Consider the following 90,663-nt stretch of genomic DNA (forward strand, 5'->3'; position numbering starts at 1 on the left):
ATGAGAGGAGACTGTTTCATTTTCGCGACTGTCAATCTGTGCGTCTAGTGAGATCTTGGCTTCCTGACGATTGAGCCCGAAAGCAAGCCCGTCGTGGAGCCGGGAGAGTTTCAAATAGCGGTGAGGACGAGCGGACCATGGGCCGCCGGTTGCTTATTGATGTGCCAATAAACGTGGTTGTCTTACTAGGCGTTGGGGGAGGAACTTTGCAAGATCTTCTCCACTGGGGAAGAAGACGGCGCCGGCAGATTCAACGGCATCCGCGTACTTCGCCGACGTGGCATAGGTGACCCGGTGGCCTCTGCGAACCAACTCGGCAACCACCGGCAACGTCGGGTTCACATGGCCCGCTGCGGGCAAACAGATGAAGGCTATATGCATGCCCGCCACTCCCAAGAACAGTGGATGCTTCATTTGGAAAGATCGGAGCCGTGAACGCTTCGTCGGCGCGATTTCAGTCCGGTTTCGAGCTTGGTCCGCACCTCGCGCTTCACTCGGGCGGCGAGCTCGGTCTCATGCGATTCCAGGAAGGTCCGGACGGCGCGCGGATCCCACGGCACCAAGGACCGCAACGCCCAGCTGACTGCCTTGACCACTGTGTCGTCGCGATCGTGAATCAAGATGCCGACGACGGCGAGCGTGCGTTGCGTATCGCCGGTTCCCCACCGCGACCTGGTGTTGAGCACGGTGGTGGAAACAAGGGCAATACGACGCCACCAGTGGTCCGGGCTCCGTGCCCAGCCGTCGACGTCGGAGTCCGAGATGAGCCCTTCGCGCCACCCGGGACCCACAAGGATGGTCGCGAAGGCATCGGCCTGGCCCCAGGAAGCGATGCCTCCTCCCAGCTCTTGCAGTCGGGACGGTGTGAGGGCCGCAAAAGCCGCCCGGTGGGCATTGATGAACTCCCAGCCCTCCCAGTCAAAGCCTGCTTGAACAAGCCCTTCGGCGAGACTGAAGACGACGGGCGCGTCCATCGTCGCGATTTCCGCGGAAACCCTGCGGCGGACGGTGCGGAAGCTCGCGGCGTCGTGCTTCTCCAAAGCGCGCAGTTCCTCGAGGACGCGCGCCAACAATTGCCCCGGTTGGGTATCCCCCGGAGAGACGAGCACTCCGCGCGAAACCATATTGCGCCCCGGATTTCGCGGGCTGAACGCGGCTACGCCGGGGCGTCGTCGGTATCCGGCCCTTCGGCGGGTTCCTGGCTATGAAGGCCGGTATCGTGTGACACCCAACCCTCCGTTTCCCCTTCGGCAGGGGCGTCACTGTGATGGCGGACGTCGTTGGGATCTGCTGCCTTGTTCATTCCGGATGCTTCCTGTCCTTCGTTGGACTGTTCCCGCGAACGCCTTAAAGTCTACGCCGGGGATGGGGAGTGTGGCCTAGGCTAGGGCAAGGAACTACCGAACGAATCCAACGGCTGAATGCAGAGGTGAAGAATGGCCAAGCGACCCAACCCGGCAGTAAAGATTGCGCAGGAAACGGCCCACAACGCCATGTTCGACGCCAGCGGCAATGCCAAGCCCGGTGTCCACAATGTGCTACTTCGCGCCGTCGAGGTGCAGCGTCCCCTTGTCCTGGCGAACCTGCGCCGACTGCAGCGCAAACACCCGCAGGCCACCGCGGCGCAACTGGCCGCCAAACTGGAGCGTGACTACCTCGCCGCAGTCACTGGCGGGGGTGCCGCCGTCGGGGCGACCGCCGTCGTGCCCGGCATCGGTACGGCAGCCTCGCTGGGCCTGTCCGCGGTGGCCACTATCGGCTTCCTGGAAGGCACCGCGCTTTACGCCGCTTCCCTGGCCGAACTGCACGGCATCCGCCTGACCGATCCGGACCGTGCACGAACCATGGTCATGGCCATCATGCTCGGCGAAGAAGGCACCGCCCTGCTGGGCGCGCTGAGCGGACAATCGCTTGGCAAGGGCAAAGGCGTGACGCACGCCTGGGGCAACACGCTCACCAAGAATCTGCCCGGCGGAGGATTCGGCGTCATTCGCGATGCCATCCAGCGCGCCTTCCTCAAGAGGCTCGTCAAGCGCCAGGGCGCCGCTTTCCTCGGCCGCGCGCTGCCTTTCGGCGTGGGGGCCGTGGTGGGCGGAGTCGGGAACCGCATCATGGGGCGTGCGGTGGCGGCCGCGGCGAGGGAAGCATTCGGTCCCATGCCGGACATCATCCCGGGCGAACTGCTCCCAGCCGCCCGCCAGAACGCGCTGGAAGGCGGAAATAGTGGATCTCAACGCTGATTCGGGGGAGTCGTTCGGCTCCTGGACCATGGGGAACGACGCCCCGATGTTCCGGATTGTCAGTAGCGCCAATGTCGCTTGCGGCTTCCATGCCGGCGACCCGGTGACCATGCTGGACAGCTGCCGTGCGGCCTTCGAGCTCGACGTCCGGGTCGGCGCCCATGTGGGCTACCGGGACCTGCACGGCTTCGGCCGCCGTGCTATGGACATGTCCTTCGATGAGCTCTTCGGCGACGTCCTCTACCAGCTCGGTGCCTTGGACGGCATGGCCCACGCGGTGGGCGCCTCCGTGGACTACGTGAAACCGCACGGCGCCCTTTACAACAGGATCGTCCACGACGTGGAGCAGGCAGAAGCCGTAGTTGCCGCCGTCCACGCCTACGATCCCGGGCTTCCCGTCGTTGGCCTGCCGGGTTCCGCGTTCCTGCGCCTCGCCGAAGAATCCGGCCATCCGGTGTTCCGGGAGGCTTTCGTAGACCGCGGGTATATGCCGGACGGCACCCTGGTGCCGCGCTCGCAGGAAGGCGCAATGGTGCACGACGCCGCCGCTGTAGTTGAGCGGGCCGTGCGCTTTGCCGTGCGGGGCGAAGTGCTGGCCGTGGACGGCACCGTGGTGCGGGTGAAGCCGGACTCGCTGTGCATCCATGGCGATACCCCTGGTGCTGTTGAGCTCGCTGCGGCGGTGCGCGCCGGCCTTGAGGAAGCTGGTGTGGAGATTGAATCCTTCGCCTGAGGTTCTGGGCGTCGGTTCTCCCGGCGCCGGTTTGCCCGGTGCTGGTTCGAGCGGCGCCGGCGTCCGGGCCCTTTTGCCCTGCGGGGACAGCGCATTCTTGGTGGAACTGCCGGACCTCAATGCCGTCGTCGCGTACTACCGCGGGCTGACCGGGGCCAGCGCGGCCGCGAGCCTTTCCCTACCGCGGGGGATCATCGACGTCGTGCCCGCGGCCCGAACCGTCCTGGTCACCTTCGATCCCGGGGCGATCCGTCCCGCAGAGGTCCGCGACTGGCTGGAATCCGCCGAGCCGGCACGCGACTCCGTCAGCTTGGGCGGGGAAGTGACCATCGAGGTGTCCTACGGAGGCCCCGACCTTGCCGAAACGGCGCAATTCCTCGGCATGAGCGAGGCCGAGGTGGTCAAACTTCACACGTCCTCGGAATGGACGGCTGCCTTTTCCGGCTTTGCGCCCGGCTTCGTGTACCTGGTCACGACGCATGAGCGGCTCCGCGTCCCGCGTCGGAACACCCCGCGCACCGCTGTGCCGGCCGGCGCTGTTGGTCTTGCGGGCGAGTTCAGCGGCGTCTACCCACGATCTTCGCCGGGCGGCTGGCAGCTGATCGGAACCACGACGGCGGCACTGTGGGATGCGTCCAAAGCGGACCCCGCGCTGATCCGGCCGGGCGACGTGGTGCGGTTCGTGGAGGCCTGATGGCGATTGTGGTGGTGAACCCCGGCCCGCTTACCTTGGTGGAAGACCTCGGCAGGCAGGGCTGGGCCTCGTTGGGGCTGAGCCCTTCCGGTGCCTTGGACGGGCAATCTCTTCGCCTCGCCAATCTGCTGGTGGGAAATCCTGTGGACGCGGCCGGGCTGGAAATATTGCTGGGCGGGCTGCGCTTGCGATTCGTGACCGCGTCGACTGTTGCGGTGACAGGTGCCGAGGGAATCGTGACACTCAATGGTGCCGAGATTCCGCTCAACCAAGCCGCCCGGGTGGCTCCGGGCGCGGTGCTGGATTTCGGGGTTCCGCTGTTCGGGCTGCGATACTACCTGGCTGTGCAGGGCGGGATCGATGCACCCAAACTCCTCGGTTCAAGCAGCACGGACATGCTCTCCGGCGAAGGCCCGGCGCCGCTGAAATCGGGGGAGCAGTTGGGGATAGGCCGTGTTTCGGTGGGCAACGGTTCGGGTTTCAGTACGGGCGCTTGGCCTCTCATCAACGTAGCCGCCCACCCCGCTATCCGCCGCGCTCCCGATCCCGGGCGCGCCATCACCGCCCGCGTGGACCGCGGCCCCCGTGCAGACTGGTTCGACCACGACTCCTGGCCCCGCCTCGTCAGTCAGGACTGGATCCTGTCGCCTGATTCCAACAGGATCGGCGCCCGACTGGTGGGCCGTCCCCTCACCCAGACCCGGCACGAGGAACTGCCCAGCGAAGGCATGGTCCTCGGTGCGCTGCAGGTCCCGCCGTCGGGCCTTCCCACGGTATTCCTGGCCGATCACCCCGTGACGGGCGGCTACCCCGTCATCGCCGTGGTGCGCCGCACGGACCTGGACTTGTTGGGCCAAGCCCGCCCGGGCCAGCGGATCCGGTTCCTCGGCTGAGGGTCCCTCTCCCCTGGACATGCGCCTCCGAGCCACTCAAAAGTGGACATGTCCCTTCCTCGTGCCCGCTCCGCGTGGGACATGTCCCTTGCTGGGTACGTGGAGTGGACATATTGGGGTTATGTCCATCGCTTGCCGCTAGGGGTGGGCATGTCCCTTCCCGGTCGCGGGCGCCGTGTCAGCCGAATACCAGGTGCGCCACGGTGAAGATCGCGAGCCCCGCCAATGATCCAACCACGGTGCCGTTGATGCGGATGTACTGCAGGTCCTTGCCGACCTGGAGCTCGATCTTTTGCGACGTTTCCTCGGCATCCCAGCGCGCCACGGTGTCCGTGATGACCCCGGCGATGTCCGAGCGGTACGTGTTCACGAGGTACCCGGCAGCATCACCGATCCAGGCATTGACCTTGCCCGCCAGTTCGTCGTCGCTCACAAGCCGCGAACCGAAGTCCCGCACGGCGCTCTTGAAACGCTGTGTCAGCTCGCTGTCGGGATCGTCGACGGCGGTGAGCAGCGCATTCTTGATCGTGTCCCACGTGCGGGAGGCAAGTTCGCGGACCTCTGGATCGCCAAGGATCTGGGTTTTGATGCCCTCGGCCCGGGCGATCATTGCCGGATCGTGTTGCAAATCCTGGGCGAGATCGTTGAGATAGGTGTCGATCGATTGGCGAACTTGATGGTCCGGATCCTGCTGCACTGCCCGGACGAACTTTGAGATCTCGTTGTAGACCCTGCCGCCCACAATGTCGTCCACGAAAGACGGAACCCAGAGGGGAGAACGGTCGGACACGAGCCGGTTCACCGTGGAGTGGTTCGCTTCCACCCAATCCGCCGCGCGGTCAACCAGCAGATCGACGAGCTTGTGGTGGTGGCCGTCGGCAAAGATCCGCTCGGCCATCCGGCCCACGGGCGGTCCCCACGGCGGAGTGAGCAGGTGCTTGCGGACCATGCCCTCGATTACTGCCTGGACGTCGTCGTCGTTCAGCACGGTGAACGCGCCTCGGATCAGCGCTGAACCCTCCTTGGCGACGCGCTCGGCGCCGCCCGGGGATGCGAGCCATGTACCGGCTTTCCGCGCGATGTCCACGCTCGCAAGCTTCTCCTGGACCACCTGTTCGGACAGGAAATTTGTCTCCACGAACTCCCCGAGCGAGGCGCCGATCTGGTCCTTGCGCCGAGGAATGATGGCTGTGTGCGGGATTTTGAGGCCCATGGGGTACTTGAACAGCGCAGTGACTGCGAACCAGTCGGCCAAAGCTCCCACCATGCCGCCCTCGGCAGCCGCCCGCACATATTCCATCCACGGATACTGCTTTTGCAAGGCGAAAGCGGCTGTGAAAACTACCGCCATGACGATCAGGAGCGCCAGCGCCACGGACTTCATCCGACGCAAGGCAGCCGCCTTTTCGGCGTCACCGTTCCGTTGCCCGACGCCGGTGGCAATCGTTGAAGCGGTCTTGGCGCCTGCGTGCCGCGGGGCCTCTCCCGGGAGGGCGCTGTCTGTCACCGGGATTTGTTCAGAGTTCACCTGCATGTGCCCAGCGTAGCCCCGTGGCTGCTATCGGCGTGGGCTACCGTGTCCCCATGACGAATGACAAGTCTGGTCGCCCAGACCAAAGCACGGAGCAAAACCAGCGTCCCATGGTCTACGCCCACCGCGGAGCCAGTGCCGCGTTCGCGGAGCACACACGTGCCGCGTACCTGAAGGCAATCGCCGACGGCGCCGACGGGGTCGAGTGCGATGTCCACCTGACCCGGGACCAGCACGTTGTCCTGCTCCACGATGCAAATCTGGACCGCACCTCGGACGGAACAGGCCCGGTGGCTGAAAAGACGCTCGAGGAGCTGCGCCAACTCGACTTCTCCTCCTGGAAGGGCGCCCGTATCCCGGAGCAGTATGGCGCAAAGTCGGAGCAACTGCTGACGCTCGCTGAATTGCTGGAGATCCTGCGCGGCGCCGGCAGGGACATCGGCCTGGCCATTGAGCTCAAGCACCCCAGCCCATACCAGCTCAAGCTTGAAGACCGCGTGCTGGAGCTTCTGGGCAGTGAAGGGTGGAACGCGGAGACGTCCATGCTGGACAACATCCAGGTTTCCTTCATGAGTTTCAGCCCGGATTCCGTCAAGCACTTGCTCCAGTTCGTTCCCGCGGAGCACATTTGCCAGCTGGTGGATGACGTCACCGTGGAAGAAGTCCGCGATGAACTTGGCTTGGGCGTCATCACCGGGGGAGCTGTGGCCAACGTCATGAAGGCGGCCCAACAGGAAGGCGAACGGATCCTGGATGACTGCGAAGTCGGACTGGCCGGCCCGGGTATCGACTACGTCCGTAAACACGCCCGCACCGTTCAGCGTTGGCTGGAATCAGGCCGACGCTTCCGGGTGTGGACCGTTGATTCGGAAAACGATGTTGCCCTCTGCCAAGGCCTGGGAATCCACGAGATCACTACCAACAAGCCGGCGCAGGTCCTCGCCCAGCTTTAAGGCCCAACTAACTGGCAGTTGTTGTCGTTATGAAGCCTCATAACGACAACAACTGCCAGTCAGATGACCGTGTTGCTGAGGGTTCCGATGCCGCCCAGCGTGATGTCCACCCTGTCGCCGGGCTGCACAGCCACGAAAGTGTTCGGTGCCCCCGTCATGATGATGTCGCCGGGCTCCAGGGTCAGCCATTCAGTGACGTAGACAAGGCAGTCCGTGATGGAGGACGGCAGGTTGAAGGAACCGGAGCGGGCCTTGACTTCGCCGTTGACCACTACCTCGGTGCCGACGTTGTCCGGATCCTCGACGTCGGTCTCGATCCACGGCCCCAGCGGTGTGTAATTGGGGCCGGACTTGCCCTGGAACAGTTTTTCGTCGATCTGGTTCTGGTCCACGTTGGTGACGTCGTTAACCACGGTGTATCCGAGGATGTGGCTCAATGCGTTCTCGGCTGTGAGCTTCTCCGCCCGCTTTCCGATGACGGCAGCCAGTTCGCCTTCAACATTCACCGTGCCTGCGCCGCGTGCGGCAACAATGTCGTCACCGGGGCCGGCGATGCTGTGGACAGACTTGTGCCAAGCCTGGATGGGCAGCACGTGGTTGTTGTTCCCCAAGTTGTGCCCGATTCCAAGCACTACGGAAGGCCGGACCGGAGCCAAGAGAACGGCCCCGTCGGCAGAACTGGATTCCCCGGTGTAAGCAAGGGTCTTGGCAAAAGGATCTTCGATGTGATCCCAGATTCCGTTGCGCAGGACTGCGTGCCTGGGGCCGGAAGGGGTCTGTAGTCGGGCGATGCGCATGGAACTCCTCGTTGAATTTCAGCCGGACCCACTTGCCGGGCCGATTGTCCTGGCCGGCGGCCGGGCTTGTGGCGGTGGACATTGCCGGATAAAGGCCACCAAGAGAAGCTAACACTATGCTGAACTGAGTTCAATACTCTGAACACTTGTGAAGTTTGCTGGTTCAGTGCGCGGCGCCGTTCCGTTTATCGTGCCGGGCGGGCCTGTGGTTGCATGAATACATGCCTTTTTCATGGTCCGCCCGGACAACCCAGACAATCTCCGCGGCGGCCCTGAGCGCACTATTGTTCGCGAGTGCCAAGAAGCACTTCCAGGAGCCGAGGTTTTTCTCTCCGGTGGTCCCGGACTACCTATGCCGTGAGGATTTTGCAGCCGAGCACGGCGAACCCAATTCCAAGGAACCCACACCACGGAACGGCGCTTTGGCGGTCATGTCCCGGGAGGAATGGATCGCGGTGAGCGGACTGCTCGAGGCGGCCGCCGCCGTCGGGCTCCTTATTCCTGCCACACGCAAGGCTGCAGCCCGGGGCACCACGCTGATGTTCACGGCGTTCCTGGCCGGCCATGTGGACGCGCTCCGCCGCGCGTACTCTCCCGAAGGGACCGCGTCCGAGCGGCGGATTCACACACTTCGCCTGCCCTTGCAGCTTCCGCTGATTCTGTGGGCACGGAGCTTGGCCGGAGTAAAGCGGGGCGTATGAAACTCCTTGAATCCCCGGCGGTGAAGGTGGGCCTCTCCATCAGCATCGCAACGGGCCTCTATGGCATCTCGTTCGGAGCGTTGGCCTCGGCCTCAGGATTCAATTTCTGGCAGACCATGGCATTCAGCCTGCTCATGTTCAGTGGCGGCTCGCAATTCGCCTTCATAGGCGTCGTGGCCGGCGGCGGCTCCGGGATTGCGGCCATGACTGCGGCCGCGCTACTAGGCCTGCGCAACGGCATCTACGGCATGCAGATGAACGCCTTGTTGCGCCCCGGCGGTTGGCTCAAATACCCGCAAGCCCACATCACCATCGATGAATCCACGGCCACAGCTTCAGGCCAAAGCGATCCGGATGAACAACGCCGTGGATTCTGGACCGCCGGAGTCGGCATCTTCGTGCTGTGGAACATTTTCACGGCCGTCGGAGCTTTGGCAGGTGATGCCTTGGGCGACCCCAAGCAGTGGGGGCTCGATGGCGCCGCGGTCGCTGCGTTTCTGGGGTTGCTATGGCCACGGCTCAAAGGCCGTGAGCCGTGGGCGATTGCCGCAGCTGCTGCTCTGGCAACCATCATTGCGGTGCCGTTCGTTCCGGCCGGCGTGCCTATTTTGGTGGCCGCCGTCGTGGCCGGAGCAATCGGCTGGTTCAGTCACGGACGCAGCGATGAAGGCATGGAGCCCGACGTCGATCCCTACCCGCACGAGCGTTCACGCGCGGACCAGGCGGACCAGGACAGCAAGGAAAGGAACGCCGAATGAACCTCTGGCCCTGGATACTGATCGCCTGCGGACTGGCGTACCTCACCAAGCTCTCGGGCTATTTCGTGCCGGCGAAGCTGCTTCGGAGTCCCCGGATGATGCGAGTGGCGGGCACCATGACTATCGGCCTGCTGGCGTCCCTGACGGTGGTCAACGCGGTGGCGTCGGGGCAGTCCCTCGCATTCGACGCGCGGCTCGGCGCCCTGGTTGCCGGGGCTATTGCACTATGGCTCCGCGCGCCGTTCCTCGTGGTGGTCATCGTCGGATCAGCGGCGGCAGCCTGCCTGCGGCTGCTCGGCTGGCGCTGATTGGGGTTTTTGGCGAGCGCGACGGCGGGGACCCGCCACCCGGCGTTCCTAACGGTCGCTGCTGTGGTGCGCGCCGTCGTCGTGCGCTGGTTCCTGGAAGGTCATTCCCGGGATGGGAGTTTGAGGCGGCAGGGGGCGCGACGGGCGTTCGGTGCGGATGGCGTCCTCAAGGAGGGCAACCGGCCGTTCCCATGCGCGGGATCCCGGCTCCATGGTGTCCACAGCACCGATCAGCATGGCAACAAGGCGGACCATATCCTCGATCGAGATATCCCGGCGCAGCGAACCCTGGCCCTGGCCACGCGCAAGCAGCTCAGCCATCGAATCGATCAAACCACCAGTGATACCAACCAGGAGCCCTCGACGGCCGGCGACCGCGCCAAGCAGGTTCGCGTCTTCGCTGGCAACCTGCACTACTGCGTCGATCACCCGGATGAGCCCGACGGCGGCATCCATGCCCGCGAGGGCGTCTTCCACGACGGGATCCACAGTCAGTCTGAGCTGCCGCGAAAGTGCGGCCAGGACGAGTTGTTCTTTGTCAGCGAAGTTCCGGAACAGGGTAGCCGGGCCAACACCTGCGGTTGTGGCGATCGTCTGCAGCGGAACCTCGGGGCCTAGTTCGCGGAAGCACTGGCGCGCAGCCGTGATGATCTTGTCCACATTGCGTGCAGCATCAGCTCTGAGTGGCTTGCGTTCTAAGGGCCGGTCCATGCTGCTCACAGTAGCAACGGTGGGGCTCCCAATAGTTTTGTGACATTCTTGCCTGTGAAAGACTGGATTCATGTTGCTTGCCTTCTCAGTTGCCCCGTCCGGCCAGCCTGCTGCTGGCACCGTATCGGTTGATGGCTCGGTGCACGACGCCGTTGCCGAGGCCGTGAAGATCGTCCGCGAATCGGGACTCCCCAACCAGACGGACTCGATGTTCACCACCATCGAAGGCGAGTGGGACGAGGTGTTCGACGTCGTGAAGCGCGCCACCGAGGCCGTGGGCAAATACGGAAACAGGGTCTCCCTGGTGATCAAGGCGGACATCCGCCCCGGCTACACGGGGGAGCTCACAGGCAAAGTCGAGCGGCTGGAAAGCGCCATCGCCAAAGGGGAGTAGGGCTCCCCTGCCGGCCCGTGGGTTCAGGCGGGTGCCCCGCACTCCTTCCCTCCACCGTGACCCGGTGCCAGACTGGGGCCATGCTTGAACACAAGGCCCAGCCCGCTTGGGTAGCCGTCGAGGAATACTTGTCCGCCGCCGTCGTCCGCCCAAACGCGGCGCTCACGCACGCGGTCCAATCCGCCGTCGACGCCGGGATGCCGCCCATCGAGGTGGCGCCCAACGCCGGCAAGCTGCTCAAGATGCTTGTGCAGATGTCCGGGGCCCGGCGCGTGCTGGAAATCGGTACTCTGGCCGGGTTCAGCGCGATTTGGATGGCCCAGGGACTGCCCGACGACGGCCGCCTGGTCACGTGCGAATACCTGCCGGAACACGCCAGGGTGGCCCGTGCCAACGTGGACATGGCCGGGATCGGCCACAAAGTGGATATCAGGATCGGCCCGGCGTTGGAGACGCTTGCCGCTCTGGCTGAAGATCCTGCACGCCATCAGCCCTTCGACTTTGTCTTCATTGATGCGGACAAGGAGAACGATTCCAACTACCTGGACTGGGCCATTCGGCTCGGGCGGCCGGGCACGGTGATCGTGATGGACAACGTCATCTGGGAAGGCGCCATCCTGGATCCGTCAATGGACGAGGTGAACGCCCCGGGCATCGTTGACGCCTTGGAGATGATGGGCGGCGATCCACGCCTCGACGCGACTGCCATCCAAACGGTCGGCACCAAGGGCTGGGACGGGTTCGCGATAGCCCGGGTGGTGTAACGCTAGGCTGTGCCCATGGAATTTACCCTTCGTCCCGCCACAGTGGACGATGCTGAGTCCCTGACGCGCATGCATTTGGCTGCCTGGCGCGAAAGCTACCGCCGTCTCCTGCCCGAGGAGTTCTTCGCCTTCCGGGAAGCCACCATCAACGCCCGGATCGAGAGGCAGCGGGAAGCTTTGGCAGGCTCCTACAAGCCGACGCTCGCCCTCGACGCCGAAGGCGCTTTGGTGGGTATAGCCTCTGCTGGTCAGGCCCGGGATGAGGACCGGCCCTGCGAACTGGAACTGCAGATGATCTACACCCTGCGTCGCGCTTACGGTTTGGGTGTGGGGCAGGCGCTGGTGGACGCCGTGATCGGCAACGCTCCCGCCTACCTTTGGGTGCTTGAAGACAACCCTCGGGCCCAGGCCTTCTACCGCAAGAACGGGTTCCAAGCTGACGGCACGCGCCAGCTCTTGCCGCCGGATTGGCACGAACTGCCGGAGATCCGGATGGTGCGTCCCGCCGTCGGGGGCTGACCGCAAAGTCAGCCGCGTCAATTAGGGTTGAAGCATGACCGGAAGAGGGCGGCTGTAGTGGCAAAGCGGGGCAAAAGCAGGGGCGCCGGGCGGGTTGCCGGAGTCATCGAGGTGCCTGCCGGCACTAAGCCGGACGGTCCCGTGGAGGGCGTCTATTACATCGATACCGGCGACTGCGAACTCGTTGCCGACCCTGACAACTCCAACGGCTGGCTCCTCAAGATCAACGGGGTTATGAGTTCGCACATTGATGTTGCAGAGCCGTTGTTCCTGGACTTCGAGTACATGCGCTGGATCGCGGCTTTGGTCGAATCCAAATGGCCCCCCGAGTCGAAACCGAAGCTGCGTGCCTTGCATCTAGGCGGCGGGGCCTGTTCCCTGGCGCGGTACTTCCACGCCGCCTATCCGGACGCGCGCCAAGTGGTGGTGGAGCTCGACGGCAAGCTCGCTGAATACGTGCGCGGCTGGTTCGATCTCCCCAAGGCCCCGTTGCTTCGAATCCGCGTGGGTGAAGCGAGGGAGGTCACCGAGAGCCTCACCCCGGACACTCGAGACCTCATCATCCGGGATGTCTTTGCCGGCGCCCTCACCCCGAGGGCGCTCACAACCCGGGAATTCAACGACCATGCACAGAGGGTGCTCGCTCCGGGCGGGCTCTATATCGTGAATTCCGGAGATGCCCCGGACCTCAATAACGCCCGCGAGGACGCCGCCACCATCGCGGACACCTTCGAGCACACCATGATCATCGCCGACCCAGCGATGCTCAAGGGACGTCGGTACGGCAACATGATCATGGCCGGCAGCCACGAGCGCTTCGGTGACGATCCGCAGCTCGCCCGCAAACTCTTGGGCGGCGCAGTTCCCGCGCACATCTGGGACGATGCCCGGGTCCGGGCCTTCGCCGTCGGCGCACACGTCCGGCACGACCCCTTGCCTGCCGCCTGACGCTCGCTCACCTTTGGGGCCCTTTCGGCCGATCCTCCTGCAGATCTTGGGGCCAAACGACGAATCCTCCTGCAGATCAATCTGAAGGAGGGTTCCTCCATTTGGGCTCATATGTGAGCGAGCGTCTGGCTGGAAGGGCTCACATGTGAGCGAGGGTCCGCGCCCCGCCGATGCCCGCTAGCGGCGCGCCAGCAGCAGTTCCCGGTGCGCGGCCGTCTCCTCCTGGAGGGCGTGCACGACGGCGGCGACAGCCGGGCGGCGCATCGAGTCCGGCCGCAGGACCATCCAGTAGGGGAGTAGCTCCGCGAAGTCCGAGGGCAGAAGCCGGACCAGGTCCGGGTGCCGGTCCGCCATGAAACACGGCAGGAAGCCGATGCCGGCCCCGGCCCGCGTCGCCTCCACATGGACGAAGACATTGGTGGAACTCAGGCCGTCGCGCATCGACGGGACCAGCCTGCGAGGGGCGTCGAGATCGTCCACTTGAAGCATGGAATCCACGAAGTAAACCAGCTGGTGCTGCGTCAACTCCTCCACGGTTGAGGGTACGCCGTGGAAAGCCAGGTACTCCCTCGAGGCATACATCCCGAGCATGTACTCGCCCAGAAGCAGTGCCTCCGCCCGGTGCACCTGCGGCTCGCCCACCACCACCTCCACGTCGAGGCCGGAGCGCTGCTGGAGTGCCCGGCGGGTCACTGTGATGATCTCGACAGTGAGCCCGGGATGCGATCGCCGCAAGCGCGCCACGGCCGGTGCCGCGATGTATGCGCTGAAACCGTCAGTTGCGGTCATGCGTACGACGCCGGCAATGGGGTCCGGTGCGCGATCCTCCGGTCCCAGCGTGCCCACCGCAGCTTCGATCCGCTCCGCCACGCCCACGGCTTCGGCGCCGAGTTCCGTGACTTCCCACCCCCCTGCGGCGCGCGCGAGGATCCGGCCGCCGAGGGCCTTCTCCAGCGCGGCGATCCTGCGGGAAACGGTGGTGTGGTTCAGCCCCAAGGCTTGGGCCGCCGTCGTGAACTTTCCTGAGCGCGATACTGCGAGGAGGACCAGCAGGTCGTCGGGATTCGGATTCATATCTGCAATTCTGCACACACTTAGTGCCATTTTGGCCATTGAAGCACCGATGATGTGCAGCAATACTCATTGGAGCATTTCGTGCTGTGGATCACAGCACATGTCAGCGTGGACACTAAGGAGATGGACATGAGCGTAGGACAACGCTCCGCAGCAGGCGCCGACCGGCCGGCCGGGAACCCCACAGGCAAGGCAACAGGCGCAACTGGCAACGGCCCAGCAGGCAAAGGCTCAGGACTCAAGAAGATTGTCGCCGCCTCGATGGTTGGCACCGTGGTGGAATGGTACGAATTCTTCCTCTACGCCACCGCCGCAACCCTGGTTTTCGGCAAGTACTTCTTCCCGCCCACCGGCAACGAGCTTGACGGCATCATCCAGGCATTCCTGACATACGCGGTGGGCTTCGTGGCCCGGCCCCTGGGTGGCATCGTCTTCGGCCAGATCGGCGACAGGCTTGGCCGTAAACCCACCTTGCAGCTCACCATTGTGATTGTTGGTATCTCCACCTTCCTCATGGGTTGCCTCCCCGGCTTCGCCGACCTCGGTTACTGGGCGCCTGCCATGCTCGTGGCACTCCGCTTCATCCAAGGCTTCGCGCTGGGTGGCGAATGGGGCGGCGCGGTGCTGCTGGTGGCAGAACACAGCCCCAGCAAGTCGCGTGGCTTCTGGTCAAGCTGGCCGCAGGCCGCTGTTCCGGTCGGCAACCTCCTCGCCACGCTGGTCCTGTTCATCATGTCCACCACGCTCAGCAGCGCGGCCTTCCTTGGCTGGGGCTGGCGTGTGGCTTTCTGGCTCTCCGCCGTGATCGTCTTCGTGGGTTACTACATCCGCACCCATGTGACCGAGGCACCGATCTTCCTTGAGGCGAAGGCCCTTGTGGAGAAGGAGCAGGCCGTCAGCTACGGCGTCGGCGAAGTCATCCGCAAGTACCCCAAGGGCATCCTGCAGGCCATGGGACTCCGGTTCGCCGAGAACATCATGTACTACCTCGTGGTGAGCTTCTCCATCGTCTACCTCAAGAGCGTGCACAAATACGACACCTCGTCCCTATTGCTCGCCTTGCTGATTGCCCACGTCATCCACTTCATCGTCATACCGCAAATCGGCAGGCTGGCGGACAGTTGGGGACGCAAGCCCGTCTACCTGATCGGCGCCATAACCGGTGCCACGTGGCCGTTCTTCGCCTTCCCCATGTTCGACACCAAGAACCCCGTGGTGATCGTTGCCGCCGTGACCATCGGCCTGTGCCTTCACGCCTTCATGTACGCAGGGCAGCCGGCCATCATGACCGAGCTCTTCCCCACCCGCATGCGCTACTCGGGCGTCTCGCTTGGCTCGCAGGTGACCTCGATCTTCGCCGGTTCGCTGGCCCCGCTGCTGGCGACCCAATGGCTCAAGGACACCGGATCCTGGATGCCCACCGCCATCTACCTGGTGATCGCTTGCGCCATCACAGCCGTCGTCGTCTTGACACTCAAGGAGACCCGCGGGGTGGCACTCGAGGACGTTGACGACGCCGACGCCGTTCGCCACGGCCTGTCAACAGCAGGTGCCCGCGCATGACCCTGGAAGGCCGCAAGGCCCTGGTCACCGGCGGGGCGGGCGGAATCGGGGCGGCCTGCGCCACGGCCCTCGCCGCGAGGGGCGCGAAAGTTGTGGTGGCCGACGTCGACGCCGCCGGAGCTGCGGCGCTCGCCGATAGGCTCGGCGGCACCGCCTGGGCCGTCGACTTGCTCGACACGGAGGCGCTGGCCGGACTCAGCCTGGATTGCGACATCCTGGTCAACAACGCCGGCATCCAGAAAGTCGCTCCAATTGAGGAGTTCGAGCCGGAAGACTTCCGCCGGATCCTGACCCTCATGCTTGAAGCGCCGTTCCTGCTAATCCGGGCCGCATTGCCGCACATGTACGCCAACGGATTCGGCCGGATCATCAACATTTCCTCGGTCCACGGGCTGCGGGCGTCCGAATTCAAGAGCGCGTACGTCTCAGCCAAACACGGGCTCGAGGGGCTCAGCAAGGTGACAGCCCTCGAAGGCGGCCAGCACGGGGTCACCTCCAACTGCATTAATCCAGGGTATGTGCGCACGCCCCTCGTCGAAAGGCAGATCGCGGACCAGGCCTTGCTGCACGGGATCCCTGAATCCGAGGTCCTGGCCAAGGTCATGCTGACGGAGTCCGCGGTGAAGCGACTGGTGGAGCCGGAGGAAGTCGCGTCGCTGGCCGCATGGATAGCGTCCGACGACGCCGGCATGGTCACCGGGGCCAGTTACACGATGGATGGGGGCTGGTCCGCCCGCTAACGCCGCTAAGGCCCGCTAACCCCGCCCGCCCGTTCGGCCCGGCAACCTCGTTACCCGCGGTTGCCGGGCCGAACGACCCCTGAATGTCGTAGGCTGGTGTGGCGTACGAGGGGAACGAAATATGGGTCTCGATCCGGTCAGTCTCAAGGTAGCTCTGGGCGTTGTCGCGCTCACTTTGTGCCTGCTGTTTTTCGGATCGTTCCGCCGGAGCCGCTCTGCATACAGCGGCTGGTGGTGCCTTGCCCTCGTCTTCTTGCTCACCGGAAACACGGCATACCTGCTCACCGGGACCTCCCAGCAAATTTGGGCGGGTCCCCTCGGCAATGCCTTGCTGGTCGCCGGGGCATTCAGTGTGTGGGCGGGCTCGCGTTCTTTGAGGCTGCTTCCGACGCCGCGGTGGCAACTCCTCGCAGGACCCGTCGCCACTGCTGTTGCCGCGACGCTGGAGAATCCGGCCACTAACGAATGGTCAGGCGGCTTGGTGTATTTGGCCATGATGTCCATGGGCATGGCCTTGGCAACAGTTGAACTTTGGCGGTTGAAGCCCACCGTTTCACGCGCCGGCCGGTCCCTGGCGCTGGCCGCGGGAGTCCTGGGCGCGTTCTTTTTCGGCCGGGGGATCGCCTATGTGGTGGAAGGGCCCGACGGGCCGGACTTCGGCACCTATCTCAGCTCGGGAACCACCAGCGTGGTCACCATGGTGCTGCTGGTCACCGTGTCTTTCAGCATGACGGCGTTGAGCAACGAGCAGCTTATTAACGGCCTCAACGAACGTGCCACCCGCGACGGCCTGACGGGGCTTCTCAACCGCGCAGCCTTCATGGAGTTGGCCGCCCAGGAAATCAAAAGGCTGCACACCGCGGGATCGGTCTCCACCTTGATCCTCGCCGACCTGGACCATTTCAAGGCCCTCAACGACAGCTACGGCCACGCCGCGGGCGACACCGCCATCCAGGCATTCGCCGCCGCATGTCAGGCCTCGGTCCGCCACACTGACCTCGTCGGGAGGTATGGCGGAGAGGAATTCACCATCCTGCTTCCCGGGGCTGACATGGAGAGTGCCGAAATCATTGCGGGTGAAATCAGCCGCCGGTTGGCCTCGGCAAAAACGCCGGACGGAATCACTTTCCCCACTGTGAGCTACGGCATCGCCCCCAGCACCTTCGTGGACGCCGAGGTGGTCCACATGATTGCGGCCGCCGACAAAGCCCTCTACCAAGCCAAGTCCCTCGGGCGGAACCGCGCGGTCTGCGCGCCGTCCTAACCGCGGGGATCTAACCGCCGTCGTGCGCGAAAACCGACGCAACGCTAGGTCGATCCAGCAGTGCCTAGGCATGCGCTAAAACAATCTGCTAAAACGCTTGATCAAAATTGTGACGTCGGTTACGCTTGCATTGATCAAACGCTTTAGCAGAAATGGACATCAACGCCGATGACTCGCTCAGTCTTCTTCCAGCCCGCCGATGGATGGGTTGGAGACTTGATCCCTTTCCAGAAGGACGGGGAGTTCTGGCTCTTCTATCTGCACGAGGTACGGACCGAACCCAAACCGGGGACGTCTTGGAATCTTGTGACCACCAAGGACCTCACGCAGTTCGAGGACCATGGGGTATCGCTGCACCATGGCGGGGAGGGTGATGCGGACTTCAATGCATACACGGGCAGTGTTGTGTGCGACGAGTCCGGAATTCACCACCTGTTCTATACGGGACAGAATCCCCGGCACCTCGGCTCTGACGGAGCTCCGTTGCAACTTGTCATGCACGCCACCAGCGCGGACGGAATGCTGACGTGGGTGAAGCATCCGGAGCTGACCTTCGGCGCCCCGGCCGGCTACGAAACCGGCGACTGGCGCGATCCTTTCGTCTTCAAGGACGAGGCAAGCGGTTTGTGGCGGATGCTGCTGGCCGCACGGCACACAGAGGGTCCGGAGCGCCGTCGCGGAGTGATCGCCCAATGCGTCTCCCCGGACCTGATGGACTGGGAGCACACCGAGCCGTTTTGGGATCCGCGCCGGTACATCACGCACGAATGCCCGGAGGTTTTCGCCTGGGGCGACTGGTGGTACCTCGTCTACTCGGAATTCTCAGAGTCCTTCACTACCCGCTACCGCATGGCGAAAAGTCCCGATGGACCATGGACCGTGCCCGCACGCGACAGCGTTGACGGCCGCGCCTTCTATGCCTCGAAGACCGCCGAGCGGGATGGTCGCCGGTTCTTCTTCGGCTGGATCGCCAGCAAAGAGGACAACCGCGACGACGGTGCCTGGCAGTGGGCGGGCACCATGTCCGTCCTCGAGGCCCGCCAGAACGGCGACGGCACCCTCGCGTTTTCCTTCGCCGACGAACTTGTCGAGAGCTTCTGGGATGAAATCCCGGTAACCTTCGGCAGCGCCCTTCCGGTGGCTCTGCACGCTCCCGACGGGTACATGGCCACCGTGTCCGATGAAGTCCTCCCTCGGCAGTTCTACGCCCGGGCGGTGCTGCAGATAGAACCCGATACAACCGAGTGCGGACTGCTGCTCCGCTCAAGCGCGGACGGGGACGAGTCCTACATCATCCGCCTGGAACCGAAACGCAGCCGCATGGTGTTGGACCGATGGCCCCGGGAAATCAACGGCGACGCGCAATGGCACGTCTCGGGGGATGTCCCCTTCGAAATCGAGTTGGAACGCCCCTGCGAGCTCGCACCGGGAGAGCACACCCTCGAACTTGTCGTCGACGGGGACCTCTGCGTCGTCGTCGTCGACGGGCAGGTCGCCTTGAGCGCCCGGATCTACGAGCTACCCGACGGCCGGATCGGCGTTTTCGCCGGTGAAGGCACTGTCACCGTCACTGAACTTGAGATACGTAAGCGCACAGACAACTAAATAGCCAGCGCCAAACTTCCGTTCAAAATCGAAGGAGATTGTCCCCCATGAAGAAACTCTTGCGAACGGCCGCCGTAGCAGCGGCCGTCACCCTCGCCCTCGCCGCATGTGGCAGCGGCGGCGGCAATCCCGCAGCCAACGTCAGCCCCACCGGCGAAATCAAGCCGCGGCAAATCTCGTGGCTTCTGTCCCGGCCGGCTGACGGTGCAGTCATCAACATCATGAAAAAGATCGCCGATGAGTATGCGCGGACCCATCCCGGCTTTTCCCTCAACCTGATCACGACCCCCGACCGGCCCTCGTACATCCAGAAGTACGAGACCCTCGCCGCTGCAAACAAGCTTCCCGAGCTGTTCGACACTGACGCAACTCCCTTCGCCCAGCAGCTCGCCAAGAAAGGCACGATGGTCGACGGCGAGAAGCTGCTGAAAGACCTTGGCGTCTACGACTCCTACCGGACGAACGCGCTGAATTACCAGCGCTTCGACGACGGATCCCTCTACATGATTCCGTTCCAGTTCGAGCTGGAGTACTTCTGGTACAACAAGGCCCTTTTCCAGCAGGCAGGAATTTCAGTGCCGAAATCACTCGACGACATTCCCGCGATGTGCACTGCCTTGCGCAAGGCCGGCATCACGCCGCTCGCCCTTGACGGCCAGGACCAGTGGCCCCTCGAGCGCTACGTCTCGTACCAGCCCTTCCGCGACGCCGGACCCGACTACGTCCAGAAGCTCAAGAAGGGCGACGCGAAGTTCAGCGACGCCACCGGCCAGAAGACGGTCAACTGGATAAGCCAGCTCGGAGGGGCCGGATGCTTCCAGGACGGCTTCTCGTCCCAGGGTTACTCTGACGCCCAGAACCTGTTCACCTCCGGCAAGGCCGCCATGTACAACATCGGCACCTGGGAACTGCCCAGCCTAGCGACGGACAAGCTGAATCCGGCGGTGCGTAACGACGTCGACTACTTCACGCTGCCGGCCACGCCAAGTTCCGCCACGGCCACCAACGAGTACGTGGCAACCTCCGGGATCGGCATGGCGGTCAACTCAAAGACCTTTGACCCGCTGGTGAGCGACTTCCTGAAGTTCGCCCTCGCCAAGTACCCCTCGGAGTATGCGGCCACGGGCGCCCTCTCGCCGACGACGAACGTCCAGACGACGATTCCGGCCAATGCCACGCCACTGTACAAGAAGGCAATCGACCAGGCGAAGGATCTCGGGTCGAAGCTCGCGATGCCTTGGGACACGCAGTTGGATCCGACGACGAATAGCAGGCTGCAACAAGAGCTCGTGCTCTTGGCGCAAGGCAATATCAAGCCTGCCGAGTTCACCAGCACGATGGATAGCACCATCGCGCAGAATGCTCCTAAGTTCTTCAAGTAACCCCAAGCGGTGGGGGGCGCGTGCCCCCACCCGAAAGGCACTCCCATGCTTCCCAACCGATCACGACTCTCCGTCCTGGTCTTCCTGCTCCCGCCGCTGCTTCTCTACGGCGTCGCGGTGCTGTTCCCGATACTGCAATCGCTGTTCCTCAGCTTCTTCTCCTGGAACGGCATCAGTGACATGGAGTTCGTGGGCTTCGCGAACTACGTGCGCATGCTCACCGGCGACAGTGTCTTCTGGCACTCCTTCATCAATGCCCTCGGCTACCTCGCCATCTGCTTGGTCTTGCAGTTGGGCGGTGCATTGTTTGTCGCCAGTCTCCTCACCTCGCTGCGCCGCGGTGCCGGAATCATCAAGACCCTCTACCTGCTGCCGGCCGTGATCTCGACGGTGGCCATCGCGTTCCTCTTCGTGCGCATCTACTCAATCGACCCAGTGGGCCTGCTCAACCAGGTCCTCAGCTGGATCGGTCTCGGCGGCCTGGAACGGCCCTGGCTTTCCGACGTCAACACGGTCCTCGCGGCAGTGTCAGGCCCCGAAGGCTGGCGGTTCACAGGCCTGTACATGCTCATCATCTACGCGGCCCTGCTGGCCGTCCCGCAGGAACTTGAAGAAGCTGCGCGCCTCGACGGCGCCAACCAGTGGCAAATGTTCACCAAAATCCGATTTCCTTACATCCGGCCCGTGTGGATTACCACGACCATCATGGCCACAACCTACGGCCTCCGAGGATTCGACATCCCCTACCTCATGACGAACGGCGGCCCCGGCCAGTCGTCGGAACTCCTGACGACCTACATGTACAAAACCGCGTTCACGAGCACCGACTTCGGCTACGCCAGCACCATCTCCGTGTTCATCGTCATCGAATGCCTCGTCGCCGTCGGACTCATCTTGCTCATGCTCAAACGAAAGGCCGACGCATGACCGCGCAAACAGCCCCGGTTACCAGGCCGATCCCTGCCCCACCAAGCAGCCCGGCTCCGCGACGTCGACGGCGCAAGCCAAACGTCTTCCGAAGCTTGTCGAGGACGCTGATCGTCCTCATCGTCGTGGTGCAGGTCTACCCCCTCGCCTGGCTGTTCCTCACGAGCCTGCGGAACGAGCACGACTTCGCTACCGGTGATCCCTTCGCACTGCCGAGCTCCATCAGCTTCGACAACTACGTCCGCGCGTTCCAGACCGGCAACCTCGGCCAGAACATCCTGAACAGCTTCATCGTCACTATGGGTGCCAACCTGCTGATCGTCCTGCTGGGGATGATGGCCGCATATGCGCTGCAGGTCCTTGGATTCCGGTTCAGCAAATTCGTCCGCGGCCTTTTCCTGATCGGCATCATCGTGCCGGTGCAGATCGCACTTGTACCGCTGTTCATCGACTACTCGTCCGTGAACCTGCTGGACACCTACCAGTCGATGATCATCCCCTTGGCCGGGTTCGCGCTTCCCATGTCGATCTACCTTTTCTCGTCATTCTTTGAATACATCCCCAGGGAAACCTATGAGGCAGCCTCGCTGGACGGCGCAGGTCCGTACCGCATCTTCGGACTGATCACCCTGCCGCTGTCGACCAACACCGTAGTGACGGTGGTGCTGGTAAACAGCATCTTCATCTGGAACGATTTCATCTTCGCGAACACGTTCGTTCTCTCCGAAGGACTCAAGACCATCCCGCTGGGGCTGCAGAACTACATCGGAGCAATGGGCAAGGTCGATTGGACTGCAACGTTTGCGGCTGTCTGCATCACCATCACTCCTTTGCTGCTGGTGTTCCTCGTCCTCAACAAGGCGATGATCCAAGGCCTCGAGAGCGGGGCCACGAAGGGATGAGGACGCGGCCACTGGATAGACTGTGAAATGGAGGGCCAATGACGTCTGAAGAAAGCTTGACAGAACCCGAGGTTAACCCCTTGCATCCACCGATGACTCCTAGGACGAGTCATCCGGTCACCATGCGGGAGGTAGCGGAAGGGGCTGGAGTTTCCGTTGCCACGGTTTCCCTCGTGGTCAACAACAAGAAAGACGCCAGGATCGGGGCCGGGACCCGCAAGCGCGTGCTGGACACCATCCGCGAACTGGGCTATCGCCCGAATGCCCTCGCCAAGAACCTGGTGAGTGGCAGTTCACGGTTCATTGGCCTCGTCGCTGACGCGATCGCGACGACCCCCTTCGCAGGGCAGATCATCCACGGCGCCCAGGACGAAGCCTGGAAACACGGATTCGTCCTCTTGGTCGCCAACACCGAGGGCAACGAGCCCGCGGAAAAGGACGCTATCTCGATGATGCTCGAACACAAGGTTCGGGGCATCCTGTATTCCACCTGGTTCCACCGTCCGGCCGAGATCCCCGCCGCGTTGCACGAGACGGACTTCGTGCTGGTCAACTGCTTCTCTCCGGACTCCGACGCCCTCGCTGTGGTCCCGGATGAAGTCCATGGCGGACGGGAAGCAACCGACATTCTCTTGCGAAAGGGGCACCGACGAATCGCCTTTATCAACGCAACGATCCCAGCCCCGGCTAAGGACGGACGTCTCCAGGGCTACCGGGAAGCGCTCGAATCTGCAGGGATCGCGTTTGACCCGCACCTCGTGTTCGACGCGTTTCCAGATCAGGAGGGCGGATACGAAGCCGTCGAGGAGCTCCTCAAACGGGACGTCACGGCGGTCTTCTGCTACAACGACCGTATGGCCATGGGTCTCTACGACGGGCTGAAGCAGCAGGGGTTGTCGATTCCCGAGGACATGGCCGTTGTGGGGTTCGACAACCAGGAAGTCATTGCCGCCCACATGCGGCCACCGCTCTCCACTGTCGCGCTGCCGCACTACGAACTAGGCGCTGCTGGCGTGCGCCTGCTCCTCGGCGTCGATGAACCTGCCGGCAGTAGCGTGGTCAAGATCGAGTGCCCGCCGGTGGAACGCGATTCCGTCGGAACGAACATCTTGACAGGCCCGCGGTCACGTTGGACTTCAACTACCTGAGCCTCCGGCACCTTCCTGATGATGCTCGGCGTCGTCCACTGCAGAGTGTTCGATGTAGGATTCCACAGCCGATTCCGGAACGCGGTATGACCGCCCGAATCGCACCGCGTGGATGGCGTGCGAGTTCACTAGGCGGTAGACGGTCATTCTGGACACCCGCAGGGCCTCGGCAACCTCGGCGATTGTCATGAATCGGTTTGCTGGAATGCCGGCGGCGGACATGTTCACGACGGCCTCCTCAACCGGCGGCCGTCGCTTTGGCCTGTTTGGCTGCCCGGGAAAATACCCGGCGTAGCCGTGAGGCCAGCGCGAAGCCACGCCGCACCCGCATCTGAATGATGTACCTCGACGTGGGATCAAGCATCAGAACCACTCCCTTGCAGTTGCGATGTGTCTAGGGTAGGCGCCGAGCGCACGAGGCACATGAGTGACTCTCACCCGCTATGCCACACGGGCCACTCACGCCACTTAGTCAACTACTCGGACAGGAGGCCCAATTCAAGCAAGTGGTCACCCGAGTAGTAGGGGCAAAAGACGGGTAGGCGCTACGCAAGCCAGGCCGGGCGAACGGCCCCTACGCTCGGAGCGTGAGTGGGGAACAATGAAACGAGCAGCAAAAGCAGGAATCGTAGTTGCGGGCGTGGTCGCGGTCGGATTGGCGGGAGCGATTACCCTCAATGCCACGCAGACAGGATCACAGTCGATTCAGGGCGTCACGACGCCGGTCACCGCCAGCGCGACTCCCTCTGCTTCGGCTGCCAACAATGCGCCATCCGCGACTCCGAGTGCCGCCACCTCAACACCCGCCGCGAATGCGTCCCCTAGTGCTGCGCCGTCAAGTCAGGCCCCAGCCCCCGCCCCGACTGCCAGCTCCAAGCCGGAAGCATCAGCCGCACCGGTGCCGGCTCCGGCCGCGCCGGCTCCCGGGGCGCAGGGCCTCGACGGAGCCGGGATCCAACGTATCGAGGACATTTGCACTGCCCGGCTGCGAAGTGACGCTGCCCGTTCCGGAACAGTGACCGGAACGGTGGTGCCCCGGCCATACATCGTCGTCTCTATCGCCTTCTCCGGGGCGCCGGTACGGTCAACGGGGGCGTCCGGCCTGCCGGCCTACGACGTTCTGATGAAGACCACCCTCAAGCTGGCTGATGCTCCTGCCCAGAACGGACAGCGTGTATGCCGGGTCTATGACGCAGACGCGCACGTAGTAGATTGGCTCCCGGCCGGCTGATTCCGCGATTGTCGCTGGGATGCCCGTGGGCGTGCACGCTAGGACTTGGTGCCCGTGAGCGCCAAGGTTCCGCCGAGCCCGATCATCATGACCCCGCCCGTCGCACCCAGTGTCGAAATCCGGCGAGGGGAGCGCGCAAACCAGTGGCGGGCGGTACCTGCGGCAAGTGCCCACATACTGTCGGAGACCAGGGCGATCACCAGGAAGACGGCTCCCAGCTCGGCGAGTTGGAGCGGAATGCCGCCGCTGGCGTATTCCACGAACTGGGGTAGCACTGCCACGAAGAACACGATCGATTTCGGGTTGCTCGCGCCCACGATGAAACCCTCGCGGATCAGCCGCCACACCGACCGCGACGGCGCCGGCCTGGCCGCCGTCGAACGCCCGCCGCGGTGACGGATCGCCTGCACGCCGAGGTAGATCAGATACCCAGCGCCCGCGAACTTGACGACACTGAACAGTAGGATCGACTGCGCCAGCACCGCGCCGAGCCCCAACGCCACCGCGGTGATCTGCGGAACCATGCCCAATGCGTTCCCGAGCACGCTCAGGAGTCCGCCTTTGCGGCCGAGGGCAAGGGAGCGCCCAATCACGAAAAGCACGCTGGGACCAGGGACTGCGATGAGGACCAGAGAGGCCAGGGCAAACGCCAGGAGATTGGTTAACGGAACCATGCCTGATGATAGGCCTTCATTCGTGACTGCCGCGAGATGGCAGATCACGGCAGTGTTTTCGAAAACACTGCCGTGATCTGCACATTTGGGGAAAGCGGGAGGGTTAGGAGGAGCGCTGGGCAACCACGGGCATCGAGCCTGTCTCGTCAACGAGGTCGGCCCGAACGCGACCGCCGCCGCGAACCCACAGCTTGAAGGCCAACACCAGCAGCCCGAGCCATACCGCACCCACGTACAACGCCACGCGGGTGTCCTCGAAGACGCCAAGGATGACGATCACCATGGCCATGAACGCAATTGTCAGCACGGAAGCGGTGGGCCACCACGGCGACGCGAATTCCGACGCCGGCAGTCCCTTGCGCTTGATCTCCCGCTTCATGGCCACGTGCGAGGCGAGGATCAAAGCCCACACCCACACGGTCGCGAAAGTGGCAATGGAGGCGATGATGACGAACACGCTCTCAGGGATGACCGCGTTGAGCACCACGCCCACCAGCAGGATCCCGCCCATCAGGACAACGGTCATCCACGGAACCCCGTGACGCGAGATCTTGCCGAAAATCCTGGGTGCGTGACCTTGCTGGGAGAGGCCGAAGAGGATGCGTCCCGCGCCGAAGATATCGCTGTTGATCGCGGACAGCGCCGCGGTGATCACCACGGCATTGAGGATGTGGGGCGCCGCGGGAATGCCGAGGCCGCTGAAGATCTGCACAAACGGGCTGCCGTTGTTGCCGATTTCATTCCAGGGGAACAGGCTCATGAGCACTCCGAGAGTCAGGACGTAGAACAGCAGCACACGCACGGGCACGGTGTTCACGGCCTGCGGGATGACCTTCTTGGGGTCTGCGGCCTCGCCTGCGGTGATGCCGATCGTTTCGATCCCGCCAAAGGCAAACATGACGACGGCGAACGAGGCCAGGAGCCCCTCGAAACCGTTCGGGAACAGGCCGCCATGGTCAACGAGGTTTCCCAGCCCCGGTGCCGCACCGCCGTCGCCCGTGTGGAAGCCGAACACGATGATCGCCGCACCGCCCGCAATCATGGCGATGATCGCCACTACCTTGATGAGCGAGAACCAAAACTCGAGTTCTCCGAAAACCTTGACGCTCAGGAGGTTCATGGCCCCAAGGAGCAGGATGATCGCCAGGACCCAGATCCAGCGGTCCACCTGCGGGAACCAGAAGCCCATGTAGATGCTGAATGCTGTCACGTCCGCGATCGCCACGATGGCCATTTCGAAAACGTAGGTCCATCCGGTGATGAAGCCTGCCAACGGTCCGAGGTAACGGCTGGCGTACTGGCCGAATGAGCCGGAAACGGGGTGGCGGACAGCCATTTCGCCTAGCGCGCGCATCACCATGAAGACGGCGGCGCCACCGATGATGTATGCGAAGAGAACCGCCGGGCCCGCCTTTTGGATGGCAGACGCGGAGCCGTAGAAGAGGCCTGTTCCGATGGCCGAACCGAGGGCCATGAAGCGGATGTGACGGACGCTGAGGCCGCGGCTGAGAACGGTGGTTACCGCGCCTTCGACGGCTTTGGCCGCTGCCGTGCCGGCTGTTGGTGCTTGCTGCATGCGAATACCTTCTCTCGTCATTGGGAGGGGACTGTTAACCAGCAGACCATTTCGGGAGGGCCTGTGATGGGACTCACGGCGCATCGCTGTCTCGGTTCTCAGACCTTGGTGGCGTGTGGTTCCTCGACCATGGGGGCTTTGGTCTGTAGGTCAAAAACTCTTGACTCAATGTCAATCAAGCTTTACATTTGCGATGTCAGCTTTGTTTTACATGGGAGTCGAAATGTCATTCGAAGAAAAGAGTGCCTGGATCATGGGCGTGCTGGCGGTAGGCTCCTACGCGGCGTACCTCGTCATCGTCTTGGGCGGCGCGGCAAGCACTTCGCTGACCCAGGTTCCCTACGTGGCGCCCATGCTCTGGACGATCGGAGCGTCGATTGGGGTATCCATCGTGCTTCACATCCTGATCCGGATGGCTTCTCCCAAGAACGCGGGCAAGGACCAGCGGGACAAGGAGATCTATCGCTTTGGCGAGTACATCGGCCAGTCGTTCGTGATCATTGGCGCAGTGGCGGCGCTCATCATGGCCCTGGCCACGTTGGATTACTTTTGGATCGCCAACGTCATCTACTTGGCCTTCGTTCTCTCCGCGGTGCTCGGATCCGTTGCGAAGATCATCGCCTACCGCCGGGGTTTCCAGCCGTGGTGAAACCGACCAAGGTCACCAATTCCATCCGGTCCCTCCGTTTCGCCCGCGATGAAATGACCCAGGCGCAATTGGCGGACAGTATCGGAGTAACCCGGCAGACCATCATCGCCATCGAGCAGGGCCGCTATTCGCCTTCCCTTGAAATGGCATTCCAAATCGCCCGCGTATTGAACGTGCCGCTCGACGACGTGTTCCAATACCCGGAGAGCGAAGGAGAAACATCATGAAAGCGATCGTTCAAGACAGCTACGGCTCCGCAGATGTGCTCGAGTTTGCCGACGTCGACAAACCGGTCCCCGGCGAAAGCGAGGTCCTCGTGCGGGTCCGCGCTGCCGGCGTCGATCCCGGCGTCTGGCATCTGATGACGGGTCTCCCATACCTCACCAGGGCGTTCGGCTTCGGGGTAAGGAAGCCCAAGAACCGCATCCGTGGCAGGGATATGGCGGGCACGGTGGAATCCGTCGGCGCGAAGGTGACACAGTTCCGGCCGGGTGACGAGGTCTTCGGAACGTGCGAAGGTTCATTTGCCGAGTACGCGTGCGCCAAGGAGGAGAAGATTGCGCCGAAGCCGTCCGCGCTCAACTTCGAGCAGGCCGCGGCCGTCCCTATTTCGGCCACTACCGCCCTGCAGGGCCTCCGGGACAGTGGGAAGCTGCAAGCGGGGGAGAAGGTCCTGATCATCGGCGCGGCGGGTGGGGTGGGATTGTTCGCCGTCCAGTTGGCGAAGGCGTTCGGCGCGGTGGTAACCGGCGTGTGCAGCGCGCCGAAAATGGACGTGGTCCGATCGGCAGGCGCCGATCACGTCATCGACTACGCCAGCGAAGATGTCACCGATGGAACCACGCACTACGATCTCATCCTGGACACCGCGGGCAACCGTCCGCTCAAGCAGCTTCGGCGGGCACTCGCCCCGCGCGGGCGGCTCGTCATCGTCGGCGGGGAAGGCGGTGGCCGTTGGCTGGGTGGCTTTGACCGCTCCCTTCGCGCGCCCATGCTGTCGCTGTTCCTGGGCCAAAAGCTGAGTGGCCTGATGGCCGTGGAACGTCAGGAAGACCTGCGCTTCCTGACGGGGTTGATTGAGGCAGGCAAAGTCACGCCTTTCATCGACAAGACCTTTCCCCTCGCCGGCGCTCCCGACGCAATCCGGTATGCGCACGGCCGCGGCGTGCGGGGCAAAGTAGTAGTCGCAGTGGCACTGGCTGATGGCTGACAACGGGGTTGCCTATGTCTGGGATTCCAGACAGATAGATGTTCTGATTGGTATCCGAACCGCCCCGGGGGGTGCACGCTTAAGTACGGGATCCCGGACACTCCGATTTTCGCCTTGGTGGCAGAAGGGCGTGCCGGGCATGACCGTGCACTCGAAGAGGAGCCATGACCATACAGCCGTCCACCCAAGGCCGGGCCGCTTCCAAGGTCCCTGCCGCCGAGAACACCCTGCGCATCCTGAAGTTGCTTGCTTCCCGGCGAGGCCCGATGGCAGCGTCCAACATCGCTACCGCGCTGGGCCTGCCCCGGTCCAGCGTCTATCACCTGCTTGGTGTCATGGAGGCCAACGGTTTCGTCCTGCACCTTCACGAGGAACAGCGCTACGGACTGGGCATTAGCGCCTTTGAACTCAGTTCGGCCTACTCGCGGCAAGAGCCTTTGTCGCGCCTCGGCCGCCCGATGTTGGCCACCCTCGTGGATGCGATCGGCGAGAGCGCGCATTTGGCCGTGCTGCATGGCCGCGATGTGCTTTACATCGTGGAAGAGCGGGCCAAGAACCGTCCGTCCCTGGTGACCGACGTCGGGGTCCGGCTTCCCAGCCACCTCACCGCCAGCGGGCGTGCCATCCTGGCTGCCCTGCCGAAATCTCAGGTCAGGGCCCTGTATCCGAATGCCGCCGCCTTCACGGCCCGGCATGAGATGGAATCGCCCATCATGAAGTACTCGGCCTTGTCCTCGCACTTGGACCAGGTCCGGCAGCGCGGCTACGCCACTGAACACGGCGAAGTTACGCCAGGCTTCGGCTCAGTTGCCGCTGCCGTCACCGACCATTTGGGATGGCCGACGGCGGCAGTCGCCGTGACGTTCCTCGAGGACCGGGTGCCGGTTGAGGAATGGCCGACGCTGGCCGCCCGCATCCGGAAAACAGCGGACGAGCTGTCTGTGCGCATCCACGGCCGCCCGGGGCAATAGCTTCCCACCCCACCGATCTAGTTGAGTCTGTAATCCCGGACAGCACACTCCCTAAAGCCGTTCCAAGACGGTTGCGGAAGGGCTCTACTGGATACAGAAGGACTTACACCCAGCAACCTCCAGAGACAAAGGAGTCACCATGGCACCCGCCGATTTCACTACCGGAGCCCGTCCTGTCCGGGCCGCCCGCGGTACCGAGCTGACCGCGAAGAGCTGGCAGACCGAGGCGCCGCTGCGCATGTTGATGAACAACCTTGACCCGGAGGTCGCCGAGCGCCCGGATGACCTGGTGGTGTACGGCGGCACGGGCCGTGCGGTGCGGTCCTGGGCCGCGTTCGACGCCATCACCCGGACCCTGGAGACAATGGAGAAGGACGAGACCTTGCTGGTGCAGTCCGGCAAGCCCGTGGGCGTCTTCCGCACCCATGAATGGGCGCCCCGCGTTTTGCTGGCCAACTCGAACCTGGTGGGGGACTGGGCCACGTGGCCGGAATTCCGCCGCCTGGAGGCCGAGGGCTTGATGATGTACGGGCAGATGACCGCCGGGTCCTGGATCTACATCGGCACCCAGGGCATCCTGCAGGGCACTTACGAAACCTTCGCCGCCGTCGGGAACAAGCTCCGGGCCGAAGGCCGCATCCCCGCGGGCACCTCCTCCACCGAGGGACCTTTGGCCGGCACCCTGACCCTGACCGGTGGCTGCGGTGGCATGGGCGGCGCCCAGCCGCTGGCCGTTACCTTGAACGACGGCGCCTGCCTGATCGTGGACGTCGACGAGACCCGCCTGCTCCGCCGCGTCGGCAAGCGCTACCTGGACGAGGTCGAGACCGACCTGGACACCGCCATCGCCAAGGTGCGGAAGGCCAAGGAAGAGCGCCGCGGCTGGTCCGTGGGCTACGTCGGCAACGCTGCCGAAGTCTTCCCCGAACTGCTCCGCCGCCACAAGGCCGGCGAGCTGAGCATAGACGTCGTCACCGACCAGACCTCCGCGCACGATCCGCTGTCCTACCTCCCCGAGGGCATCACGGTGGCCGAATGGCACACCGAGGCCGAGGCCGATCCGGAAGGCTTCACGAAGAAGGCCCAAGCCTCCATGGCCCGGCACGTACAGGCCATGGTCGAGTTCCAGGACGCCGGCGCCGAGGTCTTCGACTACGGGAACTCCATCCGCGACGAGGCCCGCAAGGGCGGCTACGGGCGCGCCTTCGAATTCCCCGGCTTCGTCCCCGCCTACATCCGCCCGCTCTTCTGCGAGGGCCTGGGCCCGTTCCGCTGGGTCGCCCTCTCCGGTGACCCGGAGGACATCCGCGTCACCGACGAAGCCATCAAGGAGCTCTTCCCGGAGAACAAGCACCTGCACAAGTGGATCGACGCCGCCCAGGAACGCGTTGAATTCGAAGGCCTCCCGGCCCGCATCTGCTGGCTCGGCTACGGCGAACGCCACAAGGCCGGCCTGCTGTTCAACCAGCTCGTGAAGGAAGGCAAGGTCAAGGCTCCCATCGTGATCGGCCGCGACCACCTCGACTCCGGCTCCGTGGCCTCCCCGTACCGCGAGACCGAAGCCATGAAGGACGGCTCCGACGCGATCGCCGACTGGCCGCTGCTGAACGCCCTGACCGCAGCCTCCTCCGGCGCCACCTGGGTTTCCATCCACCACGGCGGCGGCGTGGGCATCGGCCGCTCCATCCACACCGGCCAGGTCTCCGTGGCCGACGGCACCGACCTCGCAGCCCAGAAGCTCGAACGCCTCCTCACCAACGACCCCGGCATGGGCGTCATCCGCCACGTCGACGCCGGCTACGAACGCGCCGTCGAAGTCGCCCACGAACGCGGCGTCCGCATCCCGATGGAAGAAAGCAAGTAGGAACACCGTGACTATTACTGCAACATCCCTTGGCCGCCAGACGGTCATCCTCGGCTCCAGCGGAGTCACGCCGGAGGACGTCGTCGCCGTCGCACGCCACGACGCCAGGGTGACCATCTCCCAGGAAGCCCTGGACACGGTCGCCAAAGTCCGCGCCCACATCGACAGCCTCGCCCACAGCGAGGTTCCGGCGTACGGCGTCTCGACGGGCTTCGGTGCCCTGGCCAACCGCCACATCCCCAACGAGCTCCGTACCCAGCTGCAGAAGTCGCTGATCCGCAGCCACGCCGCCGGCATGGGCCCGGCCGTGGAGCGCGAAGTGGTCCGCGGCATCATGTTCCTGCGCGCGAAGACCCTGGCGTCGGGCCGTACGGGCGTTCGCCCCGTGGTTCTGCAGACCATGGTGGACGTCCTCAATGCAGGAATCACCCCCGTAGTCCGTGAATTCGGATCTCTCGGCTGCTCCGGCGACCTCGCCCCGCTGTCCCACTGCGCCTTGGTCCTGATGGGCGAAGGCGAAGCCACCGGCCCCGACGGCGAGCTCTACGGAGCCGCCGGAAAGAAGCCGGTTGCCGAGCTCCTCGCCGCGCACGGCATTGAGCCGGTAGTCCTGGCGGAAAAGGAAGGCCTCGCGCTGGTCAACGGCACCGAGGGCATGCTCGGCATGCTCCTGATGGCCATCGCCGACCTGCACTTGCTGCTCACGACGGCGGATATCACCGCCGCGCTCAGCGTCGAGGCGCTGCTCGGCACTGACCAGGTGTTCCTGCCGGAGCTGCACGCGGCCCTGCGTCCCCACCCGGGCCAGGCTGCCAGCGCGGACAACATGCTGCGGGTGCTTTCCAACTCGCCGATCGTTGCTTCGCACCGCGTCAATGACACCAAGGTCCAGGACGCGTACTCGCTCCGCTGCGCACCCCAGGTAGCCGGCGCAGTCCGCGACACCGTGACGCACGCTGAGCTGGTTGCTTCCCGCGAGTTGGCAGCTGCCATCGACAACCCCGTGGTGCTCCCGGACGGACGAGTGTCTTCCAACGGAAACTTCCATGGCGCCCCGGTGGCCTATGTGCTGGACTTCCTGGCGATCGCCGTCGCGGACTTGTCCTCCATCGCCGAGCGCCGCACGGACCGCATACTGGACCCGGCCCGCTCGCACGGACTCCCGGCGTTCCTTGCCGACGATCCAGGCGTGGACTCTGGCCTCATGATCGCGCAGTACACCCAGGCCGGCCTCGTCTCGGACAACAAGCGCCTGGCCGTTCCGGCGTCGGTGGACTCCATCCCGAGCTCCGCCATGCAGGAGGACCACGTCTCCATGGGTTGGCACGCGGCTCGCAAGCTCCGCAAGGCCATCGAGAACCTGCGCCGGGTCCTGGCCGTGGAACTTGTGACGAGCACCCGTGCCCTCGACATCCGCACCCAACTGTCCGGTGGGGAACTCACTCCGGGGCCAGCTGGCGCTGCCGTGATCGAGGTGCTGCGCGGCGTGGTCGACGGTCCTGGAACTGACCGTTTCCTCTCACCTGAGCTGGAAGCGGCGGACCGTCTTGTAGGCGCTGGCGAGGTCCGTGCGGCCGCCGAATCCGCCGTCGGAATTCTCGCCTGACGCCGAACAAAATACCGTTCGAGTGAACATTAGGAAGCGCCCCGGAAATGTTTGGCAATACGTGCCCCGGGGCGCTTTTCTGTGTAGTAGAACTTATGGGGTACGGCATGTCCACGCCGACGATGTCGTGGGCCTGCTGGGGAATATCCGTTGACAACTGAAGTAACGAACATCCACAAAGGGGTAGAAGTTCAATGAAGGCACGCGGGACAGTCCTGTCCAGGCGAATCGCACAGTCCGCCGTCGTTTCCAACTGGGGAACGTTGAAGGTGGGGGAGCGGATCGAAGTCGTAAGGCACGCGCACGTGGTCGCGGCGGGGGAGGTGCAGGAAGTCTCGGGCAGCGGCAACGTTGTGTGGCTTGAACCGGCAGGACCCGGCGCCGACGAAGCCGCCAAGCAGCTTTTCATGAAGTCCGACGGCGTGGAGCTGCGCCGAGCGTAGTGGCCGTTTAGGTCAAAAAACCGGGGCTTGTTTCCCACTCCGCGCCTTCTTGGCGTGGTCTGGAAAACAAGCCCCGGTTTTGTTGTCTGTACCTGTTCCTAGGCGGCGAGGACCTCGCGGGTCTGGCCGAATGGCACGGACTCGTCCAGGGCAACGGTGTAGCTTCCGGGCTCGCGGCGGGTCACAAGGATCCCGCAACGGCCGTTTTCGGCTGCGGCTTCGATGAGCGTGCCGACTGCACGGTCAAGTCCTGCGTGGACTTCATTGACGGATGAAAAGGACAAATGGATCTCGTTGTGTTCTATTGTGGCTGTGCTCATTGGGGGCCTCCTTCTGCAGGATGCCGCGGGGGGAGCGGCAATTCCTGCATAAAAGATAGCAAAGTGTCATGGGATGTCTGTCATTCTGGGAGCTGGGTCACCGGCGGACCATGGCCCGAAGGAGCTTCACGGCTACCGAGAGTGCCGCGATGTCCACCGGACCGGGCTTGATGGCCGCCTTGATGGTGTCCTGGACGCGCGCGAGTTGTTCGGTGTTTCCGCGTTCCCAATCCATGATCCGCTCTAGGGGGTCGGAAGTTTCCTCCGAGGAGCGTGGAGTGTGCCGGACCACCGCCTTGGTCATGTCGGCAAGAATCAGGTACATGTCGTCACGGAGGGCTGCACGCGCCAACGCTTCCCAGTGCGTGTCCCGCGGCAACAGCGTGATGTGTTCCAGCAAGGGGATGGCCGAGATCCTTTCGAACACGGCAAAGTAGACCTCCGCCACTGCTGCGACCGGCTCTTGCAGTTCTTCAGCGATCGCGGAAATGTCCAAAAGGCCGTAGCTGACCAGGAGTTCGGAGGCCCTGATGCCCAAATCGTGGGGCAGGCCCACCGAATCAGTGTGGGCAAGGCGGTTCAACGAGTGGGCCAGGTTGATGCCGTGCAGGAAGCTCGTGAAATTGGCCCGCATCAGGGACATTGGCCGTTCGAGCCGCGCAATGGCGTCCGCAATGGGTTTGTCCCGGAAATCGTGGGTGACGTACCAGCGGGTGGACCGGTCAAGGAGGCGCCGCATGTCCAAGGCCACAGCGCATACGTGTTCCTTGGGAATGCTTGCCGGCACTTGGGCCAGGGCTTCAGTGACGGAATCGAAGTCCCAGATATGGCGCATCACCACGAATCCACGCGCCACCGCGGCCGCCGAAACGGTCGTTTCCTCCATGGCACGGAACGCGAAGGCTATGCCGCCGAGGTTGATCATGTCGTTGGCGACCACCGTGGCGACGATTTGGCGGCGCAAAGGATGCATAGAGAGGTCATCGCCGAACCGTTCCGAGAGTTGGCGGGGGAAATACTCCCGCAGCGTTTGCGAGAACCATGGATCGTCCGCGAGCCCACCTTCGGTCAGTTCCTTGGCCAGCTCGATCTTGGCATAGGCAGCCAGTACAGCGAGTTCGGGCGAAGTCAGTCCCACCCCGGTCTCTACGCGTTCGCGAAGCTCCGCGGTAGTCGGCAGGCATTCGAGCTTCCGGTCCAGGTCCGTAGCCGAGTCGAGCCAGTCCATGGTCCGTTCGAAGCTCGGGCTCCATCGGAGGACCAACTGTTTGTCATTGAGGAGGAGGACGTTTTGGTCAACGTTGGTTTTCAGGACGAGCCGCCCTACTTCGTCCTGGAGGGAGTGCAGGAAGCCCGTCCTTTCGTTCGGGGGCATCTTGCCTGCTGTGATCATCTGGTCAAGGAAGATCTTGATGTTCACCTCGTGGTCCGAGCAGTCAACGCCTGCCGAATTGTCGATGGCATCGGTGTTCACGAGGATCCCGGCCAGCGCGGCCTCGATCCTGCCCCGTTGGGTGATGCCCAGATTTCCACCCTCGGCAATGATGTGGGTCCGCAGTTGGGCGGCGTTGACCCGGATGGCATCGTTCGATTTGTCTCCGCCGTCGGCATGCGTCTCCGTGGAGGCCTTGACGTAGGTGCCGATTCCGCCGTTGTACAGCAGGTCGACGGGCGCCATGAGGACTGCCTTGAGCAGCTCAGGCGGGGTCATCGCCGTCGCACTTTCATCCAATCCCAAGGCGAGGCGGACCGGTTCGGTGAGGCCGATTGATTTCTCGAGCCGGGAGAACACACCTCCGCCGGGACTGAGCTTGGCAGGGTTGTAGTCGGCCCAGGACGAGCGGGGGAGCTTGAAGAGCCGCTTCCGCTCGGCGAAGGAAACGGCCGGGTCAGGCGTGGGATCCAGGAAAATGTGCCGGTGATCGAAGGCCGCCACCAGCTTGATATGTTTTGAAAGCAGCATGCCGTTTCCGAACACATCGCCGCTCATGTCGCCGATGCCCACCACCGTGAAATCCTCAGTGCTGGAGTCGATCAGTAGCTCGCTGAAATGTTGCCGCACGGACTCCCAGGCGCCGCGCGCGGTGATGCCCATCTGCTTGTGGTCATAGCCCACCGAACCGCCGGACGCGAACGCATCGCCAAGCCAGAATCCGTACTCTGCGGCCAGCGCGTTGGCGATGTCGGAGAACGTGGCCGTGCCTTTGTCCGCAGCCACTACGAGGTAGTAGTCGTCGCCGTCGTGCCGGACGACGCGTGCCGGCGGGACCACTCGTTGCGCGGGGACAGTGCGTTGGGGGACCGCGCGTTGCCGGACCGCGCGACCGTTTGTCCCGCCGTCGAGTCCGGCAACCAGATTGTCCGTGATGTCCAGCAGTCCACGAATGAAGATCCGGTAGCTTTCCTGGCCCTCGGCCAGCCAGGCCGCCCGGTTTTCGGCGGGATCGGGAAGCTGTTTGGAGTAGAAACCACCCTTGGCTCCGGTGGGAACGATCACGGCGTTCTTGACGGTCTGGGCCTTCACGAGTCCCAGGACCTCCGTGCGGAAGTCCTCACGGCGGTCGGACCAGCGCAAGCCACCGCGGGCAATCGCGCCGAAACGCAAATGGACGCCTTCCACCCGCGGCGAGTAGACCCAAATTTCGTAGAGTGGGCGGGGTGCGGGTGCGGCCGGGATGTTGGAGGGGTTGAGCTTGAAGCTCATGTACGGCTTGACCAGGTAGAAGTTGGTGCGGAGCGTGGCCTCCACCAGGCTCGCCAGCGAACGCAGCAGGCGGTCGGCGTCGAGGACCGGTACGGCGTCGATGGCTTCCGCCAGTTCCTTGCGGGCGGCGTTGGTGGCCCGTGTCCTGGAGGTGTACTTGCTGCCGTCCACTTCGAACACGTCACTTCCAGCGGGCACCGGCTCAACCGGCTTGGGCCGGAGCAGCTCAGGATCAAACAGGTCAGGTTCGAACCGGTCCGGATCGAACTTCGCCTCGAAAAGTGAAAGCAAAGCGCGTGTGGCGCGGGGATTCTCGCGGAGGGTGTCCGCGATGAACCCGTAGGAATTGGTGCTCCCCAACTGCCGAAGGTACTTCGCATACGCACGCAGGATGGCTGTCCGCCGCCAGTCAATCCCCTCCCGGATGACCAGGGCATCGAAGGCATCGGTCTCCGCATCTCCCCGCATCGCGGCGCAGAACGAACCGGCCAGCAGTTCGCCCGTTCCCACCGGATCAACCCCGCGCGGGTACACAAGCCCGAGGTCGTACAGGAAGAAGGACCGCCCGTCGGCACGCTGCACATCGAATGGCCGCTGGTCCAGGACGCGCAAACCCAGATTGTGGAAGATGGGCAGAATCTGCGTCAGGCTCTGCGGGCGGGTCAAATAGAGCCGAATCCGCGCGTCCTCCGCAAGGACGGCAGTCCCCGGGCGCTTGTACACGGTCAGCAGAGGGTCTACGGTGTCGTCGTCTCGCATGTCCCCGTCCCGGGGCGCGAAACTCTCGAACCGGACGATGTCCTGAATCGCGTCTTCCACCTCGTAGTCGGCCTTGTAGCTGGCTGGAAAGGCGCTGGCCCATTGCCGGGACAGCCGGGCGGCTTCGTCCGCGGGGAACCTTGCATGCAGGGCCTCGTCCAGGCCTTCGGCCCAGGAGCGCGTGGCCGCGATGATCCGCTGCTCCAGTACCGCAGGATCGACGACGGCGGGCGCCCCCTCGTGTGGCAACAGGACACGGAAGAACACGCGGGCCATGGCGGATTCGCCCAGTCGGAGCTCGAACTCGATTTCTTCGGAGCCCAAGGCCTCGCGAAGCTCGCGTTCAATGTTGAGCCGGACGGCCGTGCTGAAGCGTTGGCGCGGCAGGAAGACGAGTGCCGTCATGAACCGGTTGTGTGAGTCCGGGCGAAGGAATAACCGTGTGCTGTGCCGTTCTTGGAGGCGCAGGATTTCGCGCGCGTGCTCGGCCAGCTGCCGGGCGTCGATGTGGAAGAGCTCGTCGCGGGGATAGGCCTCCACCACTGCCAGGAGCTCCTTGCCGCGATGTGATGTGGGCGAATAGCCGAACGTCCGCAACACCTCATCCACGGTGTCCCGGATGAAGGGAATCTGGAGTGCAGAGCGGGAAGCCGAGCTGGGAGCGAAAAGGCCAACGAAGGTGCGCTCGCCTCTTGTTTCATCCGCAGTCAGGCTGATTTCGTCGAGGTAGGCGCGCCGGAGGACCGTTGAACGGAGGGTGGACTTGGTGAGGCTGAGGACGGGAGCTGCGCCGCGTACGGCGGACGGCTTTGCGGATCGCTCACCTTCGGAGGTCTCACCTTCGGACGCGGTGACCGCCACATTCCTCAGCAGGCCGAGACCCTTCCGTCCGCGGCAGCCGAGGAACACGAAATTCCCGTCGTCCAGCCAGCGCACCAACTCTTGGACCTCCCGCGCTGCGGGAACGGTCTGAGACAACCCGTCCAAACGGCGGACTTCGTCGGCAAGTTCCTGGTGGATCGCGGCGGTATCTTCTGCGGCTGCCCGGACATCGCCAAGGACGTTTTGCAGCCGCTCAACGAGGCGCTCGGCACCCGCGTCGTCCGGAAGCCGGGAAATCTCGACGGCGATCCATGCCTCGGTGAGGGGTCCGCCGTCGTCGTGGTACACGGCGGTGACCGAGGCGGAAGGCTCGACGCCGGACCGGAGGCCCGTCCGCAGGGGACCGTGGCGGACGTCGATCAGGCGATGGGTGGCTGCATCCCGGGTGACTGTAAAAGTGGGGTGGACCAGGAGCCGGATGGAGGTGTTGTCGCTGGCGATTTCCGCGGTGACCGACGGGACCAGGTGGGGCATGTCCTCGGTGACAATCGCTACGAGGCTGGCATCGGCCTCGTTCAGGATGCCGATCACAGCTTGCCCGGGAGCCCGCCGATCCGCCAATGAACGGTGGTACCGCGCACGCTCCAGGAGCGTGTCCGTGGTGTAGTCGCGGACATCATCATCGGCCACGTGTTCGTAGTAGTCGGTCAGGAATCGGTCCGGGGCGCCGGGGGCAGCGCCTCCCACGGCGCGGTCCGCGGGCTCGATCCTGGGTGACATGTCGCTGCGCCTCCGCCGCGCAAGGAGCGGCCGTGCTGTAGCGGTCGGCGAAGTCCCTGCGCCTCATTTCATGATGGCTGGCGCGGGGCAGGCAGTCCAGAGCTGCCTGCCCCGCGACCAATGGAGGAGCCCGCCTAGCGTTTGACGGCGTCCAGCTTGAGCATCTCGGCGAAGACGCCGTCCAGCTAGGAGTCGTCGAAGATCTTCTTCCAGTCGTCCTTGATGATGGTGTCCTTGCCGTACTGGATGGCGATTTCGCAGGCCTCGGAGAACGGGTTGGAGCCGCGCAGGGCGTTGGTCAGTGCGATCTGCACGTGGCCGAACAGCATGGCCTTGGCTGCTTCTTCCGGGACGCCGGCGGTGTGTACGGTTTCGTGGGGCGCTTCGTTGAGGAGCGTGCCGATCATGCAGGCCACGGTCTCCACGAGGGTGGGTTCCAGGATGGCGAGCTGCTTCACGGTGACCCAGTGGACGTCGATGACCGGGGCGTAGATAGTGCGGATGGTCGCTTCGGCCGCATCGCGGGTGGCTGCGGGAGCGTCTTCGTCGATGGCTGCGACGACGTTCTGCGGGGCGCCCTGGCCGCCGAAGGTGTCGGCCCATTCTTCCTTGGCGGTGCGCTCAAGGAAGACGGACGGGTGGCACGGGTGCGCGACGGCCTGGACGACGTCGTCGCGCTTGGCCAGCAGTCCGGCGTAGGCGGCGGCCGGATCCAGCGTCAGGAGGATCGAGCAGGGCTTCATCTGGCGGCGTTCAATGCCCCGGGTCACCCTGCTGTGGGTCACCACATCGCGGTCCAGGAAATACTCATGGCACGGGTGGTCCGGATCAACAGCCTCGGCCTGGAGTCTGACATAGAGCTGCACCAGGCCCGGCACTTCCACGTTGTGGTGTGCCAGCTTGATGACGAGCGGGGGTTCGTTAAGCACCTGCTGTCCATCCACAATTGCCATGCGTTCTACGACTACTCCCGGCCGTGGGTCACGCACAGCAGCATCCAACGCCAGGACGTCCACAAGACGGCCGAGTTTACCCGCGAGTGGCGGGACAGGTGGCAGAAACCCGTGGTCATCGACGAGTGCGCCTACGAGGGCAACATCGACCAGGGCTGGGGAAACATCACGGGCGAGGAGATGACGCGACGGTTCTGGGAAGGGGCCATCCGGGGCGGCTACGTGGGGCACGGGGAAACGTACATGCACGCCGCGGACGTTCTGTGGTGGGCCAAGGGCGGGGAACTGCACGGCAGCAGCCCGGACCGGATCGCCTTCGTGCGCAGCATCCTTGAGGAAACCCCGGGCGGATTCCTCGAGCCGCTTCCCGGCGCCTGGGACGTCCCGGCCGCGGGCATCCGGCACGAGTGCGAGCTCAGCTACTTCGGCTTCAACCAGCCCACCTACCGGAACTTCGTGATGCCTGCCGGCCGCCGCTACGAGGTGGACATCATCGACACCTGGAACATGACCATCGACACCCTGCCGGACGCGGTTGAAGGCCGCGTCCGGCTCGAGTTGCCTGGCCGCCAGTTCATGGCCGTGAGGCTCCGCGCCGTCGGCTAGGTCCAAGTAACTCGCACTAGGTGTCGTTTTGAGCCCCCAGAACGACAACAACTGCGAGTTAGTTGGGTGGGGCTGGCGCCGCGGGAGGGCGCTACGCCAGCAGGGTGTTCAGCAGGCGCGCGGCTACCTTGGCGGTCCGCGAGTCGATATCGAACTCGGGGTTGAGCTCAGCAACGTCAAGGTGCAGGAGCTTGCCGCTGGCGGCCACCTGCTTGCACACCGCGCTGATGATGGGCAGCGGAACGCCATACGCCGCGGGAGCGCTCACACCAGGGGCCACCGAGGCCGGCAGCACGTCGAGGTCGATGGTCAAGTACAGCGCATCGACGGTGTACAGGAACCGCGTTACGAAATCCTTCACGGCTTCCGCGGAGCAGTCCTCGTCCAGGAGGTACTTCACACCCAGCCGATCCGCCGTGTCGAAGAGGGTGCGCGTGTTGTTGGGTTCGGAAATTCCGACGACGGCGTAGTTCAGTTCGCGGCCGGCGGCGGCTTCCGCGCGTGCCATCTGCAGGAACGGCGTGCCCGAGCTCGGCACAGGCTCGTCCCGCAGGTCGAAATGCGCATCCAGGTTCAGGACTCCGAGGCGTTTGCCGCCTTTTACGGCCTCCGAGCCAGCCACGCCCAGGTAGCTCGCGAAAGCAGTTTCGTGCCCGCCGCCGAGCAGCACTGTGAGGTTGCCCGCGTCGAGCATTTCCGAAATCACGCGTCCCGCGCGCTCCTGGCCCGCCTCAAGGGAGCCGTTCTCCACCACGATATCGCCGGCGTCGTACACGTCCCGGTCCAGATGGAAAGCCAGCGGGCCCAAGGCACTCCGGATCGCCTCCGGAGCGGCCGCCGCTCCGATCCGACCTTTGTTGCGCCGCACGCCTTCGTCACTGCGGAAGCCCACGACGACGGCGGGCCGGGAGCCCGTTTCTGACGCGCCGGAGGCGACACCACCGGGAGTGTGGGGCACCACGGCTTGCCACCAGCGGCGGTGCTCATCGCCGTCGCCGTCGAAGCGACCGGTCCACGGCATGGGGCGGACATCGGCAATAGCGGGGGAAATCTCCATTACTCAAGCACAGCGCATGGCGGCGTCGAGAAACATCGTTTGCACGCCGCGGGTGTCCGGTATTCCGGAAAGGGCTACTTGACGCCCAGGATTTCCTCGACCGAACCTATCCCGAAGAACAGCAGGAATGCCGCGGCCACGGCCCACATAAGCGGGTGCACTTCACGCGCCCGGCCCTGGAAGGTGCGGATCAGGGCGAAGGAGATGAACCCGGCGCCCAGGCCGTTGGCGATCGAGTAGGTGAACGGCATGAGGGCCATGGTCAGGAACGCGGGAATACCCACACCCCAGTCCTGCCAATGGATCTTGCCCACTTGGGACACCATCATGAAGCCCACCACCACCAGGGCGGGTGCCACGGCTTCGAACGGGACCAGGTTGATAAGCGGAGTGAAGAACATGGCCACCAGGAACAGCAGGCCAGTCACGATCGAGGCCAAGCCGGTCCGTGCACCCTCGCCGATGCCGGCACCCGACTCCACAAAGATCTGGTTGGAGGACACGGACGAACCGCCACCAATGATCGCGCCAAGGGCGTCCACTTGCAGGACACGGTCCACATTGGGGATGTTTCCGTGCTTGTCGATGTTTCCTGCCTCCCTGGCCAGGCCCACCATGGTGCCCATGGCGTCGAAGAAGATGCTGAGGAGGATCACGAACGCCAACAACGTGGCGGCGATGAAGCCAAGGTGCTGGAATGCACCGAGGGGGTTCGCCTTACCGATGAGCGACAGGTCCGGGGCAGCCCATTCGGTGAACTTGGGCGCAACCAGGGACCAGCCGCGGGGGTTGTAGGTCTTCCCGTCGAAACTCGGACCGATGTGGAGAGTGAATTCGAGGATGGCCGCGAGGGCCGTGGAGGCAACGATGCCGATCAGGATTGCGCCACGCACTTTTCGGACCACCAGTGCGATGGTCAGCACAAGGCCCACGACGAACACCAAAGTGGGCCAGCCAAGCAGCTTGCCATCCACACCGAGGCCCAGCGGGACCGTGGTGCCGGCGGCGTCCGGTATACGGCGCACGAAGCCGGCATTGACCAGGCCGATCAAGGCGATGAAAAGTCCGATGCCTACTACGATCGCCGTCTTCAGTGCTTCAGGAACGGCTTTGAAGATCGCGGTCCGGAAACCCGTCAGAACCAGGATCAGCATGGTCAGGCCCGACAGCATCACGAGGCCCATCATGTCCGGCCACGTCAGGCCGGGATGCGAGGCAATCGTGACGGCCACGAAGGCGTTGACGCCCAGCCCGGTGGCCACGGCGAAGGGGTGCTTGGCCCACGCGCCCATGAGGATGGTCAGGATGCCGGCTACGAAGGCAGTCGTGGCAGCGACCGCGGGGAAGCCGAGGGACGCGCCGCTGGAGTCGGCCCCGGAGAGGATCAAGGGATTGAGGACCACGATGTAGCTCATGGCAAAGAAGGTGGCGAAGCCGCCCCGGATTTCCCGCGAGTAGTTGGATCCGCGTTCCGAAATCTTGAAGTAGCGATCGATGGCTGAACCCTGTTTGAGCATGAAGGTCTCCGGGAATCGGGGAAGTGTGCTCTCAAATCCTATGCCCGCCGATTCGGCCCTCCCGCGAATTCGCCTAGTCTGTAAGGAATCCAACACCAAGGGAGTCACTCGCTCATGCGTCCCATCCGCCAGCTGCTAGCCGTCGTCGTCGCTTTTACCGCGGTCCTTTTCTCGGCCGCCCTGTTCTCAGCGGCACCGGCCTTCGCGCACGACGTCGCCGAGTCAACCTCGCCGGCTAACGGCTCAACAGTTGGCAGCGTCCCGGACTCCGTGTCGGTCACCTTCAACAACCGGCCGCTCCTGCTCGGTTCGCAGATCCGGGTCAACGACGCTTCCGGCCAGAACTGGGCAGATGGTTCCGTCGAAATCGTGGACGCGGTGGTGTCGCAGAAGCTGCGGCCCGGCGCCCCTGCCGGGGCATTCACCGTCATCTGGCGCGTTGTCAGTTCGGATTCGCACCCCATCGAGGGCACCTTCACTTTCACCGCGAAAGCAGGAAGTTCGACGGCGGGCGGCGCCTCCTCGAGCACCCAGCCCACCGCGCCGGTCCCCACGGTCGGCACAGTCGCGCCGGGTTCGACCACGACGCCGGACCGGGCCCCTGATGCTTCCCAGCCGTTCCCTTGGAGCATTGTGGTCTTCGCAGCGGTGGCCGCAGGGCTGCTGGTGTTCCTGGGCGTAACCGCACGACGCAGACTAGCAAACGGTGATTCCGAGGACTCTGGCGACTCTGGAGACGACGAGCCCGAGGGATCGTAGGGAGCCGCCCAACCGGCCTCACAAAACCGGTGCTTGTTTTCCAGACCCGTCTTTGAAGGGCCGGAACGGAAAACAAGCGCCGGTTTCTGGCGTGGACTGTTTCTACGAGAGGGCGGGAACCGCCGCGAAGGTGCCGGTAAGGGCCGCGTGGACACTGTCCGGGTGCACTTTGGCCGAGATGGCCTGGCCCACCACCTTGGCTTGGCGCAGGACTTCCTTAGGTGTGGGGGTTGCCAGTTCGCCGACGCCCACCAAGTACATTCCAATCGCACGCATGGCCGCGACGAGGTTCTGGCCGATAGCGATGCCGAGCTCGGCAAGCATCCGCCGCAACTGGCTCTGTCCGCAGCGAGTGACAACAATATGGTCGGCCAGAAGAACTCCGCTGGCCGTGTGAACGGCCCATTGGTGCGACTGCACGCCGGGCGAGGCCAAGTCCAATCCGACTGAACTGGAAATCGCGGAGCTTGAAACGGTGGCGTCCGAACTCACAGAGCCCAGGGCAGCATCGTCCACACGGTCCAGGCGGACGGCCCGGGTGGTGTTTCGTACATCGAGGCCATGGCTGGCCGCGTAATTGCGCAGGTGCCTCAGGATTTCGTTGCGTTCCTGGAGACCTGCGGCATCGGCTGCGTCGCATCGCTGCAGGATGCCGGTGTTGAGCTGCTGCGGGGCTCCGGGGGCTTGCAATCCGTCCACCACGATTGCATCCACGCCGTACCGGCTAAGCTCGCTGGCTACGGCCAGGCCGGACATGCCGGCACCGATGACCACAGCGGTGGTGCGTTCCGTACTCGAAGCAGGCATGGCTGACACGGCTTGGCTCCTCTTTGAAAGGTGCGTTGCCGAAGGCAACACCTGGACGGCGTCCGAGTCCCCAAGCGGTCGCGAATGATGGCCGTTGATGTGTTGAAAAACACGATCCCCGGTCACCAGTGCCTCGAACATTACAGAAGAAATCGCGTGCTGGATAGCCCAAGCATCGGCATGTCCGCCAATGCATTTTTCACGATCCAATGCGGCCGAATCCAAGGCGCTCCAGCGGGTTTCCACATACGCATCTTCCAGCTTGATTCGGCCCTTGCAAACGAGAATAGTGAGCATTGGAGACCGCAACTCACGGCAGTCAAGCGAGAAACACGTTGTGGGCGCGGCCTCTGGCAGAATAGCCGCAACATCAGCCAGTAGTGCGAGGAGGCGGGCCCATGGACCAGCACGGCAAACACTCTGAAAGCCATCACGCAGAGACCGAAGGCAACGGAGAGGAACCATCGATTGCCCCCGGCGGGATCGTAGTGGGCGTTGACGGCAGCGAACACGGCCAATGCGCCCTCATTTGGGCCGCCCGCGAGGCCGAGCGCAGGCAGCTTCCCCTGCACGTAGTCACGGCATACTCCGTGCCCATCTTCGCGGCCTCCGGCTTGGACGGGGGTTATGCAACAGTGGATGACTCCGTTATCCGGGACGGCGCCGAGGCGATCGTCAAACAGGCCCTTGAGAAAGTTTCCGGCTACGCCATCGACGTCGATGGCTCGGTGGAAAACGGAGATGCGTCTGGCGTGCTGCTGGATCTGTCCGAAACAGCGGAGCTCCTGGTCTTCGGCACCCGGGGACGTGGCGGGTTCGTGGGCAGGCTCTTGGGATCGGTGAGCAGTGCCCTTCCCGCGCACTCCAAGTGCCCCACCGTGACCGTCCCGCTTTTCTGCGCGGACCGCTTGGGTGAAACCACGGAGGACAAGCACATCAAAGCTGAGCGTGCCAAGGCTGGCCCCCACGTCATCGAGAACGTGGTGGCAGTGGGCGTGGACGGCTCGGAACAGGCCCGCGTTGCCGTGCTGGAAGCCGCCGAGCAGGCCCAACGCATGGGCGCGAAGCTGCGTGTCATTTGTGCCGTACCTGAGTACAGCGGCTCCTTGGCCTGGGTTCCGGCGCCTTTGGACCGGGAGGCCCTCTTCAAGGACATCAGGGTTCAGCTGGACGCAGGATTGGCATGGCTTAAGAGCCACTTCCCAACACTACCTGTGGAAACCCAGTTGCTGGATGGTTCGCCCGTCGAGGTTCTCGTGGAAGCGAGCCGCGGTGTGGAACTCGTGGTGCTCGGCACGCGCGGGCGGGGAGGTTTCGCGGGGATGCTCCTCGGTTCAACGTCGGACGGCGTCTTGCACCATGCCAAGGGTCCCGTGCTGGTTGTTCCTGACCGCGAGGATCCGAGGCTGGCGGACCGCGTCAAGTTCGGTCCCATGCTTGCCGCATAACGGCAAGCGGCCAAGCAAGAGGCAAGCACCCAAACACCGGCGGAGGCAGGCAGGCGCGATGGCGGAGAATCCAGGGCCGGGGGAGGCGCCGCGCTTCATCATCGAACTGCGCCGGATCCGGGCAACCATGCTTCCGGAGGTCGGCGGCAAGGCCGCCAACCTTGGGGAGCTGATCTGGGCGGGACTTCCGGTCCCGCCCGGGTTTTGCCTGACCACGGAGGCCTATCGGCGCGCATTGCAGCGGGATGCAAGCCCCGAGTCAGCCCTCTCGGATGTTCTCCACAAGCTTGGAGCCGCGGATCCTGGCGACCTTGAGCGGCTCGCATCCCTTGCGGCCCGCGCCAGGGATGCGGTGCTCGACGCCGGGATCCCCGCCGACGTCGAGGACGCCGTCCGCCTGGCCTACGCCGCTCTAGGCCCGGAATCCGCGGTGGCCGTCAGGTCCTCCGCGACGGCGGAGGACCTGCCCTTTGCGAGCTTCGCCGGACAGCAGGACACGTACCTGAATGTAGTGGGGGCCGACGCCGTGCTGCAGGCCGTCCGTAAGTGTTGGGCCTCCCTGTGGACAGATCGGGCGGTCAGCTACCGGGCAAGCAACGGGATTGACCAGGCTACGGTGACCCTCGCCGTCGTCGTTCAACGCATGGTGGACGCTGATACTGCCGGGGTGCTGTTCACAGCCAATCCGGTAACCGGACGGCGCCGCGAGGCAGTCATCGACGCCAACCCAGGACTTGGCGAGGCCGTGGTCTCAGGCGCGGTGAATCCGGACCATTTTGTGGTGGACTCGCTCACGGGCAGGATCACGGAGCGAAGGATCGGGGATCGGAAGCTCGTAATTCGATCCCTTCCCGGAGGCGGTACGGAAAGGATCGATTTGCCTGGGCCCAACGGCGCGGCGGCGTCGCTGGACGCCGGCGGGTCGGCCGGAGGAGCTTGCCTCAGCGACTCCCAAATCAGGGCGCTCGGTGCCCTCGGCCAGCGCGTCGAGGAGCACTATGGAGCACCCCAGGACACCGAATGGGCCATTGACGGCGATGGCAAACTGTGGCTGACCCAAGCCCGCCCCATCACCACGCTCTACCCGCAAATGACCCGCCAGCCCGCTGTCACCGGCCCTCACGCCTACCTTTGCTTCAGCCTCGCCCAAGGCCTCACGCGCCCCCTGACCCCTATGGGCCTCGCGGGCATCAGGCTCATGGCGTCGTCGGTCGCTGGCGCGGCGGGATTCCGGGTTCCAGAACCGCGGAACGGGCCTTCGCCGTACTACGAGGCCGGGCAGCGCATCTATATTGACCTCACTTCGGTGCTCCGGAGCGCCACAGGCCGGGCCATCGTGCCCAGGATCTTCGACGTCATGGAAGCACGCTCGGCGGCCGTCATGCGCGCCCTGTTCGAGGACCCGCGTTTCGCCGTCACCACCCGGACGCCCTTCAAACTGATCAGGCACGTAGCCCCGATTGTCTTCCGCTTCCGCCTTCCGGAGATCCTGTTGCGCGCCCTTTTTCGGCCGAACGTTGCCCTCGACAAGGTGCAAGGACTAGGCCACAACCTGAAAGCTGCGCTCGAAATATCCGCCGATTCCACCCCCCGTGAAAGGCTTGACCACGCTGAGCGGATAATGGGCGAAAAATTGTTCCCCATACTGCCCAACACCTTGCCTCCGGTGGCGCTCGGCTTCGCGATGATGGGGTTGGTCCGGAAACTACTGGGCGAACAGGCCTCCTGGGGTGAGCTCCAGACCGTGATCCGTGGCCTGCCCAACAACGTCACCACTGAAATGGATCTTGCGCTGTGGCGGCTCGCAACCAGCATCCGCGATGACCCCGCTTCTGCGGAGACCCTTACCAGCGGCGAGCCCGCGGCTCTTGCGGAGAGCTACCGCGACGGCGGGCTGCCCGCCGTCGCGCAATCGGGATTGGCCGCGTTCCTGCGCGACTACGGGCACCGGGCCATCGCGGAAATCGATCTGGGCATGCCCCGCTGGTCCGACGACCCCACCCACATCATCGGCGTCCTGGCCAATTACCTTCGCCTGGACGATCCCCGCCTGGCGCCGGACAAACAGTTCGAGAAAGCAGCCCGCGACGCCGAGGAACAGGCTGCGGTGCTGGTGGCCCGTGCGCGGTCCAAGAGTCCGCTCCACGCCAAGATCGTGAAAATGGCACTTGAGCGGACACGCATGTTCGCAGGACTGCGCGAGCTTCCCAAATACAACCTTGTACTGGCCTTCGCCACGGTCCGGGCCCAGATTTCGAAGGTGGGAGAGACCCTTGCGGACGCAGGAAGCATCGATCACGCCGGAGATGTTTTCTTCCTGGATTTCAATGACGCCCGCCGCGGCCTGGACGGCGCGGATCTCCGTGACCTAGTAGCGCAGCGACGGGAAGACTACGAGCTTGAACTGAAGCGCCGGCACGTGCCACGCGTTCTGCTCTCGGACGGCACAGAGCCGGAAGCCCTGCCCTCCGGGCTGCGCGGCCGCACTGGCGCTCCGGCGGGCGCACCGATGCCGGATGGCGCGCTGCTGGGAACCCCGGCTTCGGCGGGAACGGTGACTGCGGTAGCCAGGGTGATCATGGACCCGGTGGGTGCGCATCTCGAACCCGGCGAAATCCTGGTGGCTCCTTCCACCGATCCCGGCTGGACGCCGCTCTTCCTGACTGCCGGGGGACTAGTGATGGAGATGGGTGGGCCCAACTCCCATGGCGCCGTCGTAGCGCGTGAGTACGGGATTCCGGCAGTCGTGGGCGTCCCGGATGCCACGTCCCGGATCAGCTCGGGCCAAACGATCACGGTGGATGGCGCAACCGGGACGGTGGTCCCGGAGGGCTGAGGCGCCCTAGACGGGACCTGACCAGCCTGATGGCCAGGACGGCTGCGATTGTCCCGGCGCCGGCGATGAGGAGACTGGAGGTTCCGGAGGCGATACCGGCTATCGACCCGCAGACAATCACGCCGGAAGCGGTCCCGTAGGTGCCTAAAGGGGGGTACCTTTTCTGTACCGCCCTCCAACACCGAGGGCATAGGAGATGGGAACGATGGCCAAGGTCCTGCGAGTGGTCCGGTTTCTTGTTTGGCTATTGTGGCCGGCAGCGGTCGTGGCGGCCTCGTGCGTGACGATGGCGATCATTCCGGGGTCGTGGTCCCTGCTGAAGCACTTGTACGCGCCGGATCCGTCGACGCCGGCCTCAGGGCCGTCAGTAGCAGCGCTGGGGGTTTTCGTCGTGTTGGTGGTCTTCGTCGTGTGGACGTTCAGGCGCGTCTTCGTTGCGTTGGGGATGCTGCGCAGGCGCCTCGGCCGGTACACCAAGGCCGAACAGGATACGGCTGCGGAGGCTGAGTTGTATCGTCGTGGGATCGAGCGGGCGATCGGTCTGCGAGACCGGCTCGTGCACGGTGCTCAGCCTGAGCTCCTGCAGGCGTGGGGCGTGACGCTCGAGCATGATGAGGCGCTGTGGGTGGATGCTTCGATGCAGTATGCGCGCTGGTACGGCCACGGCGCGGCGTACACGCATTCGCCGGCGATTTCGTTCGAGCGGCCCTCGCTGGCCACCGGTTCGGTGATCGGGTCCGCGATCGGCAACGCGTTCAGCCTTTCACGCGGCATGGCCGCGGACTCGCAGATGTGGCGTGACAGCCAGACGGTGCGAACGCTCGTCACGGATCGGCGGATCATGTGCGAGACGGTGCGTGGCTGGATCAGCTTCCGGTATGACGAGGTCGCTGCGTCCAACCCCGATCCGGCTGCCTCTACGCTTATTCTGGAATTCCGGGACTCGGAGCCGTTGCGGCTGCACGGCTACGACGGTGCTGTGCTCTGTGTGTTCGCCGTAGCAACGCTGTACGGACGATCCTCGCTTCGCCACCATCCTGGGCTGTCAGCTCTGACCGCTGACTGACGACCTCTGTCAGGCCAGCGCCTCCACATCCAAATACCCGCGCTGCGCGTCCTCGCGTCCCTGCATAAGACCAGTCTTAACCACCAGGCTCACGGGTCCAGCCGACCCGCCCGTCCCGCGATTAATCTTAACCACCAGGCTCACGGGTCCAGCCGACCCGCCCGTCCCGCGATTAATTCAGCAGTCTCCTAGGCGTGTTGGTGGGTTTCGTGCGCCGAGTGGCCCGCCGGTTCCAGTTGGAAGGTGCAGTGCTCGGTGTCGAAGTGCGAGCCGAGGCAGGAACCGAGTTGGTCCAGAAGCCGGTCGGCGCCGGTGGCGTCCAGGATCCGGTCCTCAACCACCACGTGGGCCGAAAAGACCGGAACGCCCGAGGTAATGGTCCAGATGTGGATGTCGTGAACGGCCACCACGCCCTCCACAGAGAGGATGTGCTCGCGGATCATTTTGACTTCGACACCCTTGGGCGTGGCCTCCAGCAGGACATCAACCACGTCGCGCAGCAGATGCCAGGCCCGGGGCAGGATCATGAGCGAGATCAGGATGGAAGCGATGGGGTCTGCCGCCCGGAAATCGGTGACCATGATGACAATCGCGGCGAGGATGACCGCGAACGAACCCAGTAGGTCGCCCAGGACTTCAAGGTAGGCACCACGGACGTTGAGGCTTTCCTTCTGGGCCCCGCGCAGGATGAGGAGCGAGACCAGGTTGGCCACGGCCCCCAGAATGGCGGCAAAGAGCATGACATCCGTGCGGATCTCCGGCGTCTCCCCGAAGCGGCGGATTGCCTCGATGAAGATCACTACCGAGATCACGATCAAGATGAGGGCATTGGCCAGGGCGGCCAGGACCTCGGCGCGCTGGTACCCGTAGGTGCGTTGATCGCTCGGCGGCCGGGTGGCTATCCACGCGGCAAGCAAGGCAATGAAGACGCCTGCCGCATCGGAGAGCATGTGGCCAGCGTCGGCCAGCAGCGCCAGCGAACCGGAGACGACGGCGCCCGCCACCTGGACGAGGACCACCGCCAAGGTGATGGCCAGGACAGCGATGAGCCGCTTCCGATGCTTGCCGGTTGCAGTGACGCCGTGTGAGTGGTTGTGATCGTGCCCCATGCCTACAAGGCTATCCCCAGCCGAGTTCGTGCAAGCGGTCGTCGCCGATTCCGAAGTGATGGGCGATCTCGTGGATCACGGTAATGGCGACCTCGTCGATCACTTCATGGCGGGATTCGCAGATGTCGAGGATTGGTTGCCGAAAGATGGTGATCCGGTCCGGGAGCGAGCCGGCGTCCCACCAGGAGTCCCGTTCCGTCAGCGGCACGCCCTCGTACAGGCCCAACAACACTGTGCCAGGTGCGTCTCCGGGCTGCGGCGTGTAGTCGTCCTCGATGAAGATCGCCACATTGTCCATGGCGCGGGCGGCCTTGTCCGGGATCAGGAGCAGGGCGTCGCCCACCGCCGCTTCGAAGTCTTCCGGCGACATATTGAATGGCGCGGTACTGAACGAGGTCGCCCCGGTACCCGGAAGCGGGGAGGAGGTACGCTGGCCGCCGGGGGCATCGCCGTCGGGAACGATCGGCAGGCCGGGAGGCAAATTCGCGGGCATGCTCTGACTCTAGTCCGTGGCCACGCCGTTGACGCCGGATGTCACGGGCAGCTACAGTTTTCCGGGCTGGTAATTCGTATAACTCGTCCCCAGGTTAAGCCCAGCCAGCCGTGCGGATCCTGTGATAAGCACCCCTCAAAGTTCGCGACAGACAGGCCACTCCCATGACCCGCCCCGGTAGCAGATCCGGTACGACGATGAACGACGTCGCTGCCGCTGCCGGTGTTTCCCAGGCCACGGTTTCGCTGGTGCTCAACGACGCCGCGGGAACCAGGTTCTCGGACGAAACCCGGCGCAAGGTCCATGCTGTCGCCCTTGATCTGGGCTACCGGACCAACGCCCACGCCAAAGTGCTCCGCGACGGCGTTGCCGGGATGATCGGCTTCGTCGGCGACTTCGTGGCCACCGCGCCTTTCGCCGGCAAGATCATCGAGGGCGCGCAGGCGAGGGCTTGGGAGGCCGGACTGCTGCTCCTGACCGTCAACACGGGCGGTGACAAGGCCCTCGAGGCCGCTTCGCTGGAGACAATGCTGTCCTACAAAGTCGCCGGGGTGGTCTACGCCGCCATGTACCACCGGGTCCTTGACGTGCCCGACGTCCTGGCCGAGGTGCCCGCCGTCGTGCTCAATTCGCGCGACCGATCCGGACGCTTTCCCAGCATCGCCCCGCAAGAAGAGCTGGGCGGCTACGCGGCCACCAAACGACTGCTCGACGCCGGACATCGCCGGATCGCGATGGTCAACATCGGTGACCCGGACGGTGAGCTTCCGGCCGCCGTCGGGCGCCATGCGGGCTACGTCCGGGCGCTCGAGGAGGCGGGCCTCAACCCCGATTCCGGGCTGCATCGCGCAGGCGACGGGCACGAATCGGGTGGTTTCGACAACGCCCTTGCGCTCATGACCGGTCCGCAGCCGCCCACGGCCATCTTCTGCGCCAATGACCGCACCGCCTGGGGCGCCTACCAGGCGCTGGCCCAGCTTGGATTGTCCATCCCGCACGATGTCTCCCTGGTCGGTTTCGACAATCAGGAAACGCTCGCCCCGCACTTGCGGCCCGGACTGACGACGCTGGAGCTGCCCTTCCTGGAGATGGGCCGGCGCGCCGTTGAACTGCTGCTGGCCGGCACTGACCGCAACGGCAGAACCGAATACTTTGAATGTCCCCTCGTCGAACGCCATTCCGTGGCCGCGCCACTGAAATCCACTAGTAGCTACTGAAACTCCCCAACCAAGGAACAGGAAACGCATGAACCACTCGCCCCTTGCGTCCGAGCCGCTCGACGTCGTCGTGGTCGGCGAAGCGCTCATCGACATCGTTAACTCGCCCGAAGGGCAGACCGAATACCCCGGCGGCTCTCCGGCAAACGTCGCCTACGGCCTCGGGCGGCTCGACGTGAAGGCCGGGCTGCTCACCGCCGTCGGGCGCGACTCCCGCGGCGAGGCCATCGCGACGCACCTGGCAAGCGCCGGTGTGGTTGTGCTGCCAGGCTCGCAATCGCTCGCGAAGACCGCGACGGCGACCGCCGAGATCGCCGCGGACGGTTCGGCCGAATACACCTTCGACATCGAATGGAAACTGGCTCCGGCCGCACTCCCTTACGCCCCGAAGGTCCTCCACACGGGCTCGATCGCCACGTTCCTTGAGCCCGGTGCCGGCGTCGTCAGAAACCTCCTGGAGCAGGCGCAAGGCGGATGCATTGTCACGTACGACCCCAACATCCGCACGGACCTCCTGGGCAGCCACAATGAGGCGCTCGGCATTTTCGAGGAGCTGGTACCGCTGACCAGCGTCGTGAAGCTCAGCGACGACGACGCGTTCTGGCTCTACCCGGGCAAGTCCCTGGAGGAGACCGCCAAGCACATCCTGGGCCTCGGAGCGGGGCTCGCCGTGGTCACGCGAGGTGCCGAAGGCTCCCTGATGGCGACGCCGCACACCCAGCTGACCGTCCCCGCGGTGACCTCGGTGGTGGCGGACACCATCGGCGCCGGCGATTCCTACATGTCGGCGTTGATCCTCGGACTGCTGTTGCGCGGTAGCCAGGGACTTGCGCCCACGGTGCTCGAGCGTATTGGACAGACTGCCTCCATGGCCGCGTCTATTACCGTGGGGCGCCCGGGAGCCAACCCGCCCACGCACCGCGAGCTTCTTGCGGGGATGGCGAGGTAGGCCCGGATTCTTCGACGACGGCGGTGCGGGGCACCTTGGCGCCGGGCCGCCCGGCTTCCTAGCGGGACGTGATCCTAGCGGGAGCGGCGCCGCGTGAGCCCGACGCCGACCAGGCAGATCACGCCGCCCACCAGGCCCCAGATGGTGGGGATCTCGTTGAGCACCGCCCAGGAAATCAGAATGGTGGTGCCCGGAACCAGGTACGTCGTGGCGGCGAGCTTTCCGGCCTCGATGAGGGAGAGGGCATATGCCCACGTGGTGAAAGCGATGGCCGTCGGGAAGATCCCCAGGTACACCAGTCCAAGCGTGGCCGGAAGGGGAGCGGCCTGCACCTCGGTCACCAGTTGACCAGCCCACGGCAGGCAGCAGATGGCGCCCACCATGATGCCGAACCACGTGGCCTGGGCCGCGGAGAACGTCCGCAGCACGGGCTTCTGGACAATCACGCTCACCGCGGCGAGCACAGCGGCGAGGAGGCACAACAGCACCCCGGCGACGTCCGCCGTCGAGCGCTGTCCCGAACCGAGCGCGATCAGCGCAACCCCGCTGAACGCCACGAGGCTGCCGATGATCAGCCAGCGCGGAAAGCCTTCTTTCAGGATGAAGCCGGCGAGGACGGCGATCAGGATGGGGGAGACGTTGATGAGCATCGCGCTGGTTCCGGCGTCCAGCATGTGCTCGGCGGCGTTCAGGGCCAGGTTGTAACCCGCGAACCACATGACGCCGTAGGACAGGATGGGCCACCATTCGCGGCCCTTCGGCCAGCGCTTGAGCCTGGGCAAGGCGACAATGCCGAGCGCGACGGCGGCAACCGCCAGCCGTCCGAGCGTCAAGGAGCCGGGGGAGAAGCTAGGGCCCACGGCGCGGATGCCTACGAAGGCGGACGCCCAAAGGACAACGGTGACGACGACGGCGGCAATGCCGAGCTTACTGATGGTCCGGGAGTTGGTGGTCGCCGGAGAGGTTGGGGTGCTTGTGGCCATGATGCCAATCTAGTCCGCGAAGGGCGGGACGGACTGGCGGAATTCGGACGTCTTGCAGCAAGAAACCGCCAACTCTGACGGAGCGGATTTGAACGCCGGCTTGAGCCCTGGTTTGATTCCGGTTTGCGTTCCTGGTTGAGTCCCGTTTGCGTCCCTGGTTTGAGTCCTTCGGACCGCGATTTGGGAATAACCCTGACTATGCTCTAAAGTTTTAGAGTCCAGTTCGGACGAGCGAGAAGCGGTAAAACACATAGTGTTGTTGACCGTCGCGAATTCGGATTGTTCCAGGCCCCCATCGTCTAGCGGCCTAGGACACCGCCCTTTCACGGCGGCGGCACGGGTTCGAATCCCGTTGGGGGTACGCAAGGAACTGGTCAAACGGGGCTGAGAAGTCTGGTAGGCTGGAAGCCTTGAAAAAAGCGGTAGAGATACTGCAAACAAGCAAGGCCCTGTAGCGCAGTTGGTTAGCGCGCCGCCCTGTCACGGCGGAGGTCGCGGGTTCAAGTCCCGTCAGGGTCGCTCTGATTGCCGGAAGAAATTCCGGCAATCATGGTGACATTGTCACCTAAGGCTCTGTAGCTCAGTTGGTAGAGCGTTCGACTGAAAATCGAAAGGTCACCGGATCGACGCCGGTCGGAGCCACCACTGGGAAGCACCGGTTCTTCGGAACCGGTGCTTTTCTTCTTTTACCCTGCAGGTAAAAGCCTGGGGTTATTCGGTTTGTGCCTAAAAGCGAACATTTCCAAGCGTACGGGTCACTTTCGTGCGTACCCGTCGGATTCTGCTCAATCATTCGAATGGACAAACCCTGGACCTCTGGAATCACGCGGCCGGCAACTTACGCGACCCGGAGCGATCCAGCAGAATCCGTCGGCATTGGTACCAGTCGGCCCAGCGCCACCGGGAAATCCCGCCCCCGAGCTGAGGTCTTCCTCTTTGTATTCCCCTTTGTCTCCGCCTTGTCACACGCAAGCGCTAGGGTGGTACTCAACAGAAGGGGAGGGCTACATGGAACAGCAGGAAAGCTTCACCGCGCCTGAACCGGAAGCCATTGGGGCTCCGGTTTCCGAGGATCGGGAAACGGTGGCAGCAAGCGGCCGCACAGTGATCTCGGATTCCGCTGTCGCCAAGGTCGCTGGCATTGCCGCGAGGGCGGTTCCGGGTGTCTACTCCTTGGGCTCGGCCCCTTCACGCGCGCTTGGAGCCATCCGCGACGCCGTCGGTAGCCAGGACCATGCTGCGGGCGTCCGCGCCGAGGTCGGCGAAACCCAGGTGGCCGTGGACATCAACCTGGTGGCCATTTATGGGTACCCATTGCATAATGTCGCCAACCAGGTTCGCGCGGCCGTTTACGCGGCGGTCGAATCGTTGGTGGGACTGGAAGTCATTGAGGTCAACGTCGAGATTAACGATGTCTACGTCGCCCCACCTGTTAAGGCTGGAACAAAGAGCGCATTATCGGAAAGGGAGCCACTCCAGTGAACATGACTGTTGTCGGGATCGGGATCGGCGCCTTCGTGGCGTTCATGGCTTTCCAGTTCGGGCTATGGGGTTTTGTCATTGCCCTTCTCTTCATGGGCATCGGCGCACTTCTGGGCCGCGCCGCGGACGGAAAACTTGACCTGCGCAGCGTGCTGGACGCCCTCACCGGCCGGCGCTCATCGTCATGAGCTCCATGGCTGAGGCCGTGCAGCCCGCCATCACGATGGCCGGCCACAACCGGATCAGCACCCAGGCCCTCACCACTCTGGCACAGGCGGCCGCTGCAGAGGCGCTGGGTGTCTCGCCACAAGATGTTCGAGTCGAATGGTCAGACGACGACGGCCTTCTGGCGCTCTCTGTGGCCGCTCCGATCCGTGTGCCCACGCTGACGGAGGTTCTCAGGGATCCGCGGCGGATAGAGGGATTCGGTGGATCGGTTTGGGACCGCGCTGTGGCTGCCAAGACGGCCATTCTTGAACGCGTCACCGAACTTAGCGGCTCCACCCTGAGCCGGGTGGATATTCGGATCAGCGGCGCACGCATCAGTGAAGGAGCTCGTGTCCAATGAGCCACCTGCAGACCCCGCACCCACACAGTAGCCATGCGCATGCGGGAGACCCCCAGACGAGCGACGGCCAGCACCCCGGAAACCAGGCGCCAGAGACCCCGGAGGGCGGCCATCCGATCGATGCAGGACTCCGGCGCATCCTCAAGCGCGAGACACGGTCCTCCCGCGCGGGAATGGCCGGGCTCGCCGCGGTTTTGGTTATCGCGGCCTGCGTCTATGCCCTCCTCGAATCAGCCTTGCGCGCCATTGGCCAACCACCGTGGCTCATTGACCCGCAGACGGCAGCTGAACGCCTCATAGCCCTGCCCGAAGGTATTTCGCCCCTGCTGCTCGGCTCCCTTGGCGGCGTCGTAGCAATGGTGGGATTGATCTTCTTCTTGAACGCTGTCCTGCCCGGCCGGAAGTCCCGGCACTTGCTTGAGGATCCCCGGGCCGGCGTGGTTGTGGACGACGAGGTCATCGCTTCCGCGCTCGCCAGGGCCGCCCGAACAGCAGCGAATGTCACCCAGGAGCAAGTCATGGTGGTTGTTTCGCAGCGGCAAGTGGTAGTCAACGTCCGGCCCACCTCCGGGGTGCCCGTGCCCGAGGAACGGATCCTTGCCGCCGTCGAAAGTGAACTCCAGAAAATGGCGCCTTCGCCCATGCCGGCCGTCCGCGTCAACGTGGCTACATCCGGGGTGATCGGCGCATGAACGGAACCCCACACGTCCTTAACCGCATATTGATCGGCATCCTTGGCCTCAAGCTGTTGGCCATCGGCATTCTCTTTGTGCTGCTAGCCACCGTTCCCGCGGTGGCGAGTTGGTGGCGTAGCTGGTCCACGGGAGTCTGGGAACATGCCAAGTTCCTCTCGGAGCAGACCCGGATTCCGGGCCGTGAAGAAAGTTGGCTCTGGGTTGCGGCCCTCGTGGTGCTGATCGTGCTGATCGTGCTGATGGTGGCATGGGTATCACAGCAAGGCAAAGGTCGCGCCAACCTCATCGTGTCGGACTACGACGACCGCCGAACCCCCGGCGATGTCCGCATCGGCGGCAATTTGGCCGAGCAAGCGCTGAGGGCGGCACTCGCCGATCGTCCGGATCTTGCGGGCGTCACGGTGGCTACCTATGAGGTCAGGGGTCGTCCGGGCCTTCGGATCCGGGTCCAGCCCCGTCAAGGCGTATCCCCGCATACACTCGCTGCGGACGTTTCCCGGCTTGTGGAGGCCCTGGATGTGGTGGTGGGACGCAGGACCCCCGTGTTGATTCATATTGGGGCTGGCGCGAGGGCCAGGTTCAGCAAGGCCGAGCGCGTCCGTTAGGCCCGAAGGTACGGTCATTGTTAACCGCGCCGCAATGTTCCTGCCCGGGCTTTGTGTTGCGGAGGTTTGCGCGGGGCCATAGTTTGAACGGTAGAGGGGGAACTCTTCCCTTTGGTTGGGCTTGCCCGGCCGGCACCGGACCCTGTGTCCGAGTCAAGCCGATGGACCAGAACATGTGGACCAGGAACAAGGAGAAAACCATGAGCGAAGAAGTCAACGACATCAAGAAGACCGCTGAAGCTGCGGCGGAACAGGCCAAGCATGTTGCTGGTGAAGCCGTCGAGAATGCGAAGGAATTCGCTGGCGACGCAGCAGAGAACGTGAAGGAATTCGCCGGCGATGCCGCGGAGAACGTGAAGGAATTCTTCTCGGGTGACGTGGCCGAGAACGCCAAGGAACTCGCGGGGGATGTCGCCGGGAACGCCAAGGAGATCGCCGGAGACGTGGCCGAGAACGTCAAGGGCCTCGGCTCCAAGATCGCTGGCTTCTTCAAGGGTGGCAAGTAGGCTCGAGCCCGCGATAGGGGCGCCTTCCTGACCCTTTTTGCCCACAGAACGGGGCCGACACGCAGCAAACTCTGCGTGTCGGCCCCGTTTTCGCGCCAAAGAAGGTCAGGAAGGGCAGCCCTTACAGTGCCAGGAGGTACGCCCCGCTATTCGGGACAATCGAAGCCCCGCCTGAGCCGCCGTCGCTGGAGAGGCCAATCCTGAAGCCCGCCGGCACCGCGAGGGCTGCGGCTCCCATGTTGACCACCACCAAGACGTCCCGATTGTGGAAGGCCAGGATCCCGTTGGCGGGATCGTGCTCCTCGGCCCAACGGAACGTGCCCGAACCCAGGCGATGGTCCTTGCGGAACGACAGGACCGAGCGGTACAGCTCCAGGGTGGAGCCCTCGACGCCGGCCTGGAGGTCCGCGGCAAGCTCGCCGAACGATTCAGGCTGGGGCAGCCACGGCGCCGTAGGCGCCTTGCCGATCACGGCCGCAAGCGCGTCGCCTGCGGTGGACGCTTCCGAGAATCCGAAGCCGGGCTCGGCGGCTTTCCACGGCAAAGGCACTCGGCACCCGTCGCGGCCGCGTTCCACGCCTTTGGTGCGGAAGAACGTGGGGTCTTGGCGCGCTTTGGCCGGCAGGGACGTGTGCTCCGGCAGGCCGAGTTCCTCACCCTGGTACAGGTAGGCGGAGCCAGGTAGCGCGAACGACACCATGGACGCGGCGCGTGCCCGCGCCAGTCCAAGGGCGGCGTCGGGCTGTTCGTCTTCCGCCGCGATTCCCTTGGGGAAGGTAGTAGGGTCTGCCAGCCCGAAGCGGCTGGGGTGCCGGACGGTGTCGTGGTTGCTCAGGACCCAGGTGGAGGGCGCCTTCACCGATCCCGCGGCGTCCAGCGAAGATTCGATCGCCTCCGCCATACGCTCCGCGTCCCAGCCAGCCAGCAGGAAATCGAAGTTGAAGGCCTGCTGCATTTCATCCCTGCGGATGTACCGGGCCAGCCGTTCGGGCGGCTCGACCCAAGCCTCGGCAACCAGCATGCGCTCGCCGTCGTACTCTGAGAGGACTTGGTGCCATTCCCGGTAGATTTCGTGGACGCCGTCCTGGTCGAAGAAGGGCGACGGCGGGTCCAGCGGCGGCTTGACCTTGTGTTCGACGGCGGTCACGGACACTCCGGCGGCTTGCCCGGCGGCCGCTTTTCCATCGACGTGAGGGTGGGCCGTATGGGGTTCGACGGCCTCGCTGTGGGCGCCCGGTGCGGATAGGCCGCCCTCGACCATGGCGGCGGAGCCCTCCCAGTCAGGCAGTCCGGCTTCCTTGACCAGGCCGTGGGCAACATCCACTCGGAAGCCGTCCACTCCGCGGTCCAGCCAGAAACGCAGCACCGAGCGCATCTCTTCGTGGACTTCCGGGTTCTCCCAGTTGAGGTCTGGCTGCTTCGTGTCGAAAAGGTGAAGGTACCACTCGCCGGGAGTGCCGTCGTCGTTCGTCAGGCGCGTCCAGGCGGGGCCGCCGAAGATGGACTTCCAATTGTTCGGAGCCAAGGCCCCGTCCCCGGAGCCCGGCTTGGAGTCCTTGCCTGGGTGGAACATGTAGCGCTCGCGTTCGGGGGAGCCTGGGGCGGCGGCGAGGGCTTCGCGGAACCAGGCGTGCTCGTCCGACGTGTGGTTGGGCACGAGATCGACGATTACCTTGATCCCCAGGCCGTGGGCCTTCTCCAGCATGGCGTCAAAGTCGCCCAGCGTGCCGAAGAGGGGGTCCACGGCGCGGTAGTCCGCGACGTCGTATCCAGCGTCAGCTTGCGGTGATTTGTAGAACGGGGAGAGCCACACGGCATCCACACCCAGCTCTTGCAGATACGGCAGCTTCGCCGTGATTCCGGCGAGATCGCCCATTCCGTCGCCGTTGGCGTCGGCGAAAGAACGGGGATAAATCTGGTAGACGACGGCGCTTGCCCACCACGCGGAAATGCTGGAACCGGGAGTTGGGATCGGGGAGTGCGGCACTGGATTCCTCTCGATAACATTTTGATGTAAACGCTTGCATTACTACCCGGAAGCTTACTAATGTGAGGCTCACCACATCAACCGCACCGCGGAAATAACCTGGCCCACTCATCGAGGAGTCCCCAGCATGAACACACGCAAGTACCTTCTGCCGGCCGCTGTCGCCGGCGTGCTCGCCATTTCCCTGTCCGCCTGTGGTGGCGGCGGAGGCGGCGGCACATCCACAGGCGGCGGTGACGCAAGCCTTGACGGCCGTGGCCCCATTACTTACGTGCAGGGCAAGGACAATTCCAATGTCATCCGCCCGACCATCGACAAGTGGAATGCAGCCCACCCGGACCAAAAGGTCACCCTCAAGGAGCAATCCGACCAAGCCGACCAGCAGCACGAGGATCTCGTGCAGCACTTCCAGGCAAAGAGCACGGAATATGACGTTGTAAGCGTCGACGTCGTATGGTCTGCCGAATTCGCGGCCAAGGGCTACCTCCAGCCGCTCAAGGACAAAATGGCTCTCGACACGGCGGCGCTGCTGCCCGCGACGGTCAAAGCCGCGACATACAACAGCACCCTCTATGCCGCCCCTGTGTCGTCTGACGGCGGCATCCTTTACTACCGCAAAGACCTCGTGCCCACGCCGCCCAAGACGTGGGACGAGATGATGGGTATGTGCTCCGTTGCCAAGTCCAACAACATCGGCTGCTACGCGGGCCAGTTCCAGAAGTACGAAGGCCTCACAGTCAACGCGGCCGAGGCCATCAACACCTTCGGCGGCAAGATCGTGGATGACTCCGGCAAGGCAACGGTCAACTCGGCGGAGGCCAAGACGGGCCTCGGCAAACTGGCCGAAGCGTTCAAGAATGGGAACATCCCTGCAGAGGCCATCACCTTCCAGGAGGAGCAGGGCAGGCAGGCTTTCGAAGACGGCAAACTCCTGTTCCTGCGCAACTGGCCTTATGTGTACAACCTTGCGAAGACCGATGGTTCCTCCAAGGTCAAGGACACGTTCGGCATTGCACCGCTCCCCGGCCAAAGCGGCCCGGGTGCGTCCTCGCTTGGCGGCCACAGTGCAGCGATCAGCGCGTTCTCCAAGAACAAGGCGACGGCGCTTGACTTCCTGAAGTTCCTCACGGATCCCGAGCAGCAGAAGTTCTTCGCGACGCAGGGCTCCCTCGCCCCGGTCCTCTCGAGCCTCTACACCGACCCGGCGCTCGTGGCGAAGCTTCCGTACCTCCCGGTCCTTCTGACCTCGATCCAGAACGCCGTGCCGCGCCCGGTCACGCCGTTCTACCCCGCCGTTACGAAGGCCATCGAGGACAACTCGTACGCCGCAATCAAGGGTGAGAAGTCCGTGGACCAGGCCCTCACCGACATGCAGGCCGCCCTCCAGGCAGCCGGCGCGAAATAGCCCTCATGACGGGCGGTCCGGCGTCGCAGTCGACGCCGGACCGCTCCGTCGCCCCTTGACAGGGGAGAACAGGAGTCACCATGTCCACAGAAGTCCCGGCACGGTCCGAGGCCACGGCCACCCCGACCGCACCGCATCGCATGCCGGGGAGGGAGAGCGCGGACCGCAAGCAGGTCACACAGGGGCGTTGGGCGTCAATGCTGCTCCTGCCCACGCTCGTCCTGCTCGCCGTCGTCATTGTCTACCCAGTCATCAACGCGGTCACCATGTCCTTCCAGAAGGACGCGGGCCTCAATCCTGTGACCGGGTTCTTCGAGCAGGGCGGATTCGCCGGCATCGACAACTACGTCCACTGGCTCGGTCAGCAGTGCAACGGCCAAGCATGCCCGCCCGGCACCCTTGGCTCGGAGTTCTGGAGCGCGATGGGCACCACGTTCTTCTTCACGATCGTCACTGTCATCCTGGAGACGGTGCTCGGATTCTGGATGGCGATCATCATGGCCCGCACGTTCCGGGGTCGCAGCGCGATTCGTGCGGCCGTCCTCGTGCCGTGGTCAATCCCGACCGCCGTGACCGCGAAGTTGTTCTTCTTCATGTTCGCGTTCGAGGGCATCATCAACAAGCTTCTCGGAACCCAGATCCTCTGGACCGGCTCCGAATGGCCTGCCCGGTGGGCCATCATCATCTCGGACGTCTGGAAGACGACGCCGTTCATGGCCCTCCTCATCCTCGCTGGCCTCCAGCTCATTCCGGACGAGGTGTATGAAGCCGCGAAAGTCGACGGCGCATCTGCATGGCAGCGCTTTACGCAGATCACACTCCCGCTGGTTAAGCCCGCACTCATGGTCGCGATCCTCTTCCGTACGCTCGACGTGCTGCGCATGTACGACCTCCCGGCCATCATGACCGGTGGCGCCAACAATACGACGACTCTCTCGATTCTCGTGGTCGACCAGATCCGTGAAGGTTTCAACAGCGCCGGCGCGGTCTCGACCATCACGTTCCTGACGGTCTTCCTCGTCGCATTCATCTTCGTCCGCTTCCTCGGCGCCAACGCTGTGGGCGCGGCGACCTCCTCGGGAAAGAAATGACATGAGCACCGCCACCGCAACCGCTACCCGTACCGCCCCGGTCCCCATGCGCCGTCGTTCATTCAGCTGGGCACCGGCCCGGACGTACATCCAGGCCGCCATCATCCTCGTCTGGTGCCTTGCGCCGTTCTACTGGATGATCGTCACGGCCTTCCGCGACACGGGATACACCTTCGAGTCGACGCCGTACCCGAATCACATCACCCTCGATAATTTCGGGACGGTCTTCGACGAGAGCCTGGGCAACCACTTCGCCCGCAACTTGCTCAACAGCGTCATCGTCGCCGGCATTACCACGCTGGTCGCCCTCGTGGTCGGCGTATTCGCCGCCTACGCTCTCGCGCGCTTGAACTTCCGGTTCAAGTTTGCCGTCATGGGATTCATCCTGGGGGCTTCGATGTTCCCGGGCGTTGCCTTGGTTACGCCGTTGTTCCAGCTGTTCACGAACATCGGGTGGATGGGCACCTACCAAGCACTCATCATCCCGAGCATCTCGTTCACCCTCCCACTCACGGTGTATACGCTGACCTCGTTCTTCCGGGAGATGCCTTGGGAGCTCGAGGAGTCCGCGCGCATCGATGGATGCACCCAGGGGCAGGCCTTCCGTAAGGTCATCCTGCCGCTCGCGGCACCTGCGACGTTCACGACGGCGATCCTGGCCTTCATCGGGGCATGGAACGAGTTCCTCATCGCGAGCCAGCTTTCCTCCGAGCAGACGAAGACCGTGACCGTGGCCATCGCTTCCTTCACTGGAGCCCAGCCGCACCAAGAGCCCTACACCGCAGTCATGGCTGCCGGAACCATTGTGACTATCCCGCTCGTGATCCTGGTGTTGGTGTTCCAACGCAAGATCGTTGCCGGCCTGACTGCGGGCGCCGTCAAATGACCGAGGGCGCACATAGCAATAACGATCCCCACCCCGATCGGAAACGGGTCCGCTCAGCCGAGGACTTGGACCTCATCATTGGCTTCCTCGGCTTCTGGGGATTGGTTCTGTTCGTCGTGACAGTTGGCGCAGAACTCACTGCCCAGCCCGCCCTGGGCTGGGCAGGGGGCCTCCTGGCCGTGGTGCTGGCCATATGGGTACTGGTTCGGATGCGCCGTAAGCTTCCGCCCAGGACCGGCAGGCGCATCACCTGAGCAGCGTTTCTAACAGGGGCGGTCCGAAATAAGTAGCGCGGAATCGGCGAAGGGCGACCAGGCGGAATACGCTGGCTATCTGCCGTCTGGGAAGGAACCCTCGGCTTCCGCACGGATTCTTTGAGGGGGCTCAAGTGGCAAAAACGAACGAACGGTCCCAGCGTGGCGGCCACGCAGGAGCCAGCATTGAGGATGTCGCCCTGGCCGCAGGCGTTTCCACCGCCACGGTTTCGCGCGCGGTGCGGGGCCTTCCCCGAGTATCTCCGGCTACGCGGGAAAAGATCCTAAGAGTAGCCGGAGAACTCGGGTATGTGGCGTCGTCGTCCGCCTCTGGCCTGGCCACGGGCCGCACCAAAACCGTCGGCGTCCTCGCCCCGTATGTGGACCGTTGGTTCTTCTTCAAAGCCATCGAGGGCGTAGACCGCGAGCTTCACGCCCGCGGCTACAACCTCTCCCTGTTCAACCTGGGTGGGCAGCGTGGAGCGCGGGAACGCCTGTTCAGCAAGACCATGGTCTACAAGCAAATCGATGCACTCCTGGTCCTCTGCATGTCCCTGACGTCCGAAGAAATCGCCGATCTCCAAAGGATCGACATTCCCCTGGTGATCGTCGGCGGTCCGGTGGAAGATTGCCCGAGCATCGGCATTGACGATTACGCCGCGTCTGTGGAAGCAACCATGCATCTGCTGAACCTGGGACATCGCGAGATCGCATTACTCCATGGCCAAGACGACTCCGACCTGAATTTCACGGTGCCGCGGCTTCGCGTCGACGGTTTCACTGATGCCATGACGAGCGCGGGCTTTTCCATGCCACCGGAATGGGACATTTTCGGAAACTTCACGGTGGGCAGTGGCCAGCAAGCCTTCGACGAGCTCTGGGACAAGCCCGGACGCAAGCCGACGGCGATCTTCTGCGCTTCCGATGAAATGGCCATGGGCGCCATGTTGCAGGCTCGCCGCCGCGGAGTCCGGGTACCGGAAGACTTGTCCATTATCGGGATCGACAACCACGAATTCTCCGAAGCCATGGGACTAACCACCGTGGCCCAGGATCCCGTTGAACAAGGCCAGCTGGGCACGCGCATGTTGCTGGACGAATTGGCCGGCGCCACAGGCTCCGTACGGTCCATGAAGGCGGCGCACCGGCTGATCGTGCGGGAATCCACAGCCCCGCCTGCGCCAAAGCCCAGCAGCTAAGAAGCCCGAAGTCAGGAAGCCCGGGCCAGCTGCCTGATGGGGATCCAGCGGGAAGCGAGTCGGCGGTAGGCCGCGGCGGCTCCCGTCATGTCGCCCTCGGCCAAGCACTCGATGCCAAGCCGGACATCCATCGGCGATTCATCCGGGTACACCTTGTCTGCCACCGCGCCGTAGTCCAGCTCGACCATGGACTGCACGTGGAACAATTCGAGCCATTCGGTGAGCTGAGTGAGGTCATCGAGCATGTCCAGGTCAGGCGCGGCGAGGGCAAGATTGGCTACGGCGAAGCGTGCGCGGTCCAGGGCATCAGTCAGTGAGGCCCAGACCCTAACGGTGAGGATGCGTCCGCCGGATTCCACGACGTCCTTGCGGTCCGACTCCTGGAACAGCGAGAACCAGCTGAAGGGGATTCCCCAGGTGGAGGCCCTGGTGTGGACGCGCTTTGCGTCGTGACTGGCATTGATGCGGTCGATGCGGGCCTGGTGCCGGTCGCGCTGGTCCACGGGGATGAGCAGCTCCGCGAGTGGTCCGTGGATACCTTCCATGAGGGCGTTGGCCGCCAAGCCTGCCCGGATCACCAGTTGGCTGGGGCAATAGAGCAGCCGCCCGGCGTCGGGGTCGTTCAGATCTCCGGAAGGAAGCCGGGTGATGCGGACCAGGTCAGTGCTGCCGGTGGGGAAAGGATCCCCGCCTTTTCGGGTGACCCGTCCAAGGGAAGCGAGCAACTCGGCGTTCTCGACGGCGGCCCGCGAACCGTTGCGCGTACCGCTCGCCACGAGCTGCTGCCGCTGGTCCTCCGGGAAGGCTTCGAGTGGTTCGTAGACGCGCAGAGCTGAAGAGAAGGGCAGTCCCGCTTGACTCCCGTATAGCTTTCCGCTCATCGCGGGCCCGCCTCCTCCATCAATTGTTGCTGCTCAGTCCGTAAGCTCCACGATCACGGGAGCGTGGTCCGAGGCGCCTTTGCCCTTGCGCTCCTCGCGGTCGATCGAAGCTCCAGTGACGCGGGCGGCCAGCGCGGGGGAGGCCATGACGAAGTCGATCCGCATACCCTCCTTCTTGGGGAACCGGAGCTGGGTGTAGTCCCAGTAGGTATAGACGCCGGGCCCGGGAGTGTACGGGCGGACGACGTCGGTGAAACCAGCCGCTTCGAACGCACGGAAGGCCTCGCGCTCAGGCTCGCTGACGTGAGTGAGTGCGTTTTCTCGGAAGAAGTCGATGTCCCAGACATCGTCATCCAACGGGGCGATGTTCCAGTCCCCCATGAGCGCCACCTGGGTATCCGGGTTCTCCGTGATCCAGCTGGCGGCGTGGCCTTTCAGGGTGTCCAGCCACTTGAGCTTGTACGGCATGTGTTCGTCGTCCAGGGAACGGCCGTTGGGAACGTACAGGCTCCACACCCTGACCCCGCCGCACGTTGCCGCGATCGCGCGGGCTTCCTGGACAGGGTCCTTGCCGGCTTTTCCGAAGGCAGGTTGGTCAACAAAGGTGCGTTCGACGTCGTCGAGCCCCACTCGGGAGGCGATCGCGACACCGTTCCATTGGCTCACACCGAAGTGGGCCACCTCGTAACCCATGCGTTCGAAGAGCTCCCACGGGAAGTTGTCGTCCTTGCACTTGGTTTCCTGCATGGCGAGGACGTCGCAGTCACTACGCTGCAGCCAGGCCTCCACACGGTCGGCACGTGCACGGAGCGAATTCACATTCCAGGTAGCTATCTTCACAGCCACTAACTTACCGAACTTGGGACCTAGCGCATCCCCTCACGGCGGATTGCCCCGCAAAGGACTAATGCGCGAGCATCACCGAAGAGGTGGCGCGCCTGCGGAGCTTGATGCCAGAGACGATCAGCAGCAAACCAACGACGGCGGCGTATGTCGCCAGCAGCGCCACCACGCCCAGGAACCCGGCTCCGGGATTGACGAGCACAAAAAGCCCAAACAAGGTGGTGACCAACCCTGTCAACATCCAGAGCCACCAAGCCCTGACGGTCGTCCTTGTGTCCATGGCAAGGATGATTTGCGAGATCCCCAGGACCAGGGCCCAAGCTCCTATGAGGAAGCCAAGCGCCGCGGCGGTGATGCCCGGCCACGAAACCGCCACGAGGCCGGTCGCGACCGAGATGAAGCCGCCAATCATGCTCCAGCGGGAGTGGCGTGCGGGATCGTAGAAGTAATGGGCCATGTCAGTGAGTCCGTCAGTGATGGCGTAGACGCCGAACACGTAGACGAGGGCAAACACAGTGGCGACCGGCAAGGAAGCAACCAGGAATGCCAAGAGAAGGGCCAAGGCTCCCCGGAAGATGAGTGCCGTTCCGGAATGCTGAAACAACTTGCGTCCTGCGGTGTCGGACATAGCGTCAGTTTAGACCCGCGCCGGTAGCTGGTGAAGTGGGCGCGTGCCTTAGATCGACTCCAAAATCGAGACGTAATTCGCGATGCCCACGCCACCCATGTTCTGCACGGCACCGCGGCGGGCGTTGGGCAGTTGCATGGCGCCCGCAGTGCCCGTGAGCTGCATGGCCGCGATGACGTGTTGGGACACACCGGTGGCACCGACGGGGTGGCCCTTGGCCTTGAGCCCGCCGGACACGTTGACGGGCAGCTTGCCGTCCTTGTAGACCCAGCCTTCCTGCACCGCGCGGGAGCCTTCGCCCCTCGGCGTCAGTCCCATGGACTCGTACATGAGGAGTTCGGCGATCGTGAAGCAGTCGTGCACTTCAGCGAAGTCCAGTCCTTCGATCCCGATGCCTGCCATCCCCAGTGCGCGCTCCCAGGACACGCGGGTGGCGGCGAACTCGGTGGGGTCGCGGCGCTCTGCAGGGAAGAAGCCGTTCGCATGCCCGAAGCCCGCCAGCCGCACCGGTTCAGTAGCAGCGCCCGACGCCGGGCCAACGGAAAGCACGACGGCGGCAGCGCCGTCGGACACGGGGGAGCAGTCCGTGCGGCGGAGCGGTTCGGCAACCATGGGGTTCTTCTCGGAAACCGTCCGGCAGAACTCTTCACCAAAGTCCCTGTGCATCTGCGCGTAAGGGTTGTCCATGCCGTTGTGGTGATTCTTGGCTGCGATGGAGCCGAGGACGTCACCTAGGCCTCGGGCAAAACCAGAGCCTTCGATGCCAGAACCACGAATGCCCGCGCCGTAGCGCTTCTCGTAGTGCTTGGCTACCTCGGCGAACAGCCCCGTGAAGCCAGTGGTGGAGGCCTTGCCTGCCATCTCGTAGGACGCGCCAAGGAGTGCGGCACCGACAACGTCGGCCCCGGCGTCGGTCATCTTCTCGGCGCCGATCACCAGGACGTTGCGGGCGGTCCCGGCCAGCACGGATTTCACGCCCTGTTGGAATGCCGCGGAACCGGAGGCGCAGGCGTTCTCCGTTCGTGTGGCCGGCACGTTGGCCAGGTCTTGGGACAGCTGCAGGGCGAGTGAGGACGTAAAGCCCAGGGGCTGCATGCCCGAGTTGAACTGGCCGAGGTAGATTTCATCGATATCCCGTGGCTCAAGGCCCGAGTTCTGGATGGCCTCCGCGGACACCTGGACGATCAGGGATTCCAGCGTCTGGTCCGTGAGTTTGCCGAACTTGCTGTGCCCCCAGCCGGTGAGGAGGACGTCTTTGCCGAACTGGTTTTGCAGGCTCATGCGGTGGCTCCTTCGAGAGCGGATTCTTCCAATGCGACATCGAATGACGCCTCAGTTTTTTCACGAAGCTCTTCGACGGTGACCCCGGGCGCGAGGCGGGTCAGCGTGAGATGCCGCCCGCCGTCGTCGTTCTTGTGGAGATCGAACACTGCAAGGTCGCTGACAATGCGGTCCACTACCTGGAGGCCAGTCAGTGGCAGGGTGCACGCCCGGACGATCTTGGCGCTCCCGTCCTTGGCATTGTGTTCGGTGAGGATCACCACGCGCGGTGTTCCCGCCACCAGGTCCATGGCGCCGCCCATGCCCTTGACCATCTTTCCCGGAATGGTCCAGTTGGCGAGGTCGCCGTCGCCTGAAACCTGCATGGCGCCGAGGATGGCAACCTTGACATGTCCGCCGCGGATCATGCCGAAGGACGTTGCAGAGTCGAAGATGCTGCCGCCGGGCAGGACCGTGACGGTCTGCTTGCCCGCGTTGATGAGGTCGGCGTCTTCCTCGCCTTCATAGGGAAAGGGTCCCATGCCGAGCAGCCCGTTTTCGCTTTGCAGCACAACCCGCACGCCGTCTGGCAAGTTGTTGGCTACAAGGGTGGGGATGCCGATACCAAGATTGACGTAGTCGCCGTCATTGAGTTCCTGGGCCGCAATGGCGGCCATTTCGTCGCGGGTCCATGCCATGGTGATACTCCTTCGCTAGTGGGTGCTTAGACGGCCAGGGCTTCAGTGCGGGACCGGACTGTACTAGAAAGCCGCGGGCGCACTGTGCGCTGCTCAATGTCCTTGGTGCGGTTGCTCGCCTGGACCAGCCGCTGGACGTAGACGCCGGGCGTCACGATGTGGTTGGGGTCCAACTCGCCCGGCTGCAAGATCACCTCGGCCTCTGCGATGGTCACGATTCCCGCCGTCGCCACCACAGGGTTGAAGTTCCGGGCTGTGTAGCGGTAGATCAGGTTGCCGTCGGTGTCCGCGGTGTGCGCGTGGACCAGCGCGACGTCGGCGACGATCCCGCGCTCGCGGACGTACGTGACGCCGTCGAACTCTTCGAGCGGCTTGCCTTCGGCAACCAAAGTTCCGACGCCGGTCCGCGTGTAGAACGCGGGGATGCCGGCACCGCCGGCGCGAAGCCGCTCGGCGAGGGTGCCCTGGGGAGCGAACTCGACCTCGAGTTGGCCGGAGAGGTACTGCTCGGCGAAGAGTTTGTTCTCACCCACATACGAGGCGATGACCTTGCGGACCTGGCCGGCTTCGATGAGAACGCCAAGCCCTTTGCCGTCAATGCCCATGTTGTTGGAAACCACTGTCAGGTCTTTGACGCCCGAATCGCGGACGGCGTCGATCAGGTCCGCGGGGATGCCGCTGAGCCCGAAGCCGCCGACGGCGAGGGTCTGGCCGTCGCGCAGGACGTCCTGCAGCGCCTCGCCGGCGCTGTGTTGGATTTTGGCCATGGCATGTCCTCGTCGTTGAGTCGGTCGTTTTGTAGGAGGGCCGCTTCGTCGCGATCCACTTTGTGGACAACCGTCTGGGCAAGTCGTCTGAGAAACGAGCTTAGGTTGGTCTTGTGCGGAGGGTCAACGGTGCTTCAGCCTCGAAAAAGGCTGATTTTGCATAGTGTGGACGCTAGTCTTGGAAGTGTCCACATTGTGGAGGAATTCTCTAGAAAGGTGCGTGGTTTGAGCGATCAGCCGCAAAACAAGCCGGTGCAAGGTGCCCAGGTGGTGGGCCGCGTTGCCGCACTCCTGAGGCTCGTGGGGCGCAAACCGGAGGGCATGTCCATCGCTGGCCTGGTCCGAGAGTCGGGACTGACGCGCCCGACGGTGCACCGCTTGCTTGCCTCCCTCGCCGCCGAAGGCCTGCTGGACCACGATCAGCGGACTGGAATTTGGATCCTGGGCCCGGAGATTTTCCTGTTGGGGTCCGTGGCGGCGGCCCGGTTCCCGTTTGAGGACCTCGCCCGGCCCAGCCTGCGCCACCTGGCCGAGGAGAGCGGGGAGAGCTCCTTCTATTCCATCCGGCGCGGTCACGAAACCGTGTGCGTGCTCCGCGAGGAAGGCAGCTTTCCCGTGCGCTCCTTCGTGTTGCACGAGGGCGTCAGGTTCCCCCTCGGCGTGGCGTCGGCCGGGACCGCCATCATGGCCTTCCTTCCGGAGGAGGAACAGGAACTCGTTCTGTCCAACTGGGAACGGCATGCAGGAGAATTCGCCGCCGGCCATACCGAGAGTGTGGTGCGCCGGAACCTGGAACAGACCCGGTTGGCCGGGTACTCGGTGAATCCCGGTTTGGTTCTCGAGGGCAGTTGGGGGATGGCGGCCGCCGTTTTCGACCAACTCGGCAGGCCCATCGGGGCGTTGTCCCTCACCGGCATCGAGCCGCGATTCCGCCCCGAGAGGCAGGAATTCCTGGGCAAACTGCTCATGGAAGAAGCCCACAGGATGAGCGCGGCAAGAACCGACCACCTTTGAGCCGCAACTGGGGCACCCAAGCCGAGATCCGGCGTCGGGGGCTTCCATAAGTGGTCAGTTCTTGAGGGCACCCAAATTTAGTTTTGAAACCCACCCATCCCTGCAGCCCACACCTCCGAATAGCTGGCATAAGGACTTAGCCGCAAAGGTGAAGTGCTTTCACGCCGGATCAACCGGCACCGAATGTCAGTCCGTTTGAAGGAGAAATGTCATGCTTTCTACAAAGCGCACGTCTTTTGCGATCGTCGGCCTCGCCGCTACCGCCCTGTTGGGCCTCACTGCTTGTGGCGGCTCCGCTTCCACGGCGAGCCCGTCGTCGGCCGCTCCGAGCTCCTCGTCCACCATGAAGTCGACCCCCTCCGCTTCGGCAAGCGCCGCGATGGACCCGACCAAAGACCTAGTCGGCCCGGGCTGTGCAGGCTACGCTTCCCAGGTTCCCAGCGGTGCAGGTTCCGTTGCCGGCATGGCTCTCGACCCCGTAGCCGTGGCCGCTTCCAACAACCCGTTGCTCAAGACCCTCACGGCCGCTGTGTCCGGCAAGCTGAACCCCAAGGTGAACCTGGTGGACACGCTTAACGGCAGCCAGTTCACTGTCTTCGCTCCTGTGGACAGCGCGTTTGCCAAGATCCCCGCCGCCACGATCGAGACCCTCAAGACCGACGACGCTCTCCTGAGCAAGATCCTGACCTACCACGTAGTCCCCGGCCAGCTGACCCCGGACCAGATCGTGGGCACCCACAAGACGGTTGAAGGCGGCTCGGTGACCGTCACCGGCACCAAGGATGCCCTCAAGGTTGACGGAGGATCCGCCGTGATTTGCGGTGGCGTCCACACCGCCAACGCCACGGTGTACCTGGTTGATAGCGTGCTGATGCCGAAGTAAACCTGCCCGGATTGTGCCCCTTAGGATTCGTCCTAGGGGGCACGATCTTTGCACCAAATTCGAGGGGGATTAGTGAAGCCGGCACTTGTGTGGTTCCGGGACGATCTGCGCGTCGCTGACAACCCGGCGCTGCGGGCGGCAGCCGACGACGGCGCCGCCGTCGCGATCTACGTCTTCGACGAGGAATCGCCGGGCATCAGGCCGCTGGGAGGCGCTTCCCGCTGGTGGCTGCACCATTCGCTGCTCGCCCTTCGCGAGGACCTCGCCGCCCTGGGTGTCCCGCTCTTGCTGCGCCGCGGACCCGCAGCGGAAATCATCAAGGAAACCGCGACGGCGATCGGTTCCGGTGCGCTGTACTGGAACCGCCGCTACGGCGAAGCAGAGCGAACGCTCGACGCCGGCCTCAAGGCTTGGGCACACGAGTCCGGGATGCACGCGGAGAGTTTCCAGGCCTCCTTGCTGCACGAACCGTGGGCCGTCACCACTAAACAAGGCGGACCCTTCAAGGTATTCAAGCCTTTCTGGCGGACAGTGTCAGGGTTGGATTTCCGCGAGCCGTTGGACGCTCCGGAGCCAGGCCGCGGTTTTTCCGGCCGGCTACCGGAGCGGGAGGAACTGGACTATTGGGGATTGTTGCCGCGGAACCCCGATTGGTCTGCAGGATTGTCTGAAGCCTGGCAGCCGGGTTCGGCCCAAGCGCACGAGTTCCTCGATGACTTCGTGGAAGACGGGCTGGCGGACTATTCGGTGAATCGCGACCGTCCGGACCTGCCGGGCAGCAGCAGGTTGTCACCGTTCCTGCGCTGGGGCCAACTCAGCCCGTTCGAGGTGTGGCATGCCCAGCAGCGCCGGCGTCGGGAAATCGGCGACGCTGCGGCTGTCTTCGCCTCGGAACTTGGGTGGCGTGAATTCTGCTGGCACCAATACTTCCACCACCCGGACCTGGCAACCGCCAACCTGCGGACGCGGTTCGACCACTACCCGTGGGCGTGGCCCGCCTCCCAGGGCTCCGCCGGCCGGAGCCTCGAAGACGGCGGCGCCGGCCAGGACGCTGCCGACCTCCTGCGCGCATGGCAGGAAGGCCGCACCGGCTTCCCCTTGGTGGACGCCGGACAGCGGCAATTGTGGCACACGGGGTGGATGCACAACCGCGTTCGGATGGTTTCCGCGAGCCTTCTGGTGAAGAACTTTGGCATCCATTGGCAACTGGGCGAGCAATGGTTTTGGGACACGTTAGTGGATGCCGATCCTGCCTCGAATCCCGCGAACTGGCAGTGGGTTGCCGGTTCGGGCGCGGATGCCTCGCCGTTCTTCAGGATCTTCAATCCGGAGACCCAGGCCGCGAAATTCGATCCCCAAGGTGGCTACGTTCGCCAGTGGATCCCGGAGTTGGGCACCCCGGCCTATCCAGGGCCTGTGGTGGACCTCAAAGCCTCGCGCCAGGAGGCACTGGATGCCTACAGCACCCTCGCTCGTTGAGGCTGGCCACCACTAGCTACCACCTTTGCGCCCGAACATCCGAGCAAAACCCGAGTTCCGGCGTCGGGCGTTCCCAAAGGTGGTCCGGAGTTGAGGGTGGCAGCTGGAGTCCTCTAGAAATTAGTAGGAAGTCCGAGTATATTCGGGATCAAAGACGTCCCGGAGCACAGTTGGACATGTGCCTTCGAGGCCGATGGCGAGCATTCCCCATATGCAAAGGAGCATTCCATGGTGCGCGAACTTTCCCACTACATTGACGGCCAGAGGATCGACGGGACCTCCGGACGGTTCAGCGATGTCTACGATCCTTGCACGGGCGAAGTTCAGGCAAAGCTTCCCTTGGCCAGCGCTGATGAGGTCAGGAACGCGATCGCCAACGCGGAGAAAGGCCAGCTCGAATGGGCTGCCATGAACCCGCAACGCCGCGGCCGGATCCTGCTGAAGTTCGTGGACTTGGTCAACGAACACATGGACGAGCTCGCTACGCTTCTCTCTTCTGAGCACGGCAAGACCTTCCCCGATGCCAAGGGCGACATCCAGCGTGGCATCGAGGTGGTGGAGTTCGCCGCCGGTGCGCCGCACCTCCTCAAGGGTGAATTCTCGGACAACGCCGGAACCGGGATTGACGTCCATTCCCTCCGCCAACCGCTCGGCGTCGTCGCGGGCATCACGCCCTTCAACTTCCCGGCCATGATTCCGCTCTGGAAGTCCGGCCCCGCCCTGGCGGCCGGCAACGCCTTCATCCTCAAGCCTTCGGAGCGCGACCCCTCGGTGCCACTGCGCCTGGCCGAGCTCTTCACCGAGGCCGGATTGCCGAACGGCGTCTTCAACGTCATCAACGGCGACAAGGAAGCGGTGGACGCCCTCCTCGAGGACCCGCGGGTGAAGGCCATCGGCTTTGTCGGATCCACGCCGATAGCCCAGTACATTTACGCTACGGCGGCGGCCCACGGCAAGCGCGCCCAGTGCTTCGGCGGGGCCAAGAACCACATGGTGATCATGCCCGACGCCGATCTGGACATGGCCGCGGACGCCCTCATCGGCGCAGGCTTCGGCTCGGCCGGTGAGCGTTGCATGGCCATTTCCGTTGCAGTGCCGGTTGGACAGGAAACCGCGGATCAGCTCGTCTCCAAGTTGCAGGACCGCATCAAGGGCCTGAAGGTGGGCCCGAGCCTGGCCAAGGATTCGGACTTCGGCCCGGTAGTGGCCGCCTCGGCGAAGGAGCGGATCGAGGGCTACATCCAGGCCGGCGTCGACCAAGGCGCCACGCTTGTCACGGATGGGCGCGGCCTCACAGTCGAAGGGTACCCGCAAGGTTTCTGGGTTGGCCCGACCCTCTTCGACAACGTCACTAAGGACATGTCCATCTACAAGGAGGAGATCTTCGGCCCAGTCCTGAGCGTCCTCCGCGCGTCCGACTACGAAGAAGCGCTGCGGCTCTGCTCCGAGCACGAGTTCGGCAACGGCGTCGCGATCTTCACCCGCGACGGCGACGCCGCACGTGACTTCGCCAGCCGCGTCGAAGTGGGCATGGTGGGCATCAACGTCCCCATTCCCGTTCCGATTGCCTACTACACCTTCGGCGGTTGGAAGGCATCCGGCTTTGGCGACCTCAACCAGCACGGCGCGGACGCCTTCCGCTTCTACACCAAGACCAAGACGGTCACCACCCGTTGGCCCTCCGGCATCCGCCAGGGCGCCAGCTTCGTGATGCCGGCCGGCAGCTAGTGGCGGAGGTTCTGTTCGAGAAGCGGGGCCACCTCGGCGTCGTTACCTTGAACCGTCCCCAGGCCGTCAACGCCCTCACGGCCGGGATGGTTCACGCCATGTTGGAGCAACTCACCGCATGCGCGGCCGACGACGCCATCAAGACGGTTTTGGTGCACGGCGCCGGAGACCGCGGGTTGTGCGCGGGTGGAGACATCGTGGCGATCTACGACGACATGCTGCGCCACGGGGACCAGACCGCGGACTTCTGGGCTGCGGAGTACCGCTTGAACTCTCTCATTGCCCGGTACCCGAAGCCCTACGTGGCCTTCATGGACGGGCTGGTCCTCGGAGGCGGCGTCGGGATCTCCGCCCACGGCTCCGTCCGTGTGGTCACCGAGCGGACCCGTACCGGCATGCCGGAAACCACTATCGGTTTTGTGCCCGACGTCGGCGGGACCCTTCTGCTGTCCCGCTCGCCGGGAGAGTCAGGCACCCACGCAGCGCTCACGGGTGCCCACTTGAGCGGGGCCGATGCCCTGTTCCTGGGGCTCGCGGACCATTTCGTGCAGTCCGAGAGCCTGCCCGCGCTGGCGGAAGCGCTGGAAAGCTCGACGGCGGAGGCCGCCGTCGAGCGCTTTGTGCAGGAGCCGCCAGCCTCGGCACTGTCTGGCCAGAGTGACTGGATCGACGCCGCCTATGCCTCGGACGACGCCGAGGAAATCGTTGGCAGGCTGCGCGCGGCCGGAGGGGAAGCCGCTGAGGCCGCGGACACGATCGAGGCGAAGTCGCCCACAGCCGTGAAAGTCACCCTGGAATCGTTGCGACGCGTCCGGGAACTCTCGCTGGAGGAGGCCTTGGAACAGGAATACCGCGTCGGTATGCGGTGCCTGATCGGGCCGGATTTCCGGGAGGGGATTCGCGCCCAGGTGGTGGACAAGGACCGCAACCCACAATGGAAGCCGGCTTCCCTGGCCGAGGTGTCGCAGTCCGCCGTCGACGGCTTCTTCGCGCCACTCGGCGACCGTGAACTCAAACTTCATTCAAAGGAGTCCCGCCATGTCTGAAAACGCCGCTTCCGGCACCATCGCTTTCCTCGGCCTCGGCCACATGGGCGGCCCGATGGCCGTGAATCTTGTCAAAGCCGGGTATCAAGTGGTCGCCTACGATCCGGTGCCGGCAGCGCTCGAGGCCGCCCGTGAACACGGCATTTCCACGGTTGATTCCGCTGAGGAAGCCGTTGCCGGAGCTTCCGTGGTCCTGACCATGCTGCCCAGTGGCAAGCACGTCCTGGACGCCTACCGCGGATTGGACGGAAGGCCGGGCCTGCTCGCGGTTGCCCCACCGAACACGCTGTTCCTGGACTGTTCCACCATCAACGTCGACGAGGCCCGGGAAGCTGCGGCCATTGCGTTGGAAGCCGGACACCGTTCCGTGGATGCCCCGGTTTCCGGGGGCGTAGTGGGGGCGGAAGCCGGAACCCTGACCTTCATGGTGGGTGCGCTGCCGGAGGACTTCGAAACCGTGAAGCCGATCCTGGAACTCATGGGCCGGCGAATCGTGCATTGCGGTGACCACGGAGCCGGGCAAGCCGCCAAGGTCTGCAACAACATGATCCTGGGCGTTTCGATGATTGCCGTCAGCGAGGCATTCGTCCTGGGCGAGAAGTTGGGCCTGACGCACCAAGCGCTGTTCGATGTCGCCTCCAACGCCTCCGGGCAATGCTGGGCCCTGACCACCAACTGCCCCGTTCCAGGTCCGGTTCCCACCAGCCCGGCCAACCGCGACTACCAGCCCGGATTCGCCGGAGCGCTCATGGCCAAGGATCTGCGGCTTGCGGTCAACGCGCTCGAAAGCACCGGAGTGGACGGGCAGATGGGACACTTGGCATCGCAGATTTACGATGCCTTCGCGGCCGAAGGCGGAGCTGGGCGCGACTTCTCCGGCATCATCACGGACATCCGGGACAAGTCCGCCAAGTAGCCTTGGCGGTAAGTTCCGGGTAACCGACAAAACGTGGGCAACACGCAAAAGTGAGCAACCGACAAAAGGGGCACGGCTTGACGCAGCAGTACGAAAACATCCTGGTGGAACTCCGTGGTCGGGTGGGCTTGGTCACCCTGAACCGGCCCAAGGCACTCAATGCGTTGAACCAGGCCACCATGGATGAGCTGGTGGCCGCCGTTTCCACCATGGATTCGGACCCCGGGGTTGGCGCCGTGGTGATCACCGGCTCCGAGAAGGCCTTCGCGGCCGGCGCCGACATCAAGGAGATGGTCTCCAAGGGGTACATGGAAATGTATGCCTCAGACTGGTTCCGCGGCTGGGAAAACCTGACGCGCCTGCGCATTCCCGTGATTGCCGCAGTGTCAGGCTTTGCCCTGGGTGGGGGCTGCGAACTTGCCATGATGTGCGATTTCATCATTGCCGGGGACAACGCGAAGTTCGGGCAACCGGAGATCAACCTCGGTGTCATTCCTGGCATGGGCGGCTCGCAACGGCTTACCCGCGCCGTGGGTAAGGCGAAAGCGATGGACATGATCCTCACTGGGCGGTTCATGGATGCCGAAGAAGCAGAGCGCGCGGGACTCGTTTCCCGCGTAGTGCCAGTGGATTCCGTTGTGGAGGAGGCCCTGAAGGCTGCCGAGTTGATCGCCTCCAAGTCCAAGCCGGCTGCCATGGTGGCCAAGGAGGCCGTCAATGCGGCCTTCGAAACCGGCCTGTCCCAGGGTGTCCTGTTTGAGCGTCGGATTTTCCACTCATTGTTTGCCACCGAGGACCAGAAGGAAGGCATGGCGGCGTTCACCGAAAAGCGCCAGCCGGAGTTCAAGCACCTTTAGTCCCCACCGGCTCCCAGCCTTCGCAAGCTCAGGCCGGGGCCCTCGCCGGCGTGGGCCCACCCATCGATTGCTCAGTAAACGCCGTTTTGAGAGCCCAAAACGGCGTTTACGGAGCAATGGATTGAAAGTTCGTCAGTCCGCGAAGTCTCCGGCGGCCTTGCGGAAGTCGCCCAGCACACGGATCAGGTGTTCGACGTCGTCGTCCCCGAAGCCGGACTGGCCGAACACTTCACTGTTGAGGGCCGCCGTCGCGCGCTTCGCGAGCGTGCGGCCCTCAGCGGTGAGCTCGATCAACGTGGTGCGCCCGTCAGTGGGGTGCGGGGAGCGGACCACGAGGGCTGCCTTTTCGAGGCGGTCGACGGCGTTGGTCACCGACGTCGGATGCACCTGGAGCAGCGCACTGGCTTTGTTCATGGGCAGCGCTCCGCTGCGGGCGAAGCTGAGCAGTGCCAAAAGCTCGTAGCGTGCGAAGGTCAGGCCGAACGGCTTCAGCACGCCCTCGATCCGGGCAAGCAGGATCTGCTGCGTGCGCATGATCGCGGTGATGGCCGCCATGGGCGCGGCGACTTCGCCCCAGCCGTGGCGTTCCCAGTTTCGCTGGGCGTCCGCGATGGGGTCGCGGGGGAGCGGGCTGCCCACGGTGCCTCCTGACATTAGTTGATGGCTGCCTATTCTTTCAGACCCGGGAACTCGTCCTCGGAGTACTCGACGCCCAGACCGGCAGGCAGCGGACCGTCGCCGTGGCGGGCCACCTCCGTGCCTCGAAGTTCGACACGCCGGATCTTGCCGGAAATCGTCTTGGGCAGCTCGCCGAATTCGAGCCGCCGGATGCGCTTGAACGGAGCCAGATGCTGCCGGCAGTACCTGAGGATGTCCTCCGCCACAGCGGGCCCGGGCGCGTACCCGGCAGCGAGCACCACGAACGCTTTGGGTACCGAGAGCTTGACCGGATCAGGAGAAGGCACGACGGCGGCCTCCGCCACTGCGGGATGTTCGATCAGGACGCTTTCGAGTTCGAAAGGCGACAGGCGGTAGTCGGAGGATTTGAAGACATCGTCGCCGCGGCCCACGTAGGTGATAACGCCGCTCCCGTCCCGGCTGGCCATGTCGCCCGTGTGGTAATAGCCGTCGCGGAAGGCCTCGGCCGTCTTTTCAGGGTCGCCGAAGTAGGACTTCATGAGGCCCACGGGGCGAGGGTCCAAGCGCAAGCAAAGCTCGCCGTCGTCGGCCTCTTCACCGGTGGTCGGGTCAACGAGCACCACGTCGTAACCGGGCAATGGGCGCCCCATGGAGCCGGTCTTGACCGGCTGCCCGGGGGTGTTGGCGACCTGAACGGTCGATTCCGTCTGGCCGAAGCCGTCACGGATGGTCTGGCCCCAGGCCCTCTCCACTTGCCCGATCACCTCGGCGTTGAGCGGTTCGCCCGCCGAAACCACCTTGGTGGGCGGGGTTTTCAACAGGGTCAAGTCCGCTTGGATGAGCATGCGCCACACCGTGGGCGGGGCGCAGAAACTCGTGACGCCTTCGCGCTCCATCTGTTCCATGAGGGCTTTCGCGTCGAAGCGATCGTAGTTGTAGACGAAGACGCAGGCCTCGGCGATCCACGGCGTGAATACGTTGGACCACGCGTGCTTGGCCCAACCGGGAGAAGCCACATTGAGGTGGACATCCCCGGGTTCCAGGCCGATCCAATACATGGTGGACAAGTGGCCGACTGGATAGGACGTGTGGGTGTGCTCCACCAGTTTGGCTCGCGACGTGGTGCCTGACGTGAAGTAGAGGAGCATCGTTTCGTCGGCGGCGGTGGGGGCGTCCGGGGTGAACTCGGTCTCGGCGGAATCGGCTTCGGAGTACTGGAAGGCGGCTGGGTGCAGGCCGCCGTCGCCCACCTCGATCAGGGTGTAATCGCCGGGCACTTCGGCGAATTTGGCGATGTTGGCGCTCCCGACGGCGGCCCAGCGGGCGCCGCCGCGCTCCACGCGATCCGTGATGTCGCGTGGGCCCATGAGAGTTGTGGTCGGGATGAGGACCAGGCCCAGTTTGATCCCGGCGAGCATGAGTTCCCACAGCTCCACTTGGTTGCCAAGCATGATGATCATGCGGTCGCCACGGCGGACACCCTTGCCGCGGAGCCAGTTGGCAAGCTGCGAGGACCGTGCTGAGAGTTCCGCGAAGCTGCGGCGGGTGGAACTGCCGTCCTGTTCGACGATGACCAACGCCGGTTTGTTGGCCATGCCTGGGTTGGCTGCGATCTGGTCGAACCAGTCGAGGGCGAAGTTGAACTCGCTGAAGCGGGGCCACTGGAATTCGCCATGTGCCTGGGAGTAGTCGGTGCGCAGCTCAAGGAGCCGATCGCGGGCTGCGCGGAAGTCGTCGGTGACTGTCATTGTCTGCCTTTCGCCGGCGCGTATGGGATCAGCGCGGAACAGGGACAAGCTGGCCGTGTGATCCGCCTCACCTGCAATATACTAGGACATCCAAGGGTTTGGAAGGGGCGGTGGGACGCGAATAGGCAGGGTGCGGCCCGTCACGCCAGGCACACTTTTGCGGGATTACGACGGCGGCGCCCCCGTCACGGCGCGGCAGACCGCCGTCGTGCGCTGCAAAAAGTCGCTCAGCGTGACGGCGTGGCCCCGATTAAGGCGACTGCTACTTCCACCAGGTATCGAAAATAGTGACCGGAACCGTCCGCTTGTGCCGGGTGCGCAGGTACTTCTGCTCGATGGACTCAGCCACCTCGTCAGGGACCTCCCGGCCTTCAAGGTAGTTGTCGATCTGGTCGTACTTGATGCCGAGCTCGTCCTCGTCGGTGCGGCCCGGTTTGCCGTCCAGGAGATCGGCGGTGGGGACCTTGTCCCAAATGCGGGATGGGGCGCCCAGTTCCGCGAGCAGTGCACGGTTCTGCCGCTTGTTGAGGCCGAAGAGCGGCAGGATGTCCGCGCCGCCGTCGCCGAACTTGGTGAAGAACCCGGTGACGGATTCAGCTCCGTGGTCCGTGCCGATCACCAAGTAATTGTGCTCGCCGGCGAGGGCGTACTGGGCGGTCATGCGGGCCCGGGCCTTGGTGTTTCCCTTGTGGAAGTCAGAGATGCGAGCGCCCGTGGTCTTTTCGAACTCGTCCTCGAAGCCGTCCACTGCCCGGGAGATGTTGAACGTCCATTCTGTCTTGGCCTGGATAAAGTCCAGCGCGGCTTGGGCGTCGTCTTCATCATGCTGGGCGCCGTAGGGGAGCCGGACCGCCACGAAGTTTGCCTCGACGCCCTCGGCTTCGAGTTCCTCGACGGCCAGCTGTGCGAGTCGCCCGGCGAGGGAAGAATCCAGCCCGCCGGAGATGCCCAAGACGAAGCCCTTGGTGTGCGTGGCCTTGAGGTATTCCTTCAGGAATGTGACGCGTTTGCGGACCTCCCCGGCAGGGTCGATCCGGGGCTGGACGCCCATTTCCGCAATGATCGTGGCCTGGAGTGTGCGCATGTCCCCAACACTAGTAATGAGTGCTCGAAACACTCAACTGTGTCACCCAATGTGTTGTACCGCGGAGTGCCGGTACCCACCCAACTGACTGGCAATAGATGTCGTTATGAGGGCCCAAAGCGACATCTATTGCGAGTTACTTGGGAAGCTCTGGCCCATTTAGTGCGCCGGTGCGGCCCCCGTCGACGCCCGGACAGTGAGGTGCGTGGGCATGACGGCCAGGCGCCGGCTGGTGCCGCCGTACTGTGGATTCAGCCGGGAAAGGAGCATCGAGACGGCTACGCGCCCAGCTTGTTCAATAGGGGAAGCCATGGTGGTCAGTGGAGGGTTGCAGAAATCGGCTCCGAAGATGTCGTCGCAACCCACAATGCTCATGTCCTCGGGCACGCGGATGCCGCGTTCGCGCAGCCGCTGCAGCATGCCGATGGCCAGCAGGTCATTGAAGACGATGCATGCCGTGGCTCCCGTGTGCACGGCAGCGTCCGCGGCAGCTGCGCCAGACGTCGTCTTGGGGGCGAACGGCCCCACGCTGGATGTGGTCAATTCCCGTTCCTTGGTCTCAACCTGGAATGCCTGCCACCGCTTGGCATTGGACCAAGAGGTGGCCGGGCCTCCGACGAAGCAAATCTTCGTGTGGCCCAGCGAGACCAGGTGTTCCAGCGCCTGGATGATGGCCGACGGCGTATCGATCACCACGGTGGGCGCAATTGCGGGGGCCCGGTTGATGGTGACCAGGGGCTGCTGCGCCGCTGCCTCAGTTAGCTGTTCGTCCGTCAGGCGGGACGCGGCAAGGATGAAACCATCGGCTGAGCGGCGCATTTTCTGCAAGGCATCTGCCTCCATATCCGCTGATTCCTCGGTGTCCACAAGCAGTTGCGTGTAGCCGGCAGCCTTCAATTGGTGCTGCGTACCGCGGATGATGTCGAAGTAGAACGGGTTGGTGATGTCCGGGACTAGGACGGCGACGGTTTGCGTGCGTCCTGAGCTCAGTCCGCGGGCCTGGGAACTTGGTATGTAGTTCAATTGCGCGGCTGCTTCTTCGATACGCTCCCGCGTCACATGGTTCACTCTCCCGGGATTGGTCAGGGCCCGCGAGACGGTGGACGTTGCCACTCCTGCAAGCTCGGCGACGTCGCGGATAGTGGGCTGCTTGCCCGGTGACTGGAGCTCTAGTTCTGGCATGGTCTGGGTATTCCTCATCTGCCGCTGCCCCTCAACAATGAGTGACTTGTCCCACAATTGCAGCACCGATGACAATTTTTGGCAATCGCTTGTCATCCCTATTGCGTATGCCTAGACTCGGAGCAATCACTCGATGTGACGCGCACCACGCCATGAGGTCATCGGGTTTCCAGGGAGGAAAACAATGAAGTTTGCATCGTCCGCCAAATTTGCCGCCGTTGCCCTAACAGCAGCCCTAGCTTTGACCGCCTGCGGAGGCGGGAACAGCAGCTCCGGGGGCAGTGCTGGCCCCGTTGACGGCAAGGGGAAGAAGCTAAGCGTCCTGACAGGTGTCAACGCCCAGTACTCTGCTCAACAAAAGCAGTGGTTCACCGACATTGCCGCCAAGTTCAAGGCCCAGACCGGTGCCGACGTCGAGTTCGAAACGTTCGCTTCCGCCAACGATGAACTGACCCGCATCCAGACATCCGTCGTCTCCGGGCAGGGTCCCGATGTGTACAGCCTCGGTACCACTTTCACCCCCACTGCGTACGCGACCAAGGCCTTCGTGACCCTCTCCGACGACGACTGGAAGAAGTTGGGCGGCAAGGACAAGTTCAACCAGGCAGCCCTGGGCATCTCGGGCCCCGACGCCCAGCACCAGGCGGGCATTCCCTTTGTCAGCCGGCCGTTCGTGATGGCCTACAACAAGGACATCCTGGCCGCGGCGGGGATCGACAAGCCCGCGTCCAGCTGGGATGAGCTCGCAGCACAGGCCAAGAAGATGACCAACCCGACCACCGGCACGTTTGGCCTGGCCACCGGGTACAAGGACAACTTTGACCCCTGGAAGTTCATCTGGGCCATGTCCGTGCAGGCAGGCAACCCGCTGGTGGACGGGAAGACGCTGAAGCTTGACGATCCGACCGTGAAGAAGGCCTATGACACCTACTTTGGTTGGCTTACCAAGGACAAGGTAGTTGACCCGGCTTCCATTGGGTGGAGCAACAGCAACGCCGTTGCCGCTTTTGCCTCAGGCAAGGCTGGCTACTTGCTGATGACGACGTCGAGCTCCCTCCCGACGCTCGAGAAGTCCGCTGTTGCAGGTAAGTATGCCTACGCAACAATGCCGACGACAGCACCCGGCCAGACGTCTCCGCAGGGGGACGCCGCGAACGCGGCCAGCATCCTGTCCGGTGACAACGTGGTTGTTGCCGACTACTCGAAGCAAAAGGACCTGGCCTTCGCTTACATCAACCTCATCACGTCCAAGGATGAGCAGTTGAATTTCCAGAAGATCTTCGGAGATCTGCCGGCCAACGCCGAGGCGCTGAAGTCGCTAGACAACCCGGCACTGAAACCGGTTGCCGACACCGCTGCAAAGTCCAAGGCCACGCCGTTCACCGGCGCTTGGGGCGACATCCAGCTGGCTCTCCTCAACGTGGTGGTCCAGTCGATCCCCGATCTCTCCAAGGGTTCCGTGGACGATTCGAGCCTGCAGGCCCGCCTCAAGGACGCACAAACCAAGGGCCAGGCCTCACTTGACCGGGCTTCGAAGTAAGTAGGAACTGACATGTCCACCGATTCATTGACTGCGGGCAAGGCATCGCGCCGCAAATCGTCCCATGCTGCCAAGCCGGGCCCGCAGTCGCCTGAAAACGCGCCGCGGCGCCGCAAGGGGCTGAGCGAGCGCAATCGCCCCTTGTGGATGCTGATTCCCGGCGGCCTGCTGATGGTGATCATCATCGTAGTGCCGCTCCTGCTGGGCATCTTCATGTCGGGGCTGGACCTGGACCAGTATTCGCTGCGCAAGTGGGTCAGCGCTCCATTCATCGGAGTGCAGAACTTCGTCGAAGCACTGACCGCATCACCTTTGCTGCACGCCATCTGGCTCAGCGTCAGCTACTCGCTGCTCGCCATGGTGGTCACTATCCCGCTGGGTATCGCCGGCGCCGTCGCGACCCAGAACGCATTCAAGGGCCGCGCGGTGATCCGTTCCATCTTCCTGATCCCTTATGTCCTGCCGTCCTTCGTGGTGGCCACGGTGTGGCGGACCATGTTCCAGCCGGGCAGCGTCATCGACTCGGCGTTGCATTCCGTGGGTATCGACCCCGGACTCTGGCTCAACGGGCCGCAGTCATTCTGGACCTTGATCCTGGTCCAGATCTGGGCATCGTGGCCGTTCGTCTACTTGCTGGCATTGTCCGGACTGCAGTCCGTGGACCATGAGGTCCACGAGGCTTCGGCCCTGGACGGTGCACTGTGGTGGAACAAGCTCCGCTATGTGGTCTTCCCCTACCTGAAGGGCCCGCTCGCCTTGGCGTTCCTGATCGGCATGCTGCACCACATCAACAACTTCACCTTGCCGTTCGTCCTCTTCGGGGTGCCCGCCCCGTCCGACGTCGAGCTCCTCCCGATCCTCACCTACGTCACCAGCTTCCAGAGCTTCAGGTTCGGGCTCAGCGCGGCCATGGCGTTCATTTCGCTGATCCTGATCGCGATCCCCTTGTTCGTCTATCTGCGGGCCGTCAAACTCGACGACTCCGAAACCCCCGGAGGCAAGAAGTGAGCACCGCAACTACCGCCGTCGGACGCCGTTCAGGCGAAGACTTCCGCCCGGGCTCCAAACGTCAGCACGAAGTCACCCGGCTCATGCCAGGACCCATGCTTGCCATCATCCTGACCCTGCTGTGTGCCCTGGTGCTCATTCCGGTGGCCTACATCTTCCTGGCATCCGTCAACTCGGACATCGGCGTGGCCCGTGGCGAGTTCCTCCCGTCCACGTTCTCCTTCGAGAACTACACCAAGATCTGGACGAGCGTTGGACTGGCCACCGGCCTGGCCAACAGCGTGCTCGTTGCCGGTTCCACCGCCGTGGTCTCCGCGCTGATGTCGATCGCCACCGCGTACGTCCTGGTCCGCTACCAGTTCCGCGGCCGCCTGACGATCCTTCGTGGGCTCCTGGCACTTCAATCAGTGCCTGGTACCCTCATGGTGCTTCCGGTATTCGTGCTGTTCTCGTCGGCCGCCAGCTACCTTGGCATCCAGGTGATCGGTACCCAGTGGGGCCTGTTCGTGACCTACCTGACGTTCGCAATGCCGTTCTCCACCTGGGTGATGGTCACCTATCTGCGCGGCCTGCCGCGCGAACTCGAAGAAGCTGCAAGGATCGACGGCGCCAGTAACCTCGGCGTGCTGGTCCGGATCATCCTCCCGCTGAGCTGGCCCGGCGTCGTTGTTTCCGGTATTTTCGCGTTCCTGCTCGGCTGGAACGACGTCCTGTTCGCCTCAGTCATGACGCGGCCCGAAAGCCAGACGGCCGCCGTCGCGCTCCAGGTCTTCGGTGCCTCGCAAGAAGGCGGCGCGATTCCCTTCTACGGCCAGATGATGGCGGCTTCCCTCGTGTGTGCTGCCCCGGTGGTCATCCTGTACCTGATTTTCCAGCGTTACCTAGTGGGCGGCCTGACCGCCGGAGGAGTCAAGTAGTTATGAGCACGCCAGCTGTTGAATGGGAGCTCTCGGGCTTCGGTGACGAGATCGACGACGACCCCAAGATCCAGATTGCCGTGATGCAGGCACTGGGAGCCAACCACATTGAAGTCCGCAGTGCCTGGGGCACCAACATCGTGGATCTGGACAACGCGCAGCTTGGTGAATTGAAGTCCTTGTTGGATGCCGCGGACATGAAGGTTTCCGCGATCGCCTCGCCGATCGGGAAGGTGGACGTTTCCCTTCCCGTGGAACACGAGGTGGAACGCCTCCGCAGGGCTGTCAACGCCGCACAAGTCCTGGGATCCCGCTACATCCGGATCTTCTCCTTCTTCTACGGCGAGGACGTGGCGGTTGAGAGCATCCGGGATGACGTTATCGAACGCATGCGTGCCCTCGCGGAAGTGGCTGAAGAGTCCGGCGTCGTCCTGTTGCACGAAAACGAGAAGGACATCTTCGGTGACATCCCGGAGCGGATCCTGGACATCATCGAATCCGTGGATTCGCCGGCACTGAAACTCGCTTGGGATGCGGCCAACTTCGTCCAGGTGGGCGTCAAGCCCTTCGACGAGGGCTACGCCAAGCTGCGTCCGCACCTTGAATACCTGCAGGTCAAGGACGCGCTGTTTTCGAACGCCACGGTGGTCCCGGCCGGCGAGGGCGACGGCGATGTCCTCCGCACCGTGGAGGCACTGAAGGCCGACGGCTACACCGGCTTCGCCAGCCTCGAACCGCACTTGGCCGGTGCCCACGGATTGGGCGGTTTCTCCGGCCCGACGGCGTTTGGCATCGCCGCGAGGGCATTCGCGAAGGTTCTCAATGAAGCAGGAGTGGAAACTAAGTGACTGAGGAAAACTTGAGCCCCAGCGGCAGCGGCGCATCTGGCGCGGAGATCCGGGCCGCAATCGTGGGATGCGGAGTCATCGGCCGCACGCACGCGGCTGCGATCCGGGAGTTTCCGGAGGTCGTCATCACGGCACTTGTGGATGAGATTGCAGAGGCTTCCGAGGCGCTCGCCGCTAAGATCGAAGACCAGGGTGCCCCGAAGCCGGCGGTTTTCCTGACGCTGGCCGAGGCGATCGCCGCTGCCCCCGTGGACTTGGTCATCGTCGCGACGCCCAGCGGGCTCCACATCCAGCAAGCGCTGGAAGCGCTCGACGCCGGCAAGCACGTCGTGATCGAAAAACCCCTTGACGTCGACTTGAGCCGGGCGGACGAAATCCTGGTCGCGGCCAAGGCTGCCGAGGCCAAGGGGTTGGTCGCCACTGTGATCAGCCAGCACCGCTTCGATCCGGCCAGCCGGGTGGTGGACGAGGCCCGCCGTGCCGGACGCTTCGGCACGCTGACTTCCGCCGTCGCTTCGGTCAGCTGGTGGCGGAGCCAGGGCTATTACGATTCCGGCGCCTGGCGCGGAACCTGGGCCATGGACGGCGGTGGAGCCATCATGAACCAAGGCGTCCACACGGTGGATCTGCTCTTGTGGTTCCTTGGCCGGCCCGTCGAGATCAGCGCTAAAACTGCGCTGCTGGCACACGAAGGCGTTGAGGTAGAGGACACCGCTGTAGCCACCCTGACGTTTGAGTCAGGCGCCCTTGCCGTACTGCACGCCACGACGGCGGCGTACCCGGGCCTGACAGTTCGCTTGCAGGTCATGGGAAGCAAGGGTTCCGCGGTGATCGACAACGACGATCTCGCGTATTTCCACGCCTCCGACGCAGCTGATCCAGCGGAAAGCAGCGCCATGGGCATCCTCGGCGGCGGGAACCAGGCCGCCGTCGAACTCGCCAAATACCCGGACGACAAAGTGGAAGCACTGGACCCAACCGTCTACCCGGCTGGACATGTCCGCCAGTACCGCGACATCGTTGCAGCGATCCGCGCAGGCCGCCCCGCAGGGGTTACCGTCCAGGACGCCGTGACAGCATTGGCCACGGTGCGTGCTCTGTATGTCTCTTCCACCCTGGGCCAGCCCGTGCTGATCGCCGATGTCATTGCTGGAAAGTACAACAGCGTGGAGGTCCGCACCGGCAACGCCGGCGCTGACCACCGGCAGGGGGTTTCGGCATGAAGTTTTCCGTGTTCACCGCCTCCACGCCCGAATGGTCCCCGCAGGAAGCCGCAACGAAGCTTGCTGCCCAGGGATGGGACGGCATCGAATGGCGGGTTACCGATCAGGCGGAGGCAGCGGAACCAGGCTTCTGGGCGGGGAACCGTGCCACTTGGCCCATGACGGGTTTGGAGGACTCGATCCCTGAGATTGCCCGGCTCACCGCGGCGTCGGGGCTCGAATTCTCCGGTCTCGGCGGCTACGCCCGCTGCGATAACCACGACGACGTCGATCGTGTCCTCGCTGCCACTGCTACTTTGGGTGCCAAGCAAGTCCGCGTGAACGTTTTGCCGCTGGGCAACTCCAACATGGGTGGCCAGGAACCCACCGGCCTGTCCTACCCGGAGCTCTTCCAAGCTACGCGGGAACACTACGAGTGGGTTGCCGACCGCGCTGCACACTACGGTGTCAAGGCGCTCGTGGAACTGCACCATGGAACGGTGACGGCCTCGGCCTCGTCGGCCCGGCGATTGCTGGAAGGGCTGGATCCCCAGCATGTTGGCGTCATCCATGACCTTGGCAACTTGCTGATCGAGGGCTGGGAATCACCGCTGCCTGCACTCCAGCTCCTTGGCCCCTACTTGGCACATGTCCACGTGAAGAACGCCCGCTGGGTACGCACCGACTCGAAGGACGAATCCGGCGCGGCTGTGTGGGTCAACGAATGGGCTCCCTTGGCCGAGGGGCAGGGAAGCGTCCTTGGCTACTTCCGGGCACTCGCAGAGGTTGGATACGACTCCTGGGTCACCCTGGAGGACTTTTCCACCGAGCTTCCTTTGGAGGAACGGACGGCGTCGAACTTGGCGTATGTCCGCAAGGCGGCCGCGTTGGCTGGATTCGCCGTCGTCGATCCCGCTCCGGCACCCTGACGGATCCGCTCCCTTCGAAGCTAAAATACATAGCAGCCGCTTGCCTTTCGGAGGCAAGCGGCTGCTATGTTGTTTGGAGCTGCCTCAGATGGTGCGTGTTGCCTTGGCCAGGTTGTCCTTGAGTTCGGCCGCGTTCTGCCGAATCACGTAGGCCGGGCGGTCACGCTCCGCGCGCCAGCTCTCGTCAAGCATCCCGATATTCACGGTGTCGAAGCCGAACTCGTCGTAGAGCTTCGCCACGAGTTCGGCGGCCTCGGGGTAGTCGCTCGCGGTGGCCAGCGCGCGCCGGTTCTCGGTGCCCGCCGGGGTGCCGTCGGCGGTGATCTCCTTCGCCATGATGTGGTTGAAGCCTTTGGCCACCTTGGACGTGGGCAGGTGCTTTTGCAGCAGCCCGGACGTGGTGGCCTCGCCCGTGTCCAGCTCCGGGATGCGGCCGTCCCGCTCCCAGTAGTAATTGTTCGTGTCGATCACAATCTTGCCCTCGAGGGGCTTCACGGGAATGTCATGGTAGCTCCTGAGGGGCACGGTGACGACGGCGAAATCGCCCTCCGCTGCTGCCTCGGCCGGTGTTGCGGCCCGGGCATGCGCGCCGAGCTCTGCCACCAGTTCCGCGAGGGTCTCCGGCCCCCGCGAGTTGCTGATCACTACGTCATACCCAAGCTCTACCGCTTTGCGGGCGACCTGGCTGCCAATGTGTCCTGCACCGATGATTCCGATTGTTGTCATATTTTCGCCAACACCGCCCCCGGCCAGGATATTTCGAAGGTTACGGCGGGTGACGCTGACCCAAGCAGCGCGCTGGGGACGCGGGATCTACTTCGCGTCACCTAAAGAGCCTCACGACACCCGAATTCGGAATTTATCAAGCTGTCTGTGACAGTTCGTTGGTTTGGGTTGGTTGATTGATCCAGGCTTCCGGGGGTGGGCCGG

89 protein-coding genes, 3 tRNA genes and 1 pseudogene are annotated in these 90,663 nt (G+C 64.0%); 63 read left to right on the forward strand and 30 right to left on the reverse strand.

All coding sequences use genetic code 11. From position 1 onward, the window contains the following. Positions 1–410 precede the first annotated feature (410 nt). Together OOZ51_RS15920 and OOZ51_RS15925 are read right to left on the reverse strand one after the other, a co-directional pair. On the reverse strand, positions 411–1,124 hold the full coding sequence (locus OOZ51_RS15920) for a DNA alkylation repair protein (RefSeq protein WP_265980756.1): 714 nt from the start codon (positions 1,122–1,124) through the stop codon (positions 411–413). Positions 1,125–1,156: 32 nt separating this feature from the next. After that, positions 1,157–1,303 (reverse strand): hypothetical protein, encoded by a 147-nt coding sequence (locus OOZ51_RS15925; RefSeq protein ID WP_265980757.1) that lies wholly within the window; start codon positions 1,301–1,303, stop codon positions 1,157–1,159. A gap of 133 nt (positions 1,304–1,436) precedes the next feature. On the opposite strand from OOZ51_RS15925, the gene OOZ51_RS15930 reads away from it, so the two are divergent. From OOZ51_RS15930 to OOZ51_RS15945, 4 genes are read left to right on the forward strand one after another with little or no spacing between them, the layout of a single operon-like run. Then, on the forward strand, positions 1,437–2,240 hold the full coding sequence (locus tag OOZ51_RS15930; RefSeq protein WP_265980758.1) for a hypothetical protein: 804 nt from the start codon (positions 1,437–1,439) through the stop codon (positions 2,238–2,240). Further along, positions 2,224–2,973: a LamB/YcsF family protein gene (locus OOZ51_RS15935; RefSeq protein WP_265980759.1), complete on the forward strand. Its 750-nt coding sequence runs from the start codon at positions 2,224–2,226 to the stop codon at positions 2,971–2,973. The genes OOZ51_RS15930 and OOZ51_RS15935 overlap by 17 nt, the downstream gene beginning before the upstream one ends. Further along, positions 2,957–3,667 (forward strand): 5-oxoprolinase subunit PxpB, encoded by a 711-nt coding sequence (gene pxpB, locus OOZ51_RS15940; RefSeq protein ID WP_323054772.1) that lies wholly within the window; start codon positions 2,957–2,959, stop codon positions 3,665–3,667. The genes OOZ51_RS15935 and pxpB overlap by 17 nt, the downstream gene beginning before the upstream one ends. Next, positions 3,667–4,560: a 5-oxoprolinase subunit C family protein gene (locus tag OOZ51_RS15945; RefSeq protein ID WP_265980760.1), complete on the forward strand. Its 894-nt coding sequence runs from the start codon at positions 3,667–3,669 to the stop codon at positions 4,558–4,560. Before pxpB ends, OOZ51_RS15945 begins: the two co-directional genes overlap by 1 nt. Positions 4,561–4,738: 178 nt before the next feature. Here the strand turns inward: OOZ51_RS15945 and OOZ51_RS15950 are convergent, their stop codons facing one another. Beyond that, positions 4,739–5,944: a DUF445 domain-containing protein gene (locus OOZ51_RS15950; RefSeq protein WP_265980833.1), complete on the reverse strand. Its 1,206-nt coding sequence runs from the start codon at positions 5,942–5,944 to the stop codon at positions 4,739–4,741. Between the two features lie 200 nt (positions 5,945–6,144). On the opposite strand from OOZ51_RS15950, the gene OOZ51_RS15955 reads away from it, so the two are divergent. Then, entirely contained in the window at positions 6,145–7,044 is a 900-nt protein-coding gene (locus OOZ51_RS15955; protein ID WP_416346398.1) for a glycerophosphodiester phosphodiesterase, read from the forward strand. Between the two features lie 59 nt (positions 7,045–7,103). On the opposite strand, the gene OOZ51_RS15960 is transcribed toward OOZ51_RS15955, so the two are convergent. Further along, the gene (locus OOZ51_RS15960) at positions 7,104–7,841 is read right to left on the reverse strand and encodes a fumarylacetoacetate hydrolase family protein (RefSeq protein ID WP_265980761.1); all 738 of its coding nucleotides are present in this window, start codon (positions 7,839–7,841) and stop codon (positions 7,104–7,106) included. A gap of 221 nt (positions 7,842–8,062) precedes the next feature. Here OOZ51_RS15960 and OOZ51_RS15965 point away from each other — a divergent pair, with 221 nt between their 5' ends. From OOZ51_RS15965 to OOZ51_RS15975, 3 genes are read left to right on the forward strand one after another with little or no spacing between them, the layout of a single operon-like run. Then, positions 8,063–8,542, forward strand: a complete 480-nt coding sequence (locus OOZ51_RS15965) for a DoxX family protein (RefSeq protein ID WP_265980762.1) — start codon at positions 8,063–8,065, stop codon at positions 8,540–8,542. Next, positions 8,539–9,300, forward strand: coding sequence for an AzlC family ABC transporter permease (locus tag OOZ51_RS15970; RefSeq protein WP_265980763.1), 762 nt, complete (start codon positions 8,539–8,541; stop codon positions 9,298–9,300). The genes OOZ51_RS15965 and OOZ51_RS15970 overlap by 4 nt, the downstream gene beginning before the upstream one ends. After that, a complete protein-coding gene (locus tag OOZ51_RS15975) occupies positions 9,297–9,608 on the forward strand; it encodes an AzlD domain-containing protein (RefSeq protein WP_265980764.1) in 312 nt (103 codons plus the stop codon). Before OOZ51_RS15970 ends, OOZ51_RS15975 begins: the two co-directional genes overlap by 4 nt. 48 nt (positions 9,609–9,656) lie before the next feature. On the opposite strand, the gene OOZ51_RS15980 is transcribed toward OOZ51_RS15975, so the two are convergent. After that, a complete protein-coding gene (locus OOZ51_RS15980; RefSeq protein ID WP_265980835.1) occupies positions 9,657–10,319 on the reverse strand; it encodes a TetR/AcrR family transcriptional regulator in 663 nt (220 codons plus the stop codon). Between the two features lie 70 nt (positions 10,320–10,389). On the opposite strand from OOZ51_RS15980, the gene OOZ51_RS15985 reads away from it, so the two are divergent. From OOZ51_RS15985 to OOZ51_RS16000, 4 genes are all read left to right on the forward strand, one after another. Beyond that, positions 10,390–10,713, forward strand: a complete 324-nt coding sequence (locus OOZ51_RS15985) for a thiamine-binding protein (RefSeq protein WP_265980765.1) — start codon at positions 10,390–10,392, stop codon at positions 10,711–10,713. A gap of 80 nt (positions 10,714–10,793) precedes the next feature. Further along, complete coding sequence (locus tag OOZ51_RS15990) at positions 10,794–11,477, forward strand: O-methyltransferase (protein ID WP_265980766.1); 684 nt, start codon at positions 10,794–10,796, stop codon at positions 11,475–11,477. A gap of 15 nt (positions 11,478–11,492) precedes the next feature. Beyond that, complete coding sequence (locus OOZ51_RS15995; RefSeq protein ID WP_265980767.1) at positions 11,493–11,996, forward strand: GNAT family N-acetyltransferase; 504 nt, start codon at positions 11,493–11,495, stop codon at positions 11,994–11,996. A gap of 57 nt (positions 11,997–12,053) precedes the next feature. After that, a complete protein-coding gene (locus OOZ51_RS16000; RefSeq protein WP_265980768.1) occupies positions 12,054–12,944 on the forward strand; it encodes a spermidine synthase in 891 nt (296 codons plus the stop codon). A 177-nt stretch (positions 12,945–13,121) separates the two neighbouring features. Here the strand turns inward: OOZ51_RS16000 and OOZ51_RS16005 are convergent, their stop codons facing one another. Beyond that, a complete protein-coding gene (locus tag OOZ51_RS16005; RefSeq protein WP_265980769.1) occupies positions 13,122–14,018 on the reverse strand; it encodes a LysR family transcriptional regulator in 897 nt (298 codons plus the stop codon). A 129-nt stretch (positions 14,019–14,147) separates the two neighbouring features. Here OOZ51_RS16005 and OOZ51_RS16010 point away from each other — a divergent pair, with 129 nt between their 5' ends. From OOZ51_RS16010 to OOZ51_RS16045, 8 genes are all read left to right on the forward strand, one after another. Continuing rightward, positions 14,148–15,581 (forward strand): MFS transporter, encoded by a 1,434-nt coding sequence (locus OOZ51_RS16010; RefSeq protein ID WP_323054773.1) that lies wholly within the window; start codon positions 14,148–14,150, stop codon positions 15,579–15,581. Beyond that, entirely contained in the window at positions 15,578–16,321 is a 744-nt protein-coding gene (locus OOZ51_RS16015) for a 3-hydroxybutyrate dehydrogenase (RefSeq protein WP_265980770.1), read from the forward strand. Before OOZ51_RS16010 ends, OOZ51_RS16015 begins: the two co-directional genes overlap by 4 nt. Before the next feature lie 121 nt (positions 16,322–16,442). Beyond that, on the forward strand, positions 16,443–17,585 hold the full coding sequence (locus OOZ51_RS16020; protein WP_265980771.1) for a GGDEF domain-containing protein: 1,143 nt from the start codon (positions 16,443–16,445) through the stop codon (positions 17,583–17,585). Between the two features lie 168 nt (positions 17,586–17,753). After that, positions 17,754–19,190 (forward strand): GH32 C-terminal domain-containing protein, encoded by a 1,437-nt coding sequence (locus OOZ51_RS16025; RefSeq protein ID WP_265980772.1) that lies wholly within the window; start codon positions 17,754–17,756, stop codon positions 19,188–19,190. A gap of 47 nt (positions 19,191–19,237) precedes the next feature. Then, positions 19,238–20,572 (forward strand): ABC transporter substrate-binding protein, encoded by a 1,335-nt coding sequence (locus OOZ51_RS16030; RefSeq protein WP_265980773.1) that lies wholly within the window; start codon positions 19,238–19,240, stop codon positions 20,570–20,572. Positions 20,573–20,617: 45 nt separating this feature from the next. Continuing rightward, entirely contained in the window at positions 20,618–21,499 is an 882-nt protein-coding gene (locus tag OOZ51_RS16035; protein WP_265980774.1) for a carbohydrate ABC transporter permease, read from the forward strand. Continuing rightward, positions 21,496–22,401, forward strand: coding sequence for a carbohydrate ABC transporter permease (locus tag OOZ51_RS16040; protein WP_265980775.1), 906 nt, complete (start codon positions 21,496–21,498; stop codon positions 22,399–22,401). The genes OOZ51_RS16035 and OOZ51_RS16040 overlap by 4 nt, the downstream gene beginning before the upstream one ends. Before the next feature lie 122 nt (positions 22,402–22,523). Next, on the forward strand, positions 22,524–23,549 hold the full coding sequence (locus OOZ51_RS16045) for a LacI family DNA-binding transcriptional regulator (protein ID WP_416346393.1): 1,026 nt from the start codon (positions 22,524–22,526) through the stop codon (positions 23,547–23,549). On the opposite strand, the gene OOZ51_RS16050 is transcribed toward OOZ51_RS16045, so the two are convergent. After that, positions 23,538–23,771 (reverse strand): helix-turn-helix domain-containing protein, encoded by a 234-nt coding sequence (locus OOZ51_RS16050; RefSeq protein ID WP_265980838.1) that lies wholly within the window; start codon positions 23,769–23,771, stop codon positions 23,538–23,540. The two genes, OOZ51_RS16045 and OOZ51_RS16050, sit on opposite strands and share 12 nt — an antisense overlap. 379 nt (positions 23,772–24,150) lie before the next feature. Here OOZ51_RS16050 and OOZ51_RS16055 point away from each other — a divergent pair, with 379 nt between their 5' ends. After that, positions 24,151–24,780 carry a hypothetical protein gene (locus OOZ51_RS16055; RefSeq protein ID WP_265980776.1) on the forward strand — a complete coding sequence of 210 codons (630 nt, stop codon included), beginning with the start codon at positions 24,151–24,153 and terminating at the stop codon, positions 24,778–24,780. 38 nt (positions 24,781–24,818) lie between these two features. Here the strand turns inward: OOZ51_RS16055 and OOZ51_RS16060 are convergent, their stop codons facing one another. Together OOZ51_RS16060 and OOZ51_RS16065 are read right to left on the reverse strand one after the other, a co-directional pair. Further along, the gene (locus tag OOZ51_RS16060; RefSeq protein WP_265980777.1) at positions 24,819–25,454 is read right to left on the reverse strand and encodes a LysE family translocator; all 636 of its coding nucleotides are present in this window, start codon (positions 25,452–25,454) and stop codon (positions 24,819–24,821) included. Positions 25,455–25,557: 103 nt separating this feature from the next. Beyond that, positions 25,558–27,030, reverse strand: a complete 1,473-nt coding sequence (locus tag OOZ51_RS16065) for an amino acid permease (protein WP_265980778.1) — start codon at positions 27,028–27,030, stop codon at positions 25,558–25,560. A 223-nt stretch (positions 27,031–27,253) separates the two neighbouring features. Here OOZ51_RS16065 and OOZ51_RS16070 point away from each other — a divergent pair, with 223 nt between their 5' ends. From OOZ51_RS16070 to OOZ51_RS16100, 7 genes are all read left to right on the forward strand, one after another. Then, complete coding sequence (locus OOZ51_RS16070; RefSeq protein ID WP_265980779.1) at positions 27,254–27,679, forward strand: hypothetical protein; 426 nt, start codon at positions 27,254–27,256, stop codon at positions 27,677–27,679. Continuing rightward, positions 27,673–27,906 carry a helix-turn-helix transcriptional regulator gene (locus OOZ51_RS16075; RefSeq protein ID WP_265980780.1) on the forward strand — a complete coding sequence of 78 codons (234 nt, stop codon included), beginning with the start codon at positions 27,673–27,675 and terminating at the stop codon, positions 27,904–27,906. The genes OOZ51_RS16070 and OOZ51_RS16075 overlap by 7 nt, the downstream gene beginning before the upstream one ends. Continuing rightward, positions 27,903–28,889 (forward strand): NAD(P)-dependent alcohol dehydrogenase, encoded by a 987-nt coding sequence (locus OOZ51_RS16080; RefSeq protein ID WP_265980781.1) that lies wholly within the window; start codon positions 27,903–27,905, stop codon positions 28,887–28,889. Before OOZ51_RS16075 ends, OOZ51_RS16080 begins: the two co-directional genes overlap by 4 nt. A gap of 164 nt (positions 28,890–29,053) precedes the next feature. Next, a complete protein-coding gene (locus tag OOZ51_RS16085; protein ID WP_265980782.1) occupies positions 29,054–29,860 on the forward strand; it encodes an IclR family transcriptional regulator in 807 nt (268 codons plus the stop codon). 139 nt (positions 29,861–29,999) lie between these two features. After that, positions 30,000–31,724: a urocanate hydratase gene (hutU, locus tag OOZ51_RS16090; RefSeq protein WP_265980783.1), complete on the forward strand. Its 1,725-nt coding sequence runs from the start codon at positions 30,000–30,002 to the stop codon at positions 31,722–31,724. Positions 31,725–31,737: 13 nt separating this feature from the next. Next, positions 31,738–33,330 carry a histidine ammonia-lyase gene (gene hutH / locus OOZ51_RS16095; protein WP_265980839.1) on the forward strand — a complete coding sequence of 531 codons (1,593 nt, stop codon included), beginning with the start codon at positions 31,738–31,740 and terminating at the stop codon, positions 33,328–33,330. Positions 33,331–33,524: 194 nt separating this feature from the next. Further along, positions 33,525–33,773 carry a hypothetical protein gene (locus tag OOZ51_RS16100; RefSeq protein ID WP_265980784.1) on the forward strand — a complete coding sequence of 83 codons (249 nt, stop codon included), beginning with the start codon at positions 33,525–33,527 and terminating at the stop codon, positions 33,771–33,773. 98 nt (positions 33,774–33,871) lie between these two features. Here the strand turns inward: OOZ51_RS16100 and OOZ51_RS16105 are convergent, their stop codons facing one another. From OOZ51_RS16105 to OOZ51_RS16115, 3 genes and pseudogenes are all read right to left on the reverse strand, one after another. Continuing rightward, complete coding sequence (locus OOZ51_RS16105; protein WP_265980785.1) at positions 33,872–34,093, reverse strand: hypothetical protein; 222 nt, start codon at positions 34,091–34,093, stop codon at positions 33,872–33,874. A 97-nt stretch (positions 34,094–34,190) separates the two neighbouring features. Further along, on the reverse strand, positions 34,191–39,158 hold the full coding sequence (locus tag OOZ51_RS16110; protein ID WP_265980786.1) for an NAD-glutamate dehydrogenase: 4,968 nt from the start codon (positions 39,156–39,158) through the stop codon (positions 34,191–34,193). Between the two features lie 185 nt (positions 39,159–39,343). Next, a pseudogene (locus OOZ51_RS16115) lies at positions 39,344–39,904 on the reverse strand (phosphogluconate dehydrogenase C-terminal domain-containing protein); the annotation flags it as partial. 63 nt (positions 39,905–39,967) lie between these two features. Here OOZ51_RS16115 and OOZ51_RS16120 point away from each other — a divergent pair. After that, positions 39,968–40,717: a DUF5605 domain-containing protein gene (locus OOZ51_RS16120; protein WP_265980787.1), complete on the forward strand. Its 750-nt coding sequence runs from the start codon at positions 39,968–39,970 to the stop codon at positions 40,715–40,717. A gap of 91 nt (positions 40,718–40,808) precedes the next feature. Here OOZ51_RS16120 and hutG read toward each other — a convergent pair whose 3' ends face one another. Beyond that, positions 40,809–41,774 (reverse strand): formimidoylglutamase, encoded by a 966-nt coding sequence (gene hutG / locus OOZ51_RS16125; RefSeq protein WP_265980788.1) that lies wholly within the window; start codon positions 41,772–41,774, stop codon positions 40,809–40,811. Between the two features lie 74 nt (positions 41,775–41,848). After that, a complete protein-coding gene (locus OOZ51_RS16130) occupies positions 41,849–43,291 on the reverse strand; it encodes an NCS2 family permease (RefSeq protein ID WP_265980789.1) in 1,443 nt (480 codons plus the stop codon). A gap of 114 nt (positions 43,292–43,405) precedes the next feature. On the opposite strand from OOZ51_RS16130, the gene OOZ51_RS16135 reads away from it, so the two are divergent. Further along, positions 43,406–44,050 carry a copper resistance CopC family protein gene (locus tag OOZ51_RS16135; RefSeq protein ID WP_265980790.1) on the forward strand — a complete coding sequence of 215 codons (645 nt, stop codon included), beginning with the start codon at positions 43,406–43,408 and terminating at the stop codon, positions 44,048–44,050. 102 nt (positions 44,051–44,152) lie between these two features. On the opposite strand, the gene OOZ51_RS16140 is transcribed toward OOZ51_RS16135, so the two are convergent. Beyond that, a complete protein-coding gene (locus OOZ51_RS16140) occupies positions 44,153–44,857 on the reverse strand; it encodes an FAD-dependent monooxygenase (protein ID WP_265980840.1) in 705 nt (234 codons plus the stop codon). Positions 44,858–44,941: 84 nt separating this feature from the next. On the opposite strand from OOZ51_RS16140, the gene OOZ51_RS16145 reads away from it, so the two are divergent. The 4 genes from OOZ51_RS16145 to OOZ51_RS16160 all read left to right on the forward strand — a co-directional run bounded on the left by OOZ51_RS16145 (position 44,942) and on the right by OOZ51_RS16160 (position 50,207). Continuing rightward, positions 44,942–45,238: a hypothetical protein gene (locus OOZ51_RS16145; RefSeq protein ID WP_265980791.1), complete on the forward strand. Its 297-nt coding sequence runs from the start codon at positions 44,942–44,944 to the stop codon at positions 45,236–45,238. Between the two features lie 17 nt (positions 45,239–45,255). Then, a complete protein-coding gene (locus OOZ51_RS16150) occupies positions 45,256–46,305 on the forward strand; it encodes a universal stress protein (RefSeq protein ID WP_265980792.1) in 1,050 nt (349 codons plus the stop codon). A gap of 58 nt (positions 46,306–46,363) precedes the next feature. Next, positions 46,364–49,141, forward strand: a complete 2,778-nt coding sequence (locus OOZ51_RS16155) for a PEP/pyruvate-binding domain-containing protein (RefSeq protein ID WP_265980793.1) — start codon at positions 46,364–46,366, stop codon at positions 49,139–49,141. Positions 49,142–49,337: 196 nt separating this feature from the next. Next, the gene (locus OOZ51_RS16160; RefSeq protein ID WP_265980794.1) at positions 49,338–50,207 is read left to right on the forward strand and encodes a hypothetical protein; all 870 of its coding nucleotides are present in this window, start codon (positions 49,338–49,340) and stop codon (positions 50,205–50,207) included. A gap of 188 nt (positions 50,208–50,395) precedes the next feature. Here the strand turns inward: OOZ51_RS16160 and OOZ51_RS16165 are convergent, their stop codons facing one another. Next, complete coding sequence (locus OOZ51_RS16165; protein WP_265980795.1) at positions 50,396–51,316, reverse strand: cation diffusion facilitator family transporter; 921 nt, start codon at positions 51,314–51,316, stop codon at positions 50,396–50,398. A gap of 10 nt (positions 51,317–51,326) precedes the next feature. Beyond that, a complete protein-coding gene (locus OOZ51_RS16170; RefSeq protein WP_265980796.1) occupies positions 51,327–51,809 on the reverse strand; it encodes a metallopeptidase family protein in 483 nt (160 codons plus the stop codon). 164 nt (positions 51,810–51,973) lie between these two features. Here OOZ51_RS16170 and OOZ51_RS16175 point away from each other — a divergent pair, with 164 nt between their 5' ends. Both OOZ51_RS16175 and OOZ51_RS16180 read left to right on the forward strand, forming a co-directional pair. Then, positions 51,974–53,026 (forward strand): LacI family DNA-binding transcriptional regulator, encoded by a 1,053-nt coding sequence (locus tag OOZ51_RS16175; RefSeq protein WP_265980797.1) that lies wholly within the window; start codon positions 51,974–51,976, stop codon positions 53,024–53,026. Between the two features lie 28 nt (positions 53,027–53,054). Beyond that, entirely contained in the window at positions 53,055–53,975 is a 921-nt protein-coding gene (locus OOZ51_RS16180; protein ID WP_265980798.1) for a carbohydrate kinase family protein, read from the forward strand. 74 nt (positions 53,976–54,049) lie between these two features. On the opposite strand, the gene OOZ51_RS16185 is transcribed toward OOZ51_RS16180, so the two are convergent. Beyond that, the gene (locus OOZ51_RS16185) at positions 54,050–54,958 is read right to left on the reverse strand and encodes a DMT family transporter (RefSeq protein ID WP_265980799.1); all 909 of its coding nucleotides are present in this window, start codon (positions 54,956–54,958) and stop codon (positions 54,050–54,052) included. Positions 54,959–55,246: 288 nt separating this feature from the next. Here OOZ51_RS16185 and OOZ51_RS16190 point away from each other — a divergent pair. The 9 genes from OOZ51_RS16190 (at position 55,247) to OOZ51_RS16230 (ending at position 58,814) form a co-directional block, all read left to right on the forward strand. Then, positions 55,247–55,319, forward strand: a tRNA-Glu gene (locus OOZ51_RS16190). Positions 55,320–55,403: 84 nt separating this feature from the next. Continuing rightward, positions 55,404–55,477 (forward strand) — tRNA-Asp (locus tag OOZ51_RS16195). 50 nt (positions 55,478–55,527) lie between these two features. Beyond that, positions 55,528–55,603 (forward strand) — tRNA-Phe (locus OOZ51_RS16200). A 363-nt stretch (positions 55,604–55,966) separates the two neighbouring features. Next, positions 55,967–56,440 (forward strand): Asp23/Gls24 family envelope stress response protein, encoded by a 474-nt coding sequence (locus OOZ51_RS16205; protein ID WP_265980800.1) that lies wholly within the window; start codon positions 55,967–55,969, stop codon positions 56,438–56,440. Beyond that, the gene (locus OOZ51_RS16210; protein WP_028265653.1) at positions 56,437–56,628 is read left to right on the forward strand and encodes a DUF2273 domain-containing protein; all 192 of its coding nucleotides are present in this window, start codon (positions 56,437–56,439) and stop codon (positions 56,626–56,628) included. The genes OOZ51_RS16205 and OOZ51_RS16210 overlap by 4 nt, the downstream gene beginning before the upstream one ends. Further along, a complete protein-coding gene (locus OOZ51_RS16215; protein WP_265980801.1) occupies positions 56,625–57,008 on the forward strand; it encodes a hypothetical protein in 384 nt (127 codons plus the stop codon). The genes OOZ51_RS16210 and OOZ51_RS16215 overlap by 4 nt, the downstream gene beginning before the upstream one ends. After that, positions 57,005–57,700 (forward strand): DUF6286 domain-containing protein, encoded by a 696-nt coding sequence (locus OOZ51_RS16220; RefSeq protein ID WP_265980802.1) that lies wholly within the window; start codon positions 57,005–57,007, stop codon positions 57,698–57,700. Before OOZ51_RS16215 ends, OOZ51_RS16220 begins: the two co-directional genes overlap by 4 nt. Further along, entirely contained in the window at positions 57,697–58,308 is a 612-nt protein-coding gene (locus OOZ51_RS16225; protein ID WP_265980803.1) for a hypothetical protein, read from the forward strand. The genes OOZ51_RS16220 and OOZ51_RS16225 overlap by 4 nt, the downstream gene beginning before the upstream one ends. 200 nt (positions 58,309–58,508) lie before the next feature. Then, positions 58,509–58,814, forward strand: coding sequence for a hypothetical protein (locus tag OOZ51_RS16230; protein WP_265980804.1), 306 nt, complete (start codon positions 58,509–58,511; stop codon positions 58,812–58,814). A gap of 121 nt (positions 58,815–58,935) precedes the next feature. Here the strand turns inward: OOZ51_RS16230 and OOZ51_RS16235 are convergent, their stop codons facing one another. Further along, on the reverse strand, positions 58,936–60,801 hold the full coding sequence (locus OOZ51_RS16235) for a glycoside hydrolase family 13 protein (RefSeq protein WP_416346394.1): 1,866 nt from the start codon (positions 60,799–60,801) through the stop codon (positions 58,936–58,938). Between the two features lie 127 nt (positions 60,802–60,928). Here OOZ51_RS16235 and OOZ51_RS16240 point away from each other — a divergent pair, with 127 nt between their 5' ends. From OOZ51_RS16240 to OOZ51_RS16260, 5 genes are all read left to right on the forward strand, one after another. Next, the gene (locus tag OOZ51_RS16240; RefSeq protein ID WP_265980805.1) at positions 60,929–62,206 is read left to right on the forward strand and encodes an ABC transporter substrate-binding protein; all 1,278 of its coding nucleotides are present in this window, start codon (positions 60,929–60,931) and stop codon (positions 62,204–62,206) included. Positions 62,207–62,286: 80 nt separating this feature from the next. Next, positions 62,287–63,297 (forward strand): carbohydrate ABC transporter permease, encoded by a 1,011-nt coding sequence (locus OOZ51_RS16245; RefSeq protein ID WP_416346395.1) that lies wholly within the window; start codon positions 62,287–62,289, stop codon positions 63,295–63,297. A gap of 1 nt (position 63,298) precedes the next feature. Further along, entirely contained in the window at positions 63,299–64,183 is an 885-nt protein-coding gene (locus tag OOZ51_RS16250; RefSeq protein WP_416346396.1) for a carbohydrate ABC transporter permease, read from the forward strand. Beyond that, positions 64,180–64,437 carry a hypothetical protein gene (locus OOZ51_RS16255; protein ID WP_265980806.1) on the forward strand — a complete coding sequence of 86 codons (258 nt, stop codon included), beginning with the start codon at positions 64,180–64,182 and terminating at the stop codon, positions 64,435–64,437. The genes OOZ51_RS16250 and OOZ51_RS16255 overlap by 4 nt, the downstream gene beginning before the upstream one ends. 134 nt (positions 64,438–64,571) lie before the next feature. After that, the gene (locus OOZ51_RS16260) at positions 64,572–65,636 is read left to right on the forward strand and encodes a LacI family DNA-binding transcriptional regulator (RefSeq protein ID WP_265980807.1); all 1,065 of its coding nucleotides are present in this window, start codon (positions 64,572–64,574) and stop codon (positions 65,634–65,636) included. An 11-nt stretch (positions 65,637–65,647) separates the two neighbouring features. Here the strand turns inward: OOZ51_RS16260 and OOZ51_RS16265 are convergent, their stop codons facing one another. The 6 genes from OOZ51_RS16265 to OOZ51_RS16290 all read right to left on the reverse strand — a co-directional run bounded on the left by OOZ51_RS16265 (position 65,648) and on the right by OOZ51_RS16290 (position 70,713). Then, positions 65,648–66,517, reverse strand: a complete 870-nt coding sequence (locus tag OOZ51_RS16265; RefSeq protein ID WP_265980808.1) for a DUF8083 family protein — start codon at positions 66,515–66,517, stop codon at positions 65,648–65,650. Positions 66,518–66,550: 33 nt separating this feature from the next. Further along, a complete protein-coding gene (locus OOZ51_RS16270; RefSeq protein ID WP_265980809.1) occupies positions 66,551–67,357 on the reverse strand; it encodes an exodeoxyribonuclease III in 807 nt (268 codons plus the stop codon). A gap of 64 nt (positions 67,358–67,421) precedes the next feature. Continuing rightward, positions 67,422–67,988, reverse strand: coding sequence for an HdeD family acid-resistance protein (locus OOZ51_RS16275; RefSeq protein ID WP_265980810.1), 567 nt, complete (start codon positions 67,986–67,988; stop codon positions 67,422–67,424). Between the two features lie 48 nt (positions 67,989–68,036). Further along, positions 68,037–69,269 carry an acetyl-CoA acetyltransferase gene (locus tag OOZ51_RS16280; RefSeq protein ID WP_265980811.1) on the reverse strand — a complete coding sequence of 411 codons (1,233 nt, stop codon included), beginning with the start codon at positions 69,267–69,269 and terminating at the stop codon, positions 68,037–68,039. Next, positions 69,266–69,946 (reverse strand): CoA transferase subunit B, encoded by a 681-nt coding sequence (locus OOZ51_RS16285; RefSeq protein ID WP_265980812.1) that lies wholly within the window; start codon positions 69,944–69,946, stop codon positions 69,266–69,268. The genes OOZ51_RS16280 and OOZ51_RS16285 overlap by 4 nt, the downstream gene beginning before the upstream one ends. A 26-nt stretch (positions 69,947–69,972) precedes the next feature. Further along, positions 69,973–70,713, reverse strand: coding sequence for a CoA transferase subunit A (locus OOZ51_RS16290; RefSeq protein ID WP_265980813.1), 741 nt, complete (start codon positions 70,711–70,713; stop codon positions 69,973–69,975). Positions 70,714–70,929: 216 nt separating this feature from the next. On the opposite strand from OOZ51_RS16290, the gene OOZ51_RS16295 reads away from it, so the two are divergent. The 7 genes from OOZ51_RS16295 to OOZ51_RS16325 all read left to right on the forward strand — a co-directional run bounded on the left by OOZ51_RS16295 (position 70,930) and on the right by OOZ51_RS16325 (position 78,636). After that, entirely contained in the window at positions 70,930–71,727 is a 798-nt protein-coding gene (locus OOZ51_RS16295; protein ID WP_416346397.1) for an IclR family transcriptional regulator, read from the forward strand. 211 nt (positions 71,728–71,938) lie between these two features. Then, positions 71,939–72,610 (forward strand): fasciclin domain-containing protein, encoded by a 672-nt coding sequence (locus OOZ51_RS16300; RefSeq protein WP_265980815.1) that lies wholly within the window; start codon positions 71,939–71,941, stop codon positions 72,608–72,610. 72 nt (positions 72,611–72,682) lie between these two features. After that, complete coding sequence (locus tag OOZ51_RS16305; protein WP_265980816.1) at positions 72,683–74,089, forward strand: cryptochrome/photolyase family protein; 1,407 nt, start codon at positions 72,683–72,685, stop codon at positions 74,087–74,089. Positions 74,090–74,317: 228 nt separating this feature from the next. After that, on the forward strand, positions 74,318–75,817 hold the full coding sequence (locus OOZ51_RS16310; RefSeq protein ID WP_265980817.1) for a CoA-acylating methylmalonate-semialdehyde dehydrogenase: 1,500 nt from the start codon (positions 74,318–74,320) through the stop codon (positions 75,815–75,817). Further along, positions 75,817–76,863, forward strand: a complete 1,047-nt coding sequence (locus tag OOZ51_RS16315) for an enoyl-CoA hydratase/isomerase family protein (protein ID WP_265980818.1) — start codon at positions 75,817–75,819, stop codon at positions 76,861–76,863. Before OOZ51_RS16310 ends, OOZ51_RS16315 begins: the two co-directional genes overlap by 1 nt. After that, entirely contained in the window at positions 76,856–77,779 is a 924-nt protein-coding gene (gene mmsB, locus OOZ51_RS16320) for a 3-hydroxyisobutyrate dehydrogenase (protein ID WP_265980819.1), read from the forward strand. Before OOZ51_RS16315 ends, mmsB begins: the two co-directional genes overlap by 8 nt. 77 nt (positions 77,780–77,856) lie before the next feature. Continuing rightward, positions 77,857–78,636, forward strand: coding sequence for an enoyl-CoA hydratase (locus OOZ51_RS16325; protein ID WP_265980820.1), 780 nt, complete (start codon positions 77,857–77,859; stop codon positions 78,634–78,636). 132 nt (positions 78,637–78,768) lie between these two features. Here the strand turns inward: OOZ51_RS16325 and OOZ51_RS16330 are convergent, their stop codons facing one another. The 4 genes from OOZ51_RS16330 to OOZ51_RS16345 all read right to left on the reverse strand — a co-directional run bounded on the left by OOZ51_RS16330 (position 78,769) and on the right by OOZ51_RS16345 (position 83,289). Next, positions 78,769–79,275, reverse strand: a complete 507-nt coding sequence (locus tag OOZ51_RS16330) for a MarR family winged helix-turn-helix transcriptional regulator (protein WP_265980821.1) — start codon at positions 79,273–79,275, stop codon at positions 78,769–78,771. Positions 79,276–79,304: 29 nt separating this feature from the next. Continuing rightward, positions 79,305–81,023, reverse strand: a complete 1,719-nt coding sequence (locus OOZ51_RS16335) for an AMP-binding protein (protein WP_265980822.1) — start codon at positions 81,021–81,023, stop codon at positions 79,305–79,307. A gap of 262 nt (positions 81,024–81,285) precedes the next feature. Further along, positions 81,286–82,107, reverse strand: coding sequence for an NAD(+) synthase (gene nadE, locus OOZ51_RS16340; RefSeq protein WP_265980823.1), 822 nt, complete (start codon positions 82,105–82,107; stop codon positions 81,286–81,288). A 159-nt stretch (positions 82,108–82,266) separates the two neighbouring features. Next, a complete protein-coding gene (locus tag OOZ51_RS16345; protein WP_265980824.1) occupies positions 82,267–83,289 on the reverse strand; it encodes a LacI family DNA-binding transcriptional regulator in 1,023 nt (340 codons plus the stop codon). A 184-nt stretch (positions 83,290–83,473) separates the two neighbouring features. On the opposite strand from OOZ51_RS16345, the gene OOZ51_RS16350 reads away from it, so the two are divergent. The 6 genes from OOZ51_RS16350 (at position 83,474) to OOZ51_RS16375 (ending at position 89,733) form a co-directional block, all read left to right on the forward strand. Beyond that, entirely contained in the window at positions 83,474–84,829 is a 1,356-nt protein-coding gene (locus OOZ51_RS16350) for an ABC transporter substrate-binding protein (RefSeq protein ID WP_265980825.1), read from the forward strand. A gap of 12 nt (positions 84,830–84,841) precedes the next feature. Then, entirely contained in the window at positions 84,842–85,837 is a 996-nt protein-coding gene (locus tag OOZ51_RS16355) for a carbohydrate ABC transporter permease (protein WP_265980826.1), read from the forward strand. Positions 85,838–85,920: 83 nt separating this feature from the next. Next, positions 85,921–86,754, forward strand: a complete 834-nt coding sequence (locus OOZ51_RS16360) for a carbohydrate ABC transporter permease (RefSeq protein ID WP_416346399.1) — start codon at positions 85,921–85,923, stop codon at positions 86,752–86,754. A gap of 2 nt (positions 86,755–86,756) precedes the next feature. Continuing rightward, positions 86,757–87,602 (forward strand): sugar phosphate isomerase/epimerase family protein, encoded by an 846-nt coding sequence (locus tag OOZ51_RS16365; protein WP_265980828.1) that lies wholly within the window; start codon positions 86,757–86,759, stop codon positions 87,600–87,602. Continuing rightward, positions 87,599–88,825 carry a Gfo/Idh/MocA family protein gene (locus OOZ51_RS16370; protein ID WP_265980829.1) on the forward strand — a complete coding sequence of 409 codons (1,227 nt, stop codon included), beginning with the start codon at positions 87,599–87,601 and terminating at the stop codon, positions 88,823–88,825. The genes OOZ51_RS16365 and OOZ51_RS16370 overlap by 4 nt, the downstream gene beginning before the upstream one ends. Beyond that, on the forward strand, positions 88,822–89,733 hold the full coding sequence (locus tag OOZ51_RS16375; protein ID WP_265980830.1) for a sugar phosphate isomerase/epimerase family protein: 912 nt from the start codon (positions 88,822–88,824) through the stop codon (positions 89,731–89,733). The genes OOZ51_RS16370 and OOZ51_RS16375 overlap by 4 nt, the downstream gene beginning before the upstream one ends. 84 nt (positions 89,734–89,817) lie before the next feature. On the opposite strand, the gene OOZ51_RS16380 is transcribed toward OOZ51_RS16375, so the two are convergent. Continuing rightward, positions 89,818–90,459 carry an NADPH-dependent F420 reductase gene (locus OOZ51_RS16380; protein ID WP_265980831.1) on the reverse strand — a complete coding sequence of 214 codons (642 nt, stop codon included), beginning with the start codon at positions 90,457–90,459 and terminating at the stop codon, positions 89,818–89,820. Positions 90,460–90,663: the final 204 nt, after the last annotated feature.

It is taken from the genome of Arthrobacter rhizophilus (genome assembly GCF_026241105.1).
Lineage (GTDB): Bacteria > Actinomycetota > Actinomycetes > Actinomycetales > Micrococcaceae > Arthrobacter.

What these genes read in the sequence shown, in the direction of transcription:
- OOZ51_RS15920 (WP_265980756.1), bottom strand. Translation starts at nt 1,124, where the DNA reads ATGGTTTCGCGCGGAGTGCTCGTCTCTCCGGGGGATACCCAACCGGGG.
- OOZ51_RS15925 (WP_265980757.1), bottom strand. Translation starts at nt 1,303, where the DNA reads ATGAACAAGGCAGCAGATCCCAACGACGTCCGCCATCACAGTGACGCC.
- OOZ51_RS15930 (WP_265980758.1), top strand. Translation starts at nt 1,437, where the DNA reads ATGGCCAAGCGACCCAACCCGGCAGTAAAGATTGCGCAGGAAACGGCC.
- OOZ51_RS15945 (WP_265980760.1), top strand. Translation starts at nt 3,667, where the DNA reads ATGGCGATTGTGGTGGTGAACCCCGGCCCGCTTACCTTGGTGGAAGAC.
- OOZ51_RS15950 (WP_265980833.1), bottom strand. Translation starts at nt 5,944, where the DNA reads ATGAAGTCCGTGGCGCTGGCGCTCCTGATCGTCATGGCGGTAGTTTTC.
- OOZ51_RS15955 (WP_416346398.1), top strand. Translation starts at nt 6,145, where the DNA reads ATGACGAATGACAAGTCTGGTCGCCCAGACCAAAGCACGGAGCAAAAC.
- OOZ51_RS15960 (WP_265980761.1), bottom strand. Translation starts at nt 7,841, where the DNA reads ATGCGCATCGCCCGACTACAGACCCCTTCCGGCCCCAGGCACGCAGTC.
- OOZ51_RS15965 (WP_265980762.1), top strand. Translation starts at nt 8,063, where the DNA reads ATGCCTTTTTCATGGTCCGCCCGGACAACCCAGACAATCTCCGCGGCG.
- OOZ51_RS15970 (WP_265980763.1), top strand. Translation starts at nt 8,539, where the DNA reads ATGAAACTCCTTGAATCCCCGGCGGTGAAGGTGGGCCTCTCCATCAGC.
- OOZ51_RS15975 (WP_265980764.1), top strand. Translation starts at nt 9,297, where the DNA reads ATGAACCTCTGGCCCTGGATACTGATCGCCTGCGGACTGGCGTACCTC.
- OOZ51_RS15980 (WP_265980835.1), bottom strand. Translation starts at nt 10,319, where the DNA reads ATGGACCGGCCCTTAGAACGCAAGCCACTCAGAGCTGATGCTGCACGC.
- OOZ51_RS15985 (WP_265980765.1), top strand. Translation starts at nt 10,390, where the DNA reads ATGTTGCTTGCCTTCTCAGTTGCCCCGTCCGGCCAGCCTGCTGCTGGC.
- OOZ51_RS15990 (WP_265980766.1), top strand. Translation starts at nt 10,794, where the DNA reads ATGCTTGAACACAAGGCCCAGCCCGCTTGGGTAGCCGTCGAGGAATAC.
- OOZ51_RS15995 (WP_265980767.1), top strand. Translation starts at nt 11,493, where the DNA reads ATGGAATTTACCCTTCGTCCCGCCACAGTGGACGATGCTGAGTCCCTG.
- OOZ51_RS16005 (WP_265980769.1), bottom strand. Translation starts at nt 14,018, where the DNA reads ATGAATCCGAATCCCGACGACCTGCTGGTCCTCCTCGCAGTATCGCGC.
- OOZ51_RS16010 (WP_323054773.1), top strand. Translation starts at nt 14,148, where the DNA reads ATGAGCGTAGGACAACGCTCCGCAGCAGGCGCCGACCGGCCGGCCGGG.
- OOZ51_RS16015 (WP_265980770.1), top strand. Translation starts at nt 15,578, where the DNA reads ATGACCCTGGAAGGCCGCAAGGCCCTGGTCACCGGCGGGGCGGGCGGA.
- OOZ51_RS16020 (WP_265980771.1), top strand. Translation starts at nt 16,443, where the DNA reads ATGGGTCTCGATCCGGTCAGTCTCAAGGTAGCTCTGGGCGTTGTCGCG.
- OOZ51_RS16025 (WP_265980772.1), top strand. Translation starts at nt 17,754, where the DNA reads ATGACTCGCTCAGTCTTCTTCCAGCCCGCCGATGGATGGGTTGGAGAC.
- OOZ51_RS16030 (WP_265980773.1), top strand. Translation starts at nt 19,238, where the DNA reads ATGAAGAAACTCTTGCGAACGGCCGCCGTAGCAGCGGCCGTCACCCTC.
- OOZ51_RS16035 (WP_265980774.1), top strand. Translation starts at nt 20,618, where the DNA reads ATGCTTCCCAACCGATCACGACTCTCCGTCCTGGTCTTCCTGCTCCCG.
- OOZ51_RS16040 (WP_265980775.1), top strand. Translation starts at nt 21,496, where the DNA reads ATGACCGCGCAAACAGCCCCGGTTACCAGGCCGATCCCTGCCCCACCA.
- OOZ51_RS16045 (WP_416346393.1), top strand. Translation starts at nt 22,524, where the DNA reads ATGCGGGAGGTAGCGGAAGGGGCTGGAGTTTCCGTTGCCACGGTTTCC.
- OOZ51_RS16050 (WP_265980838.1), bottom strand. Translation starts at nt 23,771, where the DNA reads ATGTCCGCCGCCGGCATTCCAGCAAACCGATTCATGACAATCGCCGAG.
- OOZ51_RS16055 (WP_265980776.1), top strand. Translation starts at nt 24,151, where the DNA reads ATGAAACGAGCAGCAAAAGCAGGAATCGTAGTTGCGGGCGTGGTCGCG.
- OOZ51_RS16060 (WP_265980777.1), bottom strand. Translation starts at nt 25,454, where the DNA reads ATGGTTCCGTTAACCAATCTCCTGGCGTTTGCCCTGGCCTCTCTGGTC.
- OOZ51_RS16065 (WP_265980778.1), bottom strand. Translation starts at nt 27,030, where the DNA reads ATGCAGCAAGCACCAACAGCCGGCACGGCAGCGGCCAAAGCCGTCGAA.
- OOZ51_RS16070 (WP_265980779.1), top strand. Translation starts at nt 27,254, where the DNA reads ATGTCATTCGAAGAAAAGAGTGCCTGGATCATGGGCGTGCTGGCGGTA.
- OOZ51_RS16080 (WP_265980781.1), top strand. Translation starts at nt 27,903, where the DNA reads ATGAAAGCGATCGTTCAAGACAGCTACGGCTCCGCAGATGTGCTCGAG.
- OOZ51_RS16085 (WP_265980782.1), top strand. Translation starts at nt 29,054, where the DNA reads ATGACCATACAGCCGTCCACCCAAGGCCGGGCCGCTTCCAAGGTCCCT.
- hutU (WP_265980783.1), top strand. Translation starts at nt 30,000, where the DNA reads ATGGCACCCGCCGATTTCACTACCGGAGCCCGTCCTGTCCGGGCCGCC.
- OOZ51_RS16100 (WP_265980784.1), top strand. Translation starts at nt 33,525, where the DNA reads ATGAAGGCACGCGGGACAGTCCTGTCCAGGCGAATCGCACAGTCCGCC.
- OOZ51_RS16105 (WP_265980785.1), bottom strand. Translation starts at nt 34,093, where the DNA reads ATGAGCACAGCCACAATAGAACACAACGAGATCCATTTGTCCTTTTCA.
- OOZ51_RS16110 (WP_265980786.1), bottom strand. Translation starts at nt 39,158, where the DNA reads ATGTCACCCAGGATCGAGCCCGCGGACCGCGCCGTGGGAGGCGCTGCC.
- OOZ51_RS16120 (WP_265980787.1), top strand. Translation starts at nt 39,968, where the DNA reads ATGGCACGGGTGGTCCGGATCAACAGCCTCGGCCTGGAGTCTGACATA.
- hutG (WP_265980788.1), bottom strand. Translation starts at nt 41,774, where the DNA reads ATGGAGATTTCCCCCGCTATTGCCGATGTCCGCCCCATGCCGTGGACC.
- OOZ51_RS16130 (WP_265980789.1), bottom strand. Translation starts at nt 43,291, where the DNA reads ATGCTCAAACAGGGTTCAGCCATCGATCGCTACTTCAAGATTTCGGAA.
- OOZ51_RS16135 (WP_265980790.1), top strand. Translation starts at nt 43,406, where the DNA reads ATGCGTCCCATCCGCCAGCTGCTAGCCGTCGTCGTCGCTTTTACCGCG.
- OOZ51_RS16140 (WP_265980840.1), bottom strand. Translation starts at nt 44,857, where the DNA reads ATGCCTGCTTCGAGTACGGAACGCACCACCGCTGTGGTCATCGGTGCC.
- OOZ51_RS16145 (WP_265980791.1), top strand. Translation starts at nt 44,942, where the DNA reads ATGATGGCCGTTGATGTGTTGAAAAACACGATCCCCGGTCACCAGTGC.
- OOZ51_RS16150 (WP_265980792.1), top strand. Translation starts at nt 45,256, where the DNA reads ATGGACCAGCACGGCAAACACTCTGAAAGCCATCACGCAGAGACCGAA.
- OOZ51_RS16155 (WP_265980793.1), top strand. Translation starts at nt 46,364, where the DNA reads ATGGCGGAGAATCCAGGGCCGGGGGAGGCGCCGCGCTTCATCATCGAA.
- OOZ51_RS16160 (WP_265980794.1), top strand. Translation starts at nt 49,338, where the DNA reads ATGGGAACGATGGCCAAGGTCCTGCGAGTGGTCCGGTTTCTTGTTTGG.
- OOZ51_RS16165 (WP_265980795.1), bottom strand. Translation starts at nt 51,316, where the DNA reads ATGGGGCACGATCACAACCACTCACACGGCGTCACTGCAACCGGCAAG.
- OOZ51_RS16170 (WP_265980796.1), bottom strand. Translation starts at nt 51,809, where the DNA reads ATGCCCGCGAATTTGCCTCCCGGCCTGCCGATCGTTCCCGACGGCGAT.
- OOZ51_RS16175 (WP_265980797.1), top strand. Translation starts at nt 51,974, where the DNA reads ATGACCCGCCCCGGTAGCAGATCCGGTACGACGATGAACGACGTCGCT.
- OOZ51_RS16180 (WP_265980798.1), top strand. Translation starts at nt 53,055, where the DNA reads ATGAACCACTCGCCCCTTGCGTCCGAGCCGCTCGACGTCGTCGTGGTC.
- OOZ51_RS16185 (WP_265980799.1), bottom strand. Translation starts at nt 54,958, where the DNA reads ATGGCCACAAGCACCCCAACCTCTCCGGCGACCACCAACTCCCGGACC.
- OOZ51_RS16205 (WP_265980800.1), top strand. Translation starts at nt 55,967, where the DNA reads ATGGAACAGCAGGAAAGCTTCACCGCGCCTGAACCGGAAGCCATTGGG.
- OOZ51_RS16215 (WP_265980801.1), top strand. Translation starts at nt 56,625, where the DNA reads ATGAGCTCCATGGCTGAGGCCGTGCAGCCCGCCATCACGATGGCCGGC.
- OOZ51_RS16220 (WP_265980802.1), top strand. Translation starts at nt 57,005, where the DNA reads ATGAGCCACCTGCAGACCCCGCACCCACACAGTAGCCATGCGCATGCG.
- OOZ51_RS16225 (WP_265980803.1), top strand. Translation starts at nt 57,697, where the DNA reads ATGAACGGAACCCCACACGTCCTTAACCGCATATTGATCGGCATCCTT.
- OOZ51_RS16230 (WP_265980804.1), top strand. Translation starts at nt 58,509, where the DNA reads ATGAGCGAAGAAGTCAACGACATCAAGAAGACCGCTGAAGCTGCGGCG.
- OOZ51_RS16240 (WP_265980805.1), top strand. Translation starts at nt 60,929, where the DNA reads ATGAACACACGCAAGTACCTTCTGCCGGCCGCTGTCGCCGGCGTGCTC.
- OOZ51_RS16245 (WP_416346395.1), top strand. Translation starts at nt 62,287, where the DNA reads ATGTCCACAGAAGTCCCGGCACGGTCCGAGGCCACGGCCACCCCGACC.
- OOZ51_RS16250 (WP_416346396.1), top strand. Translation starts at nt 63,299, where the DNA reads ATGAGCACCGCCACCGCAACCGCTACCCGTACCGCCCCGGTCCCCATG.
- OOZ51_RS16255 (WP_265980806.1), top strand. Translation starts at nt 64,180, where the DNA reads ATGACCGAGGGCGCACATAGCAATAACGATCCCCACCCCGATCGGAAA.
- OOZ51_RS16265 (WP_265980808.1), bottom strand. Translation starts at nt 66,517, where the DNA reads ATGAGCGGAAAGCTATACGGGAGTCAAGCGGGACTGCCCTTCTCTTCA.
- OOZ51_RS16275 (WP_265980810.1), bottom strand. Translation starts at nt 67,988, where the DNA reads ATGTCCGACACCGCAGGACGCAAGTTGTTTCAGCATTCCGGAACGGCA.
- OOZ51_RS16280 (WP_265980811.1), bottom strand. Translation starts at nt 69,269, where the DNA reads ATGAGCCTGCAAAACCAGTTCGGCAAAGACGTCCTCCTCACCGGCTGG.
- OOZ51_RS16285 (WP_265980812.1), bottom strand. Translation starts at nt 69,946, where the DNA reads ATGGCATGGACCCGCGACGAAATGGCCGCCATTGCGGCCCAGGAACTC.
- OOZ51_RS16290 (WP_265980813.1), bottom strand. Translation starts at nt 70,713, where the DNA reads ATGGCCAAAATCCAACACAGCGCCGGCGAGGCGCTGCAGGACGTCCTG.
- OOZ51_RS16300 (WP_265980815.1), top strand. Translation starts at nt 71,939, where the DNA reads ATGCTTTCTACAAAGCGCACGTCTTTTGCGATCGTCGGCCTCGCCGCT.
- OOZ51_RS16310 (WP_265980817.1), top strand. Translation starts at nt 74,318, where the DNA reads ATGGTGCGCGAACTTTCCCACTACATTGACGGCCAGAGGATCGACGGG.
- mmsB (WP_265980819.1), top strand. Translation starts at nt 76,856, where the DNA reads ATGTCTGAAAACGCCGCTTCCGGCACCATCGCTTTCCTCGGCCTCGGC.
- OOZ51_RS16335 (WP_265980822.1), bottom strand. Translation starts at nt 81,023, where the DNA reads ATGACAGTCACCGACGACTTCCGCGCAGCCCGCGATCGGCTCCTTGAG.
- nadE (WP_265980823.1), bottom strand. Translation starts at nt 82,107, where the DNA reads ATGCGCACACTCCAGGCCACGATCATTGCGGAAATGGGCGTCCAGCCC.
- OOZ51_RS16345 (WP_265980824.1), bottom strand. Translation starts at nt 83,289, where the DNA reads ATGCCAGAACTAGAGCTCCAGTCACCGGGCAAGCAGCCCACTATCCGC.
- OOZ51_RS16350 (WP_265980825.1), top strand. Translation starts at nt 83,474, where the DNA reads ATGAAGTTTGCATCGTCCGCCAAATTTGCCGCCGTTGCCCTAACAGCA.
- OOZ51_RS16355 (WP_265980826.1), top strand. Translation starts at nt 84,842, where the DNA reads ATGTCCACCGATTCATTGACTGCGGGCAAGGCATCGCGCCGCAAATCG.
- OOZ51_RS16360 (WP_416346399.1), top strand. Translation starts at nt 85,921, where the DNA reads ATGCCAGGACCCATGCTTGCCATCATCCTGACCCTGCTGTGTGCCCTG.
- OOZ51_RS16365 (WP_265980828.1), top strand. Translation starts at nt 86,757, where the DNA reads ATGAGCACGCCAGCTGTTGAATGGGAGCTCTCGGGCTTCGGTGACGAG.
- OOZ51_RS16375 (WP_265980830.1), top strand. Translation starts at nt 88,822, where the DNA reads ATGAAGTTTTCCGTGTTCACCGCCTCCACGCCCGAATGGTCCCCGCAG.
- OOZ51_RS16380 (WP_265980831.1), bottom strand. Translation starts at nt 90,459, where the DNA reads ATGACAACAATCGGAATCATCGGTGCAGGACACATTGGCAGCCAGGTC.